Source organism: Bacteroidales bacterium (assembly GCA_013314715.1).
Classification (GTDB): Bacteria; Bacteroidota; Bacteroidia; order Bacteroidales; family GWA2-32-17; genus Ch61.
Genome location: JABUFC010000006.1, coordinates 1 through 81,550, shown reverse-complemented (window position 1 = coordinate 81,550; position 81,550 = coordinate 1). Strand labels below are relative to the sequence as shown.

Genomic DNA, 81,550 nt, shown 5'->3' with positions numbered 1-81,550 from the left:
GCAAAAGGAAGGCAAAACATCTAACTCACAAACAGAAATCAACGTTGCAACCTTACCACGTGGTTTATACATCTTAAAAATAATTACCGATAAACAAACCATAATGAAAAAAGTAGTGTTGCAATAAAAACTTACAACTATGAAAAAAACATTTTTGTTCTATTTACTGTTAGCATTAGCTTTTTTAAAAGCTAATGCACAAACGTATCAATATGTACCATTTCCAACAGAAAATGCTGTTTGGAGTGAAGATTATTCTTACGATAGTTATTATTATTATCCACAATGTTATTTTTTGGATAAAATAGCTTTAAATGGTGATGATACCCATATCAATGGTGAGACTTATAAAAAGCTATTTATATTTAACGATAGTGTATTTAATATCAATAATGCTAATTATTTTGGTGGAATAAGAGAAGAAAATAAAAGAATTTATTATTATGGTGATACAGTTCATTTTGGAAAACCGAATAATTGTCTCAATGAAGTTCTTCTTTATGATTTTAATTTGAATGTTGGAGATACATTTATATCTTTTTTTAATCAAATAGACAGCACATATTGTTCAAATTCTAATTGGGATGTTGTTGTAAGCTCAATTGATACAATTATTTTAGGAAATAAATTACGTAAAAGATTTATTTTTAATGATTTTTTTACACAATGGATTGAAGGCATAGGAAATGTCAGAGGGTTATTGCTTTCTATTCCTCCGTGGATAACAGGAAATGTTCCCCAAGGAAATCTAATTTGCTTCAAACAAAACGATACCATTGTTTATTTTAACAATCAATTTTCGGAGTGTATGCCATTAAATATACCTACAAAGCCTGCTATTTCAGATAATATTGCTATTTCTCCCAACCCTGCCACCGATTTTCTTACATTAAAAATAGAAAACTTTGAACTTTTACCTTTTACCTTTCAACTCTATGACATGCAAGGGTGCTCACAACTCGCAGGTAAAACAAGCAATACACAGACAGAACTCAACGTTGCAACCTTACCACGTGGTTTGTACGTCTTAAAAATAATTACCGATAAACAAATCATAACGAAAAAAGTAGTGTTGCAATGATTTTTTAACGTCATAGCAAAATCTAACCACCTTCTCATTAGCAAAGATATACCAAATCAAACTTGTTATGATTATCCCACCCCTTTTATGCTATTTATCTACAATAAGTTAACAGTATCTGGTATTTTTTGTAAAAAAAAACAAAAACGCAGTACAAAAAAGCTAAATATACCTTATCTTTGTTGTCCATTTTTTTAATCAGTGTGTGTCATGAACATTAAAACAAAATCTGCATATCATTTTTTATTCATGACGATTGTATTTAAAATCATTAATCAAATCGAAAATTTTATTGCATGAAAAATTTTTTAATAACCGTATTTCTTTTAGCGGGGAGCATTATCTCCAATGCTCAAAATGGTACCATCAAGGCGAAATTTGTCGATAAAGACAAAAAAACTCCCATCAGTGCCTTACCGGTATGGCTCAACACATCGAAGTTTATTACAAACGAAAATGGCGAAATGGCAGTATCGGTGCCTTATGGCAACTACATTTTAGTTGTATCGGCCGATGAATTTGAAACTTTTACTCAAAAAATCGAATTAAACGCCGTTGAATTTGATGCAGGCACTATCGAAATTGCCGTAAAAGCTGTTAATCAATCCGATGTTGCCCCTATAGATGAACAAAGCATAGCTTCAGATGATATTGATGATAAAAGTAACCAAAACATCAACGGTCTATTACATTCTACCTCCGACCCATTTACAAACGCTGCTTCGTATAATTTAAGTGCTGCTAATTTCAGAATTCGTGGCTACGATGCATCGCATATAGCTATTTATATGAACGGCTTACCTATGAACGATTTAGAAAATGGTAGAGCAACCTATTCCGAATGGGGTGGTTTAAATAACGTTACACGTAATAAAGTTTTTTCGCACGGAATCGATGCTACCCATTATGCATTTGGCAACATTGGTGGAAGTACCAATATATTTGTCAACGCTGGTAGCATTCGCAAACAAAATAACTTATCGTATGCCTTTTCCAATCGCTCTTATACCCATCGCATTATGTACACATACGCCACCGGCTTCAACGATAAAGGTTGGGCTTATGCTATCAGTTTATCAAAACGCTATGCCGAAAAAGGTTACGTAAAAGGCACATGGTACGATGCTTATTCGTATTTTGCCAGTGCCGAAAAAAAATGGAACGATAAACATAGTACCGCTTTAACATTCTTTGGATCGCCTTACAAAAGAGCTATGCAGGCTCCAGCTACCCAAGAATGCTACGATCTAATTGGTTCAAATTATTATAATCCTAACTGGGGCTATCAAGATGGCATCATTAGAAATGCAAAAGTTCGCAATGTTCACCAGCCCATGGGATTGATTTACGATAAATACCAAATCAACGATCAATTAAGCTTAACCACTACTTTAGGCTATCAATTCGGTCGCTACGGAACAACCGCCATAAACTGGTACAATGCCAACGACCCTCGTCCCGATTATTATCGCTATTTACCAAGCTATCAAAAAATTGCAGGCGACACTACCGATCCTTATGGATATAACTACACCACTCAATATTGGACATCAAGCCCAAGCGTTTATCAAATCAATTGGGACAATTTATACCAAATGAATTATTTAGCTAATGCTGCCGGCGAACCTGCCCACTATATTGTTGAAGAACAACGAAAAGATAATAATCAAGCTTCGTACAATAGCTATTTAACCTATAATTTAAAAGAAAACACAACACTTTCGGGTGGTTTGAATGGCATTATGGGTAAAACGCATTATTTCAAAACCGTCAACGATTTATTAGGAGCCAACTATTGGCTCGATGTTGACCAATTTGCAGAACGCGATTTTCCATCGAATAATACAATGCTCGAAAACGACTTGAATAACCCCGGTAAACATGTAAAAGTAGGCGATATTTTTGGATATAATTACAATATTCATTACTATAATCATAATGCTTGGATACTTTTTAGTCAGAAATTAAACAAAATCGATTATTATGTTCAAGCTCAAGGTTCTACTACTTCATTTTGGCGTTATGGTTATATGAAAAACGGTCGCTTCCCCGAACAATCATACGGTAAAGGTAGTGTAAACTCATTCATTCATTATGCCATAAAAACAGGTGCTACCTACAAAATATCGGGTCGTCATTTTATCATCGCTAATGTAGCATACCTTACCAATCCTCCTTTAGCCGAAAACGCTTTTATCAACGCCCGTACATCCGATAGAATTGCTAAAAATCTAGTTCAAGAAAATATTATATCGGGCGATGCTTCGTATTTTTATCGTGGTATCCATAGTACATTTAAAATTACAGCTTATCAAACCTACTTCAACAATCAAACCGATATAAGGAGCTACTACGACGACAGCTACCAAACATTTGTAAATATCCAAATGCAAGGTATTGATAAAGTACATCAAGGTATTGAAATTGGAGCAGAAATTAAAATCAATTCCGACTTTTCTTTAATTGGAGCCTATAATATAGGAAATTATGTTTACACCTCGAATCCAGAAGCAACGCTTTCATACGACAATGGTTCCAAACCTGATACGATTGAAACCATCTATCAAAAATATTTTTATGTTTCAGGTTTTCAAAATGCCGGAAGCCTTGGTATAAAATACAGAAATGCAAAATATTGGTTTGCAAGCGTTAATTTTAATTTATTCGACAAAAACTACCTCGAATTTGCCCCCAGCCGTCGCACTACCAATGCCATCGCTAACTTAGGACCCGGCGACCCTTTGATTAAAACAATAACCGAGCAACAAAAACTTAAAGGTGGCTATACCTTAGATTTATCTTTAGGCAAATCGTGGAAAATTGGCAATTATTACATTGCACTCAATGCTAATGTAAATAATGTACTAAACAAAACAGACTTAATTAGCGGAGGTTATGAACAAATGCGATACGATAACGAAAATCACAACATCAATAAATTTCCTCCTAAATATTTCTATGCGTACGGTAGAACTTATTTCTTAATGGTAACTTTCAGATTTTAACATTAAAATTATTGAATTATGAAAAATTTAAAACAATATATCATAATCATATTATTCGTAACAGGAATAATTTCATTCCAAAGCTGTATAAAAGGCGATTTTGAACAACCTCCAGTTGTAATGCCAACTGTAGATTTTAAAGCGAATATGACCATTGCTGAACTTAATCAATATTACAGAGATTCGCTCCATTCAGCCTCTCCTGTTTTAATCACCAAAGATATTATCATAAAAGGAGTTGTTATTTCGAGCGATAAAGCTGGAAATATTTATAAATCATTATATATTGAAGATGGAACCGGCGGAATTAATATAAAACTCGATCAAAAAGAAATTTATAACATTTACAAACTAGGACAAAGAATTTATATAAAATGTAAAGGCTTATACATGGGCAATTATAAAGGAGTACCTCAAATTGGCTATAGCAACTCCGGTTCACTAAGTTATATACCTTCAACCTTATTTAGCACATACATTTTTAAAGATAGTTTTCCGGGTAATCCTCCAGCACCAAGAGTGATGAACATTTCTGACTTTACTCTTAACGATATTAGTACACTCATAAAACTAGATAGCGTTCATTTTGCTCCTGCCGATACTATGCAGCCTTTTGTAGTTCCAGGTACTGCATACGGCACCGACAGAACGATTATCGATAAAAATGGAAATTCGATTGTTATTTATACAAGCGTTTATGCCGATTTTGCTACTGCCTTAGTTCCTAAAGGCACGGGCAGCATAGTGGCTATACTCAGCTACTATAATGGTACAAACTCATATCAACTATATTTAAGAGACATTAACGATGTTCAAGGATTTCACGAATAAATAAAGATTAAAATTATACCATATGAAAAATATAAATAAAATACATGTTTTGCTTGTAATTTTGAGTTTAATAACTTTTACAAGTTGCATTAAAGATAAATACGATGCTATTCCCCAAAATATTCCTCATGCCAACTTAACAGCCAATAAAACCATTGCCGAATTAAAAGCTTTGTATGCTGGAACTTTAGATAGCATCGAAGATGACATTATAATTAAAGGAATTGTTATTTCAAGTGACCAAGCAGGAAATATTTATAAATCGTTATACATTCAAGATAGTACTGCTGGTATTATTATCTCGCTCGATAAAACTAACCTCTACACAACCTTAAAACCCGGACAATTGGTTTATGTTAAATGTAAAGGACTTTATTTAGGTGCTTATGGTGGCGTTGTTCAACTAGGCTTCAATTATGCTGGTTCTATAGGAAGAATTCCTTATGCCATGATCGATAGTCACATATTCCCAGACGGTTTGCCGGGTTCAGGAATAGCTCCTGCAATAAAAACCATACCCGGACTCACCGGCAACGATGTATGCACTAAAATACAAATAGACAATGTACATTTCGAAAAAGTAGGCACCGAGTTTGCATCTCAGTTATTTAGCAATACCAGCTTAAATTTAGTAGACGATAATGGCAATACCATTGTATTATATAATAGCAAATATGCCGACTTTGCCAGCAAACTCACCCCAAAAGGGAAAGGCTCAATCATAGCCATATTAAGTTCTTATAATAGCACCTATCAACTTATTTTAAACAGCTATGACGATTTAATTAATTGGGATACGACCGCTCAAGTCATGAGAGATATTATTAACGAACCATTTACCTCTACTTTGGGATCATTTACAACTTATAGTGTACAAGGTGCTCAAGAATGGACTATAACCAGCTATGGTGCAACCATGTCGGGCTACAACTCAGGTTATTATGCCAATATCGACTGGCTCATTTCGCCTTCTATCAACTTAGACAACTCTACAAACGAAATCTGCACTTTTACCTCAGCAATGAACTATGGCTCAGCTAACGATGGTTCGTTGAAATTCTATTATTCGACCGATTATGTTAGTGGCGATCCCACAACTGCACATTGGACAGAAATTACAGGCTTTTCACTTTCAACCGGAAGTTGGACATGGACTCCTTCTGGTAATATTGATTTATCTTCCATTCAAGGCACCAATGTTCACCTTGCATTTAAATACACCTCAACTACCAGCAGTTGTGCTACTTGGGAACTTAAAAACTTTAAAGTTACTGCATTAAGTCAAGGTAAATAAAATCGTTATGGGTGAATTTGTTGTATCAGCACGCAAATACCGTCCTGCTACGTTTAAAACCGTTGTAGGTCAAGAAATAATTACTACCACATTAAAAAACTCCATAAAAAACAAACAATTAGCTCATGCCTATTTATTCTGCGGTCCACGTGGTGTAGGCAAAACCACTTGTGCCCGTATTTTTGCAAAAACCATCAACTGTTTCCACCCTACCGAAGATTTTGAACCCTGCAACGAATGCGAATCGTGCAAAAATTTCAATAAAAATGCACTTTTTAATATACACGAACTCGATGCTGCCTCTAACAACAGTGTCGATTCTATTCGTGAACTCATCAATCAGGTTCGTATTCCTCCTCAACTTGGTAAATACAGCGTTTTTATCATCGACGAAGTGCACATGCTCTCCAAGGATGCGTTCAATGCCTTTTTAAAAACTTTAGAAGAACCACCCAGTCATGCCATTTTTGTAATGGCAACCACCGAAAAACACAAAATTATTCCTACCATACTATCGCGTTGCCAAATTTTCGATTTCCGCCGTATTCAACTCAACGATATAGTAAATCATCTCGAATATATTGCACAACAAGAAAATATTAAAACAGAACGCGAAGCTCTTATTGTAATTGCACAAAAAGCCGATGGTAGCATGCGCGATGCACTCTCCATCTTCGACCAAATGGCAAGCTTTTGTGAAAATGAACTCAGTTACGAAAAAGTAATTAAAAACCTAAACGTACTCGATTACGATTACTACTTCAAGCTTACACAAGCATTTTTAAATGGTAATGCTCCCGAAACACTCCTAATTTTTAATGAAATTCTTTACAACGGCTTTGATGCACAATACTTCATTACAGGCTTAAGTGAACATTTCCGCAATTTAATGCTATGTAAAGATCCGAAAACTATCCCATTACTAGAGGTAAGCGATAATGTAGCAACTCGCTACCAACAACAAGCTTCAGTTTGTACCAATTCGTTTTTATACGAAGCACTCCAAATTGCCAACGAAATAGAACAACAATATAGAACCAGTTACAATAAACGTTTTTTAGTTGAATTAATGTTATATAAACTTGCCAATATTGAACAAAAAATATTTCAACAACCACAACAGTCTCAGCCCAATAGTTCTTTTAATACATCACAAACACCCACCTCTACAAAAGCATCTAATTCGACACCATTAAACAATCCCTTACCCTCTACTCAAACTTACCCCCCCCCTCAACCACCCCAAACAGAATTAAAAGAACCTAATACAACCCAAATTATACAACCGAAAACAGAAAATATTACAATCCCCAAAAAAGAAACTCAAAAGTCGCCTACCATTTTCTCAATAAAAGATGAGAAAAAAGCAGTTGAATCTATTACTTTAAATAATAATACTTCAGATAAATCGAACATAAAAAAAATTGAAGAAAATAAAGATTTTACAATTGAAGAAGGCATTAGAGCATGGAACGACTATTTACATAATCACCTAAAAGATATAAGATTAAAAAACTTCTTTACACAAAATACAGATTTTATTCAATGGAATGAAAATGTTTTAATAATAAAAACGCTAAATAACTCACAAGAATTGGAAATTAGAGCTATACACGACGAACTACTCCATTTTTTAAAAACAAAACTTCAAAACAATAATATCAAAATCCAGATTGAAAAAACCGAAGAAACTCCTGCCTCCCCACGCCCCTATACACCCAAAGAAAAGTTTATTTATTTCTCCGAAAAATTTCCCATACTCAATCAATTAAAAGATCAATTAGATTTAGATTTTCAATAATAATTGATAAATTTGCACGTTTAAAAGTTTTACAAAAAAAACGAGGACTATTAAATAATAGCCCTCGCTAAACCCTAAAATCAGTTACTTGGAAGAACAAGCAAATATAAGACGACAAAATACCTGCCAAAGTTGCTTTAAAGAAAAAAATAAACATATAAAATATGTTAATTTTATATCCATTAGTATTTTTTTCTTAATTATTCTTTTTTCGTCGTGCAAAAAAGAAAACTTTTACAACGGTAACGAAAAAGTTCTTCGCTTTTCAACCGATACGGTACAATTTGATACTGTTTTCACTACTATAGGGAGTGCAACCCAATGGTTTATAGTTTATAATACTCAAAATCAACCACTAAAAATAAACTCTATACGATTAGCCAAAGGAAATCAATCTTTTTTCAGACTCAATATTAATGGCATTAGTACTCGCGAACTAAAAGATATTGAACTCGATGCCCAAGACAGTATGTTTATTTTTGTAGAAGTTAAAGTAGACCCTACCAATACCAACAATCCCATGGTAGTACAAGACAGTATTCAATTTTTTTTCAATAATGTAATGCAAGACATCGATTTAGTTGCATATGGTCAAGACGTGCATCTTATAAATGGCGAAATTATTAGTCAAAATCAAAATTGGATAGCCGACAAGCCTTATTTAATTTATAATTCTATGCTTGTCGATAGCAATGTAACCCTTTCAATTAGTGCAGGTGCTAAACTTTATTTTCATCATCGCTCACGTATGTACATAAAAGGGACACTCATTGCCAATGGTAGCCTTCAAGAACCTATTATTTTCAGAGGCGATCGTTTAGAGCATTGGTACGATAAACTCCCTGGTCAATGGGATGGCATTTACTTTGTAATGGGTAGCAAAGACAATATCATGAATTACTGCGAAATACGCAATGCTATTATAGGCATCCAAGTAGATACACTCGCATCACTTAACCAACCAACACTAACACTTTCTAACTCTAAAATATTAAATATGAATGCAGCTGGACTCTTTGCACAAGGGAGTACCGTAAAAGCATGGAATTGTGTATTTGCTAATTGTGGACAGTTTGCCATAGCCCTAACAATTGGAGGATCATACGAATTTTATCATTGCACGCTATACAATACTTGGTATTACAACAACAGACAAACCCCCTCTTTATGGCTCAACAATTATTATAAAGATATTAATGGCAATTATCAAGTACGTCCACTCGAACAAGCAACTTTTGCCAATTGCATTATCTATGGCAATAAAGAAACAGAAATCATCATAGACGAATTTCCCTCCTCACCAATTTTTAACTATGAATTTAAAAATTGCTTAATTAAAGCAGGAAACGATTTAAACACATCGAACACTAATCGATGGATAAATATATTTAAAAACGAACTACCTCAACTTAAAGACCCCACCAACGAAAAATTTGAACTTGATACCTTATCTTTCTGCATCAACAAAGGCGATTTAAACATTGGTTCGATGTTTCCTTGGGACTATAATGGCAACAGCCGCATTATAGACAATATGCCCGATTTAGGAGCTTTTGAACATCCATAATTTTTTTTATAATTAATTGATTATTATATATATTTGCTAAATTTTATTTAATTAATATGAAGCTTTCTATTCTTGTGTTTATTTTTTTTATGGCTTCTTTAGTTTCAGCTCAAACCGATTCTACGTTTATACAGTTTAAAGTCAATGCCGATATTGCCAGTCGTTATATTTGGCGAGGAAGCGATTATTTTAATTCTGCCGCTATTCAACCCGATATGGAACTCATATACAAAGACAAAATTGGAATAGGCGCATGGGGCTCATTTAGCTTTTCTAATCAACCTATACAAGAAAATGACCTATTTGTTTTTGCCAACATCCACCATTTTTCTATTTATGTTTACGATTATTTTTATATGAACCAAATAGCCAATAATGCTTATTTCAATTACGATTCAAAAAAAACAGGACATACGCTCAGTGCAGATTTATCGTATAAAATATCTGAAAATTTTCCTTTAACTATTTTGGCTTCATACAATTTTTGGGGTAACGATACTATGCATAGTCAGTATTTTGAAATAAGCTATCAATTTGAAAAACATCCTGTACAAATATTTATGGGTGCAACAACTGATAAAGGATGGTATGGAAATAGTTTAGGTGTTGTAAATACTGGCATTCAATTATCAAGAGAAATTAAAGTTAGCGAACAACTAAGTATTCCGTTCGATATTCAATGCATTGTTAACCCTCAAAAAGAAAATATTTACCTTGTAGCAATTTTTCATTTGTAATTTTATACCTTTGTATAATAAAGCCCAAAGAAAATGTCAATCATTTTATTTTCATAAAAGTTTAAAATAGCCAAATATACATTTCATGAAGTTCAATAAATCGACCATATTAATAACATTTTTTTCCATTGTTTTTATCATCATAGCTTATTTTTTATGGAAATTATGGGTATATGTTACAATAGCAGCTATTGTCTCATTAATACTTAACCCTATTAATTTGAAATTAAAAAAATGGCATTTCAAGCAATTTTACATTCCTTCATTTTTAAGAGCCATTTTGTTATTAGGTATGTTTTGGACCTTGGTATTCATTATTTTGTATAGTATTTTTCCATTGATTGTTAACGAAATTTATCATTTAGCTTCAATAAACCCCGATGTATTAAATTCCAAACTAGCCATTCCGCTCGAAGGTATTCGCAAAAACCTTTACTCACTTGGCTTACTTAATGCCGAAAATAGCAATTTATCGAGTTTAGTTGTAAACAAATTCATGTATTTTTTTAATGCCGACCATATTCAAAACACATTTAGCAACTTACTAGGAATTATTACTGATTTATTAGTTGCTGTTTTTGTTATCACATTTATCTCATTTTTCTTTTTAAAAGACGACCGACTCTTTACACGAACCATACTTATGTTTGTTCCCATATCATATCAAACCGAGGTTAAACATGTTTTATTAAGTATTAGCAAAATGCTTATGCGATATTTTTCGGGTGTTGTTATCGATATACTTATTATTTTTACTCTTATATGCATAGGGATGAGTATAGTAGGTTGCGATCTTAAAACCGCTATCATGCTTGGTCTAATTGGTGCCATCTTTAATATTATACCCTACATTGGACCTATTATTTCATTGAGCATTGGAATGCTTGTTGGCTTTTTAACTTTTCTTCCATTCGATTTATACGATGTCATAATACCTCATTTGATATACATGGCAATTGTATATTTAACTGTAAATATTCTCGATGCTTCTCTTATTCAACCTTACATATTTTCCAATGCTATAAAAGCTCACCCACTTGAAATCTTTATTGTAATTTTAGCTTCGGGCATGTTAGCTGGTATAATTGGTATGATGCTTGCCATTCCAGGCTACATGGCATTACGAATAATAGCCAAAGAATTTTTTATCAATTCTACATTGTAAAAAATTTGACAAAAAATATTTGAATTTTGTATGAATACCATTCATTTTTTTTATTTTTGCAAGGAAATTGAATTAGTAATTGTTGAAAAAGTTTAAAATCTTTATCATATTATATTGTTTATTCGTAATTAAAACGAGTGCACAAATATCTGTAAATTTTGTAGCAGATACGACTTTGGTTTGTCCGGGATATAATATTCAATTTACCGATCTCTCTGTTGGCGATACTGTTAAAAATTGGCATTGGGATTTTGGCGATGGCACAGCCGTCGATTCTATAAAAAATCCTACACATACTTACAACAATCCTGGATTTTATACCGTAAGTCTTACTGCATCTAGTTCTAATGCCACACAAACTAAAACTAAAACCGATTACATTCATGTACGTGATTTTCCTCAAACATCCATTGAATATACCGACACGCTTTTTTTACCTTCTTTCTTGTTATACTTTCATGGAAAAGTTTTAAATGATGATGGATATCCATATTATTATTTTTGGAATTTTGATAACACTCCATTTTTTGCCGGCGACACAGTAATTACTCATTTATTTAATAATGCAGGAAGCCATTCTGTTAGCTTCTTAGTTAAAGCTGGAGCAGGGTGTATAGATACAACAACGATAAATCTAAATACCATTGATACCTTAGCTGCCCCCAATATTTTTACGCCCAATAACGATGGACAAAACGATTTTTTTACAATAAAAACAAATGGTTATAATAATTTTACTCTCGATATATTTAATCGCTGGGGAGCCATTGTTTATTCTGTAACAGCCAAACGCTTACTATGGGATGGGTATAGCTCTGCTGGTATACCGCTTCCTGCTGGCATTTATTATTATCATGTTACCTCATCAGATGTTAAAGGATATAAGCTTTCTGGTAAAATTTTACTAATCCGCTAAGTGGAACCTTTTCAACGCATCATAATAAGTAGAACCGATAAAATTGGCGATGTGGTATTAACTTTGCCTATGCTTGGCGTTTTAAAAGAAAATTATCCTAACACAGAAATTATTTTTTTAGGCAATAGTTATACTAAACCATTGCTCGAAACTTGTCATCATATCGACAAAATTATTGAATGGGATAAATGGCAAAATTATTCGTTTAAAAAGCAAATTCGTGCCTTTAAAAGACTTAAAGCCGACACTATTATTCATGTTTATCCAAACAAGCGAATAGCCTTATTAGCTAAAATAGCAAAAATAAAAAACAGAATCGGGACTTCGCATCGTTTATACCATTACTTTACAGTTAACAAAAAGATAAATTTAGGTCGTAAAAATTCAAATAAACACGAAGCAGAGCTTAATCTCGAATTGCTTCGTTCGCTTAAACTCAAATTTGACCTTCCTTCTGTGTCCGATTTACATCGTTTTTACGGATTAACTAAAGTTGCCCCTTTGCCCGAACGCCTATATTCAATTATTGATCGCACAAAATTTAATTTAATTTTACACCCAAAATCTAAAGGGAGTGCCCGCGAATGGGGTCTTGATAAATATGCCGAACTTATTCGCATCTTACCCGAAAATCAATACAATATTATAATTACAGGCACACAAGCAGAAGCCGAAGAAATGGAGTACCTTCTAAAAGTTTATCAATCCAAAATAAAAGATTTAACGGGTAAATTAACTTTATCGGAATATATCTCGCTCATCAACGAAGCCGATGGTATCGTAGCATGCAGCACAGGTCCCCTACATATTGCTGCCGCCCTTGGTAAACGAGCTATAGGCATTTATGCTCCTATGCGTCCCATTTTTCCACAGCGGTGGAGACCTATAGGCAAAAATGCAAGCTACTTGGTATTAGATAAAGAATGTAACCATTGCCGCCATCAACAACATTGCAAATGTATTGAATCTATTACTGTTGAACAAGTAATCAATGAATTGAAGAAAAAATATCAATAAATCCTTTTCCTTAAGAACGAGGATGATAATCATGAATGACTTGTTTTAAATAAGTTTTATCAATGTGAGTATATATCTCTGTTGTTATAATTGATTCATGACCAAGCATTTCCTGAACTGCCCTTAAATCGGCACCACCTTCAACAAGATGGGTCGCAAACGAGTGTCGAAAAGTATGAGGACTAATCTCTTTGGTTAAACCAATTTGTTGTGCCAATTTCTTTATAATTAAAAAGACCATAACACGAGTTAAATTTTTCCCATTTCGATTCAAAAACACAAAGTTTTCGTAACCTGGCTTTGCTATCTGAGTGTTTCTAACTTGTTCAAAATAAAATTGTATTTCTTTTATGGCACGTTCAGATATGGGAACCAATCGTTCTTTATTTCCTTTACCAATTACTTTAATAAAACCTTCATCAAAGTATAGTTGATTAAACTTGAGCGAAACAAGCTCTGAAACTCGTAAACCACAACTATATAGAGTTTCAAGCATAGCTCTATTTCGATGACCATCGGGTTTGCTTACATCAATGGCATTAATTAGTGCGTCTATCTCTTCTACGTTCAAAACGGTTGGAAGCTTTTTATCTAATCGTGGTGCCGAGATAAGCATGGTAGGATTTTCTGTAATACGATCATTTAATTCTAAAAAAAAGTAAAATGCCTTTATGCCCGATATAATACGTGCCTGCGAACGAGGATGAATATCTAAATCATATAAAAAAGCTAAAAAAGACTCTATATCATTCATCGTAACCCTATCGGGAGCTATAGGCTTGAGTTGTGATTGACAATAACGGCATAAGTGCATTACATCATGTACATAAGCATCAATTGAGTTTTTTGATAAAGATTTTTCGATTTTCAAATAAGCTTTAAAGTCTTTTATTGCATTTTCCCAATTCATGTTGTATTTTTATGTGCTAAAATAATTCATTTTTTTCAATTACAATAATTAAATAAAAATTAACTATATGAATATTACCATTATAAACGGTGCTAACCTAAATATGCTCGGTATAAGAGAAAAAAATATTTATGGAACCTCGACGTTAGACGAAATCAATGAAAAAATAAAATCTCACTTTTCAAATATCAATTTTACATTTTTACAATCGAACATCGAGGGCGAAATTGTTAATTTTTTACATGCTGCCAATACTAATGCACAAGCAGTAATTTTAAACCCCGGCGGATATACGCACACATCTATCGCTATTTCTGATGCGATAGCTGCCATTCAGATTCCTGTAGTAGAAGTGCACTTATCAAATATATTTGCGCGAGAACCATATCGACATCAATCTATAACAGCCAATCATTGCATCGGTTGTATTTGTGGTTTTGGTTGGTATTCTTATATTTTAGGAATTCAAGCGGCTATTCAACACCTTACCAAGGCAAACGATTAATAATAAGGGTTAAAGCCACCCCCATCCCTGCCCCACTAAAAATATTTACCCAATCGCGACGATTTATTTTAAAACCATACAAAAGAATAATATTGACAATTAAAATAATAAAAACAATCAATATTTGCCCAACCTCAATACCTATATTAAAAGCCAATAATGAAGTAAAAATATCTTTTTCATTTTGTAATAATTGCTGCAAATAATTCGAAAAACCTAAACCATGGATTAAACCAAAAAAAACGGCTGTAACATATTTAGCCCAATGCGTTTTAACTTCAACTTTATTAGACAGTGTAACTACATTCCAAAGACCTGTAATAAATATAGTTACCGGAATTAAAAACTCTATCCATTCAGACGAAAAATGAAGAATTTTAAAAGTAGCCAATGCTAAAGAAGTAGTATGACCTAATGTAAAAGCTGTTATTAAAATTAAAATCTGTTTCCACTGCTGAATAAGATATACAGCCGTTAAACAAATTAAAAATAAAATATGATCGTACGAATAAACATCGGCAATATGTTGAATACCTATATTGAAATATAATTTAAACATTTTTTTTTGTAAAAATAGCAATAAAAATGCTCATAAAAAAAACTGTATTGTTAATAACTTTTCATAGTTAAGTACCAATTTTATATACATTTGCAACAAAAAAACAGCGTATAAACTTATGAAATCGTATCGTAAAGAATTATGGTTCGAAACCTCACAACGTCGTGAGTTTATAAACATTACTCCAGCAATAGAACAATGTCTTAGAGAAAGTGGAATTAAAGATGGATTATGTTTAGTAAATGCCATGCATATTACAGCAAGCGTTTTTATTAATGATGATGAACATGGCTTGCATCAAGATTTTGAAGTTTGGCTCGAAAAATTAGCACCCGAAAAACCTTATTCACAATACAAACACAATGGATTCGAAGATAATGCCGATGCCCACCTTAAACGAACCATTATGGGACGCGAAGTTGTAATAGCCATTACCAATGGCAAACTCGACTTTGGACCATGGGAACAAATTTTCTACGGCGAATTCGATGGAAAAAGAAGAAAAAGAGTACTTGTAAAAATTATAGGAGAATAAATATGCAAAACGAAATTCAAATTAAATCGGCTTTAATATCGATTTATCATAAAGAAAATATCGAAGGTATTATTCATAAATTAGCAGCATTGAATATTCAAATAATTTCAACCGGTGGCACAAAAGAATATATCGAAACATTAGGCTATAAAGTAACGTCCGTCGAAGATTTAACCTCATATCCATCGATGTTAGGAGGTAGAGTAAAAACACTACACCCTGCAATTATGGGTGGAATTTTATATCGTCGCGAAAACAATCAAGACCTCGAAGAAATTGTAAAATACCAAATTACTCCGATTGATTTAGTCATTGTCGATTTATATCCATTTGAAGATACAATAAAACAAACCAGCGACGAAAACGAAATAATCGAAAAAATCGATATAGGTGGCATTAGCCTTATTAGAGCTGCTGCTAAAAACTATAACGACGTTGTAATTATTCCATCGCAAAATGAATACTCTTATCTACACCAAATACTCGACCAACAAAAGGGTATAACCACATTAGAACAACGTAAGTACTTAGCTAAAAAAGCTTTTGAAACTTCAGCTGCCTACGATCGACTCATATACAACTACTTTGCTGACACACCTTTTTTAAACATACCGCTATCACCAATAAATTCATTAAGATATGGCGAAAATCCACATCAAAAAGGTTGGTACATTGGTAATACTTCTGATATATTTGATAAAATACAAGGTCAAGAATTATCCTATAACAACTTATTAGACATAGATGCAGGTTTACATTTATTAAAAGAGTTCGACGAACCAACCTTAGCCATTTTAAAACACAATAATACGTGTGGCCTTGCATCTGACCCTAATCCTATTATTGCATGGGAAAAAGCATTAGCTGGCGATCCTGTAAGTGCTTTTGGGGGCGTTATTGTATGTAACTTTAATATAGACTTAACATTAGCTCAAAAAATTGATACTATCTTTTTCGAAATATTAGTAGCACCCCATTTTGAAACAAGTGCTATTGAACTTTTTAATAAAAAACAAAAAAGAATATTACTAAAACTAAAAAATTGGAATTCGACTACCTATACCTTACGTTCGGCTCTAAATGGTCTTCTAATAGAAGAACGCGATTTACATACTGAAAACATTGAACATTTTAAGTTTGTAACTAACTCAATACCAAATGATAATGAAATAAATGATTTAATTTTTGCAAATAAAATAGTAAAGCACACTAAAAGCAATGCAATAATTATTGTAAAAAACAAACAACTTATAGGTAGTGGTATTGGTCAAACCTCTAGAGTTGACGCAGTTAAGCATGCCATTGAAAAAGCCCAAACATTTCATCATAATTTAGAAGGAGCGGTTCTTGCCAGCGATGCTTTTTTCCCCTTTGCAGACAGCATTGAGATTGCACATAAAGCTGGTATTCAGTCTTTTATACAACCAGGCGGAAGCATTCGCGACAAAGATTCTATTGACTATTGTAATCAAAAAAAATTATCAATGATTTTTACAAATTTTCGACATTTTAAGCATTAAAAATTAAATTTTATATATTAACTTTGCAAGTTAAAAATACATATTATGGGATTGTTTTCATATTTTAATCAAGAACTCGCAATTGACTTAGGCACAGCTAATACTATCATTACTTACAATGATAAAATAGTAGTTGACGAGCCATCAATAATAGCCATAGATAACGACACTAAAAAAGTAGTTGCTGTAGGTCAACAAGCTCGACAAATGCATGGTAAAACCCATGCTCATATACGTACTATTCGCCCATTAAAAGATGGTGTGATAGCCGACTTCTATGCAGCAGAACTAATGTTGCGTGAATTTATTCGTAAAATAAACCCCCGCCGACGTTTTTTTTCTCCTTCGTTAAAGCTTGTGATTGCAATTCCATCTGGAAGTACTGAAGTTGAAATTCGTGCCGTGCGAGACTCCTCCGAACATGCTGGTGCCCGTGAGGTATACATGATATACGAACCAATGGCAGCAGCAATTGGAATAGGTTTAGACGTAGAAGCCCCAGAAGGCAATGTTGTTGTTGATATTGGTGGAGGAACTACCGAAATAGCAGTTATTTCGCTTTCGGGTATTGTATGTAACAAATCTATACGTGTTGCAGGCGACGTATTCACTGCCGATATCATGGAATACATGCGTACACAACATAATATGAAAGTTGGTGAACGTACTGCCGAAGAAATCAAAATTAAAGTTGGGGCAGCAGTTACCGACCTAGATAATCCACCACCCGATTACATTGTAAAAGGTCCAAGCCTTACAGCGTCTATGCCACTTGAAATACCCGTTTCTTATCAAGAAATTGCACATTGTTTAGATAAAAGTATATCGCGTATCGAAAGTGCTATTCAAACAGTACTCGAAGAAACACCTGCAGAGTTATATAAAGATATTACCAACAATTGCATTTATTTAGCTGGTGGTGGCTCTCAAATTAGAGGATTAGATAAACGACTTACTGATAAATTTAATCTTAAATTCAAAGTAGCTACAGACCCATTGCTTGCAGTAGCCAAAGGAACTAATACCGTTTTAAAAAACTTAAATCGCTTTCAGTCGATACTCATGCGCTAATATACATCTATGAATTTGTATGATAACTATTTTAAAGTTTATTATTAAGCAACACAATCTGCTTGTATTTATAATGCTTGCAACTTTTTGCTTAATTTTAACGATTCAAAACAACGACTACCAAAGAGCTATCAGTGTAAAAACAGTATCAGAATTTACGGGTAATATATATAAAAGTTATCATTCGTTAAAACAATTCCTCAATACAGTCAATGAAAACAGAAAATTAGCTAACGAAAATGCACTTTTAAGAAAAATTATACTCAACAAAAAAGACACAAATAACTCTTATATCTCTTGTTTAAACTACGATCTTATTGTCGCAAACGTTATATACGCCAATATATATACTGCTAATAATTACTTGATAATAAACAAAGGTTCTAACGATAGTATAAAAACTGATATGGCTGTAATATGCCCCGAAGGAGTAGTTGGTATTGTAAAAAGTACTTCACCGCATTTTGCTACCGTAATTCCAATTATCAATGTGAATGCTCATATTAGTGCACGTATAAAAACAAATAAATATTTTGGAACCACAACTTGGGATGGAAAAAACTCCAATTATGTTAATCTTTCGGATATCCCTTATCATGTTAAACTCCATATTGGAGACACCATAATAACCAGTGGATTCTCAGCAATATTTCCAGAAGGTATCCCCATCGGTACAATATCACACTTTGATTATAACGAAGGAAGCGACTTTTATAACATCAACATAAAATTAAGCACTCAGTTTAATAAACTCGATTTTGTGTACGTTGTTAAATATAAATATCAAAGCGAGCTTAAAACACTAGAAAAAAGTATTCAAAATGCCCAATAGTATTTTATCACATATTATTCGTTTTATTTTGCTTGTATTATTACAAGTTTTTGTTTTTAATAATATTTTGTTTTTTAATATTATCAACCCTTTTGTTTATATTTATTTTTTAATTTTATTGCCATTTGAATTACCGCCTGTAATTATTGTTTTACTTGGTTTTCTAATAGGTATTACTATAGATTTCTTTTCTGGTACCATTGCTATACATGCTCTTGCCTCTACCGTGGCCGGTTATGCACGTCCATTTGTTTTAAAACTCTTTTCACCCCATGATGGATACGAAAAAAATACTAATCCAACTATTGCTTATTATGATATTGAATGGTGGATAAAATACGCACTATTTATTACCTTTATCCATCATAGTGTTTTATTCATTGTTGAATCTTTTCATTTAAACTATCTTATTTTTACCTTAACCAAAATTATATTAAGTTCATTAATAACTATCATTATCATGGTTTTAATGCAATACTTCTTTCATAAACACTCAAAAAATCTATGATTAATCCATACAGCCCAAGAAAATATACCATTGCCGGAGTAATCATTTTTGTAGTCATTATTTATATTTCACGACTTTTTTATATGCAAATTATTGATGACTCTTATAAATATTCAGCACAAAACAATTCTCAGCGTCGCATTACAAAATACCCTGCCAGAGGGGTTATTTTCGATAGGTACGGTAAAATATTAGTTTACAACGAACCTGCCTACGACTTAATGGTGATTCCACAACAAACCCTACCCTTTGACACATTAGACTTATGCCATATTTTAGAAATAGAACCAAGCACATTACGTTTAATTATTCAAAAAGCAAAATCGTATTCCAAATATAAACCATCTATCGTAGTTCCACAATTATCGCTCGAAACAACAGCTATCATTCGCGAAAAATTATTTAAATTCCCAGGCTTTTTTCTTCAATCAAGAACATTACGAAAATACCCCAAACCCATAGCTGCTCACTTATTAGGCTATGTTGGCGAAGTAAACGAAGACTACATTGCTAAACACCCATATTACAAAATGGGTGATTATGTTGGTATTTCAGGATTAGAAAGAACATACGAAGAATATTTAAGAGGCAAAAAAGGCGTTAGCATTTATTTGGTTGATGTTCATAATAAAATAGTGGGAAACTTCGCTGGTGGCAAATACGATACGGCAGCAGTACCTGGATATAATATTGTTACAGGTATTGATATGGAATTACAAGAATACGGTGAGAAATTGATGCAAAATAAAAAAGGTAGTATCGTTGCACTCGATCCACAAACAGGTGAAATATTAGCATTAGTTTCAAGCCCTAATTACGACCCTTCTTTACTTGTGGGACGTAAAAGAACAAAAAACTATGCCATTTTACTTAAAGACACACTAAAACCATTATTTAACCGTGCTTTAATGGCAAAATATCCACCCGGCAGCACTTTCAAAATGACCCAAGCACTTATTGGTTTACAAGAAGGTGTTCTAAAAAATCATACTTCATTTGGCTGTCATAAGGGTTTTTCAATGGGGAATATACATGTGGGCTGTCATGCACATCCCAGTCCACTCAATTTACCCCAATCAATACAAAATTCTTGTAACGCATATTATTGCCAAGCTTTTTTAAAAATTCTAAACAACCGCAAGTATAAAAATACCGAAGAAGCCTTCAAAGCTTGGCGAGATTATGTAACTTCTTTTGGTTTCGGCGAAAAACTTGGCTCCGATTTAGCCTATGAACTAAAAGGCAATGTTCCTACAGTTAAATATTACGACAAATATTTTGGAAAACATCGTTGGCGTCCACTTACTATAATTTCCCTTTCGATAGGACAAGGAGAAATGGGTATCACTCCATTACAATTAGCCAATTACGCCGCAACCATAGCAAACAGAGGTTTTTATTACACGCCTCACGTGGTCCGTGAAATTCAAGATGCTCACTGGGATAATTCTGCTTTTAAAACTAAACATTATACAAAAATAGATTCTCAATATTTTGAGCCTGTTATTGAAGGGATGGAAAATGTTGTTCTGGCGGGTACAGCTCGAAATGCACAAATTGATAGTATATCCGTATGCGGCAAAACAGGTACAGCACAAAATCCACATGGTAAAGACCATTCTATTTTTATTGCATTTGCACCCAAAAACAACGCCAAAATTGCGATTGCCGTTATTGTAGAAAATGCTGGATTTGGAGCTACTTATGCTGCCCCTATTGCAAGCCTTATGATTGAAAAATATCTTAAAAGAAAAATTAGACGAACCGAACTCGAAAAACAAATGATGGAAACAAACTTAATATATCGATAATGCAACGCGAAACAAACATATTAAAAAACATTGATTGGTGGACAGTAGGTATATTTTTAATAATTGTATTGCTCGGATGGTTTAATATTTTTGCGGCTGTTTATAACGAAGAACACAATTCTATTCTCGACTTTTCGCAACAATATGGTAAGCAACTTATTTGGATTTTGAGTTCACTTTTTATTGCCTTAATCATTCTTTTAACCGATAGCAGTATCTATAGTATTTTTTCTACACCCTTATATATTTTTTTGTTACTCATTACTTTTTCTGTAACATTTTTTGGAAAAGAAATTAACGGACAAAAAGCATGGTTCGAAATAGGTTGGATTAGAATTCAACCATCAGAATTTTTAAAATTTGCTTTAAATTTGGCATTAGCAAAATTCTTAAGCTCTTATAATTTTAAAATTCATAACTTAAAAAACCTTACTGTAATTTTAACTATGATACTTTTCCCTATGGTAATCGTTTTAATGCAACACGATACAGGCACAGCACTTGTTTTTACTTCATTTATTTTTGTATTATACCGCGAAGGACTTACACCCTATGTATTATTTTTGGGAGTAGTTTCTATTATTCTTTTTATAATGTCATTGTTAATAGACCAAGTAACGATTATTTATACATTACTCGTAACTACTCTTATAATATTTACCTTCCTTAATGGTCAATTGCGATATATAATTAGTGGCATAGGCATTTTTATTGGAGTATTTATTATTTTATGGGGAATAAATTATTTATTTAAACTTAATATTGAATACAAATTATTACTTATCAGTATTGTTGTAATAACAACTATAATATTTATGGTTATAGGAAAACTAAAAAAAATCAAATATGCTTTTATAATAGGAATATTTTTAATTGGTAGCATTGCTTTTACTTTTACAGTCGAATATATTTTCAATAAAGTCTTAGAGCCCCATCAACAAGCTCGCATTAATGAGCTATTAGGAAAATCGAACGACCTTAAAGGAGTTGGCTATAATGTAAATCAATCTAAAATAGCTATTGGATCTGGAGGTTTATGGGGAAAAGGATTTTTGCAAGGCACACAAACCAAATATAATTTCGTACCGGAGCAAAGTACCGATTTTATTTTTTGTACTGTTGGCGAAGAACACGGTTTTATTGGCAGTTTTTTGCTCTTACTTTTATACACTACATTTTTACTTCGACTTATTCAGCTTGCCGAACGACAACGTTTAGCATTTAGCAGAATTTACGGTTATGGTGTAATATCGATATTATTTTTTCACCTTGCCATAAACATCGGTATGACCATCGGACTTGTACCGGTAATTGGCATTCCACTCCCATTTTTTAGTTACGGAGGTAGCTCTCTTTGGTCATTTACCATTTTGTTGTTTATTTTCATTAAATTAGATGCCGATCGTTTTAAATATTTAGCTTAACATATTATGGCAACATCAGAAGTAATTTATTTAGGAAATTTAAGAACAAAAGCCAAGCATTTGCAATCAGGAACAGAAATAATTACCGATGCCCCCATCGATAATCACGGTAAAGGTGAATTTTTTTCGCCTACCGATTTAGCCGCAACTTCGTTCGCCTCATGCATACTTACCATTATGGGAATTGGAAGCGAACATTTTGGCTACAACATCAACGGTACTAAAGTAGAAGTTACAAAAATAATGGGCACCTCGCCAAGAAGAATAGCTGAAATAATAGCTATTTTTACATTCCCAGATGTTCATTATACAAATAAACAAAAAGAAGCACTCAAACGCATAGTTGAAACCTGCCCTGTAAATTTGTCGCTCCATCCCGAAATTAAAAAATCAATTACCTTTATTTTTAACGACGAAACGATTCAGCTAAATGCTTAATATTATTTACTATATCGCTATATTTTTTTTAATTCTCTGGATAATCACAAAATGGAAATTCTTTAAAGATTCATCCATTTCATATAAATGGATATTTTTATTTTTTATTTTTAAAGTAATTGTTTCGTTTTTTCTATATGGCATCTATACACTTTATTATCCAAACAACCGAGTTGATAATGATATATTTAAATATTACGACGATGGACAAATACTATTTCACTCGCTTCGCGATAATCCGTCAAACTACCTGAAAATGATGACAGGTATTGGCGATAACACCAACGAAATAAAAGAAAAGTATTACAAAAAAATGAATTTCTGGATAAAACCCTATGAATACGAGGTTATAAACGAAAACAAAACAATCATTCGTTTAAATGCTTTTATCAATTTATTCGCATTAAACAATTATTTTATAAACACACTTATTTTTTTATTTCTTTCATTTATTGGACTTTTTGCAATCTTTCGAGTATTATCAGAATATTTCACACAAAATCACCTAATATTAGCATTCTTTATTTTTTTAATACCTTCTACTGCATTTTGGTCATCTGCCATATTAAAAGAAAGCTTGGTTTTCTTTAGCTTAGGAGGATTATTATATTCAGTTAATCAATATCTTAAACAAATAACGTTAAAAAGAATACTCTTAATACTACTTTTTGCTATTTTTTTAGCTTATAGTAAAATGTATATTCTTATTATTGCATTACCAGCATTCATCTCAATTATACTTTCCAAACATTTGAAAAATATAAAAAAAGAGATTATTTTTATTTTAATTCCAATCATTTTTATTGCACTTTATTTCCAAAGTGAATATTTTATTCCTTACAATTTTTCAGAAATAACAACTGCCAAACAACACGATTTTATCAATATGATTAATTCTTTTACCAATGTTGGAAGTAAAATTGAAATACCTCGCCTAGAAGATTCTTTTTATTCATTTTTAATCAATACTCCAAATGCACTCCTTAATAGCTTATTCCGTCCTCATATTTTTGAAGCTCATAATTTCACTTCAATGCTTGCAGCTATCGAAAACCTTTTCATATTAATTATTATGTTGCTTATACCTCTTTTTTTCAAAAAAAATCAATTCCATATTTGGATGTGGTTTTCATTATTATTCAGTATAATGTTATTTATTTTAATTGGACTAACCACCCCCGTTTTAGGCGCTTTAGTCAGATATAAAGTTCCGGCATTGCCGTTTTTATTATATTTGCTAATAAATTTCATCGATTTTAATAAAATATTTTTCAAAATAAAAACCATATGGAAAAAATCGTCTTTATAACAGGAGCAACAGCAGGAATTGGAAAAGCAATTGCCTTTACGTTAGCCGAACAAGGATATCGATTAATTATTACCGGTAGAAGAGCTCAATTATTATCAAATATTGAAAAAACATTACGCACCAAGACTAAAGTATTATCGCTAAATTTTGATATTCGCGATTTTAAACAAGTAGAACATGTTATCAATACCCTACCTAAAGATTGGAGTAAAATTGACGTCCTCATCAATAATGCTGGTTTAGCAGCAGGTTTAAATCCCATTGACGAAGGCGATTTAAACGATTGGGAGACTATGATTGACACAAATATCAAAGGGCTTTTGTATATTACCAAAAAAGTATTGCCACTTATGAAAGCAAGTAGCACAAAACAAATAATCAATATTGGTTCAATTGCTGGCAAACAAGTCTACCCCAATGGTAATGTTTATTGTGCAACTAAAGCCGCTGTTGATGCTCTTACCCAAGGAATGCGAATCGACCTACTCGAAAAAGGCTTTAAAGTTACAGCCATACACCCTGGTATGGTCGAAACAGAATTCTCTATGGTACGATTTAAAGGTAATGCCGAGAGAGCAACTAAAGTATATGAAGGTTTTAAGGCACTCCAAGCCGAAGATATTGCCAATATTGTACAATTTATTTTAACCCTTCCACCCCACGTTAATATCAACGATTTAGTTGTCATGCCAACTGCACAAGCTACAGCAACTTTGGTTAATAGAAAAATAGAATAATATGAATAAACCCATTGCGTATTCAACTCTTTCTGAATATACTAAAAAATTATTTATAACCATTGGTTGCCCACAAGAAGATGCTGAAACCATTGCCGAAGTGCTTATGGCAGCAGAGTTGCGTGGTATTTCATCGCATGGACTAATGCGGGTTAACGATTATATATCTTTGTGGGAAGCAGGACGTATTAACCTTACTCCCCAGATAAAAATTATTCATCAAACTCCTTCGACCTTAACCATTGATGCCGATAATGGCTTTGGAATGATTGCTGCTAAAAAAGCGATGAAATTAGTTATTGAAAAAGCTCATGAAACTGGAACTGCTTGGGCAAGCGTAATTAATTCAAACCACTATGGCATTGCCGGATATTATGCGTTAATGGCAACCCAACAAAACATGATTGGAATTTCGGGTACAAACGCCAACCCGTTAGTAGCACCTACATGGAGCATTTCTCGTATGTTAGGTACCAATCCGCTAGCGGTGGCTATTCCTGCAAAATCTTATCCACCTTTTGTTGCTGATTTTGCTACAAGCCCTATTGCCAGAGGCAAACTCGCATTACTCGAAAAAGAAGGCAAAACCATCGATTACGGTTTTGTTCAAGATAAAGAAGGCAATCCCTCCAATCTGCCTCAAATATTAAAACAAGGCGGAGCCATTGTACCATTGGGAGGCGATTTTGAACACGGAAGCCATAAAGGATATTGCATGAGTGCAATAATCGATATTTTTTCATCAGTACTTGGGGGAGCTAACTTTGGTCCTTTTGTTCCACCTCAAGTTGGATATTTACAACTACCTAAATACCAGCCAGGAAAAGGATTGGGGCACTTCTTCGGCGCTTTTAGAATTGATGCATTCAGACCTGCAAACGAATTCCTCGAATCAATGGACGATTGGATTACTACATTTAAAAATGCACAACCCTATGCAAACCATTCACACGTTCTTATTCCTGGAGAGCCTGAATACGAAAAAACACAATATCATTTACAAAATGGTATTATAATAAAACCAGAAGTGCAAACCGACTTAATTAAAATTTCAGAAAAATACAATATTCAACATCCATTTTAACTCATTATGGTCCTCTTACAAGCAGAAAACATAACAAAAAGTTTTGGAGACATAGTGCTATTTGAAAACATTTCATTTAGCATTCATAAAGGCGATAAAATAGCACTCATAGCAAAAAATGGAACAGGTAAAACTACTTTACTAAATATTTTAAATGGCATCGACAGTCCAGATAATGGCTCCATTACCCTAAGAAAAGACATCCAAATTGGATACCTTCCTCAAAACCCAGAATTTATTGAAAAAACTGTTTTTGATACTCTACATAAAGCTAATAAAAAAATAGTTGAAGCTCAAGAAAAATATCAATTAGCCATACAAACAAACGACGAAAAGAAAATAAACGAAGCACTTGCTCTTATGGATAGTCTTAATGTCTGGAACTACGAATCACAAATTCACGAGTTTATTTCAAAACTCGAACTTCCCGAAGCTCAAACAAAAATAGAAACTCTTTCGGGTGGACAAAAAAAACGATTAGCACTTGCACGCACATTGTTAAGCAAACCCGATATTCTCATTTTAGATGAGCCAACTAACCATTTAGATGTTGATATGATTGAATGGTTAGAAGAATATCTCGACAATCAAATTGAAACACTTTTTTTAGTAACACACGATCGTTATTTTTTAGAACAAGTATGTACACAAATTATTGAACTCGACCAAAAACAATTGTACACATACGAAGGAAATTATTCTTATTTTTTACAACGTCGTAACGAACGCATACAACAAGCTCAAAGCGAAATAGAAAAAGCTAAAAATCTTTATCGTAAAGAACTCGATTGGATTCGCCGTATGCCCAAAGCACGAACCCACAAATCAAAATATAGGATCAATGCTTTTGATGAAATTAGTGAAAAAGCACATAAGCAAATTATTGAACAAAAAATTGAAATTAAAACAGCCACACGTCGATTAGGAAAAAAAATACTCGAAATTAATTACCTTTCTAAATCGTTTGGTGATAAAATAATTTTAAAAGACTTTTCATATAAATTTTACCAGAATGAACGTATCGGTATTGTAGGACCTAATGGATGTGGAAAAACAACCTTTTTACAATTGCTAGCCCAACAAATAAAGCCCGATAATGGACACTTTGAATATGGCGAAACGGTTGTACTAGGATATTTTACACAAGAAAACATTCAATATCCAGCCGACAAAAGAGTTATAGATGTAGTAAAAGATATTGCCGAATATATTACAACCACAGACGGAAGCCATATATCCGCTAGTCAATTACTAACCTACTTTCTTTTTCCACCTAATATGCAATATACACTCGTTGAAAAACTAAGCGGTGGAGAAAAACGCAGACTTCAGTTGGTTACAGTACTAATGAAAAACCCCAATGTACTGTTTTTAGATGAACCTACAAACGACCTCGATATTCTAACTTTAAATGTTCTCGAAGAGTATTTATTACAATTTAATGGTTGTGTGGTTGCTGTTTCTCACGATCGATATTTTTTAGATAAAGTTACTGAGCATATTTTTGCTTTCGAAGGTAACGGAATAATAAAAGACTATCCTGGCAACTATACTCAATATCTTAACGAACGCAGAAAAAAAGAAATACATCTAAAAACACCTGCCTCAAACAACAAAAAAGAAATAACTCACACAACAAATAAGCCAAAATCATCTATCAAAAAACTAAGTTATAAAGAACAAAAAGAACTTGAGCAAATTGAATCAGAAATAGAGTATTTACAAAAAGAAAAACAACATGTAGAATCACTACTCATTGATCCGCAAACAAATAATCAAGCTAGAAATGAATTCGCTATTAAATTATACAAAATAAACGAAGAAATTGATTTTTTGGAACTTAGATGGTTAGAATTACAAGAAAAAATTGAGTAATTGTTACATTAAAGCCCCAATCTCATAACCTTTACAACCAACAATTCTATATTCTTTCCTTGTTCGCATGCCCATCCCCTAAGCTCATCTGGTTCTACAACAATAATAGTCCCTTTATCAACCTTTTTTTGTGCATTTTCAGATAAAAATATTCCTTCGCCATTTTTTACATAAAAAATCACTTTGCACGATAAGCGATGCAAGTCAATTACCTGATTCTCGTTTAATACAATCTCTACAATCTCTAAGTCAGACCTTTCCAAACGTTTTATTGCTAAAAAATTTAATGGAAGTTCGTTACCTTCTTGAGGTGCAATTATTTCCATTGTTTTTAATTTTTAAGCATAATTAACAACATTTTAAACCTATCTTTTGCTACAACAGCATGAGGAATATTAGCCGGCATAATGATAAAGTCGCCTGCTTTTAGCTCATATTCTACTTTGTTAATACTTATAAGTCCAACTCCTTCAATAATATTTACCATTGCATCAAAAGGAGCCGTATGTTCGCTCAATAATTGCCCCTTATCAAATGCAAAAAGCGTTATATTACCGGCGTCGTTCTTTTTTACAATTTTACTTACAATGGCTCCATCGGCATATTCAATGCTATTTATGAGCGAATAAGAGGTTGAATGATTAAAAAAATTTTCCATATTATTTACATTTAAAAAAAGGCTGCCCTTTTGAGGCAGCCAAAAATAATTAATTTAAAAACATCTTCATATCGTCATCAACATTGGTAATTCCACCGATACCAAAATTATCTACCAATACTTTTGCAACATTTGGCGAAAGGAATGCAGGTAAAGTGGGACCAAGATGAATTTTCTTTACACCAAGATACAACAATGCCAACAATACAATTACAGCCTTTTGTTCATACCATGCAATATTATATGCAATAGGCAAATCGTTGATATCATTCAACTGGAAGATTTCTTTCAGTTTAAGGGCAATAACAGCTAATGAATACGAATCGTTGCATTGTCCTGCATCAAGAACACGTGGAATGCCATTAATATCACCTAATGGAAGTTTGTTATATCGATATTTTGCGCAACCAGCCGTTAGAATTACAGTATCTTTAGGAAGTTTTTGAGCAAACTCGGTATAATAATTTCTATCTTTCATGCGTCCATCGCATCCAGCCATAACAAAGAATTTCTTAATAGCACCCGATTTTACAGCTTCAACAACCTTGTCGGCTAAAGCAAAAACCTGTGCATGGGCAAAACCACCAATAATTTCACCTTTTTCAAGTTCAACAGGTGGTTTGCAGCGTTTTGCATGCTCAATAATCTCCGAAAAATCTTTCATTCCACCTTCGGGTCTATCACCAATATGTTTTGCGCCTGCTAAACCTGCTGCCCCAGTTGTATAAATACGATCTTTATAACTAGCATTAGCTAAAGGTGGTACAATACAATTAGTAGTAAAAAGAATAGGACCATTGAACTTTTCAAACTCTTCGCGTTGATGCCACCACGAACTACCATAATTACCCACAAAATGTTTATATTTTTTAAATTCAGGATAATAATTGGCTGGTAACATTTCGCTATGTGTATAAACATCTACTCCGGTTCCTTCTGTTTGTTTGAGCAAATCTTCCATATCGCGTAAATCGTGACCTGAGATTAATATACCAGGATTGTTCCGCACGCCTAAGTTAACTTTAGTAATTTCAGGATTGCCATAGCGCGTAGTATTGGCTTTATCGAGCAATGCCATAGCTGTTACTCCAAATTTGCCTGTTTCCATCACTAATGCAACCAATTCATCTGCCGATAGTTGATCGTTTAATGTACTTACCAATGCTTTCTGCATAAAAGCATATATTTCCTTATCTTCATAACCCAAGTTATAGGCATGTTCAGCATACGCTGCCATACCTTTTATACCATAAGTTAATAGCTCACGCAAAGAGCGTACATCTTCGTTTTCGGTAGCTAATACACCTACATGAGGAGCTTTACGCTCAATTTCCTGCTCGGTAAAAGCATCCCACGAAGCTGCTTCGGGCAAAGTAGTTTCATCAAGCTTTACTCCATTTGATGATAATAATGTTCGAGCTTTACGTTTTAATGCTAAGCCTTCCATAATGGAAGCAACAATAGACTGTTTATCGAAGTTAGCATTGGTAATTGTTTTAAACAAACTGGTCATAATAAAATGATCCATTTCGGGTGTTTCAATCCCGTGCTTTTTTAGTTCTGTAGTATATACCGATAAGCCCTTACATGTGTACATAAGCACATCCATCATTTGAGCTAAATCGTCGCTTTTACCACAAACGCCGTTTACAGTACAACCAATTCCTTTGGCTGCTTCCTGACATTGATAACAAAACATACTCATAATTCTTTGATTTTTAAGTTATACATATTTTTAATTAAAGTTTATCCATTTTTCTTCTAAAACATCGCCCTGAAGACTTACTTTTATCATTTTAACAGGTACAATCCGCTCAGCTTGTTGCATAGCCATTTGTACCAATCGGAGCAATCCGCCGCAACATGGAACTTCCATTATCATAACTGTAAGTGTGTTGATTTTAGCTTCGTTTATCATTCTTACAAGCTTATCGACATAAACATCTTGGTTTGAATCGAGTTTTGGACAAGCAACTGCGAGGCTTCTGTTTTTCAAATATTTTGAATGAAAATTTCCCATTGAAAATGCAACACAATCGGCAGCTAAAAGCACATCGGCATTTTGGAAGTAAGGGGCAATAGGGCTAACTAAATGCATCTGCACAGGCCAATGTCGCAATTCAGAAGGTTGGTCGGTATCATTAGTAGCGTTTTTTACTGTTTGCTTAAATTGCATCGTCTTTGAACCAGGGCATCCATGACTACCATGCGGACTATAAAAATGAACCTCACGTATTACGTCTTCTGCATTAAATGCTAGTTCTTGCTTGTGTTCCATTAAATAAGCAACAGCTTGCTTAAGATAATCGTGCAAATCATGCTCTTTTAGATGTTTCATATGAGCCACTACAGTGTTTTTACCAAAGCTCACCATATTATCCATAACCTTCGATTCGTCGTAAGGTTCGGCTTCGCGCTCTATTATTTCAATGGCTCCTTCGGGGCAAGTTCCTATACAAGCTCCCAAGCCATCGCATAACACATCGCTAATTAAACGAGCCTTGCCATCAATAATTTGCAAAGCACCCTCGGCACATCCCGAAACACATTCACCACAACCGGTGCATTTTTCTTCAACTATCTGAATTACTTTACGTTTCATATTATCATTATTTAAGTATTTTAATACTCAAATATATTAATGTTTAAAACATCATACAATGACTTTTATCATATTTTCTAAAAAAATAATGATTTTTATTTATTTCTAGCAATAAGGCTAGTAATTAAAAGCTTAAGTTCGGATGTTTTTTCTTTTACAGTTAATTGGTTTATTAAATTTAAAGCTTCGTTAGTAAGCTCTTGTACTTTTTGTTGAGTAATAAATGGAACACCTATTTGATTGTATATAGAAGTTATTGACTCTACTTTCTGTTGTCTGCTCATTTCAGCATTGAAATAAAATTTTAATTGATTTAATTGTTGACTATTTGCTTTTTCGAAAGCAGTAAGCATTAAAAATGTTTTTTTATTTGCCTCTATATCTCCACCAATGTTTTTACCAAAGACTGATGTATCGCCATATACATCGAGGTAATCATCTTGTAACTGAAAAGCAAGACCCAAACTTATACCTGCTTTGTAGAGTAAATCGAGGTCTTTTTCTGGGGCGTGTGCAATGATGCCTCCTAACTTTAATGAGGCTGCTATTAAAACAGCCGTTTTTAGGCGAATCATTTCCATATAGTCTTTAATTGATACATTTTCTTGGGTTTCAAAATTCATATCGAATTGTTGACCTTCGCATACTTCGAGTGCAGTTTTTGTAAATAATTCTAATGCTGGTTTAAATACATCGTCAGGTAAGTTGTAAAAATATTGAAATGAATGTATCATCATAGCATCGCCAGAAAGTATAGCTACATTTTCGTTCCATTTTTTATGTACAGTTGGTCTATTTCGACGGGTGTCGGCTTTATCCATTATATCATCGTGTAGCAAGGTAAAATTATGAAAGACTTCTAGTCCAATAGAAGGTTTTAATGCCTTTTCAATATCATCACTATAAAGGTTATAAGCTAACAAAAGCAATGTCGGGCGTAATCGCTTACCGCCATCTTCGAGGATATAAACAATTGGATAATATAATTCTGCAGGCTTTTCAGGGTATTTTAATAATCTAATAGCCTCATTTATTTTAGTTTGAATGGCAGATATGGTCATCATTTTGGTCTGAATATTTTAATTCGAATAAACCTTCGTTTAAGATTTTTTTCAATCCTTCTTCAAGGGAGATTAAAGGCTTGCTGATTAATATTTGCATTTTCGTAATATCGGGACGTCGTCCTCGCATATCGCCTTCTTTAAGTGGTGGCAAGAATACTATTTTCGATGATGATCCCGTAATACGAATTATGAGCTTAGCTAAATCGAGAATCGTTGTCTCAATGTCACCTCCAATATTTACTACATCGTTAACATAATAGTTATAATTAAAAGCTTGAATGCATGCATCTACATTGTCGTCGATATAGCAAAATGTTCTCGTTTGTAAGCCATCGCCATAAATTGTTATATCTTCGTTTTTTAGTGCACTAGCTATAAACTTTGAAATCACAAAATTTCGGCTTTGTTTAGGTCCATAAGTATTAAAAAAACGAAAAATAGTATAATCAAGTCCAAATTCTCTTTGATAAGAACGTAAATAAGCCTCCCCAACATTCTTTACAATAGCATATGGTAAGCGAGAGTTAAGGGGCGTTGTGTCTTCGTTTTGTGGGAACTCAACAGGCTCGCCATATATTTCGGATGAAGAACTGTAATACACACGCTGAACACCGGTGTTTTTACTTAGTTCGAGTATATTTCGAATACCGTCAATATCTCTTAAAACAAGAAGTGGATTTTCTATAGTTCGCTTAACACCTACAACAGCAGCATAATGAAATACAAAATCAAATTTCCAAGACATCATTATCTCGGCTATTTCGCCTCTATTATTAACATCGGCTCTAATAAAACGGAAATTTGGATGTGAAGCTGGTAATTTTTTTATATGTCCTGTTAATAAATTATCAACAGCAACAACAAATATTTCATTTGATTCAAGCAATTTTTCGCACAAACGACTACCAATAAAACCTGCTCCGCCTGTTACTAATATTTTTTTCATGTGTAATTATTTTTTAAATTATATACTAAGGTTACATGGAATACGCCATTCGAACAAATAGTGATGTTTGTTTGTGTGTAAATTTCATTTTCGGTTTGTGTGAATTTGTTCTCATGGCTATTTCATAAATTAGAATTGTTATTAACTTCATTTTCATCATCCATATCTGTTTCTATTTCAGGTTCATCAAACATTTCGAGTAAGGGTTTATCAATCGATTTCTTAGATAAAGAATCTGAAAAAGAATATATTAATGTAGGAAGCAAAATAATATTACAAAACATCGAAAATAATAAAGTTAAAGTTACCAGTATTCCCATTGCTTGTGTACCACCAAAATCGGAAAAAATAAAAATGCTAAAACCGAGCACAAGAACCAATAAAGACGAAAGCATACTAATTCCGTTGCCATGTAAGGAATTTAATACTGCTAGTTTAACATCGTAGTTATGAGTTCTTAATTCGAATCGATAGCGAGTTAAAAAATGTATAGCATTATCTACTGCAATACCTAATGCAATACTAAAAACAATGATTGTAGAAGGTTTAATAGGAATATTAAAATATCCCATCAAACCTGCAACTACTATTAAAGAGATAAGATTAGGTAATACAGTAATCGCTATCATTCTTATTGAAGTAAATAACATTCCCATTATTAAACTAATAATAAAAATAGCTAAAAATACACTTTGCAATAAATTTACGATTAAATATTCAGTCCCTTTGGTATATACAACCGAATTACCTGTTAAAACAACATTATATTTTTCTTTTGGAAAGAGCGAATCGATATAAGAAGATAATTCAGTTTTTAAATTATTCATTTCTTTTAAACCGATATCTTTCATTTGATAACTAATGCGTGTAATTTTTTTTGCTGAGTCGACAAAAGCGTGTAATGGATTTTTCTGAGCTATAGAATCGTTAACATCTTCTTTACCTGGAATATAGGACAAAATAAAAGTAGCTTCATCGTCTTTAGGCATTGTATATTTTTCGGGATTTCCATTATAATAAGCCTGTTTTGCAAATTTAACCAATTCAACAATGGAAATAGGTTTAGAAAAAATTGAGTAATTTTGAGCAATATGCTCTTGCAATAAATTCATTTTCTTAATATTTTTAAGCTGCATGACACCATTTTTCTTTTTTGTATCAATAGAAATTTCGAATGGCATTATGCCCCCTATATTAGCTTCAAAATAAGACAAATCTTGTAAAATTGGATCGGATTTTTTTAAATCATCGACCATTTTTCCGGAAGTATGCATTAATGTCATACCCCATATACCCATAATTAATAAAGCAACAAAAAAAGCAAATACCCATTTTTTGTATTTTACTATTATAATTTCGATAGCATTTAATATAAAATTCGTTTTATGACTCTTTAAATGCTTCGTATGTCTTTCTTTAGGTTCAGGTAAAAAACTAAGAATAATTGGAATTAATGTTATAGATAATAAAAATTCAATCATTATATTAATAGAAGCAACTATTCCGAACTCTTTAAGAATTTGTGAAGAAGATAAAATAAAGGTTGCAAAACCAACAGCAGTAGTTAAATTTGTTAAAAAAGTAGCCGTGCCTATTCGCTGAATAATTCGGGCTAATGCTTTAACTTTGTTTTTATGGCTATCATATTCACTTAAATATCTATTTAATAAGAAAATACAATTTTCTATACCTATAATAATCAATAAAGAAGGAACAATGCCTGTTAAGATAGTAATTTTGAAGCCAAAAATACCCATGAGACCTATTGTAAAAACGACACTAATACCTACCACAATAAGCGAAGCCATTACCGAACGAAAGGAACGGAATAATCCAATAAGTACAAAAAATGCAACAATGATGGATAATATTATAAAAAGAAATAATTCATTCTTTATTTTTTCGGTTTGAGCTGTACGTATATATGGCAATCCAGAAATATGTGTTTCAACTCTATATTTTTGTGTGTATTGTTTGACATAATTATCAATAGAGTCAACTAAAAAAACACGGCTTTTATCGCTAATACGTTTTTTATTTATGGTTATAGCCATTAAATATAAATGTTTATCTAAGTTGTATATCAATCCTTTATAAAAATTAATTTTTTGAAGTTCTCTTTTAATACTATCTACTTCTTGCTGACTCTCGGGTCGTTTAGCAACTACTTTAATAAACGAGAACTTTTTAATACTATCATTTTTTGTTAAATTAATAATGCGAGTAGGCGAAACAACTTCTTCTACTCCACTTAATTGTTTAATTTTTTGATTAATATCGTACCAATCTTGAAAATGACTAAGTGTAAAAAAGTTCGTATCAGTAACTCCAATTACCATTACAGTTCCATCTTCGCCAAATTTCTCTTTAAAATCAAGATATTGCTTAAATGTAGAATCAGACTTTGGCAACATTTGAGCCAACTCGTATGACATTTGTACATTCTTTGAAAAAAATAACATTATCAAAATAAGTCCCGCGACCGTTGAAAGCACGTACCATTTTTTACGCAAAATAACAGAAGCAATAAGTTGCCACATAAATTTAAAATTTAGCCTGCTAAGTTACGTTAAAATTTACGCAAAACGAAAATAGCAATATACAAAATTTGTTTTTATTGAAATAAAGTGATAAAACTCATGGATAGGGTTCAATTTTATTGCTTTTTTTGTAAAAAAAAATATGATTAAAATAAACGAATATTTCAATGGTAATGTAAAATCGATGGCCATTATTACTCATGAAGGTAAAGCTACTGTAGGTGTAATGCTCCCTGGCAACTATGAATTTGGCACATCATCAGAAGAAAAAATGGAAATTATCGAAGGTGAAATGCTAGTTTCTATACCTGGGCAAGAAAAGAAAACCTATTGTAAAGGTCAATATTTTATAGTTCCAGCAAATATTAAATTTAATGTAGAAATACTACGCGACACTGCTTATATTTGCTACTATAAATAATTTTTTATTTCTTTTCATCCTTTACAAAAAGACACTTCGTTTTTTTGTAAATTTGCTATTACCTTTGTACAAAAATATTTTATGTTTGGAATAAGCTTTTTTAAATTGCCACAGGCAAGATCATATAATTATAAACCAGTTTTTTACGACCCCGAAAAAGAAGAATTTGAAAAAAGAAAGCAGCAAACTTCCCAGAATATTGAAACAGAACGTAAAATTAGCTTTAGAAAAGATAGAAAAGAACGCAAGGAAACCACAAAATCGAACATACGTCTTATAGCTATTATTATAGCGTTAACATTTTTAGCTATTTATTTTCTTTACTCATAATGATTGACCAAGTAATTCATATACTACCCGATGCAGTAGCCAATCAGATTGCTGCTGGTGAAGTGGTTCAGCGTCCAGCTTCTGTAGTAAAGGAGCTAATGGAGAACGCTATTGATGCATTTGCTAAAAACATTAGAGTAAACATTAAAGATGGCGGAAAGACTTCTATTAGCATAATAGACGATGGTATGGGTATGTCTGAAGTAGATGCGCGTCTAGCTTTTGAACGTCATGCAACTTCAAAAATAACAGAAGCACACGACTTATTTGCCATCTCTACTTTTGGTTTTAGAGGAGAAGCACTTGCAGCCATTTCGTCGGTTGCTCAAGTTGAACTACAAACCCGTAAAGAAGGATCAGAAATAGGCACAAAGATTGAAATTCATGGAAGTAAATTAATAAAACAAGAACCTATTATTTGTCAACAAGGCAGCATTTTTACCATAAAAAACTTATTTTTTAATATTCCTGCTCGTCGTCGTTTTTTAAAATCGGATGCCATAGAATTTAAACATATATTAGATGAATTTCATCGTATTGCTATGGCACATCCATCTATCGCGTTTTATTTAAGCCACAATGATACCGAAATATACAATCTTCAACCTAGTAGCCTTAAACAAAGAATAATTCATTTATTTGGAAAAAATTTATCGAACGAATTACTTGATATATCAGTTGACACCTCTATTATTTCTATTCATGGTTTTATTGGCAAGCCCGAATTTGCGAAGAAAAAAAATAGCTTACAGTTTTTCTTTGTCAATAACCGTTATATGCGACACCCATTTTTATATAGAGTAATACTTAATGCATATGAAAAGTTGCTTTTGCCCGAAACCATGCCCTCGTATTTTATATTTTTTAATTGCAACCCTAACACCATCGATGTAAATATTCATCCAACTAAAACAGAAATTAAGTTCGAGGATGAACGTGCAATTGCTCAAATTCTTGAAGCAGCAGTTCGACAAACACTAGGAAAAACCAATATTCTTCCGAACATCGATTTTGAAAACGAAAGTAGCATTCAGTTGCCAAACATTTCAAAAAATCAACCACTTACTGCACCAAAAATTCACATAAACCCAAACTATAATCCCTTTGATACTAAAAATAAGAAAACTAATGCATCCGATTGGCAAAAACTTTTTGAAGGACAACCAACAACTGAGAGACAAGAAAAATTAGATATCATACAAAATTCAATTTCTGATGCTTCAAATGAAAATATTTTACAGATAAAAAATCAATACTTATTAGTAAACATTAAATCGGGCTTAATGCTCATTGACCAATATCGTGCACACGTTAGAGTATTATACGAACTACTTGAAAGTAAATATCAAAAAGATGAACTTTATACTGAAAAACTAATTTTTCCAGAAACATTAGAACTACCTGCTCATGAAGCTGAGTATTTTAAATATATAATTCCTCATCTTAAACGTTTAGGTTTTCAGATAACACTTTTAACAAATGGTGTGTTCAATATAGAAGGAATTCCATCTTATTGGAGTAACTTTAATATTATTAGCAGTTTATACGATTTTATTCATCAATTTAATGAACTTGAAAAAAATCCAGATGAAATAAATATCAGTGATATGCTATTAAAACTTGCCAAATCATCGGCTATAAAAAAAGGACAAATATTAAGCGAGAATGAGCGTCAAAATCTTTTTGACAGCCTTTTCAGTTGCTCTCAGCCGCAATATACTCCAGATGGCAAAAAAATATTTGTTACTATTTTAAATGAAGAAATTGATCAATTATTTAATTAAATTCAAATGAATTATTATTCTCCTACTCGATTTAGATTGATGCCACCCGTTGTAAAAAACATACTTATTATCAACGGCTTAATGTTTTTAGCTACCTATTTGTTTCAAAGTAAATTCGACTTAGATTTAACTCATTATCTAGGTTTATACTATTTTAAATCAGAAAACTTTCAATGGTATCAGTTAATCAGCCATATGTTCATGCACGGAAATTTTATGCATATTTTTTCTAATATGTTTGCTTTGTGGATGTTTGGCTCAGCTATTGAAAACATATGGGGGAGTAAGCGTTTTGCATACTATTACTTTTTTACAGGTTTAGGAGCGGCAGCTTTACACTTATTGATTAGTTGGTTTCGATTTTACGGTTTAGAACAAGCTATAATTGCTTACAAAAATAGTCCTTCTCCTGAATCTTTCGCTTATTTAATTGTTAACTATTTTCCAGAATATCAACTACAACTTAACGATTTCATTAGTTCTTGGTCTTTATTAAGAAATGACCCAAGTTTTGTGAGTGATTCATTCAAATTTTTAGATTATCAGTATTTAACCCAAATCAATATTCCTACAGTTGGAGCGTCGGGTGCTGTTTTTGGTTTATTACTTGCTTTTGGTATGATTTTTCCCAATGCACTTATATATCTTTATTTTTTTGTTCCAATAAAGGCAAAATACTTCGTTATTTTGTATGGATTTTTTGAACTTTATAGTGGTATTATGAATCAACCCGGCGACAATGTTGCTCATTTTGCTCACTTAGGCGGTATGCTTTTTGGACTAATACTTATATTATTTTGGCGAAAAAAATATAGAAGTTATTAATGAAAAATATAATTTTAAAATATTGGAATAAATTTAAGTACGGTAATTATTTAACTAAGTTATTGTATATTAATATTGCCGTTTATATACTTGTTAGTCTATCACGCCTATTTGTATTTTTAATGCATTTTGAAAATCAAGGGGTTTATTATGTTTTAAACTACTTAATGTTGCCAGCCAATTTAGATAGCTTAAAATACTTTCCATGGACACCTATAACTTATATGTTTACGCACGAAGAAATTCTTCATATAGTTTTTAACATGCTTTGGTTTTACTGGTTTGGTAAAATTTTCATTGATTATTTAAGTTCAAAAAAATTATTATACACTTATGTGATAGGTGGATTATTGGGTGCACTTTTTTACATTTTAGCCTTTAATTTATTTCCTGCTTTTAAAGATATAGTTTCTGTTTCAAAGGCTTTAGGAGCTTCAGCTGCTGTTATTGCAGTTGTTGTTACAATATCGTTTTATATACCCGAATATAGAATGAACCTATTATTAATTGGACAAGTTAAACTTAAGCATATTGCAATCTTTACTATTGTAATCGATTTTCTTAGTATTGCTAGCGAAAATAGTGGTGGGCATATTGCTCATTTGGGTGGTGCATTTTATGGAGTTTGTTATGGTTTGCTTTTACGTCAACCTAAACTTAAGTTTCCTTCTATTCGAATTCCTAAATTTAAAAGAAATATAAGCTTTTCTCAAAAAAATGTTAGAGAAATGAACGACCAAGAATACAATTTTAGAAAAGCTCAACTTCAAAAAGAAATTGATAGAATATTAGACAAAATTTCAAAACAAGGTTACGAAAGTCTTAGTAAAAAAGAAAAAGAAACACTTTTCAAATCTAGCCACAAATGAGTTTAAACAATAAAAAGAAAAAAAGCCTATTTCGACGCATTGTAAAAAGCTTGTTTATTAGTATTTATATATTTAATTCACTTCTTCTTATACTAGCTTTGTTAGCCAAGTATATAGATGCTAATACGTGGTCATTACCGACCATTTTTGCATTAGGATTTCCTTATATTTTTTTAGTTTTTATTATTTTTTCTATTATTGCTTTGTATCGTAAATACTTTACAACCCTTCTAATTTTATTACCTTTTTTTGTTTGGGGAATTAGTGTCTTTAACAAATATTTAAATATTACTTCTATCTTTTATTCTAAAAACTGCACCATACCATCCACTAAATCATTTGATGTTATGACTTTTAATGTTCGGTTATTTGATGTTTACAATTGGAAAAACCATCACCCCAATCACCAAAACATATTAGATTTTATTGTAAAACAAAGCCCCGATATAGCTTGCTTTCAGGAGTATTATTATCAAAGCGACGGCAAATACATTACAACAGATTTCTTGCTTAAAGGCATAAAAACTGAAAATATTCATACTTATTTTCCTGTAGTTAATAGAAAAACAGACTTCTTTGGTATTGCTACTATTACACGATTTCCTATTGTTAATAAAGGAGAAATAACTTTTTCGGGTACCTCGAATATGTGTATATATACCGATATTCTTGTACACTCAGATACTGTAAGAATATATAATATGCATCTCGAGAGTGTTAGGTTAGGTAGCGAAGATTATGCTTTTATTTCGTCGCTAGAGCATAAACCCGATAGTCTGGAACTGAATAAATCGAAATCTGTTTTACGCCGACTCATCAATGCTTCCAAAAAAAGGAATACTCAAGCAACAATCATAGCTCAACATATTAACACATGCCCCTTCCCTGTTATTGTTTGTGGTGATTTTAACGACACCCCTTCTTCTTACACATATTCCGTAATTTCTAAAAACTTAAATGATAGTTATTCATTAATTGACAAATATTTAGGCTCGACATACAATGGTAATATTCCATTTTTGCGAATTGATTACATATTGTACAGTGATGATTTTAATTCGTGTAATTACCAAATTCATAGAATAAATGTTAGCGACCACTTTCCTGTAACTTGTACCATGACATTAAAGCCTTAATAGTAGAATTTTTCGGTGTTAGAGTCCATATTTTTGCCGTTTTTTTTTTTAATATCGCCCAACTTTTTTCCAATTCTTATATCCAAAAAGTTGCTTGCCTCCTAAGATTTTGTTTTCAAAAAAACTTAATAGTTTATATTTCAACTTTTCGTGCTTCATCTTGGGGCGAAGTAGCCTTACCTTTTCGAAAGATAATTCATTGTTCCAAAAAAGATTTTTTATACGTTCGTGCATCACTTTTGGGTGAGAGCCTTTATATTGCGGTACTTTAGATAAATTCCCATAGGTAAAAAACTCTTCCTTAGCTACCATTTCTTTATTGCCAGCGTGAATCGAGTCTTGTACATTTTTCTTTTTTTGCATTAAAACAGGGGGGCGAACCCACCCATAATGATATACGTATGCGTTTAAAGCAATAATGTTCAACTTTTCATTATTACCTTTTCTAAAAGTATTGGCATCGTTATATGAATAAACCCCTATTCTATTTCTAATAATACGAATTTCATTACGACACCATCCGTGAATAGGTAAATAATGCTGATAATCGCCAAAAAAATGATGATATTTTAGGGTAAATCCATCTACTCGCTTATTGTTCAAAAAGTGCTGACAAGCTTGCTGAATATAAGATAAATCATCCTCATGAATGACTTCGTCGGCTTGCAAATAAAAACACCAATCGCCATTACATTCATTTAAAGCGACATTCGTTTCATGGGCAAATATTTTACCATCTTTATATAAAACAGGGTCCCATTCGCGATGTATGATTTTTATTTTAGATGATTGTAACGACAATATTTCTTCTTGGGTTTTATCGTCATTATCGCCCTTACCTAAAGCCACTACAAATTCATCTACTATTGGTAAAATGCTTGATATACTTTCTTTAATAGGGAAATAAAGTTTGGTGGCATTACGCACCATTGTAAAACCACTAATCGTCATTCTTTTTAAAAAATTTAATTTTTAACCATATAGAACTAGTCAACAATTTTCTTAACCAATCAAACTGAAGAGCTATATACATAAAAATAGTTGTAAACCAAATAAACATTGTATTAAACCAGAATGTATCTATTTCAATACTTCCTATACGTTTATATGGAGCATAAAAATGAGCTCTTCCATAATTCGATTCAGGGTCTTTAAAAATAGGCTTTGTCAATTGAATTAAGCGATCATTGTCTTCAACTAATGTTTGAAAAGTATTTTTATTTGTAACTAAATCGGCAAGCGAAATATTATAATAGTCTTCTTTTAATTTAACCAAATCAGATTGAGAATATTTTTGAGACAACTCACTTAGTTTTTTATCACCATCGGCCGTTGCTTTATTATATTGTTTTACAAAAAACTTTCGTTTTTCTTCGAGGTAATCACGAACTTTCGAGGCTACATTAGCATTAAATTTTTCGGGGTTAAGTTGTTCAAAATTTTTAAATTTCTTTTTTGCAAATAATTGCTCCAACACAGTAATTTCATTTTTAATAATGAGCAAATTTTTATCAAAAGAAACATTCACCGATTTATCGGTAAGATAACGCTCGCATGCATCTAAACGGTTAAGTAATTCGGGTATTAAATAGTTAAAACGAAACTCATTAAAACTTTTTCGTTGATCGATTTCAAAAAAATTTTTTTCCCATTTGTTTTTCTTAAACTGTGTAACTGCTAAAGCTTCAAATGCCCAACGTGAGGTCATTAAATCGCCAGCAATAGGCACATAACGAACACTTGCGACCGATTTATGTAATTTATCAAACTTAACAATTACCCCACTTAATAAAAGTTGAGGTACTAAAATAAAGGGTATCAAAATGTAAATAGTTACAACTGAGTTAAGAGCCGACGAAATGTTTAATCCTAACATATTGGCAAAACAAGCAGTAGTAAACAAAATCCAATAATATTCGGGCGTTAATCCTTTTATCCCTAATATGGTATTACCTATCAACACAAAAGTTATCATTTGAATTGACGACAATACAAACATTATAATCACTTTTGCATTTATATAACTAAAGCGGCTTAAGTTTAAAAACTTTTCGCGTTGCAAAATTTTTCTGTCGCGAATAATCTCTTCGGCACTAACTGTCATTCCTAAAAACAAAGCAACCACAATAGCCATAAACAGATATGCAAAAAGATTTTCGTTTTCGCTAAAAATGTATCGTTCGCCAGCAATATACTTTGTAAAATATCCTAAAATAATTGCAAGAACAGGGGCTTCTAAAAAATTAAGAAGGACGTATTGTTTATTAGTAAGTTTAGAAAGAACATCGCGAATAATGAATATTTTAAACTGATTCCAACGTGATGGAATATCAAAATTATTGGTTGGAATTACTTTTTCGTATTTCTTTTCTTTAAAAGCATTATCTAATGTAGTTTTATAAAGTTTAAACCATTCGGAAGGTGCAAATTTTCTATTCCGTGTGAGCTTTCCATATTCATCAACAACCTTGGTTTCAACAATTTGCAAAACCTGCTCGGGGTTAACATTACCGCAACAACGACACTCACTTTCATCGGCATTTACATGATTGATAGCTTTTTTGAAATATATGAGCGATTCAACTGGGTTGCCATAATATATGGGATATCCACCCTTATCAAGGATAAGAATCTTATCGAATAATTTAAAAATATCGGACGATGGTTGGTGTATGTTTACAATAGCTAACTTACCTTTTAATGTAATTTCTTTTAGCAAATCCATGACCATTTCAGAATCCATCGAAGAGAGACCAGATGTAGGCTCATCAACAAACATTATATCGGGTTCGCGAATCAACTCTAAAGCGATATTCAAGCGTTTACGTTGTCCACCACTGATAAATTTGTTTAATGGTCCGCCAACCTTTAAATTGCGAATTTCATATAAATCTAAGTCTTGCAATACTTTAACTACCGCATCATGAATTTGTTCTTCATTAAATTTTGCAAAGCAAAGTTTGGCATTGTAATAAAGATTCTGATATACGGTCAGTTCTTCGATTAATAAATCATCTTGAGGAACAAATCCGATAACACCTTTAATTTTTTCTTTTTCAGTATGAACATTAAAACCATTGATAAGAACTTCGCCCTCGTCAGGTTTTAAATTACCATTTAATATACTTAATAAAGTTGATTTACCGGCTCCACTTCCTCCCATTACACCAATTAATTGTCCCGTCTCTTCGCTAAAATTAAAATCGTGTAAACCATTATTTGAATTTTTAAATTTAAATGAAACGTGTTTAGCTGTAAAAGTAATTTTTTGCGATTGTTTGGTACTAAGAAATGTGGCTACTACATCGCTGTAATAAATTGGAGCTAATTTTGAGCTTCTAATAGTGGATCCTTTTACTAAAATATAAACTCTTTTAGGGTAAATAAGTTGACCATTTAAATAAAGTGTTTCGTCGCCGATGTACCCAAAAGCATACATATTGGTACTCTCAATATGCAAAACAACTAATTGTCCTTTAAGCTGTTCGTTATATATATGTTTAGCGCCTTCAATAAAATTTTGGAGTTGATTATCTATAATGAGTAAATGTTCTTTGTAAGGAATTTTATCGGGTTTTTCGAGGATTAAGGCTTTACAATTTTCGTACTCTAAAGCTGGAATATTAAATGTTTCTGAAACAGTTTTGACAAATTCTAATTCATATTCACCAATAATTTCATTATAATTAATAAATTCAAGCAACTTAAGAAGTACCAAAATTTTTTGTTCTTGACGAAGCTCATCGTTTATTCTTGAGCAAATAGCTAAAACTTTTACACTATTAGCCGATAGGCGTTTCTTACCTTTTTTGCCTTGTTGTTCCTGAAAATATTGATCGAAAAGAGCTAAATATTGATCGACAAGTTCTTGACTTAATTGTTGTTTTAAATAAGATGCAACCACCTCGCGCCCTTTATCGCTAACGCCACCTTCGTTTTCGCTATCTACATCGGCAATAATCGCAAAAAGACGCATAAGTGCTTTTAAAATGGTTTCGCTCATAACCTTATATTTTTATGAGTAAAAGTAATAATTGTTTTCAAAGTGTACAAAAAAAGATATGGACATGATAAAATAAAAATCATTTATTTGCGTTATTGGCTTTATGTTTTTTAAAGAGTCCATACATAAAAGAATATATATTTTTTCGCTTTTTTTACTCTCTATTGCTATCCCAACTTCTGTTTTTCTGATGAGCCTTTCGCAATTTATTTTATACGGCAATTGGATTTTAGAAGGTCGTTTCAAAGAAAAATGGACTCGTTTAACTAACAATAAAAACCTATGGATATTTATTTCGATATACTTTATACACTTACTGTGGTTATTTCCACCACAAGACTATTCTTATGCGCTCAATGATTTAAGAATTAAGTTACCCATGGCACTTATGCCCTTTTTTATTGCCTCATCTGAACCGTTGGATCGTAGAACAATGAAATTTTTATTTACAACCTTTGCTATTTCTGTTATTTTTGTTTCATTTATCACGCTTTACCGATGGATTTTTCAAGAATCTCTAGGAATTTCTGATTATCGCCAAGTATCTCCCTTTATTTCGCATATCCGCTATTCGTTGATGATTGTATTTTCGATATTTATTTTATTTAATTACAGCTTTATTGAAAAAGAAAACAAAAAAACACTTCGTATTGCTTACTTTATCGCTATGCTTTATCTTATTGTGTTAATTTTTATACTCAGAGTAAATACTGGAATTTTTATCTTTTCAATTCTTAGTTTTATCGTTTTTGCGTATTTCCTCGTAAAATCATCATCGTGTATCAAATGGTTTTTAAGTGTTGCCATAGTTGTAATGCTCGTTTTTCTTTATAATTATAGCAAAAATATATGGAATAGTTTCATTATTGGAATGAATACAACTGCACCCGACTCGTTGGTTTATACACCTAATGGCAATTTGTATTCATTCATAAAAGAAAGTAAAGAAGTTGAAAATGGCAAAAAGGTTTGGTACTACATTCAAGAAGATGAACTTAGAAAAGAATGGAATAAACGCAGCTCTATTTGCTACGATTGTTTGGATTTTAAAGGTAACCAATTAAAATTCACTCTTATACGATACTTAACATCGAAAGGATTGACTAAAGACTCGTTAGGTTGTTCAAAACTCACAACAGAAGACATAAAAGCTATTGAAAAAGGAATTGCAAATTTTCAATACACTCGTAGATGGTCGCTCTATCCTTATATTTATTCTTTTATGTGGGATTACTATTCCCATCGCTACCTGGGTTATGTTAATGGAAGCTCGCTTTTTCAACGTGTTGAATACCTTAGAACAGCCATAGCCATTATCAATGAGCATTTTTGGTTTGGTGTTGGTACTGGCAATGTTCAAAAATCGTTTAATAAAAAATACGATGAACTCAAAAGTCCACTAACATATGAATTCAGATTAAGAGCACATAATCAATTTGTTACCTTCTTACTAACATTCGGAATTTTTGCGTTTATCTGGATTCTGTTTGCTTTTATCTATCCATATTTTAAACACTTAACCAAACCCAAGTTTTTACCTATTATTTTCTTTTTAATAGTTATTATCTCATTTTTCAACGAAGACACACTCGAAACCCAAGCTGGGATTACTTTTGTTGTATTCTTTTATACCCTATTCACTTTTGCAAGGCAACAAAACGAAGTCACTAAGCCTTCTCAATACGAACGACCGAATATTTAAAAGGTGCTATTTTCGACATCGGGTCGCGTTCGTTACGCGTGAGAGCATTAACAGCCGATTCATGAAAATGCCAAGGCATAAATGTTTCGCCAACCAATACTTCGTCATTTACGCGTGCATAAGTAACAATAGTCCCACGGGGAGATATAACTTTTACTTTATCGCCTTGCTTTATACCATACTTTATAGCATCTTGGGGATGAATAATAATAAACGACTCATTAGCAAATGAATTAAGCACATCGCTTTTACGCGACATCGTAGCTGAGTGATATTGAAACAATAAGCGTCCAGAATTCATAACTAGAGGGTACTCTGCACTAGGCTTTTCGTTTTGTTCGGTGTATTCTACTGGGAATATTTTAGCTTTTCCACTTGCTGTATTAAATTTTTCGAGATAAAGCGTCGAAGTTCCCGAATCGTGTTCATGGTAACAAGGCCATTGAATACCTTCCTTTTCAATTCGCTTATAACTTATGCCTCTAAAAATGGGTGCTGCCAAGCGTATTTCTTCAAAAATCTGTTCTTCGTTTTCATAGGTTCCTAAGTTCACATTCATTCGTTTAGCGATTTCGAGGGTTATCCACCAATCGGGCATAGCCTCGCCTGGTGAATCGATGGCTTTACGTATACGTAAAGTTCGTCGGTCGCTATTTACCACAGTGCCATTTTTCTCAAACAACGAAGCAGCAGGCAAAATAACATCGGCATAAGGAGTTGTTTCTGTTTCAAAAATATCTTGCACTACCAAAAATTCAAGGTTTTGCAGTGCTTCGATGGTATGTAATTGATTGGGATCGGTAATGACAGGGTTTTCGCCCATAATATACATCGCTTTAACTTGCCCACTATGTGCGGCATCCATTATCTCGAGTGTTGTCAATCCATTTTGTGCATCGAGGCTTTCAAAGGGAACATTCCACAACTGAGCAACACGCTTACGGTTTTCATGATTACTAACAGGAATATAACCGGGATAAAATACAGGGCTTGCACCGACATCGGTAGCACCCTGAACATTGTTCTGCCCACGTGGTGGGTCAATTCCACAACGCTCACGACCAATTTTACCTGCAATTAAACACATGTTTATTAACGCAAAAACATTATTGGTACCTACTGTTTGCTGACTCATGCCCATTCCTGTTGCAATCATCGCTGTAGGAGCTTGAGCATACATACGAGCTGCTGCTACAATTTTATCTTTGGCAACACCGGTAATTTGTTCGGCTATTTCGGGCGAATATTGCATTACCACCTTTTTTAATTGCTCAAATGCTTCAAAGCCTCCTTCAATGCGTTGTTCAATAAAGGTGCTATCGTATAGCTTTTCTGTAATGATTACGTACATCATTGCATTGAGCAAAGCCACATCTGTAGCTAAACGTGGCTGTAAAAATATGTCTGCATATTTTACCAAAGGTGTCCATTTGGGATCTATTACAATTATTTTTTGACCTTTGGCTTTGCCACGTTTAACATAAGTTGCCGTAATAGGATGGGTTTCGATAATATTATTTCCTATAACGATAAGGCAATCGGTTGTTTCAAAATCTTGAATCGAATTGCTAGCTGCACCATCGCCTAACGATTTAATCATAGCTGTAACCGTAGAAGCATGACAAAGACGCGTACAATAATCTACATTATTATTGCCAAAAGCTATACGTATAAACTTTTGAAAAATATAATTTTCTTCGTTAGTGCATTTTGCTGAGCTATAACCTGCCAACGCTTTATTGCCATACTTTTGTTTAATATCGTTAAAACGCATTGCAACATAATTCAATGCTTCATCCCACGATACTTGCACAAATGTTCCATTTCGCTTAATGAGCGGATGGGTTAAACGTTTTTTATTATTTGCATACTGATAACCAAAGCGACCTTTAACGCATAGACGACCATCGTTAGGCAATACTCCTTCTACACCATTGACACGAACAATTTCGTTGTTCTTTGTCCATACTTCAGTCTGGCAACCGACACCACAATACGGACAAGTTGTTGTAACTTTATTTTCTATCGAATTGACATTAACTTTATTTCGATTAGGTTTCTCAACTATGGCTCCTGTTGGACAAAGCTGAATACATTCGCCACAACCATCGCATTCGGAATCCCCCCATTTACTAAAGCCGGCTACAATATATTTAGTGATACCTCTATCGGCAAAACTCAGTACACCCTTGCCTTGTATCTCTTCGCAAGCCTTAATACAACGAAAACATTTAATACATTTCGACGAATCATAGGTTAAAACAGGTGATGTATCATCTACAATTCTTGGAATATTTTGCCAAAAGGATTTTATCGGTCTATTATCTATATGTTGCAATCCATAACGTTCGATAAGTGGCAACATTTCATCAAAATACGTAGCATCGTATTCTTCGTTATGCTCTGCTAAGAGATAAGCTAAGGTATGTTTTCGATTTTGCTCTAGCTCTTCATCAAAAGCCGTAATTTTCATTCCATCTTTTACTTGAACAGTACAAGCCATTACAAGCCCATTTTGTCCTTCAATTTTTACGACACATAATCGGCAAGCCCCCGTAGGACTTAAACGATGATGAAAACATAAGCCCGGTATGTTGATACCATTTTCGCGTGCTGTTTGGAGCAAATTTGCACCTTCGTTTACTTCTATTGGCTTATTATCAATGGTTATTTTCACTTTACTCATAGCAATTCCGTTTTAAAATAAGTTAACACTGATTTAATAGGTAAAATAGGACTTTGTCCCAAAGGACAAAGTGAATTACGTTGCATATAAAGTGCTTGTTCGAGCATCCAATTTAAATCTTCTTCGTTAAGTGTGGTTTGGTGTATTTTATTGTATAAAAGCGTAGTCCCTATTCGGCAAGGTACACATTTACCACACGATTCGTGTTTGAAAAACGAAAGAATTGATTGCATCATTTCTTTCATATTGGTTTTGTTGTCAACAACGATAACAGCACCAGAGCCTAACGTAGCACCTTTTTGTTTTAATGTTTCGTATGCTAAGGGCACATCGAGCATCGTTTCGTCGACAAATGTACCAGCAGCACCACCTAACAATGCTCCTTTAAATTGATAACCATCTTTCATACCACCTGCAGTATCGAAAATCAACGATCGTAATGTAACTCCTAATGGCAGCTCAAAAACTCCACTTTTTTTCACTTTTCCGCTCACACAAAACAACTTGGTTCCTTTCGATTCAGCCGTACCAATTGAAGCATATTGTTCGTAACCTTTTTCGAGAATAAAGGGTAAATGGGCGAACGTTTCGACATTATTAACTAAAGTGGGCAATCCCCATAATCCTTTTTCGGCAGGGAATGGTGGTTTTATACGAGGGTACCCTCTTTTGCCCTCAAGTGATTCTATTAAGGTAAGTTCTTCGCCACAAAGATACGATCCAGCTCCTAGAAAAATGTCCATTTCGAACGAAAAACTGCTTCCTAAGATATTTTTACCTAAAAAACCTTTTTCGTATGCTTGTTTAATTGCATTACTCAAATTCTGAATTGAACTTTCGTATTCGCCTCGAATATAAATATAACCATAATGAGCCCCAATTGCATAACCAGCAATCATCATGCCTTCGATTAAGACAAAGGGATCGGTTTCCATGATCATTCTATCTTTAAATGTACCGGGTTCACCTTCGTCGGCATTGCAAACAATATAGCGGGTTGTGCATGTTGAGCAAGAAGTAGCTGTAAATTGTTGCTTCATAGACGTAGGAAAACCCGCTCCCCCACGCCCTCGAAGTCCCGATTTTTCAACTTCAGCAATTACTTCCGATGGAGATATGTGTAATGCTTTTTTAAAGCCTTCAAATCCCTGATTGGCTATAAAATCATCAATAGAATGCGGGCTTACTTTTCCCATTCTACGGAGTGCTATTAAGGGTGCAGTTATATTCATAACTTTGTTATTTTAAATTGCTTATTATTTCTTTGATTTTATCAATAGTTAACTCAGTATATACATGTTCGTTAATCATCATAGATGGAGCCTTACCGCAACGGCCTAAACATTCGCTTGCTTCGAGAGTAAATAGACCGTCATTCGTGGTTTCATAGGGTTTTATGCCATATTCTTTTTCGAAATAATCGAATAAACTATGGCTTCCCATAGCATGACATACCGGCGATTTACATAAACGAATTATATACTTGCCTCGAGGTTTTAAACTAAACATCGTATAATAAGAGGCAATGCCATATATCTGTCCTTTGGTTAGTTTAAAATATTTTGCTGCTTCAATCAAACAAAGTTCACTCAAATAATGTTGAGGGTGCGCATTTTGCAAAGCATGCATTGCTTTAAGTAAATGTTCGCGTTGAGGCGGAAATGATCGAAGTATTTCCACTATTTTTTCAAGGCTTAATTCTTGTTGCATATTCATTTGCTTTTAAGATATCTTCAGGATAATTTATATTAAAAAAATATTCGTTATTGAAGCCATTAGACTCAATATCGAAATAAGAAACCTTAACCTTATCAAAAAAAGCTCTGATTTGGTATTTTTGTATATTAATTTGTTGCTCAATGATGGGTAAAACCGATTTTTTGTAAATAGCGTGTAATGGTTCAATACCATGAAAGTGTTTTGGGACAACAACTTCGTCAGAGTCATTCTTTATTTTTTTTATCATAGCTAATATTAACTGACGATTTAAAAATGGCATATCGCACGAAAAAGCAAAAATATAATCGGTTTTAGCTTGCTTTAAAGCGGTATATATGCCTGCAATAGGTCCTATTTTCTGAAACTCATCTTCGAAATTAGGCCAATCGGGCATAATAGGATAATGGGCAACAGTAAAAACAAATGGAAAAAGCCCTTGAATCGCTTCTCTCTGCCATTCAACAATAGTTCTACCTTTTACAACAATATAAGATTTGTTGATTCCATTTAATCTGAGGCTTTTACCTCCTGCAATAATCACTGCCGAAATATTCATAGTTATATATGGACAAATCTAAATATTTTTTCATCAAAAAAAAATAACAGGAATAAAAATCTTTGCTATATCTTTTTAGGTTTACCTGTAATAATAATTACTCCCAATACAGTTAAACATCCCCCAACCATTTGTATTGTTAGTGGTAAAAGATTAAGTAACCAATAAGCCGTTAATAAAATAAGAAAGCTTTTAACTGATTGAATTAAAATTGACCTTGATGCTGGAATGTATTTTAATGCATAGTATCCCAACAGCGAACCTAAAAACGGACCCACAAACGAACCATAAGCAGCTAAAAAAAGTAAACTTTTACTAAAAAGTAAAGGTTGTTTATTAATGTATAAAAATAAAATAGAAAATAATAGTAACGCCACCACTCGGCCAGTACTTAATAATGAAGGATGAACGGTATCAATATGTTTTTTTACCCAAATTGTATTAATAGAAACTGCTAAAACGGTTAAATAAACATACCCGCTTCCTTTAATAAAAAGATGTGACCAATCGAGTTGCCACCGAAAACTTACTAAAAATGAACCAATTATAGTTAATAATACACCTATCAACTCGAAACGTGTAAAATGCTCTTTTAAAATAATTATACCGAATAAAGTTACCAGCGCAGGGGTTAAGTTTCCAATAAATGACACCATAGCTGGATTTTCCATTAATTGAATAGCATAAAAAAATGAAGAGGTAGAAAGCGTTTCTAAGAACAAAAAAAGTAATAAAATAAGAATCTGTTTTTTAGATAAGTTATATAGGCTTAATTTATTGGTAAATAACTGAAAAAGAAAATTATATAACAATCCAAAACCATACCATAAAATTCCAAATTGGAATAAAGTAGATTTGTTTAGAATAAATTTACTGGTAAAATATGTATTTACAGCTGTTATAGTTGTAGCAGTGGCTAAAAAATAACCAATTGTAGTAGGTTTTATCGTTTTAATTCTCATTAAATAATTGTTCTATTCGCTGCTGAATAGCTTTTGATTCTTGTTCCATTCCTGGTTTTTGCATCAATGCAAACATATTCTTTTTATATGCTTCAACTCCTGGCTGATCAAACGGATTTACACCCAACAAATATCCGCTTATTCCACAAGCTATTTCGAAAAAATAAATCATTTGTCCAATAGTTGTTTCGTTAATAGCAGGTATTTCAATTAAAATATTAGGCACGTTCCCATCCATATGAGCAAGCAAAGTTCCTAAACGAGCCATATCATTTACATAGCTAATTCGTTTATAACTAATAAAATTCAATTTATCGCTATTACTTGGGTCGTGTGGAATAGCTAAATGATTCAAAGGTTGCTTAACAGCTAAAACAGTTTCAAACAAAATACGTTTTCCATCTTGTACATATTGACCTAATGAGTGTAAATCAGTAGTATAATCGACAGCTGCAGGAAATATTCCTTTCCCATCTTTTCCTTCGCTTTCTCCATATAACTGTTTCCACCATTCCATAAAATAGTGCATACGTGGTGTATAGCTTACCATTATTTCTACAAATTTTCCTTCGTTATATAATGCATTTCGTGCCAAAGCATATTGAACAGCAGGATTTTCGTCGGCAGGTATTCTAAAAATATAATTTCGCATATGTTTAGCACCATTGATAAGTTCAAAAATGTTGCCTCCAGCTACTGCAATAGGGAATAAACCAACAGCGGTTAAAACTGAATAACGTCCACCAACATCATCAGGAATTTCGAAGCGTTCGTAGTTCTCCGATTTGGCCAGTTCTAGTAACACGCCTTTTTCTTTGTCGGTAATAGCAACAATACGCTTTCGTGCTTCTTCTTTACCGTATTTATTTTCGATATGATGTTTTAATAATCTAAATGCAATAGCCGGTTCTGTAGTAGTTCCCGATTTAGATATAACAGCTATACCATATTCATAATCATTTAAAATTTCAAGTAACTGATAAAGGTAATCTTCGCCCATATTTTGGCCTGCATATAAAATAATAGGATTTTTTCGATTAGGCAAAAGATTATTAAAATTATGATATAACATTTCGATAACCGCACGTGCCCCTAAGTATGAACCACCAATTCCGACTACTACCAATATATCTATTTTTTTTCTTAATTCATTTGCAACTGTTTCTATTTTTTTAAGTTCATCATGGCTTATATTTTCTGGTAAATCGACCCAACCTAAAAAATCGTTGCCTTTTCCAGTTTTATTTTTTAATGCTAATAAATGTTGGTATGCTTCATCTTTACGTTCATTAATTTTATCTTTCGAAATAAATGAATATACAAAATCGGTGTTTAAATCAATCATTTCCATATTTTAATATAATTTATCGGTTAATAATCGCATTTCAACAGAGGGGGAATAACGTTCATATAAAATATGATATACAGCCTGGCATATGGGCATTTCAATTTGAAATGTTTTAGCTATTTCTATTATACTTTTAACAGCAAAATAACCTTCGGCTATCATATTCATTTCGAGTTGGGCTGCTTTTACAGAATAACCCTTTCCTAACATGATACCAAGTGTTCTGTTGCGGCTAAACTGCGAATAGCATGTAACAAGTAAATCGCCCAAATAAACATAATCATTTATATTTCTGCTATATGGAACAAGTTTAGAAATAAACCGTTCCATCTCTTTTAATGCATTCGATACCAAAACAGCAATAAAATTATCGCCATATCCTAAGCCATGAGCAATTCCCGAAGCTATCGCCATAATATTTTTAATTGCTGTTGCATATTCTGCCCCTAAAACATCTGAATTAACTTTTGTAGTAATATATCTGTTAGCCATCAATGCAGAAACATTAAGAGCCAATTCATTATTTTTTGACATAATGGTTAAATACGTCAACCGTTCACGAGCAATTTCTTCTGCATGCGATGGACCACTTATAAAACCAATGTTTTCATCAGAAATATATAATTTTTTTTGTAAATATTGTGTAACTGTCAAACTCGAATCTGGTAATATTCCTTTTGTTGCGGAAAAAAAATATTTATCTTTTACTTCTTCTATAGTCAATTCGATTAGTAACGTTTCGGTAAATGCAGAAGGAAGAACTAAAAAAATTAAATTGCATTCTTTTAATAAGTCATGTACCGACTCATACATTTTACATTGATCCATATAAATTTCTACATCGCTAGAGTAATAAGGGTTATGATAATTATGTGTAATATATTCACGCATTTCTTTTTCACGAACAAGCCAATGAACAAAATGTCCATTTTGTTGGAGAATTTTTAATAATGCTGTTCCCCAACTCCCTTCACCAATAATACCAATGTTATACATATATTTTTTGGTTACAAATCTATCTAATTTTCATATTGATTAAACACCGCTAATTTATAAGTTATAAACAAATATTTCTTTATTTTTTAACATTTATTCAAACAACTACATCTTCATTTTTTCGTTTAAAATTAAATATCTTTGCCACAAAAAAATGATACAGCTCGAAAAAGCGATAGAACTTGCATTGAAAAATGCTAGTATTTTGGGAATAGAACCAATAAATTTTCGCCAATCTCTTAACCGAATTTTAGCCGAAGATATAACATCTGATATTGATATTCCTCCTTTTAACAAGTCTGCAATGGATGGTTATGCGCTTAGACGTGAAGATGCAAACCTGCCACTTACTATTGTTCAAACGGTGCAAGCTGGTAGTAGTCCTATTGCTCAATTAAAACATGGTGAATGTGTAAAAATAATGACAGGAGCACGTATACCCGATAATGCTGATTATGTCGCCAAAATTGAAGATACCAGCCTTAACCAAGAAGGAAAAGTTATTATCAAAAATATCGAAAATAAACCCAATATACGATTTGCTTCAGAAGATGTAAAAAATGGAGAAGTAGTTTTACATAAAGGCACCCTTATACGTCCACAAGAAATTGCTACTCTTGCAACCATTGGTAAAACAACCATAAAAGTCTTCCAAAAACCCAAAATATCGATATCATCAACCGGAAGCGAACTAATAGAGCCAGAAAATACTCCTAACGATGTACAAATACGTAATTCTAATGCTTATCAGCTCATAGCACAATGTAATAAAATTGGACTTGAAACGACATACAACGGTATCATAGCAGACGACATTGACCAAACCATCTTTCACATAAAAAAAATGTTAAAACAAAGCGATATTCTAATTTTTAGTGGCGGTGTTTCTATGGGCGATTTTGATTTTATACCGCAAGCACTCCAACAACTCAATTTTAATATTATTTTCCACACCATAGCTGTACAGCCTGGTAAACCTACACTTATGGCAAGAAAAGGTAACCAATATTGTTTTGGATTACCAGGTAATCCGGTCTCATCGTTTATGCAATTTGAATTAATTGTAAAACCCTTTATTTATAAGATAATGGGACACTCATACCATCCTCAAACAGCTTTTTTACCATTAGCTCACGAATATCGACGCAAAAAAGCCGAACGTACAAGCCTTATTCCTGTAAGAATTGAAGACAATAAAGTTTACCCCGTAGAATATCATGGTTCGGCTCATTTGTTTGCTTTAAACTCAGCCCATGGATTCATTATTATTCCACAACATACAACAATAGTTCCCACAGACACCTATGTTACTGTTCGATTCATATAATCGTCGTATCAACTATCTACGCATTTCGGTTACCGATAAATGTAACTTTAGATGTACCTATTGTATGCCCAAAGAAGGTGTACAATTTATTCCACACGAAAATATTTTACGTTTTGAAGAAATTGCCCATTTTGTCGAAATTGCTGCAAAATATGGAATAAATAAGGTACGTCTTACCGGAGGTGAACCCTTGGTGAGAAAAGGAATTGTTACTCTTACCGAAATGATTAGTAAAATTAAGGGCATTGACGATCTTTCTATGACAACCAATGGATATTTTTTGGAAGAATTGGCTCAACCACTTGCACAAGCTGGACTAAAGCGTATCAATATTAGTTTAGATACTTTAAATAAAGAAAAATTTAATCAAATTACACGAATTGGGAATCTTGATAAAGTATTAAAAGGCATATTTGCCGCCAAAGAAGCGGGTCTGTTTCCAATAAAGCTAAATGTAGTCATAAAACAACATTCAAACGAACCCGATGCTCAAGAAGTTGCGGCATTTGCTTATAAACACGGTTTCCAAGTGCGATTCATCCATATGATGAATCTTTCGGACGGGACTTTTAGTCAAGTCGAAGGTGGCGAAGGAGGTCATTGTGCTACCTGTAACCGTTTACGGCTTACAGCCGACGGATACCTTATGCCTTGCCTTTTTAGCAATCAGAAATACAACATCCGCCAATTGGGCTTCGAAGAAGCCCTCATTAAAGCTGTAAAAGAAAAACCCAAATCAGGAAAAATAAATAATAGCAGAGGTTTTTATAATGTAGGAGGTTAATTTTTTTTCAAACGAGCAAGGTACATTTCTATTGTTTTTTCCAATCCAAAATAAAGCGCATCACTAATAAGAGCATGCCCAATAGAAACCTCGAGTAATCCTGGGACTTTTTCTACAAAATATGCTAAATTATCTAAATTTAGATCATGACCAGCATTGATGCCTAAACCTTCTTCTAATGCGACTTTTGCAGCTCGAACAAATGGCAAAACAGCTTCTTCTTTATTGATAATAAACTGAGAGGCATAAGGTTCTGTATATAGTTCTATACGATCGGTTCCTGTTTTCTTTGCCAAACGGATGTTATCTAAGTCAGTTTCGACAAATATGGAGGTTCTAATTCCTTCCTTTTGAAAAATATTAATTACCGATTTTAAAAAATCCATATTTTTTTGTATATTCCATCCAGCATTAGAGGTAAGAGCATCGGGTGGATCGGGAACAAGAGTAACCTGTGCAGGCTTAACATCGCACACCAATTTAATAAATTTTTCGCTTGGATAACCTTCTATGTTAAACTCAACGGTAATGGCTTTTTTTATTTCATATACATCCGAATATCGTATATGGCGTTCATCGGGTCGAGGATGTACAGTGATACCTTGTGCTCCAAATTTTTCGCAATCGACGGCTGCTTTTAAAACATTTGGAATATTTCCACCACGAGCATTCCTTAGTGTTGCAATTTTATTTATATTTACGCTCAACTTTACCATAACTTTTTTTAACGCAAAGGTAGGGTTAGAATTAATTTTTTCAAAATGATTGCAAAAGATTTAATATCAGAAATAGTACCGTCATTAAAGACCTCCGATACCGGTACGCAAGCGCTTCAATGGATGGAAATAGCACGTGTTTCGCATCTTCCAATTGTTAACGAAAAAGAGCTACTTGGACTCATTTCCGACAATGATATTTACGACCTAAACACTCCCGAAGAACCCATCGGGAACCATCCATTATCAATATCTACACCTTATGTTTTTGCTGAACAACATATTTTTGAAGTTGCCGAAAAAGTAGCACGTTACAAACTCACGTTAATACCCGTTTTGAATGAAAAAAAAGAATTTATAGGCGTTATCACCCTACACGACCTATTAGTGGGCTTAGCAAAAGTTACTAATATTGAACAAACAGGTGCTATTTTAGTTTTAGAAATGAATATTCGCGATTATTCATTAGTAGAACTTGCCCAAATTGTTGAAAGTGAAGATGCAAAAATAATAAGTTTATACATTTCATCATGCGAAGAAACTACTCAAATCGATGTTACCATCAAAATTAATAAAGACGATATTAGCAGAATCATTGCTTCGTTAAATCGTCATAATTACATTATAAAAAATACTTTTATGGACAACTCTGATTTAAATCAGTTTTATCAAGACAGACTCGATTCCTTTTTAAGATATTTAAATATTTAAATATTAAATGAATTTTAAATATCAAATATTATTTACATTATTTTTATTATATGCTAATATATTATTTTGTCAATATGTCATAGTAAACGATATTTTTATACAAGGTAATAAAAAAACAAAACCTTTTATTATTGAACGTGAGCTTCCTTTTAAAAGAGGTGATACACTTTGGCTGCCATATTTAAAGAAAACATTTGAAAATGCTCAAAATAATTTACTAAAAACTTCTCTTTTTAATTTTGCTAATATCGATACACTCAATACACAAAACGAAAAGACAAATATTTTAATACAAGTAACTGAACGCTGGTATTTATGGCCTATACCTGTTTTTGAACAAGCTTCACGAAATGTGAATACATGGATATATGAAAAAGATTATAATAAAATAAATTATGGTTTTTTTATTGCTCAAGCAAACTTTAGAGGAAGAGACGAACTCATTAGAGCTATTGCCCGCTTTGGTTTTAGAGAACAATTTGGATTTGCATACACCGTACCCCATATATTTCAAAGTCCCTATTGGGGAATTGAAATAAAAACACTGTATTATCGTCAAAAACAAGTAGCTTACAATAATGAAAACAATAAGCCTCTTTATGTATTTGGCAATCAATACCTTTATACTAATACCGATTATTCCATTACTTTTTCATATAGACCCAAACTTCATACATGGCATCAAGTTCAAATATCATACAGCAGTTATAGTATTCACGACAGTTTATATGTATTAAATAACAATTTTATATACCATAATCTAAAACATCTTGAATATCCGTCCATTAATTACTCTTTTTTATTCGATAAAACGAATTCAGTATCGTATCCACTCAAAGGCTTTCTTATCAATCCAGATATAACAATAGATGGATTAGGTATAAAAAATACTAATATAACAACAACATATATAAAAACAGCACTTTTTTATCAAGTTAAATCAAGAATTTTCAATGCACACGGTCTAACATTTTCCTACAAAACAATAGACGAAAAATCATATTTATTTTCCAAAGCCTTTGGTTACAATACCTATCCACGTGGTTTTGAATTATACGTTATCGATGGCAAAGGCTTTATATTAAGTTCTAATAGCATACGCTTTCAAATAATCAAACCTCATATCAAAAATATATACAAACTAAAAAACGAACGATTTGCAAAATTTCATTATGCATTCTATTTATCCCTCAATGGCGACGCCGGTTATGTTGTAAACGAATACAACGAACCACTTACCAATCAATGGTTGTATGGCTACGGTATAGGCATAGACTTTGTTACCTACTATGACATTGCATTCAGAACAGAATTTTCATTTAATAATTTTAAACAAAAAGGAATATTTTTTCATTTTTCAACATTTATATAAATTATGAATACAATTTTATTATATTTTAATTTACATTTAAAATCCTCTATCAAAGATATTTTAAGCGTTATCAATGCTATTCAAAAATTTAACAAAGATATTTTTATACATGATGCATTTTTCCAAAATATTGATAAAGAAGATTTAATAAATATCGAACGCAGCAAATTATTTTCATATCGTCAATTAGACGAAATTAAACGTCCCATCCACTTGTTAATCGTAATTGGTGGCGATGGTACACTTTTAGAAGCAGTTCATTTAGTAAAAAACAAAAACATTCCCATTTTGGGTATAAATACAGGTCGATTAGGATTTTTGGCAAATTTAAACTTTAATGATATAGACAATGCTCTACAATATATTTTTAGAGGCAAATATTCGATAGATAAACGAACGATGCTTAAGCTCGAAACAGAAAACAACAAAACAGATTTCGACTATGCCCTAAATGAATTTACAATTCACAAAATGTATTCTTCTTCAATGATTACTATCGATTTGCTCATAAATGGAATTCATGTAAATACTTATTGGGCCGATGGTATTATAATTGCAACTCCTACTGGTAGTACAGCATATTCATTATCGGCGGGAGGTCCCATTATTCACCCCGACTCTAAAAGCTTTGTTATTACTCCTATTGCCGTACATAATCTTAATGTCAGACCACTTATTGTTCCAGATTCTTGTATTATAACCCTTAAAGTAACTGGTAGATCTGATCATTGCATGATATCATTAGATCATAAATCAACATCAGTTCCGATAAATGCTACTTTTACTATCTCAAAAGCGGATATAGAAACCAATTTACTCCATTGTCCTGAATACAATTTTTTTAACACTTTGAAAAACAAATTAATGTGGGGACTTGATAAACGTAATTAATTTATTTTGATAAAAATTCAAGTATTTTTTTACCAAATCTTTTGTAATAAAATTTAAAATATATATTTTTGACTTCAAATTTTGAAACTTCATAATCTCCATGAAAGGAGCATTACTAATATTGTTTTTATTTTCTTTATGGTCAAATTTGACTTTTTCACAATCTTCATCCCGATGGAAAAGAATGCGATATGAAGTTTTTTATGGTCTTGGAGCAACCAATTTTTTAGGAGAATTAGGAGGTGCCGATCAAGAGGGCACCAATTTTGTTCGTGATTTAGAGTTTTCTATGACCCGCCCATTACTGAGTATAGGTATCCGTTACCGCATAACCGAAACCATATCTTCTAAAACCATGCTAAGTTATGGTTGGCTTAGAGGTGACGATAAACTTACTAATGAGCAATTTAGGCATTATCGAAATCTTGCTTTTCGCTCGCCAATAGCAGAATTTTCTAACCAATTTGAATATTCTATAATTCGCGAAAAACAAGGACATCGTTATAATCTTCGTCGTGTTAGAGGTCTTAAAGGATTTAAAACCAATACATACTTTTTTGTCGGATTTGGCGTTATTTATTTTAATCCTAAAAACAAGTACAATGGTAAATGGTATGCATTACAACCATTAGGAACGGAAGGACAAGGCTTAGTTCCCACACGTAAAAAATATTCAAGAATAAGTATGTGCATACCATATGGCATAGGATTCAAATACGGACTGAACAGACGTCTTAATATTGGTATAGAATTTGGAGCCAGAAAAACTTTTTCAGATTACATCGACGACGTAAGCACAACCTATTTCGACAACCAAATGATAAGAGAAGCTCGAGGCGATGTAGCTGCATATTTAGCCGATCCATCAGACCACACTTTTCCCAACCAAACTGCCGCATACCAACAACGTGGCGATGCCAAAGATAAAGATGCTTACATGTTTCTTATTCTCAATTTAACATATAAACTTTATACAACCAGAGGAGGACTACCAAAATTTAGGTAAATGAAAAAAATTGGATTCATCATAATATCTTTTTTGCTTTTAATTAACACCATAGAAGCACAACGTTGGAAACGTACACGATATGAACTTTTTGCATCTTGCGGTCCAACACTCTTTTATGGAGAATTAGGAGGCGCCAATAAACCCGGAACCCATTTTTTAGGCGATATCGATTTACGTGGTACGAGATATAACTTGGCTGTTGGCATTCGTTATAAAGTTAAAGAAAAATTTGCACTAAAATTAAATTTTATTTACGGACGATTAAATGGCAGCGATACCTATACCGAATACGAACCACGTAGAAACAGAAATGCAAGTTTTTATAGCGGTTTTTTTGAACCTTCCATCCAAGGCGAATATTCCATTTTAAAAGAACGACTTGGAGCTCGCTATACTTTTCAAAATTTACGACGATTTAAACTCATGTATATTAACACCTACGTTTTTATTGGTGTTGGAGGAATTTATTTTAATCCTCATACTACTAATAAAGATTTTCATACAAATAAAAACGAACATTTTAGTAAATTTAATGCTGTAATACCTATAGGAATTGGTTTTAGATATGGTTTTAACCGTAGAACTACCATAGGTATTGAGTTTGGACAACGTTATACAACAACCGATTACCTCGATGGTTTTTCAGACATACATTCTAAGGCTCGCGACTCCTATGCAACAATATCGCTAATATTTACTTATAAATTAAAAACCGCACGAAGTGGTTTACCTAAATTCTAATATGTCTAACATACAGATTAAATATATTGTAACCTCCCTTATACTATGTTGTATTGTAAAAATTAAAACAATACATGCTCAACAAAATCTTGATTTTGGATTATATGCAGGTACCTCCTATTATCAAGGCGAAATAAATACATCGAAACTATTATATTCACCCCAATTTGCATATGGAGGCTTTATTCGCTATGCTTTTCATACTCGTTGGGCAATACGAGGAGGTATTTTTACAGGCGGATTAAAAGGTAACGATGATAATTCAAAATTTCAATACCAACATTATCGACACGCAAAATTTTCAACTCCCATAGTTGAAACAACAGCCCAATTAGAACTTAATTTTCTACCCTATCGACAAGGAGATAAAAAGAAAAAATGGACACCCTACGTTTTTACAGGAGCTACATTCTTAATAGCCTCATACGCCGACCATGTTTACCAACCTGCCATACCCTTTGGAATTGGACTTAAAGCAAATTTAGCACCTCGCCTCGGAGTAGGTATAGAATGGGCATATCGAAAAACATTCACCGATGGTTTAGATAATTTATCGTGGTACAAAACTCTACCAACCACAACCACCGAACATAATTATCTATTAAACAAACAAATAGCATATTATCATCAAAAAGATTATTATGCCTTTTTGGGATTCTTTTTAACATATAAAATCAGATTAACAGAGGAAATTTGCAATGCATGGGAGTAATCATTTATTAGAACAAATAGACAAAAATAAACTTCCTACACACGTGGCCATTATTATGGATGGTAACGGACGTTGGGCAAAAAAACAAGGACTATCAAGAATTTTCGGACACAATAAAGGTACAGAATCGGTTCGAAATGTTACCGAAGCTTCTGCTGAACTTGGTATTCCATACCTTACTTTATATGCATTTTCAACTGAAAACTGGAACCGCCCACAAGACGAAGTTAATGCGTTAATGAATTTATTAGTAGAAACCATCAATAAAGAATTACCTACTCTTAATAAGAATAATATTAAACTCAATGCTATTGGAAATTTGACACAACTTCCACCCAAGGTTTATGAAAAATTAACAAAAACCATAAACGAAACAGCATCAAATTCACGTTTAACCCTTACCTTAGCGCTTAGTTATAGCTCCCGATGGGAAATTAAAGATATGGTTCAAAATATTGCTTATAAAATAAAAAACAACCAATTACAACCCGAAGATATTACCGACCAAACTATTCAACAACACCTTAATTCATATCCCATACCCGATCCCGATTTGCTCATAAGAACTAGTGGAGAGTATCGAATTAGTAATTTCTTACTTTATCAATTAGCATATACTGAATTATATTTTACACCAACCCTATGGCCTGAATTTACAAAAGAAGACTTTTACTATGCCATTATAGATTTTCAAAAAAGAGAACGTCGCTTTGGCAAAACAACCGAACAAATTAATTCTAAATAATTATGAAGAACAGCAGGTGGGGAATTTATATTTTTATACTTTTACTATTAAATAATGTATTACTTTCGCAAAACGAAACGATCGATTACGAAAGTCCTCAAAAATTTGAAATCGGAGGTATCCAATTTAGCGGAATTCAATACCTCGACGAAGGAGTTTTAGCCAACATTGCAGGTTTACAAGTTGGAGACTCCATCGATATTCCAGGCGATAAAATTACACAAGCCATACAAAAACTATGGGATCAAGGATTATTCTCAAATATAACTGTTGTTTTAAATAAAACTATAGGAAAAACTGCCTTTTTAACCTTTCAACTTCAAGAAAGACCACGCCTTAGTAAATTCTCATTTAACGGCGTTAGTAAAGGCGAAGCTGATGATTTACGCGAAAAAATTAGGTTAGTTAGAGGCAATCAAGTTACCGAAAATACACTCTCAACCACAAAATACATTATTCGTAAACACTTTTATGAAAAAGGCTTTTACAACTGCAAAGTAAACGTTAGTCAAATACCCGATACCGCTTTAGCCAACCATATTATTCTTACATTTAATGTCGAAAAAGGCAAAAAATATAAAATAAGTGAAATTCTATTTATAGGAGACAAAATCATCAATAACAAAAAACTTTTTGACGCATCGTTAAGCCAAAATAGAAGTCGATTGCTAATATTTAAAGCATCGCCATACATCAACCTTCGCTCTGCAATGAAAGAAACTAAAGTCAAAAAATGGTACAGAATTTTTAAAACTTCACGTTTTTACGAAGACAAATACTCCGACGATAAACAAAAAGTAATAGAAAAACTCAACAGTTTCGGCTATAGAGATGCTCGAATAAATAAAGATACTGTTTACATCACATCTGACAAAACCTTAGGTATAAAAATTTGGATAGAACCAGGTAATAAGTATTATTTCAGAAACATAAAATGGGTTGGTAACTCTAAATATAGCACCGATACACTAAATCATTTCTTAGCTATAAAAAAGGGAGATGTTTATGACCAAAAACTATTAGAAGAAAGATTGTTTACCGACCAAAACAGCATATTGTCGCTATATCAAGATAATGGATACCTGTTTTTTAACATTACCCCTGTTGAAACTCAAATAGAAAACGACTCTATAGATTTAGAACTACGAGTATATGAAGGCAAACAAGCTACCATAAATAATATTAAAATAACAGGGAACTCAAAAACAAATGAACACGTAATTCGTCGTGAAATATACACCAAACCAGGTCAATTATATAGTCGTTCCGATGTTATGCGTACAATGCGTGAATTAGCTGCTTTGCAATATTTCGATCCCGAAAAAATGGATGTTAAACCAACCCCCAATCCAGCCGATGGAACCGTTGATTTAGAATACATTCTCGAAGAAAAACCATCCGACCAAATCGAACTCTCGGGAGGCTGGGGGGCTCGTATGATTGTCGGTACCTTAGGTGTCGCCTTTAACAATTTTAGCATAAAAAACATTTTTAACAAAAAAGTTTGGGCGCCCCTCCCCGCTGGCGACGGACAACGATTAAGTTTACGAGCACAAACCAATGGTATTTATTATCAATCGTACACAGCTTCGTTTGTTGAACCTTGGCTTGGTGGTAAAAAACCCAATTCACTTTCACTCTCAACCTATTACATTGTACAATCAAATGGCATTGCCAGAGGTGATGCAAACAGACAAGCTATGAATATACTAGGCGTTTCTACCGGTATTGGTCGAAGACTCAAATGGCCCGACGATTTCTTTACTCTATACAATGAACTTAGCTATCAAAACTATCAACTTAATAATTATAAATACGGTTATTTATTCTCATTCTCCGATGGAAATAGCAAAAATATAAGCTTTAGAACCATTTTCGGACGTAGCAGCATCGATCAACCCATTTATCCACGTAGAGGCTCCGATATATCATTGAGCGTTCAGCTTACACCACCTTATTCACTATTAAGCAACAAAGATTATTCTACATTGACTGATAAAGAAAAATATAAATGGATTGAATATCATAAATGGTCATTTAAATCGTCTTTTATAACAAGATTGGCAGGAGATTTGATACTAAACTCCAAAATTGAATTTGGATTTTTAGCAATGTATAACAAAGACTACGGTTTCTCTCCTTTCGAAGGATTCAACATGGGCGGCGATGGCCTCATATCATATAATTTATATGGTAAAGAAACGATTGCTCTACGTGGATATGGCAATGGATCGATTACTCCACTAAAAGGAGGTAACATATACAATAAGTATAGCTTCGAAATAAGATACCCCCTCTCACTCAACCCCAATGCTACTTTCTATGTATTAGCTTTCACCGAAGGTGGAAACTGCTTTACTAACTTTAATGAATTTAATCCATTCGATTTAAAACGCTCTGCAGGTGTTGGTATTAGAATATTCTTACCCATGTTCGGTAAATTAGGAGTTGACTGGGGTTATGGCTTCGACGATGCTGTTCAACCAGGAGAAAATCATAGCCAATTCCATTTTATTATAGGACAGAATTTTTAACCTTTAAATAGTTTTAGCTATGAAAAAAATCATCTTTACTTTAGCTTATGTTCTACTAACAGTAGGACTCATGTATTCACAAAACCAAAAACTTGGATACGTGGATACCGATTATATTTTAAAAAACATTCCTGCTTACCAAGCAGCACAAGCTCAACTCGATAAAATATCAGCCGATTGGCAAAAAGAAATCGAAAACATTTACGCACAAGTCGATAAAATGTACAAAGATTTTCAAGCCGAAAAAGTACTCTTAACCGAAGAAATGAAAACAAAAAGAGAAAATGAAATCATTGCCAAAGAAAAAGAAGCTAAAGACCTTCAAAAAAAATACTTTGGTAAAGATGGCGACTTATTCAAAAAACGTCAAGAACTCGTTAAACCCATTCAAGATGAAGTATTCAACGCCATTAAAGACATTGCCGTACAAGGAAATTATGCTATTATTTTTGATACAGCTGGCAATGCTAATATGCTTTATACCGACCCTAAACTCGATAAAAGCGATGAGGTGTTAAAAAAGTTAGGATATAAAAATTAAATCATTATCTTTGCAAAAAAAAAATTAAGCACTATGAAAAAAGTATTTTTAATTCTTATTATTACAGGACTAGTTGCAACAGGATATTCGCAACAAAAAGTTAAGTTTGGGCACTTAAATTCTAACGATTTATTAGATGCTATGCCAGACAAGGCTCAAGCTCAAAAAACATTACAAGATTATTCAAAACAATTAGAAGATCAATTAGTAGCCATGCAAGAAGAGCTTGAGAAAAAATACAACGAATACCTTGAAAAAAAGGATACATTTACCGATCTCATCAAAAAAAATAAAGAAGAAGAACTAACCTCATTGCAACAACGTATTCAAACTTTTCAAGCTAATGCACAACAAGATTTGCAGAAAAAAGAACAAGAACTCTTAAAACCTATTATCGACAAAGCTAAAAAAGCCATTGAAGATGTATCTAAAGAAAATGGTTATACCTATATATTTGATACAGGAACCGGCTCACTCCTATATTATCCTAAAGATGCAGATGATATATTACCACTAGTAAAAAAGAAATTAGGAATTAAATAATTTATTAGTATTCTATTCATAAAAAAATATCCGCTTAAAGCGGATATTTTTTTTAATAAAGTATTTTATTTTTAAAATAGATTATTTACAATAAAATTAAAAAAAGAAAAAAATATTTTTATCTCTTGATTTTTGTTAATCTTTGTTTTACATTTGTAACATCGACAAAGTAAAATGCTTGTCAGGCATTGCATAAAAGCTCTTTTTAGCTTACAAAACTGTAAGTGAAAGGGCGGAGCTGTAGAATAAAATTTAAAAAAACATGTCATTTTATTTAAGGTTTGATTAAAAATAGATACAGTTTTTCCCTTATGATTAATTGGGGATAAAAATGAAGAATATAATTCTAAAAGTTGATAGTCACCGCAACGAGCAAGTTATTAGCTTTATCTTTGAAAAAGATATTCAACTGATTGAAATACTCAAAGCCGAACTCAATGCTCGCTGGAGTGCCACCAAAAAATATTGGTACTTATCTATTATGCAGTTTAATTTACACAAAGCATTTAATGCATTCAAAGGTGTAGCTTGGTTGGATATAAAGAATCTACCGCATCTATCAAACAAAGATGAATCCCTAATAGATATTCTGCAAGAAAAAGGAAGGTTTGAAAAATGGCTCCGCTTTAAACGTTATAGTCCCAATACAATCAAAACCTATACTGATGCTTTGGATGTTTTTCTCAATTATTTCGACTATAAGCCTGTTTTAGAATTGACCAACGACGATGTTGTTTTATTTGTAAACCAGTATATACTAAAGCACAACTATAGCTTCTCGTGTCAAAACCAGGTAGTTAATACACTAAAACTTTACTTTAGGGAAATACGCCAAAGCAAAATAGAGGTTGAGAAGTTGCAACGCCCACGTCGCGAACACAAATTACCCAATGTGCTGAGCAAAGAGGAGGTAAAAGCCATACTCCAAGCCCCGGCAAACATAAAGCATCGCACCATGCTGAGCCTGATATATGCATGTGGACTAAGACGCAGCGAGCTTTTGAACTTAAAAATTGGCGATGTGGACTCTAAACGTCATATGCTTATTATTCGGAATTCAAAAGGATATAAAGATAGGCAGGTACCTATTTCGGACAAAACTATAGAAATGCTTCGGGAATACTATAAAATGTATCGGCCTAAAATATGGTTGTTTGAGGGGCAGAAAGAGGGCGATCAATATTCGGAACAAAGTCTGCAAAGCGTATTAAAACAGGCTCTTTCGAAAAGTAACATTAGAAAACCCGTAACCTTGCATTGGCTTCGACACAGCTATGCAACACACTTGCTTGAATCAGGGACTGATTTACGCTTTATCCAAGAGCTTTTAGGTCATAAAAGTTCAAAGACTACTGAGATATACACCCACGTATCTGAAAAACGTTTACAAAAAATTAAAAGTCCATTTGATAATTTGTAATATTTTCTTTAACTTTGCAATTATTAGTATGATGTAAAATCATACATATCCGTCTAATTTAGGAAGTATTGTATGGTTTTATCATACTTATAAACGAGTTGCCAGCAAGCGTAAAACGACACAACACAACAGACACGGACGACTAAAAATTGAGAAAAAGTAAACCTTTTGACAGGTGAACACAGACATAGAAACGATACAATAAACGGACAACGAGTAAGCCAACCCTCATTGCCTACGCTTCTGTATTTTGATTGTTTTTCCCACCGTACAAAAATTTTGAAATTCTATGCCAACCGCACAAAATGCACATTTGGTTTTGCCCTACCCACAAAGCCAACCCTTCGCAAAACCAAAAGAGCTAAATTTTTTCCAACGCACGGACTAACAATCGGAAAATAATACTTATTTTTGACCAGTATTGTCAAAACATATATTGTCTTATGAATAGCTTCGGTGACATAATCAGAAAAGCAAGAGAAGAAAAAGGATTGTTCCTTCGACAGGTAGCTGCCGAAATGGAAATTGACCAAGCTATCATCAGCAAGTTTGAACGGGGAGACAGAAAACCGACCAAAGAACAGGTGTTAAAATTTGCCAAATTCTACAAGCTAGACAAAGAAGAACTTTTGGTTGCGTGGCTGAGTGACAAAGTTGCTGATGAAATACAAGACGAGAATTTGGCTAATAAAGTGCTGAAAGCAGCGGAACAAAAAATTAAATACAAGAAAAAGTAATGCTTCATTATATCATACAACAAAAGAAAAACGAATGGTTGCAGTCTGACGACTGCACCATTCGTGATTTGGTTAAATATATCCGAGACAAAGGACATTTGCGTGATACGCAAATTGAAGCTATTGAAACATACCTGTTCCTGAAAATACAAGGACAGAATAAACCACTTTGGCAACTGTTTTCAGAGGCTTTTTTTACCAAAGAAACTGACCTTGCAAGGCTTGACATCAATCAGATTGCCAGAGAATATTTAACCCAAAACAGAAATGCTTTTGCTCTCTTTGATTTTACAAGACAGAAAAACGGTAACGGAACATATATCCCCGAACTGGAAAAGTTAATTAAAGCAAATCCTGCTTCTCTGGATTATGACACCATCATTAAAAGCATTTTCTACAATGTAAACTATGCCGACTATTTAATGAGTTTGCCAATGGGGGCAGGTAAAACATTCCTGATGGCTGCTTTCATCTATTTGGACTTGTATTTTGCACACAATGAACCCAACAACAAAGCATTTGCTCACAACTTTTTAGTGCTTATTCCTTCGGGCTTAAAATCTTCCATTGTTCCGAGTTTAAAAACCATTGAAAACTTTGACCCTTCTTGGGTATTACCCGAACCATCGGCAAGCAATCTGAAAAAAATTTTAAAGTTTGAAGTGCTGGATGAACAGAAAACAGCAAAGAAAAGTAACAAGGCAAGAAATCCGAATGCTCAAAAAGTAAATGCCTGCCTGCCCAATCCATTCGGACAAGTATTTGTGGTAAATGCCGAAAAAGTGATTTTGGAAAGCTTTAAGTTTAATGCTCAGACAGAACTTGAATTGGATGAGGAGGAGAAAGATACAACCAACGACCTGAAACGCTTATTTGGCAAAATCCCCAATTTGTCAATTTTTATAGATGAAGTCCACCATGCAGCTACGGATGACATCAAATTAAGACAAGCTGTTAATTACTGGCACAGCAAAGGCAACATCACAACTGTTGTTGGTTTTTCAGGTACACCTTATTTACCCAATGCAGAAAAAATAAAAGTAGGAGATTTTGAGTTTAAATTTACTCAAATAACCAACACGGTTTATTATTATCCTTTAGTTACAGCTATTAAAAAGTTTTTAAAAACACCAACAGTAAAAATCGGGCAAAACCTTGACCGTTTCCAAATTATTAAACAAGGCATTGAGGATTTCGACAACCAATACAAAAACAAGGTTTACGAAAACGGAACGATTGCAAAAGTTGCTATCTATTGCAGCAATATTGAAGTATTAGAGGAAGAAGTTTATCCGTTCCTTACAGGCGAATTGAAAATAAATCCCAATGAGATTTTACGCTTTCATAAAGGAAACAAAGCACATCCGCAACCTGAAGGAAGCGAATTAGAGTTTCGTTCATTGGATTTACCTGTTTCCCAAAAGCGGTATATCCTTTTGGTACAGGTAGGTAAAGAAGGTTGGGACTGTAAAAGTTTAACAGGCGTAATACTTTCTCAAAAAGGCGACAGCCCTCAAAATATGGTTTTACAAACTTCTTGCAGGTGTTTACGCCAGGTGGATAAAGGCAAAGACGAAACCGCTTTGATATGGTTAAATAAAGAGAATGCGGAAATTCTGAACAAACAATTAAAACAGGAACAAAACACCAGTATTGACGAAATAAACAGAACGCGAAGAGAAGCTGCTATTGAATATTTGCCCCGTTATTCGAGAATGGAGTTTTTACAATTGCCGAAAGTGGATTTTTATCAAATGAAAGTAACCTATCAGGCAATTGAAGAAGAAAAAACACCGAATACAGAAGCTAAACTAGAAGCATTGCTTAAAAACATTGAAAATTTTAAAGCATCTGCACTGATAACAACAAGCGACATTGCCAATATTGACACAGGTGAAATTGATGTTATCAATGAAACCGGAATCTCTTTTGCTAATTTCAACCAGTGGCTTTTTGAAATTTCAAGAGAAAGTTTCGGCTTAATTTCTGAATCACTGTTGCACCAATATGATAAACAGCTGAAAGAGATATTCAAAACTATTACTTATGAAAAGAACGGACAACGCTATTTCAATGAGTTATACGACCTGTACACCATCCAATCTAAAATCCGTCTGGCTTTCAGCATTAAACGAAATTTACAAACTAACACAGAAGTAATTCCAAAACAAGCCGAACTTTTGATTGCGGAACGATTATCAGAGGTAGAGAAGAATGCTAAACTTTACCCAAATAAAACGGACACAGCAAAAATTTTGGAATTAGACAAATCAAATAAAGAAGTAAATATTGATTTGGAAAAATTGCATCAAGAATATCTGCAAATGAAAGAAACGATGACAAAGCAAGGGTTTGGAGATATGGTATTACCTTTTGAGAGCTACTGTGAAAAATATGATTATTCACTGGCTGTAAAATCAAAAAATCAAACCTTTCATTATTTGCCCTATAACTTTGGAGGTAGCGGAAGTAGTGGCTTTGAAATTGAAACACTTCAAAAAGCCTTGCAACTATCCGATTTCAAAAACAAAGGATTAGAAATATACTATAATGGAGAACGTGGCTTGACCGAATTTTTTATTAACTGTTTTGCCAAAGAGAGAAAATATTGGAAAAACATAGGGAAATACACCCCCGATTTTCTCATGATAAAACGCAAAGAAAAAAACACCATCCACAAAGTATTAATTATTGAAACAAAAGGCTCTGTTTATGGGCAGGATAAAACATTTTTGAAAAAGAAAAATTTTGTGGAAACCGAGTTTTTGAAACTCAACAGAGAAAAATTCGGCTATCAGCGTTTTGACTTCCTCTATTTGGAAGATAGCAAAGACATTGCAGCCAACATAGCGAAATTGAACAACAAGATTAACCAGTTCTTCAATGATTAATGGTTAATTGTAAATGGTTAATGAAATGACAGAAAACGTAATTAAGAATAAAAGTTTTGCCTTTGCCATAAGAGTTGTAAAGCTCTATCAGTTTTTGTGCGAAACAAAAAAGGAATATGTGATTTCAAAACAATTGTTGAGAAGTGGAACTGCTGTTGGTGCATTAGTTAGAGAAGCTGAACACTCTGAAAGCAAAGCAGATTTTAAACATAAAATGTCAATTGCTCAAAAAGAAATAAATGAAAGTATCTATTGGCTCGAATTACTAAAAGAAACCGACTATTTAACCAATGAACAATTTCATAGTATCAATAATGATGCAGTAGAAATAATCAAACTACTTACATCAATCATCAAATCAACCAAAGCAAACATTAACAACTAATAATTGATAATTAACAATTAAAAAAAATGCCAGTAAAATACATCCCATACTATCCTGATACCGTTGAAGGGCAAGCCATTTTAAACAACATTACCCGCACACAACGCTTGTTGCGTTACCGCGAAAACAATAAGGTGTACGACCGCATTAAAAGAGGTATGCCCTATTATGAAGTAGAAACCATTGAAGTTGTTAATGGTCAAGGGTTAAGGGCTAATGAAAATACAAGCGAGCGCTCATTAACAATTAACCATTCACCATTAACCATTAGTGATAATTTGGTAATTCGTGGAGAGTGCATTTCGGCTTGTGCATATCTGAAAGAAAAAGGCATAAAAGTGGACTTGGTGTATATTGACCCACCTTTTGCCAGTGGTGCCGATTATGCTAAAAAAGTTTATATCAGACGTAATCCAAAACTTGCCGAAAAAATTGCTAAAGCCGAAGAACAACTTGACATTGAAGAACTACGCTCTTTTGAAGAAAAAATGTATGGTGATATTTGGAATAAAGAAGATTATTTAAATTGGATGTACGAAAACCTAATGGCTATTAAAAGCATAATGAGCGACACAGCAAGCATTTATGTACATCTCGATTGGCATATTGGGCATTATGTGAAAATATTAATGGATGAAGTTTTTGGGGAAGATAATTTAATTAATGAAATTATATGGCATTATACAGGTAACTCTATACCTACTAAGTGTTTTCAGAAAAAACACGATACAATATTTATTTATTCTAAATCAGAAGATTTTACTTTAAATCTCGATGATGTTTTATTACCATATAGCGAGAGTACTTTAAAGCGATATAATCATACTGATGAAGACGGTAAAAAATATAAAGTAAGTTCATTGGTAAAAGGAAGCAAAGAAATTGTTTATGCAAAAGAGGGTAGAATACCCGATAGTGTATGGGAAATACCACTTGTTAGGCAAGTTGATGAAAAAGTTGATTACTCAACTCAAAAACCCGAAGCTCTTTTAGAACGCATTATCAAAGCCAGCAGCAATAAAGGAATGATAGTTGCCGATTTCTTTGGCGGTAGCGGCACTACTGCAAAGGTAGCACACGATTTAGGTAGAAATTTTATTCACGTAGATGTAGGAATAAATAGCATACAAACTACCCGTGATCGATTGATACAAGCCGGAGCATCGTTTCAAATCCTCGAAATAAAAGATGGTGTTAGTTTATTCCGCAACCCGCAACAAACCATGGATAAACTGGCAACTCTTATACCGGGTTTGCAGCGAAATGTCCCCGGCATCAGCAATTTTTGGTTTGGTGCCATAACAGAAGCAAAGTTGGGAACTGTTCCGGTATATGTACCTAACCTGCTCAATACACAGGAAAAGGTTTTGGATATCCCTAACATCAACACCATTATCAATCAGGAATTACAGAATTTAGAAGTCAACGCTAAAAAAGTCATTGTGTACTATGTAGATGTGGACGACATAAACGAAATTGAAAAATTCATCAAAGACAACAACGCCACTGAAATTGAAGTAGAACTACGAGACCTGAAAAACCTGCTTCACGAAGTGGTGCTTGAAGATCAAATAATGGTTAGTGGTCAATGGTTATTGGTTAATGAAAAAGGAGAGCAAGTTTTTATCAATGATGATAAAAATATGGATAAGGCATTATTTGAAAATAAAAAAGCAGGCGATACTGTAACAATTAACAATTTACAACTAACCATTAACCATTATTCATTAACAATTAACAATTTTAAAAGCGACCGGCTTATTCAGAAAATCAATGAGTTTAATCAAAAGGGGAACCTTCAATCACTAACCACAGGCAAAAAGTTTGAACCTATCAGCATCAGCGAAGAAGGCTTAGAACTCATAGAACTCATCTCACTCGACTGTGAAAATTCTGAGGGACCATGGCACAGTAGCACCGAAATTAAAATTGATAAATTGGGTTATGTAATAAAAGACGGAATCAAAACAAAAGACTTTTGGGACGGAAAAATCACCAGCGAGAAAAAACCAAAACGAATTAAAATCAGGAATATCAGCGGTGATGAAACGATAAAGGCAATTGAGTAAAGTATAAATGTTAAATAAATACGGTATGAAACCAACCGGAGCTAAATTTTATAAATGTGCCTTGCAGGTAAATTCCTATCGCTATAATCACGATTATAGAGGAGGGGAATTATTTGATGAAACAAAATATAATAAAAGTATTCTGGGAATTTGTCAACAAGAAGGCATTGAAGTAATTGGCTTGGCAGAGCATGGCGATGTAAACTCAACCGAAAATCTCAGAAAAATACTTACCGAAGCAGGCATTTATGTATTTCCGGGCTTTGAATTATGCAGTGCCGAAAAAATTCATATCATTTGTTTATTTCCGCCCGATAAAGACACCACCTGGCTCAATCAAATATTAGGAGCATTACAAGGAGGCGCTTTTCCTAATAAAAAAACAGACAATTCATCACTTACTTACCAGGAAATTGTTCAAAAAGTTTTAGAAGCAGGCGGAATTACTTATGCTGCACATGTAGAAGAAGAAAACGGACTTTTGTTCAAAGGAAGTTACACCCATTTATGGAATGATCCCAAAATTGTAATGGCTGCACAAATCAATAAGGCATCGGTAGATGAGTTAGATCAAAAGTACAAGCAAATCATCGAAAACAAAGACCCGAATTATCGCAGAGAGAGAAAAGTAGCCATCATCAATGCAAAAGATATTGAAAGACCTGAAACCCTATCCAATCCTTTAGCTACTTGCTGGATAAAAATGGATAAACCTTCTATTGAAGGTCTCAGACAAGCATTCTTAGATGGAGAATCCAGAATACGCTTAAATTCCCAAAGACCTAAAGATGAACATTCAAAACTATTACACCTGAAAATTCAATCATCGTTTTTCCACGGTGGTTTAGAACTTCACTTCAATTCCAACCTGAATGCTATTATTGGCGGTAGGGGTACAGGGAAAAGTACGCTCATAGAGTGCATACGCTATGGGCTGGATTTGAATTATCATTCCGAAAGTTCCAAAAACAGAGCTAAAGAACTTTTAAAGGAAAACTTTTTTGATGGAAAAATAAGTATTGCTCTTTTTTCAAGCAGATATAATAAAACTTACATCATTGAACGTATTTATGGACAGCCACTGGTAATAAAAAATGAAGACGGGAGTTTATCCAACTTATCCGTCAAAGATATTTTGCCCGAAATAGAAATATTCGGACAGAATGAAATTTTTGAATTCGCAGAAAAACGCGAAAACCATGTAAAAATTCTCGAAAGATTTTTACCGGCACAGGATAACAGCATTTATCAAATAAAAAATCAATTAGTTCAAAACCGAAAAAAATTATTAGAAGCAATCAACAAACTGGACGAACTGGAAAACTTAAAAAACAAAGAAAAGCAACTTAAAGAAAGGCAGAAAGCTTTACAAGACTTAGGTTTAGATAAAAAATTTAAAGAGCAGGATATTTACAACAAAGAAAAAGAACGTGTATTTGGGCGTTCCGAAAAAGAATACGCTGAAATCAAAGAAAGCATTGAAAATTTATTCAGATTAATTGAACAAATTGATTTACAGTATCTGGAAGAAAACTCATTGAGCGATCTAATTAATACTGATATTCTTAAAAATTTGAAACCTGCCTGGGAAGAATATTTATTAACTATCAAACAAGCATTGCAGCAAATCAATGCAGCCGGTCAAAAATTTGAAAATAAAACAAAAGAGCTGAAAAATCAATGGGAACAAAAATTTCGGGCCTTTGAAGAAGAATTCAATAAACTAATTCAAAAACTTCCGGATACTTCAGGTAGAAAAGGTAGCGATATAGCGCGTGAATTTTCAACTATCAGTCGTGAATTAGCTGCCATTCAGGGCATTCAAAACCAATACGAAAAACAGGAAAAATGGAAAAATGAGTTGGTTAAAGAAAGAGAAAGTTTGCTCAGCGATTTAGATAATGCCGTATATAACCGCTACCAGACCATTGAGAAACAAGCAAAAAGACTTAACAAGAAAGAACTGGAAGGTAAAATGAAAATTGAAGTCCGGTACCGTGGGAATCGCAACGAGCTAAAAGATTTTTTAATGAAGCTCCCCGGAATTGGAGAAAAGAAAATCGAGTGGGTAGATGCAAAAGATGATTTAAGTGTAAGACAATTGGTAATTGATATCAGGAATGGAGACATCAATCAGTTACGCAATGATTATAACATGACTACTAACGTTGCTGAAACATTGACGAAATTGAATAAAGAACAAGTTTTAGAACTGGAAGAAATAGTTTTAAGCGAAACACTGGATATCATGCTTAACGTTGGTACACGTGAAGAATTGAATTTTAAGGATATCAAAAATCTTTCATCCGGTCAAAAATGTACTGCTATATTGAACCTACTATTGCTCGAAAGCAAAGACCCCTTAATCATTGACCAGCCGGAAGATAATCTGGATAATGCTTTTATAGCTGAAAATATCGTCAGTGAATTAAGAAATCAAAAAGAAACACGGCAGTTTATTTTTAGCACCCACAATGCTAATATCCCTGTTTTTGGTGATGCGGAATGGATTGCTGTAATGGAAATAGATCAAGGAAGTGCTTTAATTAAAGATGAACATATTGGCTCAATAGATAATCCGAATTTAAAGCCAATGGTTGAAATGATATTGGAAGGCGGAAAACAAGCCTTTGAAATGCGAAGATTAAAATACAATTTTTAATTTTTAGATTATGCGGTATCAGGAATTATTAGAAATATTAGCCAATCCTGAAAATTCTAAAGTAGAATTTAAAAGAGATGATATTCGCCCCGAACAGCTGGCTAAAGAAATCGTGGCTTTTTGTAATTTCAGAGGTGGTCAGATATTTTTAGGAATAGACGACAAAACAAAAGAAATAGTTGGCCTTAATCGGACAAACTGTGAAGAATGGGTAATGGATACCGTTTTTAGCAGATACATCACCCCTTCCATTATTCCAATTTATGAAGAGGTTGTAACTCCTGAGGGAAAAAAAGTAGCCATCATTACTGTTGAGCAAGGGATTTTAAAACCCTATGCCGTTAAGGAAAACGATAGGGAAACCATTTACATCCGTATTGGCAGTACATCCCGTATAGCCGATAGAGATCAGATTCTAAGAATGAGTCAGGAATCAGGTTATTATCATTTTGAAATAGCACCTGTGTCTGGTTCTTCCTTGGATGATATTGACAAAGAATTATTCATTCACTTCTATAAAACAGTTTTTGGTGATGAATTAAAAGAAGATAATGAAATTAGTTTGCGTCTATCTCAATTGGATTTACTGGTAGAAAGCAGTTTTGATGCAAAAGTGTGCAGCATTACCGGGCTTGTTCTTTTTGGCAAAAATCCCGGACGTTTTTTACCACAGCATGGTATTCGTGTCATACATTACCCTGCTGATGATATTGAAATGAATAGCCTATCAGATACAATTTTCCAATCTCCTGTGGGCAGAATATTTGACAATAATGAATTGAAGCGAAGCGGTTTAGTAGATAATGTTATGCAACATTTATCAGAAAAATTGGCGATAGAGGAAATTGGAGGAGATGGCATTACTCGTGTAAAGCATTGGAAAATTCCGGAAAAAATACTCAGGGAACTCGTGGTAAACAGCATCATTCACCGTGATTATACCAGAAAAGCAAAAAACGAAATACGTTTATTCAGTAATAGAATAGAAATAGAAAGTGCCGGAAGATTACCGAACACCCTAACCATTGAAAAAATAAAGGCAGGTCAGAAATATCCTAGAAACCCTATATTAGTCCAATTTGCACAATACTTTGGTTTGATGGAACATAAGGGTCTTGGTATAAGAAAAATCGTTATCGAAACGCTTCGTGATATGGGCATGAACGATGTTATAATGGAAGAAACAGATGAAACATTTAAAGTAACCATTTATTATCCAATACAAAATTGAGTTTAAATCAAAACTATCAAAGCTAAAAGGTAAAAATAATGAGTGACGATAATGAATACAATTCGCTTTACATATAGGCCCTTGCATCACAGTCATACACATTGGCAAGCCCCGCAAGCCGGCACACAAACCAAAGCTTGCAAAAGAGTATGCCTGTCCCACGCTGAAAAGAAAAAATTAAAAATCTCCTTCCCTTCTAAAAATTTTAAAAACGCTAACTCACAACCCGACACAAAAACAATCGGACATTTGGTTGCAAAACTTAATAAAGTCAATGGTTGCAAGACACGGACGACAAGAACGCCAGCCTGTAACAGCGTGTATGTGGCAATAGCGGGTGAAGAGGTAAAACGAAGGTCTGTGCTTCTAAGAAACTTAGTGATAAACTGACAGGAAAGTGCTTCTAATCCGCTACTGCACATACACGCAAACCGATAGAGAGCAATACGCTTCGCTTTACGGTTTTTCCATTTAAAATTTCTGTGATATGGAGAAGTTTTAAAGCGGGTTGAAGGTTCTAACCTTTTTGAGCATGGGCAAGAGATTGGTGAGAAATTTCTAAATTCTCAAAACCTATTGCTCTCTCCCGAATACTCGGGACGGCTTCGGAAATAATCGGGCTCTGGATAACGTTCTTTGTTCGATGCCTATTCCCGCATGAAGCGTACAGCTTCTATCACGAGAATTGGTGTAACAGAGCCCGATTAGGATGCAGCTTCGCCCTTTACTGTTTTGCAAGCAAAACATCGGGCTCTGTTACACCAACTAAGCGTAGCGTTCTCACCGAAGGTAATTCCGAAGCCGTTAGAAACCATGCAAAAAAATAAATTTTGACTTGACTTTTACAAAATTATAGCTTAATTTTGTAAATATTAAAGTAATGAATCACAATAAAATTGAAATTATATGGCTTTAACACCTGTGAACTATTGGCCATTGGGCAGCACTATTCAGAAGACATTTACAAATCTAAATGTTGGTTCCGGTTACGAACATTTTGGTTTCATGTCGGTAAACCCTATTGTATGGTCATTTGGTAATGGTTTACAGAAAGGGAACAGCGTATGTCGGTAGTATAGGTTCAATTTATATAAGGCACAGCGGAGATGGTGGTGCCAACTGGTCAAATGAGGAAGTTTTATTTGCCGAACAAAGTGTTGATTTAAGAAACATCGCAGGTGGTTATGTAAGTAGCGGCAGATTATTTTTGTTCTATATACGATACAACTATCAAGCACAACCACCATGTTTGTCTATGAATTACAGATATAGTGATGATGACGGACAAAATTGGAGTAATCAACAATCACTTACTACTACTCTTTCTGGTTTTAGTCCCTATGGTCATATTATTGATGCTGGTAATGGAGTCCTTTATCAACCTTGGTATGAGAATAATTTTATTGGTCCATTGCCAGGCAATTTAACTTCATGCCGTTATCGTTTAAACTTGTTTAATTCAATCAATAACGGGCAAAATTTCTCTAATTTAAATATCTATGATCATACTAACTCAATACAAGGAGGAGAACAATTCTTTTATACAGAATTTTCATTTGTAAACATTGGAGGTGGTTGTTTCATATTATTAGTACGAAAAGATGGTTATGATTTTCAGGAGTTTCATCAATTTAAAAGTGAAAATAATTGTCAAAACTGGACTTCTCAGGGAGACACAAGCTTCGAACAATTAAGCGATTATCCTGCACCACCATGGCTATCATTTATTAACTATGAAGGAATTGGAATTGTTGCATGTTATTATACTAACAGAGGAACTCGAAAATTGAATGTAGTTTATGGAATAGCAAAAGATTTATTGGAAAATGGACCAAGCGCTTGGAATATAA

The 81,550-nt window shown here is 33.2% G+C and carries 70 protein-coding genes; 51 read left to right on the top strand and 19 right to left on the bottom strand.

The genetic code is table 11. From position 1 onward, the window contains the following. From HPY79_02570 to HPY79_02520, 11 genes are all read left to right on the top strand, one after another. A partial coding sequence (locus HPY79_02570) for a T9SS type A sorting domain-containing protein (GenBank protein NSW44699.1) occupies window positions 1–127 on the top strand: 127 nt, incomplete at its 5' end. 12 nt (window positions 128–139) lie between these two features. Then, window positions 140–1,081 (top strand): T9SS type A sorting domain-containing protein, encoded by a 942-nt coding sequence (locus HPY79_02565; protein NSW44698.1) that lies wholly within the window; start codon window positions 140–142, stop codon window positions 1,079–1,081. 296 nt (window positions 1,082–1,377) lie between these two features. Further along, a complete protein-coding gene (locus HPY79_02560) occupies window positions 1,378–4,086 on the top strand; it encodes a TonB-dependent receptor (GenBank protein ID NSW44697.1) in 2,709 nt (902 codons plus the stop codon). 18 nt (window positions 4,087–4,104) lie between these two features. Next, entirely contained in the window at window positions 4,105–4,917 is an 813-nt protein-coding gene (locus HPY79_02555; GenBank protein ID NSW44696.1) for a hypothetical protein, read from the top strand. A gap of 22 nt (window positions 4,918–4,939) precedes the next feature. Continuing rightward, window positions 4,940–6,211, top strand: a complete 1,272-nt coding sequence (locus HPY79_02550) for a DUF5017 domain-containing protein (protein NSW44695.1) — start codon at window positions 4,940–4,942, stop codon at window positions 6,209–6,211. Between the two features lie 7 nt (window positions 6,212–6,218). Next, window positions 6,219–8,012, top strand: coding sequence for a DNA polymerase III subunit gamma/tau (locus HPY79_02545; protein ID NSW44694.1), 1,794 nt, complete (start codon window positions 6,219–6,221; stop codon window positions 8,010–8,012). 88 nt (window positions 8,013–8,100) lie between these two features. Continuing rightward, entirely contained in the window at window positions 8,101–9,579 is a 1,479-nt protein-coding gene (locus tag HPY79_02540; GenBank protein ID NSW44693.1) for a hypothetical protein, read from the top strand. 56 nt (window positions 9,580–9,635) lie between these two features. Then, window positions 9,636–10,316 (top strand): hypothetical protein, encoded by a 681-nt coding sequence (locus HPY79_02535; GenBank protein NSW44692.1) that lies wholly within the window; start codon window positions 9,636–9,638, stop codon window positions 10,314–10,316. 85 nt (window positions 10,317–10,401) lie between these two features. Beyond that, entirely contained in the window at window positions 10,402–11,481 is a 1,080-nt protein-coding gene (locus HPY79_02530; GenBank protein ID NSW44691.1) for an AI-2E family transporter, read from the top strand. 82 nt (window positions 11,482–11,563) lie between these two features. Then, window positions 11,564–12,397 carry a gliding motility-associated C-terminal domain-containing protein gene (locus HPY79_02525; protein ID NSW44690.1) on the top strand — a complete coding sequence of 278 codons (834 nt, stop codon included), beginning with the start codon at window positions 11,564–11,566 and terminating at the stop codon, window positions 12,395–12,397. Continuing rightward, the gene (locus HPY79_02520; protein NSW44689.1) at window positions 12,398–13,414 is read left to right on the top strand and encodes a glycosyltransferase family 9 protein; all 1,017 of its coding nucleotides are present in this window, start codon (window positions 12,398–12,400) and stop codon (window positions 13,412–13,414) included. 10 nt (window positions 13,415–13,424) lie between these two features. Here the strand turns inward: HPY79_02520 and xerD are convergent, their stop codons facing one another. Then, window positions 13,425–14,324, bottom strand: a complete 900-nt coding sequence (xerD, locus tag HPY79_02515; protein ID NSW44688.1) for a site-specific tyrosine recombinase XerD — start codon at window positions 14,322–14,324, stop codon at window positions 13,425–13,427. 67 nt (window positions 14,325–14,391) lie between these two features. On the opposite strand from xerD, the gene aroQ reads away from it, so the two are divergent. Then, entirely contained in the window at window positions 14,392–14,829 is a 438-nt protein-coding gene (gene aroQ / locus HPY79_02510) for a type II 3-dehydroquinate dehydratase (GenBank protein NSW44687.1), read from the top strand. Here the strand turns inward: aroQ and HPY79_02505 are convergent. Continuing rightward, on the bottom strand, window positions 14,810–15,388 hold the full coding sequence (locus HPY79_02505; protein NSW44686.1) for a HupE/UreJ family protein: 579 nt from the start codon (window positions 15,386–15,388) through the stop codon (window positions 14,810–14,812). The genes aroQ and HPY79_02505 overlap by 20 nt on opposite strands. Before the next feature lie 118 nt (window positions 15,389–15,506). On the opposite strand from HPY79_02505, the gene HPY79_02500 reads away from it, so the two are divergent. The 12 genes from HPY79_02500 to HPY79_02445 are packed head-to-tail and all read left to right on the top strand — an operon-like array spanning window position 15,507 to window position 28,532. Beyond that, the gene (locus HPY79_02500) at window positions 15,507–15,923 is read left to right on the top strand and encodes a YjbQ family protein (GenBank protein NSW44685.1); all 417 of its coding nucleotides are present in this window, start codon (window positions 15,507–15,509) and stop codon (window positions 15,921–15,923) included. 2 nt (window positions 15,924–15,925) lie between these two features. Continuing rightward, complete coding sequence (gene purH / locus HPY79_02495) at window positions 15,926–17,443, top strand: bifunctional phosphoribosylaminoimidazolecarboxamide formyltransferase/IMP cyclohydrolase (protein NSW44684.1); 1,518 nt, start codon at window positions 15,926–15,928, stop codon at window positions 17,441–17,443. Between the two features lie 45 nt (window positions 17,444–17,488). After that, window positions 17,489–18,514, top strand: coding sequence for a rod shape-determining protein (locus tag HPY79_02490; GenBank protein ID NSW44683.1), 1,026 nt, complete (start codon window positions 17,489–17,491; stop codon window positions 18,512–18,514). Between the two features lie 19 nt (window positions 18,515–18,533). Further along, entirely contained in the window at window positions 18,534–19,346 is an 813-nt protein-coding gene (mreC, locus tag HPY79_02485; GenBank protein ID NSW44682.1) for a rod shape-determining protein MreC, read from the top strand. Beyond that, window positions 19,336–19,854 (top strand): rod shape-determining protein MreD, encoded by a 519-nt coding sequence (mreD, locus tag HPY79_02480; GenBank protein NSW44681.1) that lies wholly within the window; start codon window positions 19,336–19,338, stop codon window positions 19,852–19,854. The genes mreC and mreD overlap by 11 nt, the downstream gene beginning before the upstream one ends. Further along, window positions 19,851–21,665 (top strand): penicillin-binding protein 2, encoded by a 1,815-nt coding sequence (mrdA, locus tag HPY79_02475; protein ID NSW44680.1) that lies wholly within the window; start codon window positions 19,851–19,853, stop codon window positions 21,663–21,665. The genes mreD and mrdA overlap by 4 nt, the downstream gene beginning before the upstream one ends. After that, window positions 21,665–23,089, top strand: a complete 1,425-nt coding sequence (locus HPY79_02470; protein NSW44679.1) for a rod shape-determining protein RodA — start codon at window positions 21,665–21,667, stop codon at window positions 23,087–23,089. Before mrdA ends, HPY79_02470 begins: the two co-directional genes overlap by 1 nt. 6 nt (window positions 23,090–23,095) lie before the next feature. Then, window positions 23,096–23,527 carry an OsmC family protein gene (locus HPY79_02465; GenBank protein ID NSW44678.1) on the top strand — a complete coding sequence of 144 codons (432 nt, stop codon included), beginning with the start codon at window positions 23,096–23,098 and terminating at the stop codon, window positions 23,525–23,527. Further along, window positions 23,520–24,836 carry a hypothetical protein gene (locus tag HPY79_02460; protein NSW44677.1) on the top strand — a complete coding sequence of 439 codons (1,317 nt, stop codon included), beginning with the start codon at window positions 23,520–23,522 and terminating at the stop codon, window positions 24,834–24,836. Before HPY79_02465 ends, HPY79_02460 begins: the two co-directional genes overlap by 8 nt. Further along, the gene (locus tag HPY79_02455) at window positions 24,815–25,573 is read left to right on the top strand and encodes an SDR family NAD(P)-dependent oxidoreductase (GenBank protein NSW44676.1); all 759 of its coding nucleotides are present in this window, start codon (window positions 24,815–24,817) and stop codon (window positions 25,571–25,573) included. Before HPY79_02460 ends, HPY79_02455 begins: the two co-directional genes overlap by 22 nt. Window position 25,574: 1 nt before the next feature. Next, on the top strand, window positions 25,575–26,657 hold the full coding sequence (locus HPY79_02450; protein NSW44675.1) for an Ldh family oxidoreductase: 1,083 nt from the start codon (window positions 25,575–25,577) through the stop codon (window positions 26,655–26,657). 6 nt (window positions 26,658–26,663) lie between these two features. Beyond that, on the top strand, window positions 26,664–28,532 hold the full coding sequence (locus HPY79_02445; protein ID NSW44674.1) for an ABC-F family ATP-binding cassette domain-containing protein: 1,869 nt from the start codon (window positions 26,664–26,666) through the stop codon (window positions 28,530–28,532). A gap of 8 nt (window positions 28,533–28,540) precedes the next feature. Here the strand turns inward: HPY79_02445 and HPY79_02440 are convergent, their stop codons facing one another. The 7 genes from HPY79_02440 to HPY79_02410 all read right to left on the bottom strand — a co-directional run bounded on the left by HPY79_02440 (window position 28,541) and on the right by HPY79_02410 (window position 36,342). Then, the gene (locus HPY79_02440) at window positions 28,541–28,858 is read right to left on the bottom strand and encodes a hypothetical protein (protein ID NSW44673.1); all 318 of its coding nucleotides are present in this window, start codon (window positions 28,856–28,858) and stop codon (window positions 28,541–28,543) included. Window positions 28,859–28,863: 5 nt separating this feature from the next. Further along, window positions 28,864–29,190 carry a cupin domain-containing protein gene (locus tag HPY79_02435; GenBank protein ID NSW44672.1) on the bottom strand — a complete coding sequence of 109 codons (327 nt, stop codon included), beginning with the start codon at window positions 29,188–29,190 and terminating at the stop codon, window positions 28,864–28,866. A 49-nt stretch (window positions 29,191–29,239) separates the two neighbouring features. Beyond that, window positions 29,240–30,895: a hydroxylamine reductase gene (gene hcp, locus HPY79_02430; GenBank protein NSW44671.1), complete on the bottom strand. Its 1,656-nt coding sequence runs from the start codon at window positions 30,893–30,895 to the stop codon at window positions 29,240–29,242. A 30-nt stretch (window positions 30,896–30,925) separates the two neighbouring features. Further along, window positions 30,926–31,792 carry a 4Fe-4S binding protein gene (locus HPY79_02425; GenBank protein NSW44670.1) on the bottom strand — a complete coding sequence of 289 codons (867 nt, stop codon included), beginning with the start codon at window positions 31,790–31,792 and terminating at the stop codon, window positions 30,926–30,928. A 95-nt stretch (window positions 31,793–31,887) separates the two neighbouring features. Then, window positions 31,888–32,856 carry a polyprenyl synthetase family protein gene (locus tag HPY79_02420; protein ID NSW44669.1) on the bottom strand — a complete coding sequence of 323 codons (969 nt, stop codon included), beginning with the start codon at window positions 32,854–32,856 and terminating at the stop codon, window positions 31,888–31,890. Then, window positions 32,828–33,802, bottom strand: a complete 975-nt coding sequence (locus HPY79_02415; GenBank protein ID NSW44668.1) for an NAD-dependent epimerase/dehydratase family protein — start codon at window positions 33,800–33,802, stop codon at window positions 32,828–32,830. The genes HPY79_02420 and HPY79_02415 overlap by 29 nt, the downstream gene beginning before the upstream one ends. A gap of 122 nt (window positions 33,803–33,924) precedes the next feature. Then, complete coding sequence (locus HPY79_02410) at window positions 33,925–36,342, bottom strand: MMPL family transporter (protein ID NSW44667.1); 2,418 nt, start codon at window positions 36,340–36,342, stop codon at window positions 33,925–33,927. 142 nt (window positions 36,343–36,484) lie between these two features. Here HPY79_02410 and HPY79_02405 point away from each other — a divergent pair, with 142 nt between their 5' ends. The 6 genes from HPY79_02405 to HPY79_02380 all read left to right on the top strand — a co-directional run bounded on the left by HPY79_02405 (window position 36,485) and on the right by HPY79_02380 (window position 41,707). After that, window positions 36,485–36,763, top strand: coding sequence for a pyrimidine/purine nucleoside phosphorylase (locus HPY79_02405; protein ID NSW44666.1), 279 nt, complete (start codon window positions 36,485–36,487; stop codon window positions 36,761–36,763). Between the two features lie 81 nt (window positions 36,764–36,844). Then, window positions 36,845–37,093, top strand: a complete 249-nt coding sequence (locus HPY79_02400) for a hypothetical protein (protein NSW44665.1) — start codon at window positions 36,845–36,847, stop codon at window positions 37,091–37,093. A gap of 2 nt (window positions 37,094–37,095) precedes the next feature. After that, window positions 37,096–38,877, top strand: a complete 1,782-nt coding sequence (gene mutL / locus HPY79_02395; GenBank protein ID NSW44664.1) for a DNA mismatch repair endonuclease MutL — start codon at window positions 37,096–37,098, stop codon at window positions 38,875–38,877. Between the two features lie 6 nt (window positions 38,878–38,883). Further along, a complete protein-coding gene (locus HPY79_02390; GenBank protein ID NSW44663.1) occupies window positions 38,884–39,702 on the top strand; it encodes a rhomboid family intramembrane serine protease in 819 nt (272 codons plus the stop codon). After that, window positions 39,702–40,571: a rhomboid family intramembrane serine protease gene (locus tag HPY79_02385; GenBank protein NSW44662.1), complete on the top strand. Its 870-nt coding sequence runs from the start codon at window positions 39,702–39,704 to the stop codon at window positions 40,569–40,571. Before HPY79_02390 ends, HPY79_02385 begins: the two co-directional genes overlap by 1 nt. Next, window positions 40,568–41,707 carry an endonuclease/exonuclease/phosphatase family protein gene (locus HPY79_02380; protein NSW44661.1) on the top strand — a complete coding sequence of 380 codons (1,140 nt, stop codon included), beginning with the start codon at window positions 40,568–40,570 and terminating at the stop codon, window positions 41,705–41,707. The genes HPY79_02385 and HPY79_02380 overlap by 4 nt, the downstream gene beginning before the upstream one ends. Window positions 41,708–41,755: 48 nt before the next feature. Here HPY79_02380 and HPY79_02375 read toward each other — a convergent pair whose 3' ends face one another. Both HPY79_02375 and HPY79_02370 read right to left on the bottom strand, forming a co-directional pair. After that, window positions 41,756–42,658, bottom strand: coding sequence for a hypothetical protein (locus HPY79_02375; protein NSW44660.1), 903 nt, complete (start codon window positions 42,656–42,658; stop codon window positions 41,756–41,758). Beyond that, window positions 42,648–45,710, bottom strand: a complete 3,063-nt coding sequence (locus HPY79_02370) for an ATP-binding cassette domain-containing protein (GenBank protein ID NSW44659.1) — start codon at window positions 45,708–45,710, stop codon at window positions 42,648–42,650. Before HPY79_02370 ends, HPY79_02375 begins: the two co-directional genes overlap by 11 nt. Window positions 45,711–45,813: 103 nt before the next feature. On the opposite strand from HPY79_02370, the gene HPY79_02365 reads away from it, so the two are divergent. Beyond that, window positions 45,814–47,412, top strand: a complete 1,599-nt coding sequence (locus tag HPY79_02365; GenBank protein ID NSW44658.1) for an O-antigen ligase family protein — start codon at window positions 45,814–45,816, stop codon at window positions 47,410–47,412. On the opposite strand, the gene fdhF is transcribed toward HPY79_02365, so the two are convergent. The 7 genes from fdhF to HPY79_02330 form a co-directional block, all read right to left on the bottom strand. Next, the gene (gene fdhF, locus HPY79_02360; protein NSW44657.1) at window positions 47,378–50,098 is read right to left on the bottom strand and encodes a formate dehydrogenase subunit alpha; all 2,721 of its coding nucleotides are present in this window, start codon (window positions 50,096–50,098) and stop codon (window positions 47,378–47,380) included. The genes HPY79_02365 and fdhF overlap by 35 nt on opposite strands. Beyond that, window positions 50,095–51,330: an NADH-quinone oxidoreductase subunit NuoF gene (gene nuoF / locus HPY79_02355; protein NSW44656.1), complete on the bottom strand. Its 1,236-nt coding sequence runs from the start codon at window positions 51,328–51,330 to the stop codon at window positions 50,095–50,097. Before nuoF ends, fdhF begins: the two co-directional genes overlap by 4 nt. A gap of 7 nt (window positions 51,331–51,337) precedes the next feature. Beyond that, entirely contained in the window at window positions 51,338–51,808 is a 471-nt protein-coding gene (locus tag HPY79_02350) for an NAD(P)H-dependent oxidoreductase subunit E (GenBank protein NSW44655.1), read from the bottom strand. After that, the gene (locus HPY79_02345; protein ID NSW44654.1) at window positions 51,786–52,373 is read right to left on the bottom strand and encodes a molybdenum cofactor guanylyltransferase; all 588 of its coding nucleotides are present in this window, start codon (window positions 52,371–52,373) and stop codon (window positions 51,786–51,788) included. Before HPY79_02345 ends, HPY79_02350 begins: the two co-directional genes overlap by 23 nt. A 65-nt stretch (window positions 52,374–52,438) precedes the next feature. Next, window positions 52,439–53,335 carry a DMT family transporter gene (locus tag HPY79_02340; GenBank protein ID NSW44653.1) on the bottom strand — a complete coding sequence of 299 codons (897 nt, stop codon included), beginning with the start codon at window positions 53,333–53,335 and terminating at the stop codon, window positions 52,439–52,441. Then, on the bottom strand, window positions 53,325–54,680 hold the full coding sequence (locus tag HPY79_02335) for a glucose-6-phosphate isomerase (protein ID NSW44652.1): 1,356 nt from the start codon (window positions 54,678–54,680) through the stop codon (window positions 53,325–53,327). Before HPY79_02335 ends, HPY79_02340 begins: the two co-directional genes overlap by 11 nt. A gap of 9 nt (window positions 54,681–54,689) precedes the next feature. Next, window positions 54,690–55,679: an NAD(P)H-dependent glycerol-3-phosphate dehydrogenase gene (locus HPY79_02330; GenBank protein NSW44651.1), complete on the bottom strand. Its 990-nt coding sequence runs from the start codon at window positions 55,677–55,679 to the stop codon at window positions 54,690–54,692. Between the two features lie 154 nt (window positions 55,680–55,833). Here HPY79_02330 and HPY79_02325 point away from each other — a divergent pair, with 154 nt between their 5' ends. Then, the gene (locus HPY79_02325) at window positions 55,834–57,006 is read left to right on the top strand and encodes a molybdopterin molybdotransferase MoeA (protein NSW44650.1); all 1,173 of its coding nucleotides are present in this window, start codon (window positions 55,834–55,836) and stop codon (window positions 57,004–57,006) included. Beyond that, a complete protein-coding gene (locus HPY79_02320) occupies window positions 56,990–57,790 on the top strand; it encodes a GTP 3',8-cyclase MoaA (GenBank protein NSW44649.1) in 801 nt (266 codons plus the stop codon). The genes HPY79_02325 and HPY79_02320 overlap by 17 nt, the downstream gene beginning before the upstream one ends. Here the strand turns inward: HPY79_02320 and HPY79_02315 are convergent. After that, window positions 57,787–58,506: a pyridoxine 5'-phosphate synthase gene (locus HPY79_02315; GenBank protein NSW44648.1), complete on the bottom strand. Its 720-nt coding sequence runs from the start codon at window positions 58,504–58,506 to the stop codon at window positions 57,787–57,789. The genes HPY79_02320 and HPY79_02315 overlap by 4 nt on opposite strands. A 45-nt stretch (window positions 58,507–58,551) precedes the next feature. Here HPY79_02315 and HPY79_02310 point away from each other — a divergent pair, with 45 nt between their 5' ends. The 18 genes from HPY79_02310 to HPY79_02225 form a co-directional block, all read left to right on the top strand. Continuing rightward, entirely contained in the window at window positions 58,552–59,217 is a 666-nt protein-coding gene (locus tag HPY79_02310) for a CBS domain-containing protein (protein NSW44647.1), read from the top strand. A gap of 7 nt (window positions 59,218–59,224) precedes the next feature. Beyond that, on the top strand, window positions 59,225–60,589 hold the full coding sequence (locus HPY79_02305) for a hypothetical protein (protein ID NSW44646.1): 1,365 nt from the start codon (window positions 59,225–59,227) through the stop codon (window positions 60,587–60,589). 3 nt (window positions 60,590–60,592) lie between these two features. After that, the gene (locus HPY79_02300; GenBank protein ID NSW44645.1) at window positions 60,593–61,480 is read left to right on the top strand and encodes an NAD kinase; all 888 of its coding nucleotides are present in this window, start codon (window positions 60,593–60,595) and stop codon (window positions 61,478–61,480) included. 184 nt (window positions 61,481–61,664) lie between these two features. Continuing rightward, window positions 61,665–62,486, top strand: coding sequence for a hypothetical protein (locus HPY79_02295; GenBank protein ID NSW44644.1), 822 nt, complete (start codon window positions 61,665–61,667; stop codon window positions 62,484–62,486). Continuing rightward, window positions 62,487–63,230 (top strand): hypothetical protein, encoded by a 744-nt coding sequence (locus HPY79_02290; protein ID NSW44643.1) that lies wholly within the window; start codon window positions 62,487–62,489, stop codon window positions 63,228–63,230. Window position 63,231: 1 nt separating this feature from the next. Then, window positions 63,232–63,942 carry a hypothetical protein gene (locus tag HPY79_02285; protein NSW44642.1) on the top strand — a complete coding sequence of 237 codons (711 nt, stop codon included), beginning with the start codon at window positions 63,232–63,234 and terminating at the stop codon, window positions 63,940–63,942. Then, window positions 63,929–64,687: an isoprenyl transferase gene (locus HPY79_02280; GenBank protein NSW44641.1), complete on the top strand. Its 759-nt coding sequence runs from the start codon at window positions 63,929–63,931 to the stop codon at window positions 64,685–64,687. The genes HPY79_02285 and HPY79_02280 overlap by 14 nt, the downstream gene beginning before the upstream one ends. A 2-nt stretch (window positions 64,688–64,689) precedes the next feature. Then, the gene (gene bamA, locus HPY79_02275; GenBank protein ID NSW44640.1) at window positions 64,690–67,221 is read left to right on the top strand and encodes an outer membrane protein assembly factor BamA; all 2,532 of its coding nucleotides are present in this window, start codon (window positions 64,690–64,692) and stop codon (window positions 67,219–67,221) included. 19 nt (window positions 67,222–67,240) lie between these two features. After that, complete coding sequence (locus tag HPY79_02270) at window positions 67,241–67,762, top strand: OmpH family outer membrane protein (protein NSW44639.1); 522 nt, start codon at window positions 67,241–67,243, stop codon at window positions 67,760–67,762. 33 nt (window positions 67,763–67,795) lie between these two features. After that, window positions 67,796–68,305, top strand: coding sequence for an OmpH family outer membrane protein (locus HPY79_02265; protein ID NSW44638.1), 510 nt, complete (start codon window positions 67,796–67,798; stop codon window positions 68,303–68,305). A 331-nt stretch (window positions 68,306–68,636) separates the two neighbouring features. Then, window positions 68,637–69,725: a site-specific integrase gene (locus HPY79_02260; protein NSW44637.1), complete on the top strand. Its 1,089-nt coding sequence runs from the start codon at window positions 68,637–68,639 to the stop codon at window positions 69,723–69,725. Window positions 69,726–70,168: 443 nt separating this feature from the next. Continuing rightward, on the top strand, window positions 70,169–70,462 hold the full coding sequence (locus tag HPY79_02255) for a helix-turn-helix transcriptional regulator (GenBank protein ID NSW44636.1): 294 nt from the start codon (window positions 70,169–70,171) through the stop codon (window positions 70,460–70,462). Further along, on the top strand, window positions 70,462–73,353 hold the full coding sequence (locus HPY79_02250) for a DEAD/DEAH box helicase family protein (GenBank protein ID NSW44635.1): 2,892 nt from the start codon (window positions 70,462–70,464) through the stop codon (window positions 73,351–73,353). The genes HPY79_02255 and HPY79_02250 overlap by 1 nt, the downstream gene beginning before the upstream one ends. A 25-nt stretch (window positions 73,354–73,378) precedes the next feature. After that, complete coding sequence (locus HPY79_02245) at window positions 73,379–73,738, top strand: four helix bundle protein (protein NSW44634.1); 360 nt, start codon at window positions 73,379–73,381, stop codon at window positions 73,736–73,738. Window positions 73,739–73,764: 26 nt separating this feature from the next. Then, complete coding sequence (locus HPY79_02240) at window positions 73,765–75,807, top strand: site-specific DNA-methyltransferase (protein ID NSW44633.1); 2,043 nt, start codon at window positions 73,765–73,767, stop codon at window positions 75,805–75,807. Between the two features lie 25 nt (window positions 75,808–75,832). Continuing rightward, window positions 75,833–78,469, top strand: coding sequence for an AAA family ATPase (locus HPY79_02235; GenBank protein NSW44632.1), 2,637 nt, complete (start codon window positions 75,833–75,835; stop codon window positions 78,467–78,469). 10 nt (window positions 78,470–78,479) lie between these two features. Then, a complete protein-coding gene (locus HPY79_02230; GenBank protein ID NSW44631.1) occupies window positions 78,480–79,700 on the top strand; it encodes a putative DNA binding domain-containing protein in 1,221 nt (406 codons plus the stop codon). A 1,039-nt stretch (window positions 79,701–80,739) separates the two neighbouring features. Further along, window positions 80,740–81,550 (top strand): exo-alpha-sialidase (locus HPY79_02225; GenBank protein ID NSW44630.1); only part of this gene is annotated, 811 nt, incomplete at its 3' end.

Bases quoted from the DNA above. Each gene is read 5' to 3' on its own strand.
- HPY79_02465 (NSW44678.1), top strand. From the start codon at position 23,096: ATGGCAACATCAGAAGTAATTTATTTAGGAAATTTAAGAACAAAAGCC.
- HPY79_02545 (NSW44694.1), top strand. From the start codon at position 6,219: ATGGGTGAATTTGTTGTATCAGCACGCAAATACCGTCCTGCTACGTTT.
- hcp (NSW44671.1), bottom strand. From the start codon at position 30,895: ATGAGTATGTTTTGTTATCAATGTCAGGAAGCAGCCAAAGGAATTGGT.
- mreC (NSW44682.1), top strand. From the start codon at position 18,534: ATGATAACTATTTTAAAGTTTATTATTAAGCAACACAATCTGCTTGTA.
- HPY79_02295 (NSW44644.1), top strand. From the start codon at position 61,665: ATGCGATATGAAGTTTTTTATGGTCTTGGAGCAACCAATTTTTTAGGA.
- HPY79_02345 (NSW44654.1), bottom strand. From the start codon at position 52,373: ATGAATATTTCGGCAGTGATTATTGCAGGAGGTAAAAGCCTCAGATTA.
- HPY79_02490 (NSW44683.1), top strand. From the start codon at position 17,489: ATGGGATTGTTTTCATATTTTAATCAAGAACTCGCAATTGACTTAGGC.
- HPY79_02410 (NSW44667.1), bottom strand. From the start codon at position 36,342: ATGTGGCAACTTATTGCTTCTGTTATTTTGCGTAAAAAATGGTACGTG.
- HPY79_02425 (NSW44670.1), bottom strand. From the start codon at position 31,792: ATGAAACGTAAAGTAATTCAGATAGTTGAAGAAAAATGCACCGGTTGT.
- HPY79_02450 (NSW44675.1), top strand. From the start codon at position 25,575: ATGAATAAACCCATTGCGTATTCAACTCTTTCTGAATATACTAAAAAA.
- HPY79_02240 (NSW44633.1), top strand. From the start codon at position 73,765: ATGCCAGTAAAATACATCCCATACTATCCTGATACCGTTGAAGGGCAA.
- xerD (NSW44688.1), bottom strand. From the start codon at position 14,324: ATGAATTGGGAAAATGCAATAAAAGACTTTAAAGCTTATTTGAAAATC.
- HPY79_02535 (NSW44692.1), top strand. From the start codon at position 9,636: ATGAAGCTTTCTATTCTTGTGTTTATTTTTTTTATGGCTTCTTTAGTT.
- HPY79_02530 (NSW44691.1), top strand. From the start codon at position 10,402: ATGAAGTTCAATAAATCGACCATATTAATAACATTTTTTTCCATTGTT.
- HPY79_02235 (NSW44632.1), top strand. From the start codon at position 75,833: ATGAAACCAACCGGAGCTAAATTTTATAAATGTGCCTTGCAGGTAAAT.
- HPY79_02400 (NSW44665.1), top strand. From the start codon at position 36,845: ATGTTTGGAATAAGCTTTTTTAAATTGCCACAGGCAAGATCATATAAT.
- HPY79_02250 (NSW44635.1), top strand. From the start codon at position 70,462: ATGCTTCATTATATCATACAACAAAAGAAAAACGAATGGTTGCAGTCT.
- HPY79_02340 (NSW44653.1), bottom strand. From the start codon at position 53,335: ATGAGAATTAAAACGATAAAACCTACTACAATTGGTTATTTTTTAGCC.
- HPY79_02350 (NSW44655.1), bottom strand. From the start codon at position 51,808: ATGCAACAAGAATTAAGCCTTGAAAAAATAGTGGAAATACTTCGATCA.
- HPY79_02370 (NSW44659.1), bottom strand. From the start codon at position 45,710: ATGAGCGAAACCATTTTAAAAGCACTTATGCGTCTTTTTGCGATTATT.
- HPY79_02415 (NSW44668.1), bottom strand. From the start codon at position 33,802: ATGAAAAAAATATTAGTAACAGGCGGAGCAGGTTTTATTGGTAGTCGT.
- HPY79_02260 (NSW44637.1), top strand. From the start codon at position 68,637: ATGAAGAATATAATTCTAAAAGTTGATAGTCACCGCAACGAGCAAGTT.
- HPY79_02560 (NSW44697.1), top strand. From the start codon at position 1,378: ATGAAAAATTTTTTAATAACCGTATTTCTTTTAGCGGGGAGCATTATC.
- HPY79_02315 (NSW44648.1), bottom strand. From the start codon at position 58,506: ATGGTAAAGTTGAGCGTAAATATAAATAAAATTGCAACACTAAGGAAT.
- HPY79_02385 (NSW44662.1), top strand. From the start codon at position 39,702: ATGAAAAATATAATTTTAAAATATTGGAATAAATTTAAGTACGGTAAT.
- HPY79_02420 (NSW44669.1), bottom strand. From the start codon at position 32,856: ATGATGACCATATCTGCCATTCAAACTAAAATAAATGAGGCTATTAGA.
- HPY79_02435 (NSW44672.1), bottom strand. From the start codon at position 29,190: ATGGAAAATTTTTTTAATCATTCAACCTCTTATTCGCTCATAAATAGC.
- HPY79_02305 (NSW44646.1), top strand. From the start codon at position 59,225: ATGAATTTTAAATATCAAATATTATTTACATTATTTTTATTATATGCT.
- aroQ (NSW44687.1), top strand. From the start codon at position 14,392: ATGAATATTACCATTATAAACGGTGCTAACCTAAATATGCTCGGTATA.
- nuoF (NSW44656.1), bottom strand. From the start codon at position 51,330: ATGAATATAACTGCACCCTTAATAGCACTCCGTAGAATGGGAAAAGTA.
- HPY79_02460 (NSW44677.1), top strand. From the start codon at position 23,520: ATGCTTAATATTATTTACTATATCGCTATATTTTTTTTAATTCTCTGG.
- bamA (NSW44640.1), top strand. From the start codon at position 64,690: ATGAAGAACAGCAGGTGGGGAATTTATATTTTTATACTTTTACTATTA.
- HPY79_02440 (NSW44673.1), bottom strand. From the start codon at position 28,858: ATGGAAATAATTGCACCTCAAGAAGGTAACGAACTTCCATTAAATTTT.
- mreD (NSW44681.1), top strand. From the start codon at position 19,336: ATGCCCAATAGTATTTTATCACATATTATTCGTTTTATTTTGCTTGTA.
- mrdA (NSW44680.1), top strand. From the start codon at position 19,851: ATGATTAATCCATACAGCCCAAGAAAATATACCATTGCCGGAGTAATC.
- fdhF (NSW44657.1), bottom strand. From the start codon at position 50,098: ATGAGTAAAGTGAAAATAACCATTGATAATAAGCCAATAGAAGTAAAC.
- HPY79_02375 (NSW44660.1), bottom strand. From the start codon at position 42,658: ATGACGATTAGTGGTTTTACAATGGTGCGTAATGCCACCAAACTTTAT.
- HPY79_02270 (NSW44639.1), top strand. From the start codon at position 67,241: ATGAAAAAAATCATCTTTACTTTAGCTTATGTTCTACTAACAGTAGGA.
- HPY79_02230 (NSW44631.1), top strand. From the start codon at position 78,480: ATGCGGTATCAGGAATTATTAGAAATATTAGCCAATCCTGAAAATTCT.
- HPY79_02290 (NSW44643.1), top strand. From the start codon at position 62,487: ATGAAAAAAATTGGATTCATCATAATATCTTTTTTGCTTTTAATTAAC.
- HPY79_02380 (NSW44661.1), top strand. From the start codon at position 40,568: ATGAGTTTAAACAATAAAAAGAAAAAAAGCCTATTTCGACGCATTGTA.
- HPY79_02390 (NSW44663.1), top strand. From the start codon at position 38,884: ATGAATTATTATTCTCCTACTCGATTTAGATTGATGCCACCCGTTGTA.
- HPY79_02405 (NSW44666.1), top strand. From the start codon at position 36,485: ATGATTAAAATAAACGAATATTTCAATGGTAATGTAAAATCGATGGCC.
- HPY79_02555 (NSW44696.1), top strand. From the start codon at position 4,105: ATGAAAAATTTAAAACAATATATCATAATCATATTATTCGTAACAGGA.
- HPY79_02285 (NSW44642.1), top strand. From the start codon at position 63,232: ATGTCTAACATACAGATTAAATATATTGTAACCTCCCTTATACTATGT.
- HPY79_02500 (NSW44685.1), top strand. From the start codon at position 15,507: ATGAAATCGTATCGTAAAGAATTATGGTTCGAAACCTCACAACGTCGT.
- HPY79_02300 (NSW44645.1), top strand. From the start codon at position 60,593: ATGAATACAATTTTATTATATTTTAATTTACATTTAAAATCCTCTATC.
- HPY79_02470 (NSW44679.1), top strand. From the start codon at position 21,665: ATGCAACGCGAAACAAACATATTAAAAAACATTGATTGGTGGACAGTA.
- HPY79_02255 (NSW44636.1), top strand. From the start codon at position 70,169: ATGAATAGCTTCGGTGACATAATCAGAAAAGCAAGAGAAGAAAAAGGA.
- HPY79_02310 (NSW44647.1), top strand. From the start codon at position 58,552: ATGATTGCAAAAGATTTAATATCAGAAATAGTACCGTCATTAAAGACC.
- HPY79_02505 (NSW44686.1), bottom strand. From the start codon at position 15,388: ATGTTTAAATTATATTTCAATATAGGTATTCAACATATTGCCGATGTT.
- HPY79_02550 (NSW44695.1), top strand. From the start codon at position 4,940: ATGAAAAATATAAATAAAATACATGTTTTGCTTGTAATTTTGAGTTTA.
- HPY79_02330 (NSW44651.1), bottom strand. From the start codon at position 55,679: ATGTATAACATTGGTATTATTGGTGAAGGGAGTTGGGGAACAGCATTA.
- HPY79_02445 (NSW44674.1), top strand. From the start codon at position 26,664: ATGGTCCTCTTACAAGCAGAAAACATAACAAAAAGTTTTGGAGACATA.
- HPY79_02455 (NSW44676.1), top strand. From the start codon at position 24,815: ATGGAAAAAATCGTCTTTATAACAGGAGCAACAGCAGGAATTGGAAAA.
- purH (NSW44684.1), top strand. From the start codon at position 15,926: ATGCAAAACGAAATTCAAATTAAATCGGCTTTAATATCGATTTATCAT.
- HPY79_02280 (NSW44641.1), top strand. From the start codon at position 63,929: ATGCATGGGAGTAATCATTTATTAGAACAAATAGACAAAAATAAACTT.
- HPY79_02365 (NSW44658.1), top strand. From the start codon at position 45,814: ATGTTTTTTAAAGAGTCCATACATAAAAGAATATATATTTTTTCGCTT.
- HPY79_02565 (NSW44698.1), top strand. From the start codon at position 140: ATGAAAAAAACATTTTTGTTCTATTTACTGTTAGCATTAGCTTTTTTA.
- HPY79_02265 (NSW44638.1), top strand. From the start codon at position 67,796: ATGAAAAAAGTATTTTTAATTCTTATTATTACAGGACTAGTTGCAACA.
- HPY79_02335 (NSW44652.1), bottom strand. From the start codon at position 54,680: ATGATTGATTTAAACACCGATTTTGTATATTCATTTATTTCGAAAGAT.
- HPY79_02325 (NSW44650.1), top strand. From the start codon at position 55,834: ATGATACAGCTCGAAAAAGCGATAGAACTTGCATTGAAAAATGCTAGT.
- HPY79_02245 (NSW44634.1), top strand. From the start codon at position 73,379: ATGACAGAAAACGTAATTAAGAATAAAAGTTTTGCCTTTGCCATAAGA.